This is a genomic window from Silvimonas iriomotensis, assembly GCF_014645535.1.
Taxonomy (GTDB): Bacteria; Pseudomonadota; Gammaproteobacteria; order Burkholderiales; family Chitinibacteraceae; genus Silvimonas; species Silvimonas iriomotensis.
This window is the reverse complement of sequence record NZ_BMLX01000003.1, coordinates 459,146-574,488: the sequence shown is the minus strand read 5'-3', so window position 1 is coordinate 574,488 and position 115,343 is coordinate 459,146. Positions and strand designations below refer to the sequence as shown.

Genomic DNA, 115,343 nt, shown 5'->3' with positions numbered 1-115,343 from the left:
AATCACCGGCAAGCCGGCGCCCATGGCTTCAAGCACCGCCACCGGCATGCCTTCCCAGCGTGAGGTCTGGATGTAGATATCCAGTTCAGCCATGCGGGCCAGCGCACTCTTGCGATCCACCCAGCCGGTGATCGCCACATTGGCGGCACGCAGAGCGGTTTCGCCGGATTCATCGCCGCCGCCGATCCACACAAACTCGATCTCGCCCGGCTTGCCCAGCGCAGCGGCGATCTCTGCAAACAGTTCCGGATTGCGCGCCAGCGTCACACGGCCGACCGTGCCGACGCGGACCAGCCCGTTATTGCCTTTGGCCGGCGTGATGGCCGCCAGATCAACCGCGTTATGCACTTCGCGCACATTGCCGGACAGATGCGTGCGGATTTCTTTGGCCTCGCCCGGCGAGCACGCAATGAACGTCACTGGCGAGCCGGCCAGCAGTTTTTCGATCATCAAAAAGATCGTGTTCTTCAACCGGCCTTCAGCCCGCTGCAAAAACGACAGACCATGCGGCGAGAAAAACCACTTCGGCCCGCGGTACACCCAGCTCAGAATCCGGCCCAGCGCACCGGCCTTGCTTGAATGCAGATGCACGACATCCGGCTTGAGCGACTTGAGCGTGTCATGCAGCATGCGGCCGGCCCTGAAATCGGCCAGCGGCGAAATCGCGCGGGTCATCGGCAGCTGGATCAGCTCGATGCCATCGGCAAACAGTTCGCGCCAGTTGGCCGGCGTTTCTTCACGCAGGCTGTGAATGACCGTCACCCGGTGGCGATCGGCAATCTGGCGGTTGGCCATGGCCGTCACCATCGACAAGGTGCCGGCGCCAAAAGATTCCACGACGTGGGCAATATGGCTCATGCGCCCTTCCCTCGTCTGAGTTGTGATTTGAGTTTGAATACCAGCTGATACGGCAGCGCCAGCATCAGCGCAGACCGCGCCATGCCCAGCCAGGCGGCCGCGCTGGCGTCTTTATGTTGCCATTGCAGCGCCAGCCGGCTTTTGATCTGGCGTTGGCGTTTTGATAATGAAATGCCACCCGGATCAAGCTCGTAGTGGATCAGCACGTCGGGCAGGTTGGCTACTTCAAAGTGCAGCACAAAAGACCAGAACAGGGCGTAGTCTTCCGCCGCCGGTGCATCCAGCGGGTAATGCCCGGTGCGCGCGAGCGCCGCAGAACGGAACATCACGGCCGGGTGGATAAACGCAGAATTGCGGCGCATGGCCCGGGTGATCGCAGCATGGGCCGTCGGGTGACACAGTACAAATTGTTCTGTGCCGGTCTGGTCGACCATGCTGGCAGCACCGCCCAGCAGCATGACCTTGGGATGCACATCCAGATACGCTACCTGGCGCGCAAAGCGGTCTGGCACGTTGGTGTCACCGCAATCCAGCCGCGCAATCAGCTCATAGCCGCGCGCTTCAATCCAGGACAGGCCGCTATTGAGCGCGTGCTCGATCCCGCGGTTTTGCGGCAGATGCAAAAAGCGCAACGCCCCTTGCGCCACAAACGCCTCACGGGCGGCCCGCTCGTCAACCGGCGCGCGCGTGCTGCCGTCGTCAACGACCAGCACATCCACCTGTTCATCGCGGCCGAACGAGGCCAGCGAGCGCACCAGTCCTTGCGGATTGTTGTAGTGCGGAATCAGGCAAACGACGCGGTTCTGGGTTTGATCCATCTTCAAATACAAGTCTGTTATGAGTATCCAGGCCGCCATCCGGGCCACCCGGTTTCTTTACGATTAGCGTCAAACGGTTTTGTTCATTCAACGTCCGGCTTTCACGACCAGCTTTTCACGCCCAGCCATTGCTTGACCTGGCGGGCGACGCCAAAGGGCACAACCAGCCACACCAGCGGCTTGAGCAGCATCAGCCAGGATCGTGGCGAAGCATCAACATGGCGCAGCAATACCTTGAAGCGTGACCACTGCTGGCGGCGCCGGCGGCTGAGCGAAATCCCGGCCGTGGTGTATTCAGTCCGGACAAGGACATCTGGCAGATTAGCCGTGCGATAGCGCGCGACAAATTTCCAGAAGTAGGCAAAGTCTTCCGCCGCCTTGCAATCGACCGGATAGTCGCCCAGTGCCGCAACACCTGTCATGCGGAACATGACCGCCGGATGGGTAAACGCGTTGTCGACATGCATCTGCCGCACGATTTCTTCATGCGTTTGCGGCTGGCGCAAGGTAAAGCGATCACCCGTTTCATCAAAAAACACCACCGCGCTACCCAAGAGGTAAACGTCCGGGTGAGCATCCAGATAAGCCGCCTGGCGGGTACAGCGGTCCGGCATGTTCAGATCCGCGCAATCCAGGCGGGCGACGTAATCATAGTGCCCGGCGGCCTGAATGCCGGCCAGACCGGTGTTCAGCGCGTATTCAATACCCTGGTTCTGCGGCAGATACACAAAGTGCAATTGCCCCTGGGCACGCCATGCAGCGCGGCAGGCGGCTTCATCCAGTGGCTGGCGCACGCTGCCATCATCGACGACCCAGGCATCAACCTGTTCTTGCTCCCCCACCGAGGCCAGCGATTCGCACATGCCTTGCGGGTTATTGAAGTGCGGAATCAGCAGCGCAATGCGGTTGCGCTGTGTCACATCTGCGTTCACCGGTTCTGCTCCTGCCCCAGGGTGTGCCGCGCAGGGATGGTTACCGGGCTACCGAGTAGCGCGGCCCAGCGATCGAGCAACACGTTCTTGTCATAGTCATACGCCCGCAAGCGCAGTTGCCCGGCCAGCGCGGGGTGGCGCGGCACCTGGGTCAGAATGCGGTCGGCCAGCGCGGCGCCGGTGGCAGCTTCGGCCACGTAATCGGGGGCGTATTCGCCAAACAGTTCAACCACGCCGCCAGCGGGCGTGGTCACCACCGGCAAGCCTGCTTTCATGGCTTCCAGCACCACTAGCGGACACCCTTCAAACCAGGAGGTCAGCAGCAGAAAATCGGCGCGGTGCATAAAGTCGGCCACATCGTGCCGGGTGCCCATGAATTCGATCAGGCTGGCAAGGCCGCGTTGTTCTGCCTGCGATTGCAGATGCGCGCGCAAGGGGCCGTCGCCCAGCACGGTCAGCCGGGCCAGTTGCCCGCGCGACACCAGGGCCGACAAGGTATCCAGCCACAGCGTGGGCTGTTTTTCCACGTCAATGCGGCCCACAAACAAAAGTCGCACCGGGTTTCCCGGGTAACGCGGCGGCCGTGGCTCGATGTTCTCGACAAAATTGGGAATGACTTCCCAGCCCCGTGCGATGGGTTCGCCCAGCCATTTGCTCATGGATTCACGCGCGTGCCTGGACACAAACACGGCCTCGCCAATGCGCCGGTAAATACTCTGGCAAGCCAGGCGGTGAATGGGGTTCATGTGCGCGCTGGCATCGACATCAGCCAGCGGGCCATGCACCCAGGCCAGCACGCGTTTGCGCAGGCCGCGGGTGGCGGCCCAGGTCATGTACAGCGGCATCAGGAAGGTGGCCGCAACGACGATATCCGCCTCACGCGCCAGTTGCCGGGTAGCACGCCAGCCGGCCAGCCAGGTCCACGGCTTGCGCCCGTTCCAGGTTTGCGACAGATCGACGACCTTGACGCGGCGCGTGCGTTCTTGCCACAAGTTGGTGGCATCGCCCAGGGTGACCAGGGTGACGTCAAAACCGCGCTCGGCCAGCCCTTCGCCGACCAGCGCGGCACAACGCTCCACACCGCCCAGACCTAACCCACGCAGGAAAAAAGTGATTTTCATGTTCTACCCGTCAGCCGTCGCAGCACACCCAGCAATCCGCGCCCAAGACGGTGTTTGAACCATTGTTTTCGATAAAGCGCCGCGTACCCCTCCGGCACCGGCAACACGGCCTGCAGCCGGCGGGCGACCGCCAGGGTCTGTGCCGACGCCACCGTGCGCTGCCAGCCTTCCAGCCAGGCCAGCCCCAGCACGCTGACACCCCCCGGATGCGCAGCATGAATCGCCAGCAGCATGTCGGCATACGCGGCGAACTCTGCCCCCGTCAGCGTGCGGCCAGGCTCGGCGTATTCGGCAAACAAGGCCGCCTGGCTTTGCAAGCCTGCCGGCAACAGCGATGGCGCGTAGCTGGCGCGGATGCGCTGCGCCGTCTGCCGCAGCGCATCGCGCCTGGTTTGCGTAATCTGGCCGGCGTGGCAACGGTAACGCAGCAACGGTTGCGCCACGTTGACAAAGCGCGCGCCACGCGCGGCCAGCGCACACCACAGCGCATAGTCTTCCGCATGCGTCGCGGCGGCATCGTAGGGCACTTGCCGCAACACCTCGGTACGCGCCATGACACTGGGGTGGGCGAACGCCACATTAAACAGTAATTGCAGCTTGATGGCGGCGTCGTCCAGCGGCGTTTGCCATACGCCGGACCGCTCGCCGAAAAACTGCACCCAGGTGCCGCACACGTCGGCACCCGTGGCATTCAGGGTATCAAGCTGGATTTGCAGACGTTGCGGCTCGGCCAGATCGTCTGCATCCATGCGCGCCAGCCAGGCGCCACGGGCAAGGGCAATGCCTTCATTCAGCGTGGCGATCAGGCCACGGTTTTCACGGCTGATGATGCTGAAACGCGCATCACGCGCGGCATGCGCCTGCAAGATGGCCAAGGTGTTGTCTGACGATCCGTCATCAATGGCAATGCATTCAAAGTCCGCCAGCGTTTGCGCCGACAATGAATCAAGCGTTTCCTGCAAAAACGCGGCGCTGTTGTAGCACGGCAGGACAATGCTGATCAGTGGCGCGTTCATGCGGCGGCCTCTTTGAGTACACGCCGGGCACGCCACCAGAATGCCAGCACAATCCACGTTTCAACCAGCAACACCACTTGCGCGGCACGCACGGCACCATGCCCTGGCAAGAACAACAGCAGGCCGGCGACGTTGATGATGCCGGCCACAATCAGCACGCGGCTGAAGTAGCGTTCCTGGCCAAACGGCAGCAAGGACTGCATGCCAAACACATAACTGAAGGCGCTCAACAGCACAATCGGCGCCAGCCACATCATGACCGGGCTGGCTGCAGCCAGATCATGGCCGGCCAGGAATGGCATCAGCCAGGGCGCGCCCACCAGCAAGATCAGAGTGAGGACCACACCCGCGCCGCCCTGCACCAGCATGGCCTTGCGGATCATGCGTACGGCGGCGGGTTTGTCGTTATGGGCCAGTTGGGCAATACGCGGGTAAGTGGCCTGCACCAGCAGCGAAATCAAACCCTGCACATTGACCAGCAATTTATTGGCGGCGGCAAAATAGCCCACCTGCAGCACACCGGCATACAGGCCCACCAGTGTGGTCGTGGCCGTGGTGTACAGGCTGGTTGAGAGGGCGGAGAGAAAGAACGGCCAGCTATTGACCAGCGATACGCGGATATCGGCTTTGGTCGGCTTGACCCAGGCCGGACGGGGCAAGCCCCACTGGCTGAACCACCAGAACAGGCCGGCCAGGATCATGGGCGCGCCTTGCAGCACCACGGCCAGATTCACATCCGCCGGGCTCTTGATCAGCAGCAACAAGAAACCCAGCAGCAACGCGCGGGCCAGCACGCTGATGATCGAGGCAATGCGCAACTCTTCCATGCCCTGGAAATACCAGGTCGGAAACGCCACGGAAGCGATCACATTGGTCAGGGAAAACAAGAACACCGGCGCCAGTACGCGCCAGTCCGGCACGAGGGCCGTGGCCACCACCAGCAGGCTGATGGAAATCAGCATCAGCGCGCTCTTGGCCACCATGGTGCGCCAGAAAATGGCGGCGATCTTTTTGGGGTCATCGCGTGAGACGGCGATCTCTCGCGTGGCCGACAGGTCAAACCCGAAGTCAGTGAACAGGATGCCGTACTGGATCACCGACGCGGCGTAATTCATGGCGCCAAACGCCTGCGCCTGCAACACGTGGGTCAGAAACGGAAAGGTGACAAAGGAGATCACGTACTGCAGCCCCTTCACCACATAGAGCGCCAGGATGTTGGACGCCAGCTTGCGATCCATCAGTGCTTGATCCCCACCGGTACGGGGTGTGCAAAGGCGTTGTCGCCGTAGCTGCGCATGATTTCGGCCACGATCACGTGATAGCCCTGATACCAGGTCTGATAGTTCTGCTTGGCCGTGAGGTGATCCGGGTGCTTCATCAGCCGCTGCAGCCCTTCCAGACTGTGCCAGTAATACACCACGCAGGTTTGTCCTTTGGCTGCGTTCTCCCAGGTGTCCTGGCCGGCAAAGTCCGGGTCAGAGGCAGCCGCCTGCATGATCGCCGCATCAAGGCGGTCGAACTCGGCGTCATACTGCTTTTTGGCAAAGATGAAAGTGGCTGAATACATGGTTCGCGCAGTTGTTGCAGGGCCCATAAGCAACAACCCGCGTTATCCGACGCGGGTTGTTCGTAAAACAGGCCCATTGTATTTGATAAGGGCAACCAGGGCTGTAACGGTTTTACGGTTCAGGCAAACCCGTTGGGGTTGCTGCTTTGCCAGCGCCAGGAATCCACACACATGTCTTCCAGCGACTTCTCTGCTGTCCAGCCCAGCTGGGCCTTGGCAGACGCCGGGTCAGCGTAGCAGGCGGCGATATCGCCAGGGCGGCGATCCACCAGTTGATAGGCAATGGTCTTGCCGCTGGCTTTTTCGAACGCCTTGATCATGTCGAGCACCGAATAACCGATGCCAGTGCCCAGATTCACCGTGACCGTGCCCGGGCCTTGCGCCAGTTTTTGCAGCGCTTTGACGTGGCCCACGGCCAGATCAACCACGTGGATGTAATCACGCACCCCGGTGCCATCCGGCGTGTTGTAGTCATGGCCAAACACCGAGAGCTTCTCGCGCTTGCCTACGGCCACTTGCGCCACGAACGGGATCAGGTTGTTGGGCACGCCTTGCGGGTCTTCACCAATCAGGCCGGATTCATGCGCGCCAGCCGGGTTGAAATAGCGCAGCAATGCCAGATGCCAGGACTGATCAGAACGATACAGATCACGCAGCATGTCTTCGATCATCAGCTTGGAGCGGCCATACGGATTGGTCGCAGACAGCGGGAAGTCTTCCTTGATCGGCACGGCGTGCGGATCGCCATACACGGTAGCGGAGGACGAAAACACCAGCTGCTTCACGCCAGCGGCCTTCATGGCTTCCAGCAGGCGCACCGTGCCTACAAAGTTGTTGTCGTAATACTCAATCGGCTTTTGCACCGACTCGCCGACGGCTTTGAGCCCGGCGAAATGCACCACCGCCCCGATCGGCCAGCGTGCAAAGGCTTCGTCCAGCGCCTTGCGATCACGAATATCGCCTTCCACCCAGGCCACCGGCTGGCCGGTGATGGTTTCCAGGCGCTTGATGACTTCCGGCTTGGCGTTGCAGAAGTTGTCAAAAATGACCGGCGTAAAACCAGCCGCCAGCAGTTCGATATACGTGTGCGAGCCGATATAACCGGCGCCACCAGTCAGCAGTACATGCATGCGGGTTTCCGTTATACAAAGTTGAGGTTCACTACCGCCAATGCAAAAACAGCGTGCAGGCTCGGGGACGCACGCTGCTTTACATTAACGCCGCTCTTGTCGCCACAACATGACAATCGCGATAAAGAGGAAAAACATGGTGGGAATCGACACCACCAGTGCCGGCGGCCAGCCGCGCAATTCGCCCAGGTAGACCACCACCTGGTTCAGGAAGTGGAACGCCAGCCCGACCAGAATACCGGCAAACAAACGCGCACCCACGTTGCCACTGCGGCGTTGCTGCTGCGCAAATGGCAAGGCAATGACAATCATCGACAAACAGGCCAGCGGATAGAACAGCTTGCCCCACAGGGCCAGTTCATAGCGCGAGGTTTTCTGGTTGTTGCGGCGCAAGTGATCAATGTAGCTGTAGAGCGCACGGCCCGACATCTGCGAGGGCTCGACCAGCAACACGGCCAGCATTTCCGGCGTGATGGAGGTATCCCACACGCCAGTGGCGGAGCGCTTCATGGTGACGCCGGCTTCATCGGGGGCAAATTTCGTTTCGGCGGCGCTTTCCAGTTCCCACTGGCCATGGCCTTTGTACTTGCCCTGGGTGCCATCCAGAATGCGGTTGAGCACCATCTTGTCACCGAATTCGTAAATCCGGATACCCAGAATGGTCAGGTCAGGCAGCATTTCAGAAATATTGACGATCTGGTGACCATCCTTGACCCACACGCCGGAACGGAACTCCCCGACCAGCATGGCCTTGGTCGCCGCCAGCCGGTGCTGGTTGGCCGCCTGCTTGGCGACCGGGGCGACGTATTCGCCCAGCAGCAAGGTGATCGAGCCATACAACACGCCGATGCTGAGCAGCCAGAACAACAGGCGCTTGACCGACACGCCAGCCGCCCGCATGACCGTCAGTTCCGCATTACCGGCCAGCGTAGACAATGCAAAGATGCCGCCGATCAGCACGGCAATCGGCATCAGGTTGTAAGCGTTGGATGGCGTTTGCAGGAACACGTAGATCAACGCATCGGTCAGGCTGTAGCCGCCTTTGCCCAGATCGCCCAGTTCGCCAATCAGGTCAAAAAAGTTGTACAGGCCCAACAGACCAATCAGCGTGAACAGGATAAACACCGTCAACTGCTTGAACAGGTAACGCGCCAGGATTTTCGTCATGACACGCTCCGGCTGTTGCTACGCCAGACATAAAGGCCAAACACGCAGATCGCCGCAAACACGTGCAACGGCCACATATTGATCCACATCGGCACTTTGCCGTCGGCCACCCAGGCCTGCATGATGTTGACCATGCTGTAGTACACAAAGTACAGGAACACTGCGACCACAAGGTTCAGCGCCCGGCCGCCGCGCGGATTGAAGAAGGCCAGAGGAATGGCCGCCAGCGTCAGGATCAGCGCCGACACCGGCAAAGACAGACGCCAGGCGATTTCAGCATTTTTCTCGGCGTCATCGGTGCCCAGCAAATCGAGCGTGGCCGTCGCTTGCGTACTGGGGCTGGTAGCGGGACGGTCCGACGTCTCGATGCGCAGTTGCGCGTGATCGAAAGTCACCGAATCGTATTCAATCTTGCCCGGCTCGCCCTGGTAAGAGCGGCCCTTGCCCAGCCACAGCCAGCGCTCGCCATTGGCATCCAGGAACATCCCGCCCTTCTCGGCCATGATGATCGAGATGCTCTTGTCTTTCTTCATCTGCACAAAGACGTTGTTACCGGCGTTGGTCTGATTGGTGAAGTTCTCGACAAAATACACACGGTCGGCCGAGGGAGACTCACGGAACACGCCTGGCGCCACCTGGGTGACTTCCTGGCGCGACATGGATTTCTCGCGGAATTCGTTGCCTTTTTTCAGCGCCCACGGCGAAACCACCAGCGAGAGCACGCCAATGAGGATCACCACCGGGACGGAGAACTCCAGCACCGGGGCGATGAAATTGCGGATAGAGCGGCCGCTGGCAAACCAGATCACCATCTCGTTTTCGCGCCACAGCCGCGTCATACAGGCCAGCACGGACACAAACAACATCAACGACATCAAGATGGGCAGGTAGCGCACCGCCGCAAAGCCCATCATGGCCCACACGGCGGAAGAGGCCAGCGCGCCGATGGCGGCCTGGCCCAGCAAGCGCACGACCTGGGTGGTCATGACAAGAAGCAGCAGCACGGCAAAGACTGCCATGGCTACCCACGTCATTTCCTGAATCAGGGTCTTGCGAAAGAGCATGCGTTTTTGACTTATAAGGGGGGACAGGAAATAATCACGCGAGCCTTAAGCAAACAATCCGCGCTCTGGTCATGCATTCTGCATGCAAATGCGGTTGTTCACCAACAAACTCAAGCCCCATAAGGGCTCGCACCAACAATAGATAAGTTGCACACATCAGCGCAACGGAGGCCAGCAACATGGAATATAACATTAATCTCACCCCCCCCGAAAAAGACACCGCCCAGACACTGCTTTTGCCGGTCACCGGCAAGAAGCTGGCGAACGGTCTGAACAAGCTCGACAGCGCCGCCGGCGGCGTGCTGTCGGCATTGGTTGCTGCGGGCGAGGTGGGCGAGAAACCGGGCAGTATTGCCAGCACCCACGCCACGATCGACGGCCAGTTGCGCCGCGTGATTCTGGTGCAGACCGGCGACAACCCGGATCAAGCCGCCCTGCGTACTGCCGCCAGCGCTGCCGCCAAGGCCGCAGTTGCGGGCAAGGGCGCCAGTGCCGGCAACCATTTGCTGCTGGCCGTGGGCAAAGCACTGGATATCCAGACTGCCGCAGCCGTGATCGCACAAGCGTCGGTTTTTGAAGGCTATCGTTTTGATGAGTTCAAATCCAAACCGGAACCTGTGAGCGCGCTCACCGGCATCTCCATCGCCGTCAGCAAGAAGGGCGATCTGGAAGACGCACAAGCCGGCCTGAACCAGGGTCTGGCCATTGGTCATGGCATCAACTTCACGCGTGATCTGGGCAATGCACCGGGCAACGTCTGCACCCCGACTTACCTGGCTGAACAAGCTGTCGCGCTGGGCAAGGCTGCCAGGATCAAGGTCGACGTGCTGGAAGCCGCCGACATGGAAAAGCTGGGCATGGGCTCGTTCCTGGCCGTGGCCAAGGGTTCTACCCAGCCGCCCAAGCTGATCACCCTGGAATACAAGGGTGGCAAGGGCAAGCCGGTTGTGCTGGTAGGCAAGGGCATCACCTTTGACTCCGGCGGTATCTCGCTCAAGCCGGGCGAAGGCATGGACGAAATGAAATACGACATGTGCGGTGCTGCCACCGTGCTGGGCGTATTCAAGGCCCTGACCGCGCTCAAGCTGCCGATCAATGTGGTGGGCGTGATCGCGACCTGCGAAAACATGCCGGCCGGTAACGCCTACAAGCCGGGCGACGTACTGACCACCATGTCGGGCCAGACTGTTGAAGTGCTGAACACCGATGCCGAAGGCCGTCTGATCCTGTGTGACGCCCTGACCTACGCGGCGCGTTTCGAGCCGGAAACCATCATTGATATCGCCACGCTGACCGGCGCCTGCGTGATTGCGCTGGGCCATATCGCGACCGGCCTGTACGCCAATGATGAAAAGCTGGCCGAGCAACTGCTGGGCGCCGCCGCGACGACCGGTGACAAAGCCTGGCGCATGCCGCTGTGGGATGACTACCAGGAACAGTTGAAGTCCAACTTTGCCGACATGGCCAACATTGGTGGCCGTCCGGGTGGTTCGATCACGGCTGCCGTGTTCCTGTCGCGCTTTGTGAAAGATACCAACTGGGCGCACATGGACATCGCCGGTACTGCATGGAAGTCTGGCGCGGCCAAGGGCGCGACCGGTCGTCCGGTGCCGTTGCTGGTGGAGTTCCTGAGCCAGCGCGCTGCCAAGGCCACCAAGAAGAAGTAAGCCGTAGTTGCGGTAAACTAACCGGTTGATCCAGATCCCGAAGCATTCATGGCCGAAGTCACTTTCTATTTCAATGTGAAAAACCGCGAGCAGGCGCTGGCCCAGCTCGTGGGCAAGGCCGTGGCGCAACAATGCGCTGTCTCGGTCCTCGCTGCCAGCGAGGCCGAGGTGGCGCGTCTGGATCGTTTGCTGTGGGACACCCCGCAGACCGGTTTTCTGCCGCACTGCCGCGCCAGCGATGAGATCGCGGCGCAAACGCCGGTGGTGCTCGATTGCCGCGCCCAATTGCTGTCACCCCGCCAGGTACTGTTCAACTGGACGGGTGAGGTGATCAGCGAGGTGGCCGGGCACGACCGGATTATCGAGATTGTCCCGCAGGACGAAGAACAACGACTGGCCGCCCGCGAACGCTGGCGCGGCTGGCAAGCACTGGGCATCAAGCCCGTGGCCATTGATATGCTGGAGCTGGCCCGCCAGCGCTCTGGCGGAGACACGGCGTGAGCCAGGAAGAAGAAAAAAGCCTCAGCCCGCTGTTCACCAAAATGGATGCGCTGCTGGCGCGCCATCGCGGCCCCGGCCACAAGGACAACGAAGTCCTGCCGGTGCTGACTGATATTGCCGAAGAAGAAGCCCCGATCCCGGTGTTGACCGAGATGGCCAGCACTGCGCCGGCCGGCTCGCTGATGTTCGATCCGCACGAATTCCTGGCGCCGCCCCCGCCTGCCCCGCCCTCGCCCATGCCGGTGGTAGCGGTGCGCAAGGCCGAGCCGGAATTCCTGGATTTGCCGCTGCTTGATCTGGAATCCCTGCTGCGTGAGCGCGCGCCGTTCGGGCCTTCGCACGATCTCACCATTGAGCCCGTGGCCGATGAAGCGCCTGCCCCGGCAGAAGCTGCGGCAGAAGAACACGCACCAACGCTCGTGCCCGGCATGGATAGCGAAAGCGAAGCGCTGGAACTGGCGCACGCGGCCGATGACATCCCGGAACTGCAAGCTACCGTGGCCGATACCGCTGAAGACAGCGACGACATCACCACGCTGCACTGGGAAGAAACCACCGATCCTTATGATCTGTATGTCGCCAGCGCGGCCGAGACCGGCGCAGATCAACCGCCGCCGCCGATTGAAGTAGCAGAAGTCACCGCAAGCGACGCCGGAGAAGAAGACTGGTCGCCCGTATCGCCGTGGTGGTCAGACCAGCCTGAGGCTGCGGCGGACGCCGAAACCCTGGCTGCCTCTGCCGGCGCCGGTTTTGTCGAAGCCCCCGCGCCTACCGTGGAACCTGTGCCGGAACCGGTAGCGGAACACGTCCCGGAACCTGTGTTAGAACCAGTGGCCGTGGCGCCGCAAACTCCGGCCGCCCTGCCAGAAGAAGAGCACGCCACCATCACGCTGGACTGGCATGGCACGCAAGAGCCACCACTGGAACTGAATCTGGATGAATTCCGGGAAGAAGATTCCGCCGATGAAGCGCCGACGCCTGGCCTGCATGAACATATTGGCAACTCGGTGACCGAACTTGCTCTGCCCGCCGGCCCGGCCGACAGCGTGGTGGAGCCGGATGAACCGGTCGTACACGAGCCGGTGGTGGCTGCGGTGCCCGCACCGGCCCCGCAACTGGATGAATCGGCCATTATTGAAATGACCGCCAGCGTCGCGGCGCATCTGGCTGTGGATATTTCGACTGAAGTGGAACAACTGACGCGACGTCACTTCGCGCACATGATGCAAACGTTGTATGGCGAAGCGCTGACGCAGTTGATTGATCAGGTCGGCACCGCGCTGGAAGAACTCCTGGCACCGCGCATCGACAAACTGGTGCGGGAAGAACTGCAGGCGCGGGGTTTGATCAGCCCTCGCCAGGACAGTGACCAGGGCCAGTAAGTTCGCCCGGCGCTTATGCCACGCCCATAAAAAAACCGCCTCACCGGCGGTTTTTTTATGGGCAAACAAAACACGTTAACGGTGCAGCCACTTGCGCAGCACCTTGGCAATGCGCCAGCCGGTCAGTGCCATGGGCAGCACTTTGGCAATCCAGGTCAGGCGGCCACGTGCCAGCAAGACGGTGGCAACATCGGCAAACCCGGCCGGGCCGGCAAAGGCCCGCAAGATACCGCGCGCCGCGCTACCTTTGTTGAAGGGTGAACGCAACCGCTCCCAGTCTTCGGCCAGTTGCAGCCGGAAAGCATCGGCCTGCAGCTGCAAGGTTACCTTTCTGAGTTCCCGCAATTCATGACGCGTGAGTTGGCTCATGGCAGCAACTGCTCCCGGTCTTTACGCAATTGTTCCAGCGTTGCTGAAAAAGGTCGCGGCGCGCGCAAGATGGTCCGCCAGGCGCCCCACATGCACAGTGCGCCCCCCAGCAGGTAAGCCAGCGCCACAATCAACAGCGCCATCCAGCGATAAGGCTCGCTGACCCACCAGACCACGGCCACCGACAGCACGCCCAGCCCCAGCCAGAGTACCCCGGCCCCGACCAGCGCCAGAATGACGACCGCCAGCAAACGCTCGCGTTCTTCTTCCAGCTCCAGCCCGAACAAGGACAAATGATTATGGGCCAGCCCGACGAGGTTGGATGCCAGTCGCTGGGCCAGCCCATGATGCGGAGGGCTTGCGGATTCGTGTTCTTCGCTCATGCCACTCCTGCCGGCTTAACGACGCGAAACCAGCATGCCCAGCAGGAAACCGATGCCTGCAGCCACGCCGATGGATTGCCACGGGTGATCATGCACGTATTCATCTGTTGCCTTGGCTGCCTCTTTGGCTTTGCCGGCGATCAGACGTTCAGTCTCGCCCAGCTTGGCTTTGGCTGCCTGCAGGTTTTCCAGAATACGGGTGCGCAGTTCACGCGCCTTGTCGCCGCTTTCACCCACTGCATCACGCAGCAGGCTCTCGGTATCGGTCAGCACGGTTTGCAGATCATCAATCAGTTGTTCTTCATTGGCCTTCACGGACATGGTTGTTTCTCCTGGATGCGTTGCAACAGGTTCCATTGTGGGACATTTCCTGCCAGAACCAAGCTCGAGTTTGCCGAAAACTGCGTCGGACTTCATCCGACCAGGTCAAGGTGCGGCGTCCTGGCGGGTGTAAGAGACAGGTTTGCTGCGGTAGTTCACCGGGCTTGCCTGCAGCGCCCGCATGCCGCGAATCCGGGCGCCAGCCATTTACAGCGCTTCAAGCCGTATCCCTGCCAAAACAAGTATAATTCCCGGTTTTGCATCGCAACCCTGGTTCCTTCCCCCATGAGCACTGCACTCGAACAACTGGCCAAGAGCTTTGAGCCGGCCGCCATTGAGGCCAGCTGGTACCCGCGCTGGGAATCCGCCAACTATTTTTCACCGAGCATGGACGTGAACGCGCAATCGTTCTGTATCCAGCTGCCGCCACCCAATGTGACGGGCACGCTGCATATGGGCCACGCGTTCAACCAGACCATCATGGATGGCCTGACCCGCTATCACCGCATGAAGGGTGAAAACACCCTGTGGCTGCCTGGCACCGACCACGCCGGCATCGCGACGCAGATTGTGGTGGAGCGTCAGCTCGATGCGCAAGGCATCTCGCGCCACGATATGGGCCGTCCGGCGTTTATCGAGAAAGTGTGGGAATGGAAGCAGCAATCGGGCGACACCATTACCGGCCAGATGCGCCGCATGGGCGCCTCGGTAGACTGGAGCCGCGAGTACTTCACCATGGACGACAAGATGTCCTCGGTGGTGACCGAAGTGTTCGTGCGCCTGTTTGAAGAAGGTTTGATCTACCGCGGCAAGCGCCTGGTGAACTGGGACCCGGTGCTGGGCACCGCCGTATCGAACCTGGAAGTCATCTCTGAAGAAGAAGATGGCAACCTGTGGCATATCCGCTATCCGCTGATTGAGGCCGACAGTAAAACCGGTCTGACGCATCTGTCCGTCGCCACCACCCGCCCGGAAACCATGCTGGGCGACGTGGCCGTCATGGTTCACCCGGAAGACGAGCGTTACCAGCATCTGATTGGCAAGATGGTCAAGCTGCCGCTGTGCGACCGTGAACTGCCGATCATTGCCGATGATTACGTCGACAAGGAATTCGGCACCGGCGTGGTCAAAGTGACCCCGGCGCATGACTTCAACGACTACGCCGTCGGCCAGCGCCATAACCTGCCGCAGATTTCCATCCTCACCCTGGATGCGAAAATCAACGATGCCGCACCGGCTGCCTATCAAGGCATGGAACGCTTTGCCGCCCGCAAGCAGATCGTGGCCGATCTGGATGCGCAAGGCTTCCTGGTTGAAGTGAAGAAACACAAGCTGATGGTGCCGCGCGGCGATCGTACCGGTACGGTCATCGAGCCCATGCTGACCGACCAGTGGTTTGTCGCCATGAGCAAGCCGGACGCCGGCGGCAAGAGCATCACGCAAAAGGCGCTGGATGTGGTCGACAACGGCGAAGTGCAGTTTGTGCCGGGCGACTGGGTCAACACCTATCAGGCATGGCTGAAGAACATTGAAGACTGGTGTATCAGCCGCCAGCTGTGGTGGGGCCATCAGATTCCGGCCTGGTACGATGCCGACGGCAAGGTTTACGTCGCCCGCACCGAAGCCGAAGCGCTGGCCAAATCCGGCGGCAAGCCGCTGACGCGCGACAACGACGTACTCGATACCTGGTTCAGTTCCGGCCTCGTGCCGTTCTCGTCCCTGGGCTGGCCGAACGAAACCGCCGAACTGAAGGCATTCATGCCCTCGTCCGTGCTGGTCACCGGCTACGACATCATCTTCTTCTGGGTTGCCCGGATGATCATGTTCAGCACTCACCTGACCGGCAAAGTGCCGTTCAAGCAGGTGTATGTGCATGGCCTGGTGCGCGACGGCGAAGGCAAGAAGATGTCCAAGTCCGAAGGCAACGTGCTCGATCCCGTGGACTTGATCGACGGCATTGCACTGGAACCGTTGCTGGAAAAACGCACCACCGGCCTGCGTCGTCCGGAAAAAGCCCCGCAAGTGGCAGCCAAGACCGAGAAAGAATTCCCCAACGGGATTCCGGCCTACGGTGTGGACGCGCTGCGCTTTACCTTTGCCAGCCTGGCCAGCCTGGGCCGCTCCATCAACTTTGACCAGAAGCGTTGCGAGGGTTATCGCAACTTCTGCAACAAGCTGTGGAACGCCACCCGCTTTGTGCTGATGAATGTCGAAGGCAAGGATTGCGGCCTGGAAGACAACGCCGAACTGGACTTTGGCTTTGCCGACCGCTGGATTATCAGCAAGCTGCAGGAAGCCGAGAAAAACGTCACGCTGGCCCTGGACACCCTGCGGTTTGACCTGGCCGCACAAGCGATCTACGAGTTTGTCTGGAACGAATACTGCGACTGGTACATTGAACTGGCCAAGGTATCGGTACAGCACGGCAACGAGGCCCAGCAACGCGCCACCCGCCGTACCCTGATCCGCGTGCTGGAAGTGATCCTGCGTCTGGCTCACCCGATCATGCCGTTCATTACCGAAGAACTGTGGCAAACCGTCGCCCCGCTGGCTGGCCGCAAGAGCACCGAATCGATCATGATCGCTGCCTGGCCAGTCGCTGACGAAAGCAAGATCGACGCAGCCGCGACTGCCGAAGTGGAAGAACTCAAGGCCCTGGCCTTTGCCGCGCGTAACCTGCGTGGCGAAATGGGTCTGTCTCCGGCCCAGAAAGCGCCGCTGTTCCTGGAAGGCGACGCCAGTCTGGCCAAGTTCAGCCCGTATCTGGTGCCGCTGTGCAAGCTGACCGAGGTCAACGTCGTCGCCAGCCTGCCAGAAGATGACGCACCGGTGGCCGTGGCCGGCACCACGCGCCTGATGCTCAAGGTCGAGATCGACAAGGCGGCGGAAACCGCACGCCTGCAAAAAGAGATCGCCAAAACGGCAGAAGGCGTAGAGCGCGTGAAGTCCAAGCTGGAAAAACCGGGCTATGTCGATAAGGCCCCGGCGCATCTGGTGGAGAAAGACCGCGCGCAGATCGCCGAGCTGGAAGGCAAGCTGGCGCAACTGACCGCGCAACTGGCCAAGCTGGCCTGACCGGTCACTGCAGCCATAAAAAAAGCCCGCTGGCGAAATCCAGCGGGCTTTTTTGTTTGATGCGACTCAGATCAAGTCCAGATCAAGTCCAGATCAGTTGAGCGGAATGCTGGCCGAGATATCCAGCCACGCGCCCGGCTGGGCAACCGGTACGGCCACGTTGGCCGCCACGACCGGTACACGGGCCTGATAAGCGCGGCCCTGATACCAGACCCACTGGCCCGGCTGATAAACATAGCCCGGACGCCAGTCCACAAAGTGGTGATGACGCGCTTCAGACCAGCGATCCCAGCGGGCGCGATCATGCCAGCGCGGATCATCATGGTAACGCGGCGGGGGCGGCGGGCCGCGGTGATCATCTTTGTACCATCCTTCATGGCGACCATGATCGTGATGGTCATCGTGCCAATGGTCGTCGTCGTGATCATGCGCCAGCGCGGCGCTGACGCTGCTGACCATGACAAGGGCAAGCAGGGTTTGCATCAAGGTACGTGTGCGGGGCTTCATGGTGTATCTCCTTTGTCGATCTTGTAACTGAAGCGATGCGGCCATCGTGCCCGGCTTTGCGACTGTGTTCTGTAAGCAAGTTAACAATTTGTACCGATCGTTACGAGACACGGCAGCAGTGTCACCAATAGACGAATGCAATTTCCATATAAGTCAGGGTTGAGCTAACCGGCGCGCTACCACCCACAATAAAAACGGCAGCACAAGGCTGCCGTTTGCGGATGCGGACTATGCCGCTTAACGAACCGGGAAATTAAGCGTGATATCAATCCACGCACCTGACGCCGGCGCCAGTCGTGCTTCATCCGGCGTCAATGCCCGGGCGGGCTCCCAGGCGCGGCCGTCATGCCAGACGTACTGGCCCGGCTGGTATTGATTGCCGGCGTGCCAGTCATCGACAGGACGCCCTTGCAGCTGGCTGGCGTGCGACTGCCGCCATTCATCACGCGAGGGCTGATTGTGCGCCGGTCTGGCCGGCGGCGTGGTCCGGTGGCCCTGGTCATGCCGCGGCGGCTTGCCTGATGCATCGTGGTGCTGTTGTGCTGCGGGCGCTGGTTTCTTGCCTTGGGTATGACCGGCTGGCGGCTTGCCACCCTCGTCTTGCGCACGGCTGGACGGCGGCTGGGTGGGGCGCTGCCCCTGATCATGGCCTTGCGGCGACTGACGCGTCTGATCCGGATGATGGTCCGCTTGCTGTTGCGGCGGTGGCGGCGGGGTGTTGCGGTCGTTGTCTGCCAGGGCTGCGTTGGCGGTGATGAAACCACCTGCGGCGAGCAGGCAAATGAGCAGTTGTCGGGTCATATTGTTCTCCTTGGGGTTGGACAGTGCGGTTAACACCATCGCTTTGTACCCGTCAGGACCCGACAACCGAAGTGACCGGGTGAACACATGGCCTGGTGCTTTTTACTTTGTGTCCACCCTGTATCAAAACCCGCTATCCGTGTATCAATTCAGCGGGAAACTCGCCGTGATATCCACCCACAGGCCCGGCGTCGGCGCCATGCGCACCTCGGTCTCGGTCAACGGGCGGGCCGGCTCCCAGGCGCGGCCGTTGTACCAAACGTACTGGCCTGGCTGATAACGATAGCCGGTGCGCCAGTCGTCAAAATAGCGGCCCTTGAGATGGCTGGCATGCGCACGACGCCAGTCATCACGGGACGCCCAGTGATGCGGGGGTGGGGGCGGCGGGGCGTGATGGGCATGGTCATCATGGTGACCATTGTCTTCGTGATGTTGCGGGTGGTGATCCGGCCCGCCGTGATCATGGTGGTCGTCATCGGCCATGGCAGCCGAACCCATCAGCAGGCTGGCCGCGGCCAGCAGTGGAAGCAGCACTTTACGGGACATGTTGATTCTCCTTTGTAGTTTTCGGTGCGGTGTCATGGACTCGCGCCGTCTCATTATTGCGCCTGTTTAATTACGCGAAGATATGACCGCGCCAACAGGCAAACCGGTGATATTCACGCCTTCGTGGCCACGGTTAGTTCAGCGGAATGCGCGCAGTGATATCCAGCCACAGGCCCGGTGCCTGCAAGGGTGTCAGACCGACTTCCATTGCGCTGAGCGGCCGGCGGGGCTCCCACACACGCCCCTGATACCAGACCCACTGGCCAGGCCGGTAGTAATAGCTGCGATGCCAGTCATCAAAATACCGGCCTTGCAGATGACGGCTATGCGCCCGCCGCCATTGGTCGCGGTTATGCCAGTGCGGTGGCGGACGGTGGGCCTGCGGTGGGGGATGAGCGTGCGCCGGCGGGCGGGCATGGCCCGGCGGTCTGGGCGGCGTGGGTCTGGTGCTGGCGTGAGGCGGCTTGCCTCGCGCTGGTTCGTGAGCCTGGACGGTGGCCACCAGACCACCCATCGCCAATATCAGTGCACCGTTTCTGAGTACGGACTGGAGCATGGAGGCGGGTTCCTGTTTTTATCAACGACTCCAGGATAGGTCCGACTCTTTCTCAAAAGTTCTTGTATCAATTACAAGAATGAAAAAATAACAATCCCGGCCCTGCCCTTCAGCTTCTGGACAGAGCCGGTCTGACGTTAACAGGCGCAGGCAACGTCGCTGGCTGATACGGCGGCCAGCCCTTCCGTGGCGTAACCGTCACGCTTGAACCAGTCCAGCCCGCCAATCAGTTCACGTACCTCAAAACCCAGCCTGGCCATATTGAGCGCGCCCTTAGTCGAGGCATTGCAGCCTATGCCATCACAATAGGTGACATAGAGCGCGTCCCGCGGCAGGTCAGCGGTGGCCACCTCGCTCATCAGGCGATGCGGCAAATTGATGGCGCCAGGAATGTGCTCATGCAAAAAAGCCTCTGCCGTGCGTGCATCAACCACCACCACTTTGCGACCGGTGCTGCGCAGGTGCATCAGATCGGCGGCGTCGATTTCGTACTGCAGTTTTTGGGCGTAATGCGCGATTTGCTGGTCCATGACTTCCCCTCCTCAAGAAACAATCAACAGATTGCGGTCCGGTGTATTGCTGGCCGGTTCGAACACCAGATCAGTCGCGCCAATGGCCTCAATCACCGCCAGGCCATGCGCGCGATAGCAGTCACCCGAAATCAGGATCAGGTCTTTACCCTTTGCATCCGTCAGCCACGCTTTGCCACCCGTGATGCGCACACTACGATCACGTATAGAGAGTAACTGTGCGTTATATAGCCGCAGTGGCAATCCGTTAGCTGAACTCATGACGTTGATCCTTCTTCATGTCTGGTGCAAAGCGCGTTAGCATCTCTACAGGAAGGATTTTTCCGGTTTCACTCGCCCTGAACAATCGATTGTTTTTGCGTGGATAGTTGAATTGGATTCACCATTAAAACCACCGGGCCGCTTGCCCTCACTCTCTGCCTTGCGGGCGTTTGAAGCCGCCGCCCGGCTGGGCAATCTGGCGCGCGCTGCAGACGAGTTGTTTGTGACGCATGGCGCAGTCAGTCATCAGATCAAAACGCTGGAAGCGCAACTGGGTTTCCGGCTGTTTTCCCGCAACGGGCGGGGCGTGGTGCTGACCGCGCCCGGCCAGCGACTGGCGAATATTCTCAACGGTGCGTTCAACGATATTGCCGGGGAAATCGCCGCGATCGTGCAGGAACAGCAACGCCCACGGTTGGTGATTACCTGCTTGCCCTCGTTTGCCGCCAAGTGGCTGACCCCGCGCCTGGGCGAGTTCATCAGCAAGCATCCTGATGTGGAGTTATGGATTCGTTCAACCAAAACGCCGGAAAACCTGGTGGCCGAAGAGATCGACCTGGGCATCCGCGTGGGAGAAGGCAAGTGGCCCGGCGTGCATCTGGAGCACTTGATGGATGATGAATTCGTGGTGGTCGCCAGCCCCAACCTGCCCGGCGGCCTGCCCGCCACCCCGGCCGACTTGCTCAACCGGGTGCTGCTGCGCTCGGACACCGAGCCGTGGGAACGCTGGTTTGCCGCAGCCGGCATTACCGGCGCGCCAGCGCTGGGCAGCATGGTGTTCAATGACTCTGCCCTGCTGGTGCAGGCCGCCGCACAAGGTCAGGGCGTCGGCCTGGCGCGGGCGTCGCTGATCCAGCCGGAACTGGCCGACGGCACGCTGATTCCGCTGTTTGATCTGCGTGTGCGCATGCCTGGGGCTTACTGGATTGTCACGCCGGACGCGCCGCCCTGGCGCCCGGCTGTGCATACCTTTGTCAGCTGGCTCAAGGCCAAGGTCGCTGAGGGCTAACCCGGCGACTCAGGGTTGCTGATGCTCCGCCGGCAGTTTTACTTCAGGCGAGGCATCTTCAATGGCCGCGTTGGCAGCCTGCTCCGCTGGCGGCTCCGGCGGCTGGCCGGCCGGGGCGCCGACCGCATCGGCCGCATCAAAACGCGCCCAGTTATGCAGCAAGGTATAGCTGACGGCCAGCAAGGTCGGGCCGAGGAACACGCCCATCACCCCCCAGGCCATGGCGCCGCCGACCACGCCGATCAGGATCAGCACAAAAGGCAGATTACTTTCCTTGCCGATCAAGAGTGGTTTGACCACGTTGTCGGCCATGCTGACCACGCCCACCATCCACACGGCCAGGAACACCGCCCAGCCCGTGCTGCCTTCGTGATACACCCAGAACGCCACCGGCAGACCCAGCAGGCTCGGGCCGCCCGGCATCAACGACAAAAAGCACGACACCAGACCAAACGCCGCCGCATTGGGCACGCCAGCAATCAGATAACCAAACCAGGCCAGTGCGCCCTGCACCAGCGCGGTTCCGATAAAACCGTACACCACGCCGCGGACTGTGCCGCCGGCAATCATCATCAGTTCCTGGCCGCGCTGGCCGCCAATGCGCCGCAGGATGGTCATCAGCCAGTGAATCAGGTCGTGGCCGCTGATATAAAAGAAAAACGAGAACCCAAGACTCAGGAACAGCAACAGCACGCCGCTGCCCACCGCAGCGCCCATTTTCAGCAAGAAGACGCCCAGCGGTTTGCTCCAGTCCTTGACCCGCGCCATGACCTCCGGGTCTCCGGTCGCGATGCCATGCCAGAAGGTATCGATATGCGGGCCAGCCCAGGGAATGTGGACAATCCAGTCTGGCAAGGTCGGCAAACCGGCCTGGATATGCTCATGCAGCCAGACGGAGATCTCGTCAACGTTGGCTGAGAGCTCAACCCCCGCCATCAGCATGGGCGCGACGATGACGAAGGTGAAGATCACCAGCATGACCATGGCCGGCAGCAGGCGATTGCCGCGACACAGGCGCACCATCAGCATGTAGGGCTGCCAGGTGGCGTAAACCAGAATGCCGGCCCAGATCAGCGCCGCCACAAAGGGCGCGAGGATCTGGTAGGACATCAGCATCAGGCCCACCACCGCGCAAGTGGCGACAGCAGATTCAATCCAGGTGTGACGGTTTTCTTTCTTTTGAGCCGTATCGGTCATGAGACTGGGTGCACCGCAGAAATGGATAGAAGACAAATGAAACAGGACTGGCAGGCTGCATTGTAGGCGCTGGCAGCGCCCTTGGCGCGGGAATCACCACCGCCAGCCATGGCCGGCGCGGTCAGGCACGCCATGCCACCTGGCAAACCCGGGGTTTTCATCTAGTCTGGTGACTTGAACCACACCACTGCCGCTCATCGAACCGCCAGGCGGCACTTTGGCCCATTCTGCCGGTCTTAGCCAAATACCGCTTTGCCAACAAAGAGATACCTGTAACCAGACCCGGTAATAATGGCGTGCCTGTTGTGGACGTCCTCACTATGTACATAGAGTGCGGACGGCTAGAATTCGCACACCTAAAACGAAGGCTTGAAAGCCCCAGGGACATCTCAAGGAGAAACGCAATGTCCGACCAGAAACTTCATCCAATGATCCTGGCTGCCGCAGGGGCAGTCATCCTGGCGTGCGGCGTTGCCGTCGCCCACATGGCCGGCTGGATCGGTGGCAACAAAACCGAAACCGCCGAAATTGCCGCCAGCGTGCCCGCAGTGGTCGCTATCGCGTCCGAGCCTGCATCTGTTCCGGCCCAGGTTGCCGTAGCTACGCCGGTACCGACCCCGGCCCCGACGCCGGTGGCAGAAGCCAAGCCCAAACACAGCAACAGCCAGCGCGCGACGTCCCATAACAAGGGCGAAGAATACTCATCCAACCAGCCCGCACCGCAACCGGCCAAGCAGGTTTGCGCAACATGCGGCCAGGTCACCAGCGTTCAGGCCATCAAGCATGAAGGCGAGTCCTCTGGTGGCGGCGCAGTAGCGGGCGGTGTGGTCGGCGGCCTGCTGGGTAACCAGGTGGGTAACGGCCGTGGCCGTACCCTGGCAACCGTGGTTGGCGCGGTCGGTGGTGCACTGGCCGGCAATACGGTTGAAAAACACGTCCGCAGCGAAACGGACTACGAAGTGCACGTCCAGTTTGATGACGGCAATACCCGTACCTTTACTTACAAAGCCCAACCGGCCTTCGCGGCAGGTCAGCGTGTTCGCGTCTCTGGCGATACCCTGGTGGCAGAATAAGTCTGCCTCTGGCAAGCAAGCAAAAACGGCACCTGCGGGTGCCGTTTTTGCATTTATGGCCGGCCAGTTGTCGCAGACGTGCGCGGTGAGGCGTGTCAGGTATTCATCTGGTAAACCAGCTGTTGTAAGCTCCGTTATCTAGTTTTTGACCAGAAACCGATTTATGCGGAGTACAGGATTCATGCTCAGAAGATTAAAAGCAGCGGGCTTGCATCTACTTATCAGTCTGACCGTCTTTTGCCTGATTCTCGGGCTGCTCATCCATTACTGTTACCCGTGGCCGTATTACGAGATCAACGGCCTGTTCCAGGGCCTGCGGATCACGGCTTCGGTCGATATCGTGCTCGGCCCTTTGATGACCGGTCTCGTTTACGTGCAAGGCAAGAGCAAACGCGCGCTGTACTTTGACTTTGTCGTAATTGCCATTGTCCAGATTGGCGCGCTGATCTATGGCGTGACGACGCTTTACTCCCAGCGCCCGCTCGTCAGCGCGTTTCTGGATCGCGGCTTTCAGACGCTGCGTCTCAGTGACTTGCCCAAAAGCCAGGCTGATTGGGGCAATCTGGTCCAGCTGCGGGAGCAATCGCCCATCCAGCCGCCTCTGCTGGCGGTAAGACCGGGCCAGACCAGCGAAGAAAGCGCCCATATGTTTGGGACGGAAATGGCCAGCAGCGGGTTCCCGCCAGAGTTCACCTCGCGCCTGGAACCGGTTCCGGCGCACTGGTCGCAGATTGTGTCTGCCAGCCTGGCCTTGCCAGCCAAACTGCCTGCTAAAGACCAGGCTGTGGTGGATGCTTTTATTGCGGAACACAAGATCGCGCTGAAAGACCTGGCCCTGTTCCCGCTCAAGGGCGCGTTTGATAGCTGCACCGTTGCCTTTGCCCGCAAAGACGGCCAGTTTGTGGGCTATATGAGCTTGCAACCCGACCGCTACACCGTGTCGCCCTTTGCCAGGAAGCATGGCTGAGCACGCCAGCCTGAGCCAGCAGGCCATTGTTCGCGACGATGGCCTGGTCTGGCTGCCGTACGACCTGCCCTTCCTGGCTGACGCCCCTCGCCGCTTTGCACCGCTCTCGCAGCAGCGGCTCATCCACAATGCGGCGTTGAACGCGTTCAGTCTGGATTACGCAGCATTGCGCCAGTTGCATGTCATCAACGGCGCCGGTGTTGCGCTGGGCGATGCGATTGTCGGCCTTGCGGTGCTGGCGCAGTTGCATCGCCGGTATCCCCAACTGGTCATCACGGTATACCTCTCGCCGCATACACCTGCTCATGTGCAAGAGATTTACGCCCTGGCCGCGCACGTTACGGTCAAATGGTTGCCGTTGCCCGTCGCCGCCATCCAGAACACGGCGGATGCGGTCTGGGTTGATCTGTCTGACTTCATGTTCCGGCCGGCCTTTAACCAGTTGCCCATGCACGATTTCTTCGCGCTCAGCCTGGGCATGGCAGTTGAAGAACTGGACACAGCGACACGGCAGAATGCCTGGCTGCGTGATATCCGCTTGCCGGCCCTGCCGGCGAATCTGGCCGCTGGCTATACGCTGTTATGTCATCAGGCCAGCACTCCGCTACGCAGCATGCCAGAGGCCATACGCCAGCATTGGGTGCACAACTGGCTGGCCGGGCACGCATCACCGCTGGCGGGTTTCGGACCAGACCTGGCGCCAGGCTGGCATGATCTGACGGCGTGGTCACGTACCCTGCCCCACTTCATGGCGGCCATAGCCGGTGCTGTACGCGTGGTCAGCGTGGATAGCGCGGCCGTCCATCTGGCGGCGGGCCTTGGCGTGCCGTGTGAGGCATTGTTCATGGGGATTGATCCGGCCCTGCGTGTGGCGGACTACCCGCTTTGCAGGGCGCTACAACTGGATCATGAGGGTGGGTTGCGCGGCCTGCATCACGCGCGGGACCAGCAAGATGTAGCGCAGGCACAAGCGTGCTGGCGGCGCTGGCTGGACGCCACCGTGCAACGCAATCAGTGATGTCGCGCCAGTTCGCGCGCCCGCTGGATCAGTACATCCATCAAGAGCGCAATACTCTGACGCGTTTCCAGATCATCTACCCTGGCATAGATATCATCGAGTGACTCGTGTACCTCGCAGGCCAGGTGAAACAACAGCACTTTTTCGCGTTCATTGGCGCGCAACAGATACATATTGATTTCATCAACAATGTGATCAGCCAGCTCGCCCGGGTAGATGGCGGCCGAAGTCAGAATCCGGTCGTATAGCCGAATTCCGATCAGCCCCAACGATAACAACTGGGTCGCCATACGTGCCTCCTGTGTCCCGGTTTGTATCACTTTAGACCCTGCCAGCGGCCCTATTGCACCGCCCGTCTGAATCAGAATGGGAATATTCGCGTCAGGAACAAGACAACATGTCGCGCCAGAAAATGTGCGCCAAAACCGCCGGAAAAATGAAAAAGGGCATCGTTGACCGATGCCCTTTTGACTGACTGACCCGGATGCTTACCGGGGCGCAGACACCGCGTACTGGACGCGTTCGAAGTCCACGCCACGCTCCACCACCGATTCCAGGCGGATCTTGCGGGTTGCCTGGCCATCCCACCATTCGACCAGACGGCCCGGGCGGAACCAGCCCACTGGCAACAACAGCGCCGGGTGCGCTTTCAGGCTAGGCGCGGCGGGCAGCCATAGACATTCAGTCCAGCTACGACGACCGGCATTGACCATGTCCACCGGACGCACTGCGGCGGCTTGCGGTGCGCCTGGCATCAGCCGCACCCCCACCACCACGTGTGATTCTTCTTGCTGCAACCAGCGGATGACGCCCACAAAGTAGCGGCCACCCAGATTCACGGCCAGCAATTGCTGCAGGGAAATCCGCGCACCTTCCTGCAATGGCCGCGACAACTGCATACCGTTGGCCGACTCGTTGCGCACTTGCCAGCGTTCGGTCACCACTTCTTGCTGGGCGGCAGCGCCCCCCAGGGCGGACGAGGAGCCAAACAGCTGCATGCGCACCAGATCTTGCTGATCCAGCGAGAGTTGTTCTTCCGGCAGGGTAAAGTTACCCGTGCCACCTGCGGCGTGGTGCTGCTTTTGCAGGCCGAACACCACCTCGATCTCTCGCGTGGAAGCGTGGCGCGGCAGGGAACGGTCAGAAAGTTGCTCACACCAGGTGCGATACAACTCAACCAGCAGGGTTTCAACCACGCTGCCGGCAAACTGCTCGCCCAAACCGAGTTTGTCCGGGCTCTCGCCATTGCGCAGCAGTTTGATCCGGCGGGATAGCGCCTGGGCCAGCTGATAGGTGTCGATCTCCAGCACGTTCGGGCCGTCCGAGCGTGGCTCGGTGCGGCGCGGCGGGCCGGGTTCGTCAAAGTCGATCTGCAAACTGCCGCGACCAGGCAAGGCGCGTGCTTCGCGCTCCAGCGGGGCGCGCGGCGCCAAGGCCGGCAGACGTTCGTCCAGCCATTGAATCTGGCGGGCGGTAAAGTGATACGGGCTGGCACCGGCCAGCAGCAAGGCATGAATGAACACGCTTTGCGGCGTAGCCACACCGGCGGCCTTCAGCAGGCTGTCCTTGGCCGGTTTTTCCGAAATACCGCGCGCTTCAGCCAGGCGGTAATAGGCAAAAATGGTTTTCCACAACTCGCTTGGCACCACCTGGTAGGCCAGCAGGTGCTCGCGCACCATCAGGCACTGGTAGCGCAGGCTACGTTCAGCCAGCAGCGCCAGGTGTTCCTGTACGTCAGACAGGCCTTCCAGCGCGGCGTGCCAGCAGCGGGCATAGGCTTGCGCCATATGCGACCACAGTTGCATGGCAGATTGCCATGCGGCCATTTCATCCTTGCCAAACGGCACGGCGCGGCCCAGATAGCGGTCAGCGAGGGTGTGATGCACCAGGTGCACGGCTTCGCGGAACAGTTCCAGAATCTTCAGCGACTCATACGGCGGGATATTGCTGCCGTTGAGCGCGGTGAGGGCTTCGACCAGTTCAGCTTGCGCGACGGGGGCGTTAATCAGCGGTAACAGTTGCAGCCAGGCCTTGGCCGACCGGGCATCGGTAAACGGCGGTACCGCCGTACCTTGATAAGCGGGTAGCAAATCAGTCTGGTTCATGGCGCAAGCTGTTGAAGACGTTGTTTCAGACGTTCGATCATGTCGGCAGTGACGGGCAATTGTGGGTTGTCGTTTTGCGGCGCAGACCAGATGGAGCCAGGAAAATGCCGATCGTTGCGCCAGCGCGGAATCACGTGCCAATGCACGTGCGGCACCATATTGCCAAGACTGGCAAGGTTGATCTTGTCAGGGTTGAGCGCAGTGCGGATCTCATTTTCCACTGCAAAGACCACTTCCATCAGCCAGTCTCGCTCCTGTGCGGGCAAATCGGTCATCTCTGCGACATGACGATTCAGGATCACTCGGCAAAAGCCTGGATAGTCCGGATCATCGACCCAGATCACCCGACATAACTCATCCTGCCACAGCACCTGTTGATCATGATCATTGCACAGAACACAACCGCCTTCCATCACGATTTCCTTATGTTTGCGCCGGATTATAAACAACCCCCCGCCATAAACAATCGGGGCATGAATACTGTCATGCCCCGAAAGCGATTGTAGCTGACCGGTGGTCGAAAAGGTAGCAGGAACGGCACCGCAAAACCGTCCCGCTTGTCATTTCAGACGCAATCAAAAAAAGCGGCAAACTTACAACAGAACGCGTTCAATCCCCCCGGTACGGGCTTTTTCGACGTATTCCGGCATCCAGTTTTCACCCAGGACGTACTTGGCCATTTCCACCACGATGTAATCGGCGTCCATATTGGCGTCGTCATCATAGCGATGCAGACCCTGCAGGCAGGACGGGCAAGAGGTCAGAACCTTGACCGGTGCCTCGGCGCCGGATTCGGCACGCAACCTGGCGGCGCCCTTCTCCAGCTCTTCTTGCTTGCGAAAGCGCACCTGGGTCGCGATATGAGGCAACGAGGTACCGAAGGTTCCCGACTCGCCGCAACAACGGTCGTTCAGATCAACCTTGCTGCCCATCAACTGGTTGGCCACATCGATGCCCTTGTACTGCTTCATCGGGGTGTGGCACGGCTCGTGGTACATGTAGCGGGTACCGGTGACGCCCTCCAGCTTCACGCCCTTTTCCAGCAGATATTCGTGGATATCCAGCAGGCGGCAGCCCGGGAAAATCTGCTCAAACTGATACTTGAGCAACTGATCCATACACGTGCCGCAGGACACGATCACCGTCTTGATATCCAGATAATTGAGCGTGTTGGCGACCCGATGGAACAACACGCGGTTCTCTGTGGTGATCTTGTTGCCCTTGTCCTCAAACCCGGCCGAAGTCTGCGGATAACCGCAGCACAGATAACCCGGCGGCAGCACGGTGGTGGTGCCCACGTGCCAGAGCATGGCTTGCGTGGCCAGGCCCACCTGGCTGAACAAACGCTCCGAACCACAGCCCGGGAAATAGAACACGGCTTCGCGATCTTGCTCGGCCACCTGCAATTGCGGGTTGCGGATCACCGGCACGATGTTGGCGTCTTCCACATCCAGCAACGCCCGCGCGGTTTTCTTGGGCAGATTGCCCGGCATGGGTTTGTTGATGAAGTGGATGACCTGCGCCTTGAGCGGCGGTTTGCCGCCGGTGCTGGACGGTGGCGCCTTGAGCGTGTTCTGGATCAGCCCCAGCGACTTGCCCAGCTTGTGGCCCAGACGTTGTGCCTTGCCGCCCCACTCGATGGTGGTCTTGCGCACCAGCTTGATGGTCGCCGGGTCTTTGATGGTGAGAAAACCCATCGCCAGCGAAGTCATCGGGTTGAATTTCTTCTGGCCTTCGTCACGCAGGAAATTGCGCATGGCGATCGACACATCGCCAAAGTCGATCTTCACCGGGCACGGGTTCACGCAACGGTGGCAGACCGTGCAGTGATCGGCCACGTCGCCCAGTTCTTCAAAGTGCTTGAGCGAGACACCGCGCCGCGTTTGCTCTTCGTACAAGAAAGCTTCGGTCAACAGGCCGGTGGCCAGAATCTTGTTGCGCGGGCTGTACAGCAGGTTGGCACGCGGCACGTGCGTGGAGCACACGGGCTTGCACTTGCCGCAGCGCAGGCAGTCCTTGACCATGTTGGAGATACCGCCAATGCCCGATTGCTCCAGGATCAGCGATTCCGAACCCAGCAGGCTGAACGACGGCGTGTAGGCGTTGGTCAGGTCTGCGCCGGGCAGCAGCTTGCCCTTGTTGAAATGGCCATTCGGGTCAACGCGCTGTTTGTAGGCTTCGAACGGGGCCAGTTCCTCGCGGGAGAGGAATTCATACTTGGTAATGCCGATGCCGTGCTCGCCGGAGATCACGCCGTTGAGATCACGCGCCACCTGCATGATGCGGGCGACGGCGTGATGCGCGCGTTGCAGCATCTCGTAATTGTCAGAGTTCACCGGCAGGTTGGTGTGCACGTTACCGTCGCCAGCATGCATGTGCAGCGCCACCCAGGTGCGGCCCTTGAGCACCTGACCATGCAGGGCGTTGACGGCATCCAGAATCGGCTTGTCGGTGCGGCCGCAGAACAGCGCTTCCAGCGCGGCCTGCAACTCACGCCGCCAGGAGACGCGCAGGGCGTAATCACGCATGCTGTGATACACGCTCTGCGGCGCATCGGCGGCGGTTACAGCGCGTTCCAGCGGCGCTTCCGGCCAGGCTTCAGTGTAAGACTCGAACGGCAGGTCCAGGTTGTCCAGCAGCCATTGCCAGCGCTGGCGCACGGCGGCGATCTGGCTCAGGGCCGATTCGCGGCGGTCGCCAATCAGTTCTTCGTGGCTGACCGAGGCGTCGCTGATATCCATAGGCAAACGGCCACGGGTAAAGAACACGGTCAGCGCGTCGAGCAGTTCCAGCTTGTTGTGGATGGACAATTCGATATTGATGCGCTCGATCGCGTCGGAGTACTCGCCCAGGCGCGGCAGCGGAATCACCACGTCTTCGTTGATCTTGAAGGCGTTGGTGTGTTTGGCAATGGCTGCGGTACGGGCGCGGTCCAGCCAGAATTTCTTGCGTTGCTCACCGGTGACGGCAATAAAGCCCTCGCCAGAGCGCTGGTTGGCCAGCGCCACCACGTGCGATGCCGCCTGCCCCAGCTTGTTTTCATCATCCGACACAATATCGGCGATCAGCACCATCTTCGGGCGACCACGGCTCTTGGCCTTGGTGGCGTAGCCGACGGCACGCACATAGCGCCAGTCCAGATGCTCCAGACCGGCCAGTTGCACGCCATCCAGACCGTCGATGTAATCCTTGATTTCAACAATGGCCGGCACAGCGCGGCTGACTTCGCCAAAGAACTCCAGACAGACCGTGCGGGTGTGTGCCGGCAGACGATGCAGCAAGAAACGCGCGGAGGTAATGATGCCGTCCGTGCCTTCTTTCTGGATGCCAGGCAAACCTGCGAGGAATTTGTCGGTTACGTCCTTGCCCAGACCGACCTTGCGGAAATCCTTGCCGGCAATGGTCAGGACTTCTTCGCGGATCAGCGTCTTGCCATCGGGCTTGTAGCGCGAGACCTTGAAGCTGGCCGACGGCGCGTCGTGAATCTTGGACAGATTGTGGTCAAGGCGCTCGACGAACATCCAGTTGCCATCCGGATCAACCATCTTCCAGCTGACGAGGTTGTCCAGCGCGGTGCCCCACAGCACGGCTTTCTTGCCGCCGGCGTTCATGGCCACGTTGCCGCCGATACAGGAGGCGTCGGCCGAGGTCGGGTCCACCGCGAACACGAGGCCCTTTTCTTCGGCCGCTTCCATCACGCGGCGGGTGACCACCCCGGCGCCACACTGGATGGTGGCCACTTCATGATCCACGCCGGGAATGCGGCGCACTTCCACACCGTTGTGGCGATCGAGCTTTTCGGTATTGATGACGGCCGACATCGGCGTCAGCGGCACGGCGCCACCGGTATAGCCGGTACCGCCGCCACGCGGAATGATGGTCAGTTTGAGTTCGATACAGGCCGCGACCAGCGGGGCCATTTCTTCTTCGGTATCGGGGTTCAGCACCACAAACGGGTATTCGACGCGCCAGTCAGTGGCGTCGGTCACGTGCGAGACGCGGGCCAGGCCATCAAAACAGATGTTGTCGCGGCGGGTAATACCGGCCATGCGCTTCATCACCTGCTTGCGCAGCGCGGCGGTGTCGCGGAAACCGTTGGCGAATGCATCGACCGCCTGACGGGCGCGGGCGACCAGGATGCCGACCTTGTCGTTGCCATCGCGACGCTTTTCGATCTCGGACAGACGATGCTTCATAGCGTCGACCAGCATGGCCAGACGTTTGGGGTTGTCCAGCAGGTCGTCTTCCAGATACGGATTGCGTTTGACCGCCCAGATATCGCCCAGCACCTCAAACAACATGCGGGCAGATCGGCCGGTCACGCGCTCGCGGCGCAACTCTTCCAGCGTGAGCCAACCGTCTTCGCCCAACAGGCGGATCACGATCTCACGGTCAGAAAAAGACGTGTAGTTGTAGGGGATCTCTCGCAGGCGGTCGTGCTGTTGAGGGAGGTTAGCGGCGGTCAAATCGGCCATGGATGGGGGCGCTCGCGGGTTCTAATCAACGTTTGAGGGTTGATTTTATCGAAAAAACGCGCGGCTAAAGTCCCATTTTTGCTAGGGTTTTTCTAAACCGCCCCAAAACATGACGGTTTGATGTGCACATGCAACAAATCTGGTGCATGACAAGGGTGTTACGAGGGCTCCGGCGTAAGCCGCAATTCCATGGTGGCCAGCCGGGGCGAACGCGCATGTTCCAGCAGTTGCTGGCGCAGATCGCGGTAGTGTTTTTCGTGCTCCAGCGCGGCATCGGCCTCGCCGTGGCAACGGCACAACTCGGCCAGCGCGTAGTGGGTATTGGCCATCAGATGCTGCGATCCCATGCTTTGCGCCAGCACCAGCGCCCTGGAAAGTTCATCAGCGGCCGAATCCAGCGCGCCTTCAGCCAGGCTGCACTGACCCAGCCACAACATATTGGAGGCCTCGCCCCAGGTGTTGATATGCAGCCGGTTGATCTTGAGCGAGACCATCAAACTCATGCGCGCGCGCTCCATATCGCCCCGCGCCATGTCGATCTGGCCCAGCACGCTGTAGATTTCGGCCTCGTACTCATAGTTCTTGTCGGCGCGCACCAAGGGCAGCGCCTGCTTGAGGGTGGCGACGGACTCGCTCTGCAGCCCCAGCCGCATCAGATCCACCGCGATATTGATCAGGCAGCAACTGGTCAGCTGGGCGTCGTCCCGCTCTTCGGCCAGCACGGCGGCGCGGCGATGATGGGCCAGCGCAGAATCAAATTGCTCATGGGCAAACAGCAACTGCCCCAGACCGATATGCGCACGGATGCGGACTTCGGGGGCGATGTCGTCATCGGGCAATTCAACGCAAGCACACCAGCAATCACTGGCGCGCTCATATTCGCCACGGGTGTAGTACAGACGCGCCAGCATCTGCAAAGCCTCGCCACGTTCTTGCCCCATACCGAAACGCTCGCCGCGCTCCATGGCGGTCAGCAGGGCATCGTGGGCTTCGTTGTGGCGGCCAAACATGTGCAAGGCATTGGCTTCAACCACCAGTGCGGCAATTTCGCCGCGGTGGTAGTCCGCGCTTTTGGCCAGCTCGCGCGCGCGGCCAGCCAGCGAAAGTGATTCGGCACTTTGCGAGGAAACGAGTTTCCTGGCCCGCTCGATCAGCGAGTCGACTTCTTGTTCCACCATGGTGTTTTCCATCCCGTGGGCTCGTCTGCGGAGCATCATCTCCGCTGGTCTCATTGCCAGCTATGCAGCGACATTAGCACGTCAGCATGACAACACTAGGTGCACCGCAGCATGAAAATGCCCCGCTGCCGCCCGTGTGCACGTGTAAAGGTTTAACCTGATGCGGCGACGATGGCAGCGCAATCTGCCGGAGTAAGGCGTCCGTGCTCACCCAAAGCGGTACGACCATGCCGGATGAGTTGCTCCTCGACCTTCTTTGCCGCTTCCTGCGGATTGATGCCGTGGGCTGACAAACGGACGGGCACGCCCATGCGTTCAAAGAATGCGGCTGTCGCTTCAATGGCAGCCAGCGCCAGCTCACGCCCCTCGCCAGAAAGCCCCCAGACGCGGCGCGCGTATTGCACCAGCTTGGCTTCCTTTTCATCAACGCAATGGCGCAGCAGCGCGGGCAGTGTCACCGCCAGCGTCTGCGCGTGATCCAGCCCGTAAAGCGCGGTCAGTTCATGGCCGATGGCATGGGTGGCCCAGTCTTGCGGCTGCCCCACGCCCACCAGCCCGAACAAGGCCTGGTTGGCGCCCCACATGACGTTGGCGCGGGCTTCTTCATGCACGCCGTCCAGCAACTCCGGCCCCAGTTCGGCCAGGGTGGCCAGAATGCCTTCGGCCAGCCGGTCCTGAATGCGGGCGTGGGCCGGATAGGTGAGGTATTGCTCCGTGGTGTGCACAAACGCATCGACCACGCCGTTGCCCAGTTGCCGTGGCGGCAGGCTGGCCATCACCGTCGGGTCCAGCACGGCAAAGCGGGGGAACACCAGCGGGTTCTTGAACGAGAGTTTGTCTTGCGTGGCAGAACGCGTGACCACCGAGGCCAGATTGCTTTCAGAGCCCGTGGCCGGCAGCGTCAGCACCACGCCCAGCGGCACGGCTTTTTCCAGCTTGATGCGGTTGCCCACAATCAACCAGGGATCAATGGCCGGATCAAGCTCAATCGCCGCGGCGATGAACTTGGCGCCATCGGACACCGAGCCGCCACCGGCCGCAATGATCCAGTCGGGCTGGATTTCCCGGCCGATCTCCACCGCTTTCATCAAGGTGTCGAACTCGGGATTGGGTTCAATGCCAGAGAACTCGGTGATGTCGGCGTAAGCCAGCGCAGTGCGGATCTGGTCGTACACGCCGTTTTTCTTGATACTGCCGCCGCCGTACACCAGCAGCACACGGCTACCGGCCGGGATTTCATCGGCAAGACGGGCAATCTGGCCAGCGCCAAAATGCAGCCGCGTGGGGTTATGAAATGTGAAAGGGGTCATGAGCGAGGCTCCGCAATGGCACATGGCATGCCGCCGTAGGGCGCATGCCAGGAAAGAGTCAGTGCGTTACAGATGGGCGCAAGGGGTGCGCACATCAAGCCCTGCGGCATCAATCAGATGTCGCCGATCCGCGTTTCAAGCTGCTGCAGGCGGCTATAGGTGCCCGGACGCACGATGCGGTTGAAGATTTCCAGGTAGCGCTTGTGATGATGTTCGGCTTCGGCCACGCGCCCCTGATGGGTATAGGTTTGCGCCAGCAGGTGGTGCGCCTGATAGGCCTTGTGCGAGATCCCCATCTCGCCGGCCAGATCCAGCGCTTTGTGCAGCACTTTGTGTGCAGCTTCAAACTCGCCGTTGATCACATGCAGCCGCCCGCGCGCCAACAGGCGCAGGTTCTGGCCCCACAGGCACACGTGTTCGATGGATTCAGCGCGCGTCAGCCACTGCCCTGCCGTGGCAAGATCACCACGGTCCATCGCCACCGTGGCGCTATAGACACAGATTTCTTCCTGATACTCTTTTTGCCCGGCCGATTGCGCCAGCGTCAGACCTTCGGTCAGCGCTTCTTCAGCGTCATCCAGTTTTTCCAGGCGCAGGCAATCGGTAGCGACATTGATCAGCACCCGGCAACGCAGCACTTCCGGCAGCGTGGTGCCTGCCATGCGCTGGGCGCGCCGGTGGTGAGACAGCGCCATCTCATAGTTCTCGTGGGCAAAGTAGATTTGCCCCAGTCCAATATGGGAATGAACGCGTGTTTCGGTGGTGAATTCGGTATTGGCCGGATCAAGACAGTCCGACCAGTAATCGATGGCGTCGTCGTACTCGCCAATGGTGTAGTAGACGGCGGCCATGTCTTGCATGATCTCGCCGCGAATGGCGTCAAAATCCTCTTTTTCGGCAATCGTCAGTGCCTTGAGCAACGACGCCTGGCCTTCATGCATCTGTCCGAAAATCAGCTGCATGGTCGCGCACCGTTGCAGTGCGCGTACCGCCAGCAAGGCATCCGTGCCGGGCACAATCTGGCGCACGGCTTCCTGGGCAAGGCGCAGCGACTCATCCGCATCCGCATAAGTCAGCCTCTCGCTCTCACCGATCAGTGCCGCTATATCGGCGAGCTTGCTCGATTGCATTTGCGGTAAACCAGTCAAAAGAGTTAAACACGGCAGAGCCTATTCCGAATCCTGCCGCCGTACAAGAATTACATGACTGGAGGCTGACAACCGCCGACTGACTTGTCCGGGCGAGGCGTTTTTGTTATGGCCGTTTGCCGCTCACGTTTTAGCAGCAGCAAGGCTTGTCACCGCAAACGGCCCGCCCTTGTCGAGTGCACGCTGGTAAGCCGGGCGGGCATGGATGGCCTCAAGGAAGTGCTGGATATGCGGCCTGGCTTGCGTCGCGCCACGGGCCGCAGCGGCCTCCAGCACAAAGCTCATCTGGATATCGGCCGCGCTGAATTCATCGCCGGCAAACCAGCCGGTTGCCGCCAGTTGCGACTCGACAAAATCCATATGCGTTTTCAGTTGGGGCGCAAGGAACACCCGCCGCACCTTGTCGGCAATACCGCGCACAATGGGCCGGATGAAAAACGGCATGGGTTGCTCCGGCATTTTGCCGAACACAAGACTCATCAACAGCAAAGGCATGGCCGAGCCTTCAGCGTAATGCAGCCAGTAGGTGAACTGCCGGCGTGCCGCAGTGCCCGGCGCCGGTCGCAGATAGCCCTCGCCGTACTGGTCCAGCAGGTATTCAACAATGGCGCCAGACTCTGCCACAGTGACGTCGTTATCGGTGATCACCGGCGACTTGCCCAGCGGGTGGATGGCCCGCAACTCAGGCGGCGCCAGCAAGGTGGCCGGGTCGCGCCGGTAAAACCTGATCTGGTACTCGATGCCCAGTTCTTCCAGCAGCCACAATACCCGTTGCGAGCGCGAATTATTCAGGTGATGCACCGTGATCATGCGTAAGCCCTTGTGGATGTTTATGCTTCTGGCAATGTAGCCGAAAGGCCGCCATCGTGTACGGGCATAGCGTGTCCAGGTGGCATACCTTATGGCACCTCAAACCGGTTTGAAAATATGCTTTTTCAAACTCTGACCTCTTTCAATCAACCCAGGATCACCCATGACCTCCTCCCGTTCCTTGCTCAGCGTGGCCGGTCTGACCGCCTTGTTGCTGGGGCAGTCCCTGCCTGCGGCCGAGCCCCCGGCCGGTGCTGATATCAGCCCGGTCAAGCCGCAAATTCATGACAGCGGCCTGGCGGATCACTGGGCACAACAAGGTGTGTTCATGGAAATCCTGGTGCGCGCCTACCAGGACAGCAACGGCGATGGCATTGGTGATCTCAACGGCCTGACGCAGCGGCTGGACTATCTCAAATCCCTGGGTATTACCGGCATCTGGCTGTTGCCCATTTACCGCAGCGCCGATCACGATCACGGCTATGCAGTGGCCGATTACCGCGATATCGAGCCCGACTACGGCACGCTGGCCGATTTTGACCGGCTGATTGCCGAAGCGCACAAACGCGGTATTGGCGTGATTCTGGATTACGTCATCAACCACAGCGCCGACACGCACCCGCTGTTTATGGCAGCCAATCAGGATGCTGCGTCGCCGTGGCGTAACTGGTATGTCTGGAAAAACAGCAAACCCACGGGCTGGCAAACCTATGGTGGCGATCCGTGGTACGCCGGCAAGGCGGGCGGTTATTACTACGGCGCGTTTGCGCCATCCATGCCGGACTTCAACTTCCGCAATCCGGATGTGCTGGCGTTTCATCTGGACAACCTGCGCTTCTGGCTGAACCGCGGCGTAGACGGGTTCCGCTTTGATGCGGTTGGCGCGCTGGTCGAGAACGGCCCCAATGCCTGGGAAGGCCAGCCGGAAAACCACAACATCATGCGCCAGGTGCATGACCTGCTGAACCGGTACGGCAAGCGTTACATGGTGGCCGAGGCCCCGGCTTATCCGGCCGAGTTTTCCGGCAGCGATTCCGCCGGCAGTGCGTTTGCCTTCGGCCTGCAAAACGCCATTCTCAAGAGCGTGCAGATGGGGCGCGTCATGGACACGCTGCCCGCGTACCTGAAGCAAAAGCCCGTCGCCAGCATGGGCACGTTCCTCTCTAACCACGACAGCTTTGCCGGGCCCCGGGTGGCCCAGCAACTGGGCGAAGACCTGCCCTCACAACAACTGGCCGCCGCCACGCTGCTCACCTTGCCGGGCATTCCGTTCCTGTATTACGGCGAGGAAATCGGCCAGACCTTCAGCGAACCGGTGAAGTGGGATGACCAGCGCCTGCGCGGCCCGATGAGCTGGGATGACAGCGCCAACGCTGGTTTCAGTACGGCAAAACCATTCCGCACCCTGGCGCAAAACCATGCCACCGCCAATGTCGCCGCCGAAAACGGCAAGCCTGGCTCTTTGCTGGAAACCTACCGCGCGCTGATTGCGCTCAGAAAAGCCCAGCCCGCGCTGCAAACCGGCGCGCTGCGGATACTGTCGGATGACGATGATCCGGTCTTTGTGTTTGTGCGCGAGCAAGGCAAAACGCAGATTCTGGTCGCCCTCAATTACAGCCGCCGCGCCGCCGACGCAGCGTTGCCCGCGGCCTGGCAAGGCCAGTGGCAGCTTCTTTACACCAACGCCAAGCCAGGAAACGTTCAGCTTAAATCTGACAAGATCAATCTGGCTGCCCAACAAGCGGCCATCTTCATCAAAACCGCCCCCTGAACCGGCCGGCGCTTGCTCACCCGCAATAAGCGGCCGCCTGAATACCCGGCCATTATTGAAATAAATTCATACCGCAACGCAGCAACAACCCCCTGCCCCACAACCCGCGCCAGTGCTGGCGCGGGGGTTTCTCCCCACCGCACAGCCCGATTCATACACAGAAAAAACTGGCGCCAAGCGTAAGTTAAACACAATATTAGTGCAGACGACTTACTACAAATGAGACGCCGTGCTGCGCATCATCATTTTGCTGATCGGGGCCGATCCATTCCGTCGCGAATGGCACAAGCTGCCTGTGATCGGTACCGTTTTGATCCTGATCGGGATTGCCAGCGTGCTGGGCCTGGCCTGGTGGCTGCTGATCGTCGTCAGCACCCTCTTTGGCCTGATCTGCGTCATTGAAGGCCTCGTCAGCCTGGCCGATCTGAGCGTGGTCAGGCGCAAGCACCGGCTGGTGTTGTTGCTCAGTGCCGGCGCGCTGATCGCCCTGGGTGGTCTGGCCATGCGCGCCCCGGTCGATAACAGCTGGGCCAGCACCGTGTTCTTTGGCATCGGCTTTCTGATCGACGGCATGCTGCGCACGGCCTCGGCGCATGTGATCCGGTTCAATGGCTTCAAGCGCAGCATGTTGATCGGCGTGGGCGAAATTCTGGTGTCGATCCAGGTGTTTACCGGCTGGCCGATCGAGCACCTGCATGTCTTCCCCGTCTGTTTTGGCATTCTGCTGATCGCATACGGCATCATGATGTGCCGGCTGGGGCTGGAATTTCGCGAGCTACCGGAAGGCGTATCGGTGTTGTCGATGCCGTATTTCCGCCGCCACAACTGGTACTGGTACGAAAAACTGCCCATCCACGCCGCACCCGCCAAGCGCCCGTTCTACCCGCTGATGGTGCATGTATGGACACCCGTGGGCTCCACCCCCAACCCGCAACGCCGCGCCATTGTTGACCGCTACATCGCCGCCGTGGATCGCAGCGGCAAGGTGTCTACCGGGCACTCGTCACTGGAACTGCCGCCGGACCTCTATATCAGCCTCTACCCTGGCGTGGAGAGTTTCTCTGAACAGCAATTCAAGGGCATGTTGCTGGCACACAAAGAAAACGACATCCCCGGGCGTTTTCTGGAGTCTTATGAAGCCGAAGTAGCCGACTGGTGCGAACCCAACCGGCAAATCTGGTTTCGCAACTACAACGAAGAAGCGCTGCGCACCTTCTGGGACATCTACCGCCGCGACGTCGTCTACAACCTCTCCAGCCGCAACTGCTCCACCACCGTCGCGCTGGCCCTGGACGTCGCGCTGGAAGGCATCGTCGGCCGCACCCGCCCCTGGTACCGCTTTTTCATCCTCGCCACCGACCCCAACGTCTGGCTGTTGTCCTTGCTGCGCACCCGCGGCAACACCATGACCTGGACCCCCGGCCTGATCCTCGACTACGCCCGCGTCCTGCGCCGCGTCAGCGAATTCCAGCGCGAACGCTGGCTGGTACGAATGCTGCACCGGGTATTTGGCTGATCCAGCCCCGCCACCGAGGCTGGGGTTGCTGTTGCTGTTGCTGTTGCTGTTGGTTTGGGTTTTGCCGTTGCTGTTGCTTTTGACCTTCCCCCCCATTAAAGCCAAGCGCCGAAGGAGTGGAGGGAGACCCAGGCTCCCGACCGACTGAGGGCAGCCCGGAGGGCCGCAGGGCTGGGGTCGCCTTTCTTTGGTTACTTTCTTTGGCGAAGCAAAGAAAGTAACGTACTCCGGCCACCGCCGGTATCAAAAACAACGCGCCGAAGGGCGCTACACACCCAGTTCAGCAGGATCACCGCCACATTCAGGAATCCCCCCAACACTCCGCGCAGGATGTTTGGTAGATACAACGCCACCTTCTGCCCGCACTCACCCCGTAGTACGCTACCCCATCTCCCCCACCCTCCCCCCACAATGACCACCGGCCCTTTCGCCCACCCCACCGCCCCGATCGACCTGACCACCCTGCTGGCCGATTACGATGCCGTGCGCCAGTGGGCCATCCAGAGCATGTTCGACACCATGGAAGACTTCTGCGAAGGCACCGTGATTGTCGATCACGAAGCCCGCATTGTCTGGATCAACGCCCGTTATGCTGCGCGCTTTGGCTTTGCCGAACCCGCTGGCGCGATTGGCCGGCCGGTGGAAGAAGTGATCGCCCACAGCCAGATGCGCGACGTGGTCAGGACGGGCAAACCGCAGTTGCTGGATATCATGCCCGCCGCCGGGCATGAGTCACTGGTGGTCACGCGCTTGCCGCTCAAGGACAAAAGCGGCCAGGTAGTCGGCGCCATCGGCTTTGCCCTGTTTGACCAGTTGCAGTCGCTCTCGCCCATTGTGGCCAAGTTCAGCCAGCTGAAAAAAGAACTCGCCAGCGCACAAGAGTCTTTGGCGCAGGCGCGCAAACCCAAGTACTCGTTTGACAGTTTCATTGGCACGGGCGAGGCCGCCACCGAGGTCAAACGCCGCGCCCGGCGCGCCGCGCAGATGGATTCCCCGGTGCTGTTGCTGGGTGAAACCGGCACCGGCAAAGAAGTGCTGGCGCATGCCATTCACGCCGCATCGGCCCGCGCCGGCAAACCGCTGGTCAGCCTCAATATGGCGGCGATTCCGGAAACCCTGCTGGAGGCCGAACTCTTTGGCGCGGCGCCCGGGGCTTATTCCGGGCTGGATCGCAAAGGGCGGATCGGCAAATTTGAACTGGCCGATGGCGGCACGCTGTTTCTGGATGAAATGGGCGAGCTGCCCCTGGCGCTGCAAAGCAAGCTGTTACGCGTGTTGCAGGACAAAGAGTTTGAGCCGCTGGGCGCCAACAAAGTGATCCGTGCCGATGTGCGCATCATCGCCGCGACCTCCGCCCCCTTGTTGCAACGGGTGGAATCCGGGGCGTTCCGTGCCGACCTGTTTTACCGGCTCAATGTGCTGACCATTGGCACCCCGCCACTGCGCGATCGGGCTGAAGACTTGCCGGCGCTCTGCCAGGCGGTGCTCGATGAGCTGGCCCTGACCTGCGGCGTGCGGCATATCTCGGCCGCGGCGGTGGAATACCTGCGCCACTATCACTGGCCGGGCAATGTGCGGGAACTCAGAAACGTGCTGGAGCGCGCCATCATGCTGTCTGACCGGGCCGAACTGCAGGTGGATGACCTGGCCGCGCTGATCGACGTCGGCCACGGGCGCGCCGCGCTGGGCGAGCCGGATCAGGACTACCAGAGCGCCATGCTCGCCTTTGAAAAACGGTTGCTGGAAGAAGCCCTGCAAGCGGCTGGCGGCCGTGCGGCACTGGCCGCGCAACGGCTTGGCATCGGCCGGGCCACCTTGTACAAGAAGATGACGGCGCTGGGCATCAAGCCGGCGCGTTGAGCCTGGCCCAGCGTCAAACGGCCGCCGCCGGCAAGCGTAATGCGTCCAGATCCAGCCGGGTCAAGCCGTCCAGTTGCGCCAGAAAGTCTTCATCGTGCGAGATCAGCACCATGGCGCCAGGGTAGTCGCGCAGGATGTCGATCACATGCTGGCGCACGGTCAGGTCCAGGTTGTTGGTGACTTCATCCAGAATCAGCAATTGCGGCGGCCGGGCCGCAATCAGTGCCAGAGCCAGCCGCGCGCGCTCCCCGCCAGACAACGCCGCAGCCGGCGTCGATACCGCCACCGTATCAAAAAACAGAAAGTCGGCCAGATGCTGGCGGCGCTGGGCCTCGGTCCACCCCGGCACCAGGGCACGCAGGGCGTCCTGGGCCGACAGGGCCGGCGCCAGCGTGGCGTAGTGTTGATCCAGATAGCCCACCTGCTCCGGCGCGGGCAACAACCAGTCGCCCTGACGGCTGATGGCGGCATCGCCCAGCATGGCGCGTGCCAGCGTGGATTTACCACTGCCGTTGCGCCCCACCAGCGCCAGCCGGTCGCCCTGATTGAGTTGCAGGTGCACGTCGCCCAGCAGCGGCACGCCGTAACCAACACGACCATGGCTGATCTGCACCACGCCATCACGCCCACGCGCAGCGGGTAGATGAAAATGCGGCACGATGGTGGCCGCCTGGCGCACTTGCTCCAGTTGCTCGGCGATGTCTTCCCGCTGCGTACGCAGGTCTGCCTGTTTACGGCCTGCGGTGGTGTTGCTGCGACCAAGCTTGGTCAGCGATTTGACGGTAGCCCACTTGCCGTTCTCGATGCTTCTGGCGCCGTGCTGACGGGCGTGCGCGGCACGTTCCTGTTCTTTCATCAGCGCTTCATGGGCCGACTTTGCCGCACGCCGGTTCTGCGCAAATTGTCCGGCCAGGCTGGCCCGTTGCCGGGCGCGTTCGGCCATGTAATCCCGATAGCGCCCGGCAAACACCGTGATCCGGCCTTGTTCCAGATGCCAGAGCGTGTCGCAGGCTTCATCCAGCAGCGCAACATCATGCGTTACCAGTACCACCGCGCCGCCGAAATGCCGCAGCATGCGGTACAGCGCCCGCCGGTTGGGGCCATCAAGGTGATTGGTCGGTTCATCCAGCAACAAGATATCCGGCTGCTGCGCCAGCGCGGCCCCGATGGCGCGGCTGACGCGTTCACCACCGCTGAAGGTGGCTTCATCTTGCTGGATTTGCACAACGTGGCCATAGCGCAGGCCGGCCACTGAACGGACCGCGCCTTCGCTCGGCATGGCAAGGCCCGCCAGCACATTGAGCAACGATGATTTACCGCTGCCGTTATCGCCCAGAATGGCAATACGCTGGCCCCGTTCAATGGCGCTGGAGAACCCGGAAAAACAGACTTTGCGGCCGTGGGAGACACCCAGGCCTTCGATTTGAAGCATTGACATGAACACACACTCGCGTTGGTGGGCAGAGAAAACGTTTGCCCGTACAGGGCGCTCAGGCGTGTGTGTTCATTTGGGAATCCCCCGGAAAAGAGCGGTTATTTTGCCGCAGCCCCACGGCAAGGAACAGGCAAAAAAACACGTGACCGACAAACGGGCCGCCACCTTTGACAGGGCGGGCGGTCAGACCATTGTGCTTGCCCGCTGGCCAAGGCCTTCTAGAATGAAATCCTGATAGTTCACCACCGCACGAGGACCCGCATGGATAGCAAACTGGTTCGGCTGGCCGAATCTGCTTCTTCTGCCCGCAGTCTGGAAGAACTTGCGCAACCGTTGCTGGAGCTGCTGCAGAACCTCACGGAATTCGAGTCCACCTATATCACCCGCATTGATAGCGGCATGACCACGCAGTTGATCGAGTTCGCCCGCAATGTGGGCAAGCTGGAGATCCCCGAGCAACTGGCCGTGCCCTGGTCGGACACGCTGTGCAAACGCTCCATGGAATCGGGCTGCACCTACACGGACGATGTGCCGGGCCGCTGGCCGGATTCAGACGCCGCCCGGGCACTGGGCATCCAGAGCTACATCAGCGCGCCCATCCGTACGCATTCGGGCTCGCTGATTGGCACTTTGTGCGCGGCCAGTACCAAGCAAATGGCCTTGCCGGAACGCGCGCGTACCTCGCTGCATCTGTTCTCACGCCTGATTGCCCAGCATATCGAACGCGAAAAACTGCTGGATCAGCTGCAGGAAACCAATAACCGGCTGACCCGCGCAGCGCTGACCGACCCGCTGACCGCCCTGCCCAACCGCCGCGCCATTCTGGAAGAACTGGCGCGCCTGCTGGCACTGGCACGCCGGGAAGACAGCACCGTGCTGGTCGGCCTGGTTGATCTGGACCACTTCCGGGAAGTGAACGAAACCCAGGGCCATGTGCGGGGCGATCACCTGTTAAGCGATCTGGCCACGCACCTGAACCGCGTCGCGCGCGATTACGACGTGGTCGGCCGCTTTGACGGCGATGAATTCGCCATCATCGGCCCCGGCCCGGCCAGCAAGGAAGAAGCCGAACGCGTAGCAGCAGAAGTCACACGCTTGTATGCCGATGCCGCCGCCAGCATCCAGAGCGCCAGCGTGGCCTTTGTGGTGGCAGACGGGGCAATGAGCGCAGACGAAGCCATCCGCTATGCGGACAAAGAAATGTCCAGTGTCAAACGCGCCAAGACGCAAGTGTCAGCGAAGTGATGCATGCGGAAGGGACTGGCTTTGGCATGTCTGCTAAAGCCAGTCTCCCGTTATTGCCATCCCGCCAATAACATATGCGTAAATCATGCATGCAAGATTCGGTATCTGTAAGACGTGCAGCCAGCCAGGCCCACGAAACCGGCCCCAAGCGTACATCACCGAGCTGACTGGCAGCAGTTGCAGCAGAAGCCAGGGCCATCCCATCCAGCCATGAAAGTGGTGCCACGTATTCCACACGACCATCGCCATGAGATACAAGAACGCTGCGGCAGCGCCGTGCATGGCACACCAGAACCGCGCGGTTTTATCCTCGTTTTTGTCTAGCGTCCAATAAACGAGACTAACAAGGACCATACACAAGGGTGCCACAAATTCATGCTGATAAAGCCAGTTGGGCACAGGCGACCTCCTGACCTCAACGTAACTGACCAAGCAGCGCCGGCCAGTCCGCCAGCACGCTGTCCCGCGTGCGGATGCCCGGGCTGACTGGGTTCTCGGCATCGTCCCGGGTCAGGCGGGCAAATACCAGGGTGCGGCCGTCCTGCGTGGCCCAGCCGACAAACCAGCCCCAGCCGTGGGCGTAGTCAAAGTCGGTTTTGCTGAGGCGCGGGTAGGCAGCGCCGGTTTTGCCGTGCATGTCCCAGCCGGCCGGGCTTTGCTCAAGGCGGGTGATATTGCGGGTCATTGCCAGCGCGTGGGCAGAGACCGGCAACTGGCCGTTGACCAGCCGGGTCAGGAACTTCACTTGTTCTTGCGGCGATATCTTCAGCGATGAGGCAATCCACGCCCGGTAGAGCCCGTTGTTCTGGCCCGGATCGCCCGACATATCCGCGTTGCCAAAGCCGAAGTCCCGCGCGTACCGGGTGACCTTTTCGGCCCCCAGATGATGGGTGACGCGTTGCGAGTACCACACCACGGAGTATTTGATCCACGCGGCCGGGTCGGTCGGTTTGAGCCAGTTGGCACCGCCCCAGTCGACATCCCCTTTGTGATAGTCCAGCACCGGCGCGTGTTCGTCCTGCAAGAAACCGCTGTCAAAGCCCATGAGGCTCATGGCGATCTTGTAGGTGGAGGCCGGGGTGACGCGCTCGGCGCAGTCCTCACCTTGTTGCAGCAGCACCTTGCCGGTGGCGGCGTCCGCAATCAGGGTACACAAGAGATGGGCTTGCGCCTGCGGGGCGATCAGGGCCAGGGCGGCCCCGATCAAGGTGGCGTTCAATGCGGCGGCAAGACGCATCAAAGTTTCGCGTCGCGGGCAGTTTCAAAGAAGAACAACTGGGCCAGGCGCCCGTCTTGCATGGTGCTGCCAAACACGCTGGAAAGCCCGTGATAGAAGTTGCCGCGATAAATCACGATGCGGTTGCTGCGCATGGGGATTTCAGCCTGCACTTGCCAGATATCACGCTCGTGCGCCAGGTCGTCAAAATCGCGTTTGCCATCGGCACTGGCCACGCTCCAGCTATCCTGGAAGGCGGCAAAATCCTTGAAACCAGCGGCGCGGACCACGTCTTCCGGCGGGCGACGATCCCAGCCGGTGGCGCGGTGCTGCCAGAACGTGGTGCCGCCCTGGCATTGCTCCGGCGGGTTCAGATAGAGCACGGCGGCGTATGTGGTGGCCTGGCCCTGATCTTCGTTATCAATGTGGATATCCGTGCGTGCCTTGGCATTGGCCACGCTGACGCGGAAAGCGCCGTTATCGGGGGACGACCATTTGACCGGGCAACCCAGCGCGGTCGCAATGCGATCCATGATCTCCTGCACCGGCTGGCCATCCGTCTGCACGCCAGGGAAATTCTGGCCCTCATACAGATTGGCGTGAAATGCCTGTTGCAGCGCGTGTTCGCGGTAGGCGACGGGGTCTGCCATGAACTGGTCGATCACGTGCAGATCGCGCTCGGCAATGAAGTGTTCCAGTTCAGCGCCGGTCAGGGCGCACTGGCCCCACTGCTCGGCGCTCATGACGGTTTCAGATTCGGTCACGTTCTGGCGGGGCAAGGCATAGCCAATGCGAAAACGCGCCTCAAACTGCGGATGCTGGCGGGCCACGTCGGCGGCGGTGGCGCGCGCCAGTTCCAGATGTTCCAGCTGCCAGGCCAGATCGACAATCCGTTCGCCCAGCGCCCCGCTTTCCGGGTGATGCGGCCGCACGGCCACCAGCGCATTCAGCGCGTCTTCGCGCCGGCCCAGCGCCACCAGGGCCTGGGCGTAATCCAGGGTGTACTGCAAATCAGCCGGTTGCAGCGCCACGGCGCGTTGCAGGTGCGCAAAGGCAGTGGCCGGATCATGCCGGCGCAGGTGCTGGCTCAGGTTGAAATGGAAACTGGCATTGTCTGGCTCCAGCGACAGCGAGCGTTGCAGCAATGTCATCCCCACCGCGCCCTGGCCGATACCGATCAGCGCCAGGCCCTGATAGTGCAGCGCATCGGCTTGCTGCGGGTTGCGTTCCAGCGCGCGCTGATAAGCCGCCAGCGCTTCGGGCAGGCGGCCTTCATGATGCAGGCGCTTGCCGGTTTCAACCCACTGGCTCGCGTCGTTTGCTGCTGGCCGTGCTTCAGCGACTGCGGCACCGCCGGCCGCCAGTCTGCGTTTTTTCTCACCCATGCGCCTGTTCCTGACCCTTGTAACAATTGCGCCCGCAATGACGGGCAGCGCACATCATAGCCCTGATCATGGCGCGCTCCGGTCAGGTATTCCCCCGATGCAAACACCCTGATCCGGTTGAATAAAAAAAGCACCCGAAGGTGCTTTTTTTTAGTTGGCCAATCAAGCCTTGGCCAGTTCAGCGGCAATGGCGCTGCTCAGGCGCGGATCATCGGCCGTGACATCGGGCGAGAAACGTCCGACCACTTCGCCCTTGCGGTTCACCAGGAATTTTTCGAAGTTCCACAGCACATTGGGTTGCGGTGCGATCTCGATCCCCTTGCTGGACAAACGCTCGCGGAACGGGCCTTCGCCCGTGGCATCCGGCTGGGCGTGGGTCAGTGCGTTGTACAGCGGGTGCTGATCGGCGCCCACGACAGAAATCTTGGAGAACAGCGGAAAAGTGACGTCATAGGTGGTGGCGCAAAAGCTCTGGATTTCTTCATCCGTGCCCGGTTCCTGGCCCTTGAAGTTGTTAGCCGGGAAACCCAGCACTTCCAGACCCTGGCCGTGTTGTTCGCGGTAGAGTTTTTCCAGCGCTTCATATTGCGGGGTCAGGCCGCACTTGGACGCGACGTTGACCACCAGCAGGACCTTGCCGGCGTAGTCGCCCAGCGTGGCCGGGGAGCCGTCGATTTTGTGCAGCGGGATATCCTTGATCGCTTGTGTCATGTTGAATCCTGTGGGCGTCGTGTGAGTGGAAAACCTGGCGACCGCCTGGTCGCGTCAGGCGTCATTTCACCGTATCTGCCGACGCCGCGCCAGTCATTTGTCATCAAGCCGGCATCACCTGCCACGATGCGAACGGGTCGGCCAGCGCTTGCGGATTGCGCCGCAAGGCCACCAGTTCGGCATCCGTCGCCAGGCAATGATCCAGCATCCGGGTCAGGCGGGGTTGATCCATGGCCATGCCGATCAGCACCAGTTCCTGGGTGCGATCACCATAAACCGGGTGCCAGCTTTCCATGATCTGCGCCAGTTCATGCGTCTCTTTGGGCCATTGTTTGCGCGGCACAGCGGCATACCACAGGCCGGCCGCACCATGGCGCGAGGCCCCGCCCGCCTGCGACCAGCTGCCGACAAAATCCGGGCGCGTGGCCAGCCAGAACCAGCCTTTGGAGCGGATGACGCCTGGCCATTCGCTATGAATGCATTGCCAGAAACGCTGCGGGTGAAACGGGCGCGGGTTGCGGTACACAAAGCTGCTGATGCCGTACTGGTCGGTCTCTGGCGTGTGTTCGCCGCGCAGTTCCTGCAGCCAGCCCGGCGCATTGGCGGCGGCTTCAAAATCAAACAAACCGGTGTTGAGGATGGCGGTCAGCGGCACGCGCCCCATCTGGCTTTCCAGCACCCGTGCGCGCGGGTTCAGCGCCAGCAGCATGCGGCGTAGCTGCGCCAGTGCGGCGGGCGTGACAAGGTCGGTCTTGTTGAGCACCAGCACATCGCAAAACTCAATCTGCTCAATCAAGAGATCGACCACGGCGCGGTCATCTGCGTCGCCCAGGGTTTCGCCGCGCGCGGCCAGCAGGTCTTCCGAGGCGTAATCGGCCAGAAAATTGAACGCATCCACCACCGTGACCATGGTGTCGAGCCGCGCAATGTCCTGCAGGCTCTGGCCAAGTTCATCCCGGAAAGTAAACGTTTCGGCCACCGGCAAGGGCTCGGCAATGCCGGTTGATTCGATCAGCAGATAGTCAAAGCGCCCTTCCTGCGCCAGCCGGTTGATCTCGACCAGCAAGTCTTCACGCAAGGTGCAGCAAATGCAGCCGTTGCTCATCTCTACCAGTTTTTCTTCCTGGCGCGACAGGGCTGCGCCGCCATCGCGCACGAGGCGAGCGTCGATATTGACCTCCGACATATCGTTGACGATCACCGCCACGCGCAGACCGTCCCGGTTATGCAGTACGTGGTTCAGCAAGGTGGTCTTGCCCGCGCCCAGGAAGCCGGACAGGACAGTCACGGGCAGGCGCGTATCGGTTGAACAGGAAAGGTGGGCTGACATGGTCTGATCCGGTTACAAAAAGTGATTTGCAACAATGTTGCATTTCGGCATATGCTGCCATCCACTTTTGCAATTTGCAACATTGTTGCATTTATCGATCACACCACAACATTCCGGGACTTCATTCATGCGTTCATTTCTGCCGCTGACCGCCGTTGCCATGGCACTGCTCGCCCCGCCCGTGTGGGCCAGAGAGATCCGGGCGGTCGCCAGCTTTACCGTGCTGGCCGATATCGTGCGCAATGTGGGCGGTGCGCATGTCGCCGTCACCAGCCTTGTCGGGCCCAATGGCGATCCGCACGTGTATGAGCCCACGCCGCAAGACGCCAAAGCGCTCAAGCAGGCTGACGTGGTGTTGATCAGCGGGCTGGGGCTGGAGGGCTGGATGACGCGCCTGATCAAGACATCCGGCTATAGCGGCAAGGTCACCGTTGCCAGCAATGGCATCCACACCCGCACGATGACGGACGATGGCAAGGTGGTTACTGATCCGCATGCCTGGAACGACATGGCCAATGGCGTGATCTATACCCGCAACGTGATCGCCGCGCTCAGCGCTGCTGACCCGGCAGATGCGGCGGATTTCCGGCGCAATGGCGAGGTATACATCAGCAAATTGCAGGCGCTGGATGCCTACGCCAAAGCCAGGTTTGCCACCTTGCCCAAAACGCAACGCAAAGTGCTGACCAGCCACGATGCCTTTGGCTATTTTGGCGCGGCCTACGGCGTGACGTTTCTCTCGCCGGTGGGGATTTCAACCGAGGCAGAACCGGCCGCGGCCGATGTGGCGCGGTTGATCAGGCAGATCAGACAGGAACACGTGACCGCGTATTTCTTTGAGAACTCGAACGATCCGCGCATGGTGAAACAGATTGCCGATGCCACGGGCGCGGCACCGGGCGGCGAGTTGTACGTTGAAGCGCTGTCACAGCAAGACGGCCCGGCCGCCAGCTACGAGGCCATGTTCCGCTACAACGTCGATACGCTGTATGGCGGCATGACGCGCACACCGCATTAACCCGGTTGGCAGGACTTAGTGCAGCACGGGCGCCGGCTGCGGTGCGGGGCCCGGCACCACTTGCGGCTGAGCGGGCGGCAGGTCTGCATCGACACGGATCACCTGGCCGTTGTCGGCATGCCAGACCACAAGGCGCTTGGCCTTGTGCCACTGTTCCACGTCCGGCTGCGCCACGTTGTAGAACTGCGCCAGATCGTGATCAGTCACGGTCGGGCGCGGTTTGCGGCGGTCATAGCCCCTGAAACGCAGATAGTTGTACATGGCCCAGCCGACAAAGATGCCGCCCAGCACGGTGAGCGTGCCGACGTAAGATGCGGCCAGGTGTTCGAAGGCAATGAACCCCTTGAGCTGAATCATGTGATGCCAGGCAAAAAAGCCCTCGCCAACCCAGCCGACGGCCGTCAGCAATGGCAACCACAGATAGCCCCAGAACGCCCAGAACAGCGCAGAGAAAGAACCATAGGTCAGGCGCTGGCGGCGCGTCTGCCAGTCAGGGCGCTCAATGATCAGGTGCGAGGCGGATGCGGGGGGCAAATCCATCATGATTTGGTGCTCACATAATGTTCATGCGCAGCCGGGGTGGGGGTCTGCACAGTTTGCTGGATGCCCCGGTCAGGGCTGACCCATACCGCCCGCGAGTTACGCTTGCGCATGAGTGTTTTGGGCACGGCCCAGATGGTGGTCAGCATGTTGAGCAGCCAGTAGGCCAGCGGATACCAGACCATCCAGTAGTACGACTTGCCCATGCCTTCGTCGTATTGCGAATCCAGTCGCAGCGCGACGCCAATCTGCAGCAAGCAGGTCACGCCGATCACCACACCATTCCAGCCCGGCAGGATGGTCTGGATATACAAGGGTTGCGGCAGCGGCATGAACAGGCCAAGGAACCACAGCAGCGTGACACCACCCATGATGTAGGCCCAGGCCACGCTCAGCAGGAACTCGGCGTAGATGGCCCACATGCGGCGCTTGCGCCAGAACAAGAGCGAAGGCAGATATTTGATCAGCACCTGCACGCCGCCCATGGCCCAGCGCAGCCGCTGCTTCCACAGGCCCTTGAGGGTTTCCGGCATCAGAATCCAGCAGCAGGCTTTGGGCTCGTAGCGGATATCCCAGTGCGCAATCTGCAGTTTCCAGCTGATGTCGATATCCTCGGTCAGCATCTCCGGGCTCCAGTAGCCCACGTCATGCAGCGCCGCGCGGCGGAACGCGCCAACCACGCCAGAGATCGTAAAGATGCGGCCATAGGTGCGCTGGGCGCGTTTGATCATGCCGATGATCGAAGAGAACTCGCCCACCTGCAGTTTGCCCAGCAGAGTCGACCGGTTGCGGATGCGCGGGTTGCCGGTGATCGCGCCCAGGCGCGGGCCGTGGACAAAGTGCTGCATGAACCAGGCGGCGGCGTATTCATCCAGCAGCGCATCGCCATCAATGCAGATCAGGAATTCGTATTTGGCCATCAGGGCGGCGGTATTCAGGCCCATGGCCTTGCCCTGGTTGGTGGCCAGGTGAATCACCCGCAGGCGCGGATACTGTTCTGACAGTTCGTCCAGAATGGCGCCGGTATCGTCCTTGCTGCCATCATTGACGGCAATCACTTCAAACGTCGGGTAGCGCTGGCACATCAACTGGGCAATGGTCTCGCGCGCGTTTTCGCCTTCGTTGTGCATGGGCACAATCAGCGAGACGCCCGGGTAATGATCCAGGATCGGCGGAATCTGCACGCCAGCCAGGCGTTTTTCAAAGCGCCAGTAGTAATGCACAGCGCCAATCATCCACATCCATGCCATGGTCAGCGGATAGAAAAACGCAAACTGCAGCAGCAAAGTGGAGAGTGCGGACAAGGTATTCACTTGCCGCTCCGGTACGGAAAACTGCGCAGCGAGAAGCGCTCAACCAGTTCGTCGAGCTTGGGCTGATCGCGCACAAAGTCATCGGGGTAATAACCGTAGTTGCGCGCGCCGGCGTCGATCAGCACATCCATCTGCGTGGCCAGTTCGTGCCCGGTGATCGGCGTGCTGGTTTTCCAGTCGGTGGCTTGCAGTTCAAACACGCTTTTATCCAGCGCGCCTGGGATCTGGCCCACGGTTTGCGCCAGGTTTTTCAGCCACGGCAACGGTTCTTTGGCGCCTTCCATATACGGCATCGCCATGATGGCGGTGTAATCGTAATGGTTCAGGAAATCCGGCAACGACTGGGCAAACCAGGCCTGGGATTCCGGCTGCAACACCACGCGGGCGTAAATGTTGCGTGCCGTTTTCAGATTGGGTTGCCAGGCGCGCACGCGGTCGGCCAGTTGCATGGAGAAATCGGTCAGGTACGCGGTCTTGAGCGTGCTCCAGCGGTTCATCAGCGCCGGGTCTTTGCGGATGTCAGCCACCGCTGCCGGCAGCCCCCAGCTTTGATACACGGTACGGGCAGCCGCGCTGTCGTCTTCAAAGTCGGTCAGCGTGGCGTCGTCATGGAACAGCACGCCCTGGAAGATGGCGTGGGTGGCCAGATCGTCGTAAATGTCGGCGATCAGCGCCCGCACGGCCGGATCAAACGGGCTGAGGCGGTGATAGGCATGCGCGCCCTTCGGATCGCTGGCGGTGACAAGATGGCTGGCCAGCGGGTCGGTCTCTGGCAGCACGTAGGCCATCAGCGGCATCCAGGCATACACCTTCACGCCAGCGCGGGTTTCCAGTTGCCAGGCGGCGCGGCTGAACAAATCGGCGCGCATGGGCAGATGACGGTTGGGGAAATACAGCGCCGTGGCGGCACCGGCCCCGCTCGGGTCGGCATAGGCCTGCAGGAACACGGTGGTGGCGCCGCTGGCCTTGACGCGGTCCAGCAATTTGCCCAGGTTGATTTCCTGTTGCTTGGGGTCCGGGTCGTAGACGTAATCCAGATCCACATGCATGACGCGCAACGGCCGGGCGGACGAGGCACGCATGGCCGCATCCAGCGCCTTGGTGCTTTCGCCGTCGTTATGGGTAATCAGGACACGGCGCAGGCGATCCAGACCGACATCCGGGCTGTTGGTGCCGTCGTCCAGCGTCAGCGTGATCGGCATGCCGACGGCCTTGGCCGCATCGATGGTGGCCTGGTTGTAACGACCATAGGGCCACACCATCACCCGTGGTGCCTTGCCAATGTGTTTTGCGATCAGGTCAGAATTCTGCTGCAGATCATTGCGGATACGCGCGGTGTACTGGGCGTCGGTCTCGTAGGCGTTGGCGACCGGGTCGTACACATGGGTAATCAGTGCCGGCAACTGGTTGCCTTGCGGATTGGCCTGGCTGCCGTGGTGCTCGTTAAAGCTGTGCGAGGCAATCTCGACCAGACCCGAGTCAGACAGCTCCTTGATCTGCGCCCAGGTCATGATGTCGTCGCGGCTGTAATTGCGCGATTCAGCGGTGATCTCGGCACCTTCGGTGGCGTCAATCCAGTGCCCGACAACGCCTTGCACGGCGTGATAGCCAAAGGCTTTGAGCAGCGGGAATACATTGGTGTAAAAGCTGCGATAGCCGTCATCAAAGCTCAGCAAGATGGCTTTGGGCGGCAGCGGCTTTTTGCCGGCGCGGGCGTCCAGAATGTCATCCACGCTGATCACGTGGTAACCGTTTTCACGCAGCCACTCAAAATGCTGGGCCAGGCGCCGGGTGCTGATGGCATACGGGTCTGGCAGCACCCACACGTCATCGCGCACTTCGTGGTAACACAGGACTTCAAAGCTGTCGGCCGGCCAGGTGGCGGTGTCGGCGCGGGCCGGCAAGGCCAGCACCAGGGCCATCAGGGCCAGCGCGGCAAATTGGCGAAGAAAGGCGTTCACATTGGGCATGTTCAGAATTTCCAGTCCAGTGTGGTGTGCACGGCGTAATCCGTTTCCGGGTTGCCGTCATACACGGCGCGGCCCACGCTGGCGCCAATGCGCCAGTCGTGCAGTGCATCGATCTGGTAATCAAGTTCGTAATCGGCGGCGGCAATCACGGCGCTGCCGTAGCTTTGCTGCCAGTTGTCGCCCACGCTGAGCGTGAGGGTGTGGCTGACCTGGCGCTCGTAACGGCGCCATTCAACCCAGCGATTGATCATGGAGGCCGAAGCGGCCACCTGGCTGGACGGGTTGAAATAGCTGGCGTTGTCGGCCGACAGCGTGTTGTGCATGCCGCCCACGTCAATGCGCCCATCCATCTGGTAATACGGCTGGCTGATGAGGCGGCGCTGGCCGAACACGCCCCAGCTCACGCGGTTGTTGTCGTCGCTAAAGCGCCCGTTGGTGGCCGAGACACCGGCTTCGGCCGATTCACTCCAGCGATAGCGGAAAGCGGCGCTGTAAAAGTCGGTGTGCACGCCATCGTTGAAGGCGCGCAGCGGGGTGTCGTCGCTGTTGTGGGCATAGCCCAGATCAACGTTCCAGAAATCGGTGGGGTGATAGCTGACCAGCACATGACCGCCGGCGGCGCCGGACGAGCCATTGGAACCATCAATCTGTGCCTCGCCCGACCACACTGGCGCGCGGTATTCCAGGCCGGCACCGGCTTCACGGCGCAGCAGGTTTTCCACGTCGTCGCGGCTTTGTTGCCAGCCAGCGTGGGCGTAGGCGCGCCAGTTCCAGTCAATCGGCTGGCTGTAAAAACGGGTATCGAACGTGATGTCGGTGACGTCGCTATTGCCGCTGCCGTTATTGGACAAGCCTTCCTTGCCACCACCACTGCGGCCCACGGTCAGGGTCGAGACGCTCTCCTCCCGCATGTGGTCGGCCCAGCTGCGGGCCATGCGGCGGGTGGCATCGTCATCAGGCATTTGCTGGCGGGCGCGCGCCAGATCCGCGGCGGCGGCGGCGTAATCCTGCGCATCCATATGCGCATCAAACAGCGGCGGCAGGGCCCAGATGTAATCGGGCGAGGCCGTTTGCAGACGCGTCAGCAAGGTAATGGCCCGGCGCGGCCAGCCACGCAGGCGGTCTACCTCGGCCTGGGCGGCGCTGATATCTTCATTGCCCGGCGCGCGATGATGCAGGTCATCAACCCGACGTTGCGCTTCGGCCAGTTGTTCGGTCCAGGCACGCACTTGCGCGGCCAGCAACTGGGCGGCGGGGTAATCCTGGTTTTCCACGCGCAAGGCCGGATAAGCGTTATTGCGCCATTCCGGCGTATCGGCCACCAGTTGATCTGCAGCGGCGATGGCTTCCCTGGGGCGCTCTGCCTCCAGCAGCGCATAGACATACGTCACGTGCGCGTCGAAATCCCCCACCTTGGCGGCAAAAGCCTGTTCCAGCAGGGTGATGGCCATTTCGGGCTGGCGCACCGCCAGCCAGGCCGAGGCCGCCGGCACCTTCACCCACGGCGGGATCGGGGCGTTCTGTTTTTGCAGGCTCTGGTAAAGATTGACCGCATCTTGCATGCGGCGCCGGTTTACCAGCGCTTCAACCAGATCATATTGCTGGGCAAAGATCGCATCCTGGCCGGCGGCTTCCGGCCCGCGCAAGGCTTCGACATGCGCCTCGCCATGGGCGATGGCTTTGTCGGTCAGGTTCCAGCGGGTGGGCGAATCGGCGCGGCTGTTGTCAGACTCGGTCTTGCCCCAGCGGATTTCCCGCTGCACCGCGGCTGTTTTTGCGGCGGCCAGATCAGCCGGCTTGAGCGTCAGCGTGGTCGACAAGGCCAGATGCGGCGCGCTCATGCGCAAGGTGGCGACAAAACGCGATTCCGCCGCCGTGCGGTTGCCCGGATCAAGCGCCTGCAAGTGATCGCACCAGTACAACACCTGGGCGTAATTGGCCATCACGTTGTAAACGTGGATGAACATCTCAGACAGGGCAATCTTGTCTTTGGGCGCCAGGATGTCTTCATCCACGGCCTTCAGGCGGGTCAGCGCTTTTTCCGGCTGGTTGGCCTGCAGTTCAAGCTGGGTCAGCGAAATCTGCACATCAAAGCGCGCCGGATCACGCCGGCCCAGCACTTCATACAGTTTGCGGGCGGCATCGGTGTGTTGCAGGTGCTTTTCGGCATCGGCCCAGGCGGCCAGCACATAAACCGGCGCGGTGTCCGGGTCCAGCCCTTGCGCAGCAGCCACCGCTTGCGCGTCATCGCCGGCCCAGGCAGACACCGCCACCAGGTCGTTACGGAATCGGGGATCGTTGGGGTAGGCCGCGTGCAGGCCTTGCAAGCTGGTTACCGCATCAGCCAGGTGATTGTTGCGGGCATCTTCAATGGCGGCTTTATAGCGCGCTTCATCATCTGCCGACACCGCAGCGTGCGCACCAGTTGAGAGCGTCAGCAAAGCCAGAGACAGCTCTACGACAGAGCGTCGTGCAGTACGCAAGCTTGTGCCTGGCAAGTGAAGTACAGCAGCCCTGACGCCCATGGGTTTGCCCCAATTCCTTTCAAAATTTGTTAGAAATATGGATACGTAATCGACAAGTTCTCACAAATCGAGACCGGATATTAATGAAAAAATCCAATACCATCAACAGATTGAGCTACGTTTATCGGAAACATCGCTATTTCTGTGCACGCGTTCATTTTGTAAGACAACTTCTTTAATGTTGCATACAAAAATGCGTTTTTCATGTTTTATGACAACAAAAAGCCGACGGGCGACAAGCGGTCAGAAAAAAATGATTTAAGGGTATGTAAGAGAGTTGAGCACGGGCAGAGGAAACGGCCCTGAAATGAAGCAGGAATGTTCAGACAAAGCGCTGACAGGGCCGTCGCAGGAAAGCAGAAGAAAAAGCAGACACCCGCTCAGTTGCGGGCGCGGACCACCTGATCACGGCCATTGCGTTTGGCAATGTAGAGCGCTTCATCGGCGCGGCCGTAGGCGTTTTCGAAGGGGGTGCCGACGTCGTTCCAGCTGACGCCGAAACTGGCGGTGATGTTGCGCTCGATCGGTGCGGGGAAGACATGGGCGGCCACGGCGGCGCGCATGCGTTCGGCAATGGCCAGCGCGTCGTCCAGCGTCGTGCGGGGCAGCATGACGGTGAATTCTTCGCCGCCTACGCGGCCGATCTCGCCGGTTTGCGGCACCACCGACTGCAAGTGCCCCACGACGGTCTGCAGCACCATGTCACCTGCGGGGTGGCCGTAGGTGTCGTTGATGCGCTTGAAGTGATCCAGATCCAGCACGATCAGCGCCATGTCGCTGCCCGCCAGCATCTCGCCAGAGAGTTCAATCACCGCGCCCCGGTTGAGCACGCCGGTCAGGGTATCGTGGCGGGCGCGGTATTCCAGGCTGCGGGCCAGCGCCTGCAGACGCTGGTTGAGCACGGTCATCTCGCGCTCCTGGCGATCACTGCGGCGGATCAGGCGATCAGTCTCCCGCAGCAGCCGTTCGTAATGCCCGATCAGTTCACCCAGAGCCAGCCGGTAAATGCCAGCGGGCGCATGCGCGTCTTCGAAGACCAGGGTGGCTTCGGCCAGTGCGGCGTGCTCCAGGTCAAACAGATCGGGATCAGTCACGGTATTCAAGTTCAGGCGCCAGAAAGTGCGTGGTCGTGGAAGTCCAGGGCGCCGAAGTCGTCGTGCAGTTCCTGGCCGAATTCCAGAATGGTGTCGTCTTCTTCGTCGTGGAACCAGTTCAGCGTCACGTGGTTGCCCATCATGGCGGCCTGGTTAAAGGCGTCAAACAGGTTGAACAGCACTTTGGTGCTGGAGCTGTTGAAGTACGCCAGCGCCACATTCACCACGATGTGCTGCCCCTGGCAGGCGGCCAGCCAGCTGCGCACCTGGTTAATCACGTCGCTGTAAAAGGCTGCGGCGTTTTCCGGATAAGACTCGCCTTTCAGGCTCAGCACATTCTGGCTGAAACGGAAGTCGACCTCTGGCGAGGTCGGCGTGGCGGCAATGTAGAGATCATCCATAGTTGTAATCCTGTAGTGCTGTTGACCGGGGTTTTCCGTCTGTGCGGTTGCGGTCAGATAATGGCCTTGATGTAGAACATGCTGCGGTCTTCACCCGCCATGGGTACAAATTCGAATTCCAGCGGTTCGCTGGCGTCGCGCGCCATGGTCAGAAAGCCCACGCCAGCGCCCTTGCTGTCGACGGGCGATTCAGAGCGCAGCGCTTCTTTGTAGGCTTGCTTGATTTCTTCCAGCGTCATGGTGCGCAGCGGCTCGACAGTCTGGCGCAGGCTGGTTTCCAGCTCGCGCTTGATCGGGTTGGCGCACAGCAGATAGTAGTGATCGTTCTCGATACCGATACATACCGAGCCGTGGCGTACTTCGTGGTTATCCAGATCCGGCGGGGTCAGCGCGTCATCCGAGTAATGGATGATGTTCTGGGCCATTTCCACAAACGACGAAAACAGCTTGCGGCGGGTCGGGCCTGCCAGGCCAGAGACTTCCAGGCGCAGCTTGAGCGCGTCGGCCATGGCGCCGACGATGTGCTGCGAGAAATACCCCACGTAGTAAAAGATCACGTGGCGTTGCCGCGCTGCTTCGCAGAAGTCGCGGTATTGCTGGTAAATCATGGTGTGCTCCGACAACGGGGCCAGCTCGGGCTGGTTCATGGTTTGGTGCCCTTCATGCGGACACAAAGGCAGGTCAGGTCATCCCGGCGGGTTTCCGCGGCTTGCCAGTTGGCAAACTCGGCAAGGATGGCATCGGTAATGTAGCTGGCGGGCTCGTTCCGGTGCGCCAGCAACAGTTCACGCACGCGGCGTTTGCCAAAGGCAATGCGCTTTTTGCCGCCAATCTGGTCAATCAGCCCGTCAGTGGTGACAAACATCAGCGTACCGGCCGGCATCTGCAGGCTGCGGTTGTGCCAGGTGTAGTCTTCGGCGCTATCCACATAACCCACGCCGACGCGATCGCCCTCGATCATCTCGATCTGCGGGGCATCCGGGTACAGCAGATAAAGCGCGGTGCGTGCGCCGGCAAAGGTCAGCGTCTGCGTGGCGTTGTCGAACCACATGAACGCGGCATCCATGCCGTCGTTCGAGTCCGTCTGCGCTGCGCGCTCGGCGGTCTGGCCCAGCATCTGTTTGATACCGCGGCTGACTTCGGCCAGTACGCTGGCCGGGTCACGCGGGTTGTTGCGCTCGATCGCTTGCGAGAGCATCGAGGTGGAAATCAGCGTCATGAACGCGCCGGGCACGCCGTGACCGGTGCAATCGGCCACGCCGGCAAACCAGCCGTCGGCAAAGCGGGCAAAGTGATAGAAGTCGCCGCCCACCACATCACGCGGTTCCCAGATCAGGCTGGCGTCGCTCAGCGTATCGGTCAGCATGGCGCGGGACACTTGCAGCGTGGCGCGCTGGATCACGCTGGCGTAATCAATACTGTGCATGATCTGGCGGTTGCGCTCGGCCTGCATGTCGGCCACCACGCGCATCAACTGCAAGCCATGGCCCACGCCGGCAAACTGGCCGTCACGGGTCAGGATGAAGCCGTCGGCCAGGGATTTTTCGCCATACTCCACCGCGCGGAACGTCAGGCTTTCAATGCCCAGCGAGTCTTCAACAATCAACGGTTCCTTGTCCATGAAGGCAATACAGCTTTTTTTGCCGTAAAGCTCACGGTGGAACGGTTTGGACATCTGCGACATGAAGATATTGCGGTTGATCAGGCCAATGGGGCGACCGTTTTCCAGTACCGGCAAGCTGATCAGTTCACGCTCGGCGTTGAACACATCCAGCACGGACTGGTTGGTATCTTCCGAGCTGATGGCGGTCATGCTGGCGCACAGATCCGCAGCCGACGGCTGGCGGAAATGTGGCAAAGAACCACGCGAAGCATTGAATTGTGCTTGCATCAGGTAACCCCTGGCGGGACGGGAATCACCCATTTTTATCAGGAGATTATTAAATACTGATTACGATATGGTTTCTGTAACCGGTTTCCTTACAAATACAACACTGCACTGCAACAAGGAAAAGCACTGACTGCAAACGCAACTTTCGCCGCACACCGGTCGTTTGGCCCCGTCAGCATCCTGCAATTATTTGACGGTTATGTTGCGCAATCAGAAAGCTCAGCCTTGCAGCAGCGCGGCTTGCCATTGCGCCACGGTGTGCGCCAGCCAGTGCGGGTCATCCAGCGGCAGATCATGTCCGGCATGGCCGTTGATCTGCAGCGGCCAGCCGGCCGCCCGGGCCAGTTGCGCCGAACAGAACGGGTCTACCAGCTGATCCTGGGCGCTGGTGACCACCAGCGTGGGGCAGCCGGGCCACAGGGCTGGCGGCTGAAACCGGGCAGCGGCCAGCAATTGCCGCAACAGGTTGGTGGCCGACACCGGCGCATCGCGCTGCCAGGCCAGCCAGTGCGGCAAGGCCGTTGCCCGGCGCTCCGGCAGGTTGCTGGTCAGCGCCAGAATGCCTTGTTCACGCCGCACCAGCGAGGGCCATAACAGCCGCAACAGTGCGGGGTAACGCTGCCAGCGCAAGCGGCGCCAGAACGGGGCAATACCGGCCAGGCTGGTATTGACCAGCACCAGCCGTTCTATTTCATCCGGCTGATGGCTGGCCCAGTCCAGCGCCACCATCCCCCCCAGCGACAAGGCGAGGACGTTGACCGGCCCTTGTTCGAGCAGCGCGGCCAGTTGCGCCCGCACATGTTCACGCTGCGCCTTGATCGATACGCCGCTGCGCTCTTGCCACCAGCGCCCGTTACCGGGCAGATCAGGCGTGTGCACGGGTACGCCGCCCAGCGCACTGGCCAGTTCCCACGGGAAATCCCCCCAGTGGCGGGCCTCCCGCCCCAGGCCGCGCAACAACACCCAGGGGCCGGCGCCCGGTGTGTCATCGGGTGCCATCGCGGTACCACAGGTTCATGGCGTCGCGCCGGTGCTTCAGATCCCGTTGATCACCGGCCAGCCAGCGATCGCCACTACAGGCCACCCGGGTCAGGAATTCCATAAAGGCCAAATGGGTGCGCATGACGCGCTGCTGGCGGTGCGGCGCCAGCGGGTTGAACGCCCCCAGGCGCGAGAGCAACTGGCGCGGGTTCTTGCGCACCCATGTCCAGGAGCCCATTTCCAGCGTCAGCGGCAAAAACAGTTGATCCGGTTGCACCTTGCGCGCGCGCAGATACAGGTGATCCCACAGATCACCGTGGGTGAGGTACTGATGGCTTTGCGGCTCGAACACATAACGGTGATGCGGGTAGGCCTGATCGAACAACATCTTGAGCGTGTAGATTTCTCCTACGCTATCTATCGGCACCCGACTACCCGCCAGCGGAAACCAAATGCGGTCGCGCATGCCAAACCCTGAGTGGCAATCGAGCATGATCGCTTGCTGCCGTCCGGCGATCTCCTCTTCTACCACATGGCATAGCGCCTCGGCCTCAAGCTGCATGGCGTGACCGGCCTCGCCGCGATACCACGGCAACCAGTTGCCAATACGATGCCCGCCCAGGAGAAAGGGCACGTCTTCCACGGCATCCAGCGGGGCGTTACGCATCAGGTCGATACCGGCCGGATTGGCGCGGCGCCGTTGCAACATGCCGCCAGGATTGACCAGCGGCATGAACACCAGCCGGACATGTTGCAGCTGTTGTTCCAGCATGTGGTCCCAGCGCAGGCGATTGAGGATGTTGTGCAGGAAAGTCAGCACCACCTGCGTGCCCACGCGCTCCAGCCCATGCACGCCACCAAAAAAGCCTACCAGCGGTGCTTCGGGGTCGGCAGAGCCCAGCCCCAGCACCAGAAGTGGCAGGCAGTACGGTGCCACGTGGACTTGCGCCACGGTGCGTACATCCAGCCGGCCCTGACCCGCCTTGATCAGGCGTTCCAGCTGGGCCAGCTCTGGCAGGAGGTCGTAGAGTTTGTTCACGGCAGCATGAGAAGGACTGGGCACAGCATAGTTCGCCACCCGGGCAGAAGCCATGACGGTTTTATGACAAACCGGTGAAGCGATCATCCCGCCCGGCCCGCCACACCCTTTCCATATCTTTTACAGAGAGAGGAAAACCCCATGGTTACCGCCATTACGCCCGTCACCACCACCTTGCCGGCCGCGACTGTCGCCACCGTCAGCACGGTCAATGAAGCCTCTACGGTTGGCCTGCAAGCACAGCTGGCCGCGCTGGAACAACAACTGGCCACCGCGCAGGAAAACGCCGATACCCTGGCTGGCGCGCAACAAGTACAACTGCTTGAGGCGCAGATTGCCACTGTCCAGGCGCAGATCAACACGGTTCAGGCCAACAATGCCGCCGCGCTGGCCGCCCAGGAAGCGCAAGCGGCCGAGGCCAACCAGGCCAACACGGCCGCCAATCCGGCCACGGCCAATGCCGCCAATACCAACGCCGCCACCGCAGCCAATGAAACCGTCACGCAGACCACGACCAACACCGTCGCCACGCAACAGGCCGGCGTGACCCAGGCCACCACGCAAACAACCCAGACCACCACCAACGCGCCGGCCAGCAACACCAATCCGGTAGAACTGCCCCTGGCGCAGACCGGCGCCTTGGGCACTGAAGTCAACACGGTGATCTGACCGGGCTCGTGCCGGTAAAGCCATCAAAACACGCTGCCAAGGCCTTGTTTTGTATCGCAATGCCTCAGACAGGCAGATTTTTGTATCTGACGTGTATCTCTTGCAGACAAGCACGATCAGCCGCGCCAGGCTAACGGAAGAAAGTACCGGCCAGGGCTTGATGCCTGGCCACAGGCCGTTTTGATCAACCCGCCTTCGAGAGGGACTGAACATGGTGACAGCAGTCAGCGCCGTATCGAGCACCTTGCCGTACAGCAGCATCAGCAGTACCACCGCCACCAGTAACACGTCGGCCAGCGCTTTGCAGGCTGAACTGGCGTCGCTGGAGCAACAACTGGCGAGTGCGCAGCAAAGTGGCAACACCGCGCAAAGCGCACAACAGGTGCAAACCCTGGAGCAGGAAATCCAGGCGGTTCAGCAAGAGATTGATTCGCTGAACCAGAACCAGACCTCATCCACCAGCCAGACGGCGACCAGCGCCGCCAGCACCACGGGCAGCCTGCCCCTGGCCACCAGCGGCAACGTGGGCACCCAGGTCAACGCCCTGATTTGATGGCCGCACGCTTGCTGCAATCAGCTTGATGCTTTGCCCGGCTTGCCAACACGGCGGGCCGGGCGCTCTGCCCTGCCAGCGGTCAATGGCGCGGCGGGGTGATTTGTCTATACTGCTCTCGCCCGTTCTGGGCGCGCTGCCCTTGTGCGGCGATCCCCATGTGCGACGATCACTTTGCCCCCGGATTTGACTTCACCTGGCTCACGCCTGGTACTTTCTTGCGGAATATCCCATGCCTTTGACCTCCGGCCTGTCCCGTCGCCAGTTACTGACCGGCGCCGCGGCCCTGTTTGCTTTTGCCCGCCTGCCCGCCCTGGCTGCCGGCCAGCCCGCCAGCACGGATGAATTTGCCCCGCGCTTTGCCGCTATCGAAAACCGCCTGGGTGGCCGCCTTGGCGTTTTTGCCCTGGATACCGGCAACGGCAAAAGCATTGCCCATCGCGTGGATGAACGCTTTCCGCTGTGCAGCACCTTCAAACTGCTGCTGGCCGCCTGCGTGCTCAGCCGGGTGGATGCCGGGGCAGAGACACTGAACCGCCCGGTTCGTTATTCGCAGGCCGATTTGCTGAGCTACGCGCCCATCACCAAAGCCCATGTCAGCGCCGGCCAGATGACCGTGGCCGAGTTGTGCGCTGCCGCCTTGCAATACAGCGACAACACCGCTGCCAACCTGTTGCTGGCCGATATCGGCGGCCCGGCCAGACTGACCGCGTGGCTGCGAGCCCAGGGCGACACCGTTACCCGACTGGATCGCAACGAGCCCACACTCAATACCGCCCTGCCCGGCGACGAGCGCGACACCACCACGCCGCGCGCCATGGTGCAAACCATGCAGCGCATCTTGCTGGAAGACCACATCCTGCGCGCGCCCAGCCGCACGCAACTGGACACCTGGCTGGCCGGCAACACCACCGGCAACGCCAAACTGCACGCCGGTTTGCCGGCAGACTGGCAAGTGGGCGACAAGACGGGTTCCGGCGACAACGGCGCATCCAACGATGTCGCCATCATCCGCCCGCCGCAGCGCGCGCCGATCCTGGTGGCTTGCTACTACGTCGGCTCAACCGCACCTGCCGATGCCATCAATGGCGCGCATGCAGACGTGGGCCGGATCGTGAAAACGGCTTTTTCTTCCTGAAAATCAGATATTTGGATTCACCCCGGCGCGCTCGTATCTGGAAGAAACCGGCGCAATGCCGTATCATGCGCGCTGAACCAACACGGTCCGGTCTGTCCGGGCCGTGCTTTTTTGTGTGGCCGGTTAGTCAACCTGCCGTACTGACCGACAGCAGGAACCACCATGCCCATCAATCACTTCGACCTGCAGCGTCTGGCTGCGGTCCGCATCAAAGAAAACATCAAAAAGAAGGGTTCGCCCGATCGTTTTGGCAAGGATTCGTCCGGCCAGAAAGACAAAGATGCCCGGCCTTCCTTGCTTAACGGCCTGCTGAAAAAGCACGCCGACGAGCAAAAATAAGCAGCACCCTCTCAAGCGGCCGTTCAGGCCGCTTTGTTTATGGCGGCGCCAATCAAGGTTCGCGCCACTTGCGGCAACACCGGCAGCAACGGGTTGCCCGGCGCGTAGGTCTGGCTGCCGGCGTACGTGCCCTCAATCAGCAGCGCCAGCGCCGCGCCCAGTGCCACCGGATCTTGCGCACCGGCATCGGCCGATAATTGCGTCAGCCGCGCCAGCAAGCCCGCTTTGTTCTGTGCCACCATTTCCCGCGCAAAATGCGAGCGCTCCGGGTATTCCACGGCGATATTCACAAACGGACAACCCCGGTAACCCTCTACCTGCGTGCGGCGCGACAGATCATCAAACAGCTGCTCCAGCTGCCGGCGCGGCTGGCCCGGGTGCTGGTCCAGGCTGCCGTTGATGTAGCGCCAGAACGTCTCGTCCCGTCTGTCCAGATACTGCCGCAGCAAGTCATCTTTGGATTCAAACTGCCGGTACAGGCTCATCTTGTTGACGCCCGCTTTCTTGACGATGGCATCGACGCCGCTGGTGCGCGATCCCTCGAAATAAAACAGTTCTTCTGCCGCATCCAGAATCTGGTTACGTGCGGCAACGCCGTCAGTGATTTTGCGGGCAGTGGTCATGATCCTGTTTCCGGTGTTCCGATATTTGCTGTTGACAATGTTACCGCTCGGTAACTAATATCACAACCAACATGTTACCGATCGGTAACAAACAACAAGATACACCTGGATCAACGCCGGAGATACCCATGCAAACCCTGTTGGCCGCCTGGTCAAAAAGCCGTTTCCACTACGGCTGGATTACCCTGGCCGTGGTTTTCCTGATCATGCTGATCACCGCCGGCACCCGCGCCACGCCCAGCGTGATGATGGTGCCGCTGGAACATGACTTTGGCTGGAGCCGCGCCACGGTCTCGGCCGCGCTCTCTATCAACCTGGCGCTGTTTGGCCTGATGGGGCCGTTTGCTGCGGCAGCCATGCAGCGCTTTGGCGTGCGCCGCACCGTAATGAGCGCGCTGACGATCCTGGCCATCGGCGTGGGTTTGTCCAGCTTGATGAGCCAGACCTGGCACATGCTGCTGATCTGGGGTTTGCTGGTTGGCGCGGCCACTGGTGCGACCTCGATGACGCTGGGCGCAACGGTGGTGAACCGCTGGTTCAAGGAACGCCGCGGTTTTGCCATGGGCGTGCTGACCGCCAGTTCTGCCACCGGCCAGTTGCTGTTTCTGCCGCTGATGGCCGCCATTGTCGAGCGCTACGGCTGGCGTCCGATTGTGCTGCTGGTGGCCGGGGCGGCAGCCATCGCCATTCCGCTGGTGGCCTTCTTGCTGCCGGAGCGCCCTGCCACCGTGGGCCTGCGGCCGTTTGGCGAATCCCCGGATGTCCCGCTGGATCACAGCGTATCGAGTGCCAACCCGATCACCATTGCCTTTGCCGCACTCAAAAAAGCCAGTGGCTCGCGCGATTTCTGGCTGCTGTTCATGAGTTTTTTCATCTGCGGCGCCAGCACCAATGGCTATATCGGCACGCACTTTATTGCCATGTGCGGCGACTACGGTTTGTCCGAAGTAAAAGGCGCCAGCATCCTGGCCAGCATGGGCGTGCTCGATCTGATCGGCACCACGTTCTCTGGCTGGTTGTCAGACCGCTTCAACAACCGCGTACTGCTGTTCTGGTATTACGGCCTGCGTGGTCTGGCGCTGATCTTTTTGCCGTGGGCATTTGGCATCCAGTACTTCGGTCTGCCGATCTTCGCCTTCTTCTACGGGCTGGACTGGGTGGCCACCGTACCACCCACCGTGCGCCTGACAACGGATGTGTTCGGCAGCAAGGATGCGCCGGTGGTGTTCGGCTGGATTGTCGCCGGCCACCAGTTGGGCGCGGCGTTTGCCGCCCTGGGCGCCGGCTTGCTGCGCAACAGCCTGGGCAGTTACACCGTGGCGACCATGATCTCTGGCGGCCTGTGCGTGGCCGGGGCGATCCTCGTACTGCGGATCAACCGCCGCGCGCAAATGCAGCCGGCCATGGCCTGAGGCATTCTCCGGTCCACAAAAAAGCCCGCGTCATGCGGGCTTTTTTGTGGGCGGTTGAAAGCGCCACGCGCTGGGGGAATTACGCGGCCATCCATCCTTGCACCGGTGGATTGTCGCTTCGCGCCGAATCCACTCTACGGCGATCGATCCGGGCCGCTTAGTCCTTCACCAGACCGCCATCGACCACCAGGTTCTGGCCCGTTACCGCGCGGGACCATGGCGAGAGGAAGAACAGCACGGCATCGGCAAACTCGTCCGGGGTGGTGACAGAGCGCAGCGGCGTCAGGCCGGCGATGATGTCGAACACGGCTTCCGGCGTGGCGGCGCTGGCGTCGGTGGTGCGCAGCAAACCGCCAGAGAGCATGTTCACGGTAATGCCATCCGGGCCCAGATCATTGGCGGCGGTGCGGGTCAGCGACAGCAGCGCGGCCTTGGCGGCGGTGTAGTCGTGATACGGCACTACAGGGTTCTGGAACAGGTTGGTGCCCACGTTCACCACGCGGCCAAAATGCGCTTCACGCATGCCGGGCAATGCGGCCTGGATGGTATTGAGCGCGCCCTTGATGGCGCCTTGCAGTTGCTGGTCAAAGCGTGCCCAGGAAATCTCGCCAATCTTGGGACGGGCATCGCCATCAAACTTGAAATCCACCAGGGCGTTATTGACCACGCCGGTGATCGGCTTGCCGGTCTTTGCCTGCGCGGTCTTGAACAGTTGCGCCACCTGGTCTGCATCGGTGATATCGGCCTGGATGGCGATCACGCGCTCGCCCAGTTCCGCCGCAAGGGCATGGGCCGCATCGGCGCTCTGGTAATAGTTGATGACCACGCCCGCGCCTTCACGCGCCAGCGCGCGGGTGATCGACGCGCCCAGACCGCGCGCACCGCCGGTCACCAGTACCCATTGTTCAGACAGTTTCATGGCACATCCTTGTGTTGTTTGGCCTCTACTTTACGGCAGATAAGCCCATTGGTGGCGGGTCAAACGTATTGTCCGGCCGGTTTGAAGGCAAACCGGCCGCGTGGCACAGTGCTGGTTTGCCTTTTGCACCGGTCCCGTCATGACAAGTTCGCCCGCTTCTGCGCTTGATCCATCCCGCTGCCCGGCCTGTGGCGCGCCCAATTCATGCGCAGCCACCCGCGGTGAAGACCCGGCCACCTGCTGGTGCATGGTGGTCATGCCGGATGCCGCCGCGCCGGTCAAACCCGCCGGTGCGGACAACCAGGCCTGTTTGTGCCCGCGCTGCCTGACCGGGGCCGCCGACTAGCGCTCAGAGCATGGCGGCAGCCAGCCGGCCCAGCGTGGCAATGGCGTTGTCGATGTCCGGCTGGAACCGGTTGCCGGCGTTCAAACGCAGGCAGTTGCTGAAACTGTTTTCCACGCTGAAAAACCGGCCGGCAGCAAAGCGTACGCCTTCAGCCAGCGCGCAGCGTTGCAGTTGCGCCGAATCAAAACCACGCGGCATTTCCAGCCACAGAAAAATGCCGCCAGGCGCGCAGGCCATACGCGTTTGCGCCGGGAAATGCCGCTCTACTGCGTCGCGGTGCGCTGCCACGTTGTCGGTAATGCCACGACGCAAGCGGCGCAGTTGCGGCTCGAACTGGCCGCTGTCCATCAAGCTGGCCAGCGCGCGCTGGAACAACAACGGCGCAAAGGTGCCCTGCGCGGCCATATGGTATTCAAACGCCGGTTGCAGGCGGCCGGTCACGGCAAAACCCAGACCGATTCCCGGCCCGATCACCGCCGACAGATCGGCGCAATAAAAGACGTTGCCGGTTTCATCAAATGCCTTGAACGGCAAAGGGCGCTGCTGGCCAAAATAGAACTCGCCAGAGGTGTCATCCTCGATCAGCGCAATGCCGTACTCGGCCAGAAGTTGCACGCAGCGCTGCTTGTCCCGGTCAGACAACAGGCTGCCGGTGGGATTGGGGTAGTTGGCGCTGAAAATGCACGCCGTGACTTTCTCGCGCTTCAGCGCAAACGCCAGGGCGTCCACCGACAGCCCGTCACAGGGGTGCGCCGGGATTTCCAGCACCTGTAACTGGAACGTATCAAGCAGGTTAAGCAAGGCCGGATTGCAGGGCGACTGGATCGCCACCACGTCGCCCGGTTTGGTCAGCAAGCGCAAAAAACAGCCCACGGCTTCGGTTTCGTCGTGGGTGATAAAGATTTCGTCCGCCCGCCAGTCGCAGCCCAGCAATTGCGAGCGCCGCGCCAGCTGTTCACGCAGCGCACTGGCACCACCACAGCGCCCGGGCCGCGCCAGCAAGCCAGGATCACGCCGCGCGTGGTTGGTCATCAGGCGCTGGAACGCCACGGAGGGAAACAGTTCGGGGTCGATATGGGCGCGGGCCAGCCAGTCGTGACGGCTGCTGCGTTCAAACTCGCGGATCAGCGCGCGGTGCTCAGACAGTTCCACGACTTGGGGGCGCGGCTCCAGGTCTGCGCATTGTTGCGGGGCCTTGAGGTGACCTTGCCGGCGGCGCACATAAAAACCGGAGCGCGGCCGGGCCTCGATCAGCCCTTTGTCTTCCAGCAGGTGCAATGCATGCGTCACGGTGGCCGGGCTGGCCTGATGTGCCGCACACAGTTCGCGCACGGAGGGCATTCTGTCGCCCGGTTTCAACTGGCCGCTATTGATGCGTTCGCACAGCAAGCGCGCCAGCTCGCCATAGCGGGTATCGGCCAGGTCTTCGGGCAACAAAACTGTTTCTGTCATTGGCCAGGCACAGATGCAAAGTTGAGACCCACTGATACTATCCAGATTCGTCTGGCTGCGTCTATTTGGCGACCGGGCCCTTTTGCACAATGGCTACATCACCACCAACGGCCGCACCGGCCCGGGAGTAGACCATGACTTGCTGCAACTGCCACGCCAACCCGCGCCAGCGCTGGGCCCGTCTGTTGTCTCTGGCCAGCCTGGGTTTCATGCCCGACGAACCCGATGCCATCACCCCGCCCGAGGCCGACACACAACCCGAGCCTGATCTGGCCTACTGGCGCGCCGAACAAGAAGCGCAAGAGCGGCTTGATGCCCTGCGCGACCTGATCCGCCATCGCCCCATCATGTAACGTTACGGCGCCAGGTGCTCTGCCAGCCACGCCAGCCCGGCGTCATCCGGGTGGTGATGGCGGTAGCGGCCAAACTGGGCGGCCGCGATCAGCAAGCGATCCATGAAGGTCGGCATGGCGGTCGGGTTCAGCCAGGGCTCGCTGAAGGGGGCGATATCGGCGCGCTGGAACTCGGCACCAATGGAAATACGCGGCGGCACATCACGCGGGGCGCTGTGCGAGCCCCAGTGCAGCACGGCCTGGTTCCAGCCCAGCATGCTGCCGGCGGGCGCGGGCAAGGCGCGGATGTCATGCAACTGATACTGCATGCTCATCTCATCGGGCGTGTTGTAGGTCGGGTCCCGGTCTGCCGGCACCAGATACATGCAGCCGTTGAGCGGCGTGGCGTCCGACAACGGCAGCCAGATATTCAGAATGCGCGGGCGGCCGTCTTCAAAGATCGAAATGCGGCCGCGATCACGGTGGGGTTTCCAGCCGTGTTCGTTCTGCGCCGGGTCGATATGCCAAGCCCACATATTGGGCAGCGTGACATAGTCATCGCCCAGAATCCGCGCCAGCAAGGCGCCCATCTTCACGTAGACCAGCCAGAACTCGTCATAGACAAAAGCCAGCACCGGCGGAATCTGCATTTGCCGCAGCGTGTGGATTACTGTCGCCATATCGACAATGGGCAATTGCCAGTCCACCGGGTCAGCCTGGAAATAACCTTCGCGGATGGTGCGTTCAGCCAGGGTGGCGATCAGTTCTTCACTCAGCGCCAGCGGGGGTTGTGCGTCCCAGAAGGTTTGATCTGCCACGTGCAGGGTGGGCGCCAGTTGTTGCCAGAAAGCCGGATCACGCAGGCGTTCGACGGCAAAGCCGCCGTAAAAGGAGGATGAATTCATCTTGCGGGTCTCACTGCCGATACTGCGGGGCGTTCAGGGCTGGCGCACCGCCACCACTACCCAACCGGGCAGCGGGCGGCCGAACTCCTGACGCACCACCTGTTGTTTGATCTGTTTGAGCACAAAGCCGCTTTGCGCCAGTACGTCGGCCAGATACTGATGGCCGTGACCGTAGCGGCCGCTGGGCAAAAGCTGGAATTCATGTTCCAGCATGGGGCCGTCCGTGTTTTCGGCCGAGAACACCAGCAGCCCGCCCGGTGCCATGCAACCGTGCGTGGCGGTCAGCAAGGGCAGCAGATCACCGAAATAGATCATCAGGTCTGCCGCGCACACCAGATCAAACCGGTCTGGCGTCTGCCGCAACCAGCCGGTCAGTTCAGCCTGTACCAGCCGGTCATACAGATTGCGGTTCTGCGCTTGCGCCAGCATCTTGCCGGACAGATCCACGCCGGTCAGGGTCTGGGCATAACCGCGCAGGAACGTGCCGCACCAACCGGTGCCACAGCCGGCATCCAGCACTTGCCATTGCCGTTGCGCAACAGCCAGTTGCGCCAGCGTGTCGTCCAGCGCCTGCGGAATGGCGTACCCCAGTTGCTGCAAGCGGGCATCGAACGTGGCGGCGTAGTCATCAAAGGTGGTGACGACGTAATCATCGGCACAGCGGCTGGGAACGTTCTCGCCAGAACAGGCCGCCAGCAAGTGCGCCGCCGTCGGGTTGCCCGGCTCTTGCGCCAGCCACTGGCGATACACCCCGGCCGCGTCAGCGATCCGGCCCAGCCGGTAAAACGCAATGCCGCGCATGGCCGGCGGCTGGCCGGCAGCGGGCTTGAGCACATAAGCGCGGCAAACATACCCCGCGCCTTCCTGTTCACGGCCATGGCGCATCAGCCAGTTGCCATAGTTGTCCAGCGCGTCGATCTGCTCTGGCGCCAGGGCCACCGCGCGCTCAAACGCCGGGCCGGCATCGTTGTCGCGGCCAATCAGCTGCAACATGGCGCCGTAGTTGTTCCAGTAGGTCGGGTTATTGCCGTCGCGTTCGATCGCCGCCAGAAACTGGCCTGCGGCCTCGACTTGCGCCCCCTGCCCCGCCAGCACATTGCCCAGATCATTGCGCCAGGCCGCGTTCTCCGGCACCTGGGTACAGGCATCGATCAGATAGCGCAGCGCTTCTTCGGCGTTGCCTTGCTGGTGCCGCAAAATACCCATGCCATGCAGGGCCAGCGCGTTGGCACCCTCGGCCAGCACCGCCTGATACTGCGCCTCGGCCTCGGTCAGCCGGCCTTGCACATGCAGCGTGATCGCCTGCTGCACCTGTTGTGTCTGACTGGCAATGCCGGCATCGCTCTCGTTCATGGCCCCTGCCTTGAAAACTTTGAAACACCCGCCAGGCTTCGATACACGCAGCCCTGGGTGATGGCGTTATCTTCCCATCAAATATGCCGTTTGCGTGTATCTGCCATGTAACAGGCATAAAAAAGGCCGCCCGGAGGCGACCTTTTTTCAAAGCGATGCGCTTAATCCCAGGCCGGCGCCAGGCCATCCGGGCTGACCAGCCGCTCATTGCGGTCCAGCCCCGCAATGCGGGCCATGTCATCCAGGCTCAGCTTGAGGCTGGCTGCCTTGAGGTTGCTGGCCAGATTCTCGCGCCTGGTCGACGACGGAATCACCGAATAACCCAGACGCATCGCCCAGGCCAGCGCTACTTGTGCCGGCGTGGCGTTATGGCTGGCCGCAATCTCCAGGATCACCGGGTCTTTGAGCACCGCACCGTAGGCCAGCGTCATGTACGAGGTGATATGAATCCCCTGGCTTTGGGCAAATTCCACCACCTTGCCGTTTTGCAGCCACGGGCTCAGTTCGATCTGGTTGGTGGCAATATTATCCGCACCCACGGCTGCAATGGCTTGTTGCATCAGCGCGATATTAAAGTTGGACACCCCGATCTGCCGTGCCAACCCCTGCGCCCGGGCCTCTGCCAGCGCATCCATGAACTCCGCCACCGACACCGCATCACCCGGCGACGGCCAGTGAATCAGCACCAGATCAACGCGATCAGTCCGCAGCTTTTTCAGACTGTCCTGCAAGCTGGGAATCAGCTTCTGGCGCGAAAGATTGTCGGTCCAGATCTTGGTGGTAATGAACAACTCATCACGCGGAACACCGCTCTGCGCAATCGCCTCGCCAACCTCGGCCTCATTGCCATAAATCTGCGCGGTATCAATCGCGCGGTAACCCACATCCAGGGCATTGCGGACAGAATCAATCACCACCTGATCTTTCAGGCGGAACGTACCCAGACCCAGTGCTGGCATGCTCATGGTGTTTCTCCAGTGTTTTGTTGATGCTTGATCAGACACGCCTGACGACGTGCAGTTGCTGCGCAGTATGGAGAAACGCCTTTGTTGCATAAATGGGGTTTGAGTTGAATGACTGTTGAGTTTTGGTCAAATGGCTGGCGGTAACAAAGGCCAAAGGTTTTGCGGCGGTGTCCTGATCAGCAGCGCACCTGGATTCCCGCCAAGAGGCAGCCGAGGCTGGCGACCCAAAAGAAAGCGTCTTGCTGTCGGGCTCCCCTCGACATGTAAAACACCGCGCTGCCAGGCACTAACGTAAGGTCCAGGGTTCAGCAGCCCTGGCAATCATTGCAGCTGGATTCCGGCTCAAGGCCGGAATGACGATGAGGAGGGGCGAACCAATCAAGCTTGCGAACTGCGTTTAAGTGGTTGCCGGTGCCGTCGCCGTTGATTTTCGGGGTTGCGGTTGCGGTTGCGGTTGCGGTTGCGGTTGCCGTTGCCGTTGCCGTTGCCGTTGCCGTTGCCGTTGCCGTTGCCGTTGCCGTTGCCGTTGCCGTTGCCGTTGCTTTTGACGTTGGGCCCCTTTGACTGCGCCGAGCATCGCAGCGAAGTCCGGGGTTTCGGCGGAGGGGTGTTTGAGCGAAGCGAATTCCCGTAGCCAGCCGGACTTCGCGAGAAGCACAGGGAACCCGAAGGGCGCAGTCGCAGGGGTCGCCTTTTCTTTGGGCACTTTCTTTTGGCGACCCAAAAGAAAGTGCCTTGCCGTCGGGCAACCCCCGACATGTAAAACACCGCGCCGTCAGGCGCTAACACAAGGTCCAGGGTTCAGCAGCCCAAGCCACCATTGCAGCTGGATTCCGGCTCGAGGGGGCCGCCGAGGACCGGAATGACGAGTCAGTGGCGCAACGCTGACACCGCTGTTCCAGCCAACAACAAACACAGCCCCCAGGCAACAAAAAAACCTCAAACCCTGAACTGCCCCACCGAATCCTTCAGCCCCCGCATGATCTGATCCAGCCGCTGGCTGGCATCCGCCACCCGCCGCGCATTGCTGCTGTTCTGCTCCGCCATGTTGGCAATATCCTCAACATGGCTGGCAATGGCATGACTGGCCGAACTTTGCTCACGCAGGGCTTCGGAAATCTGGTTGGCAGACGTCACCACGCGGCCAGCGTCGTCGCGAATGCTGGCGATGGCCGTGCTGGCCTCGCCGGCCATTTGCACCCCGTTGGCGACCTCGGTCACCACCGAGCCCATGCGCACCGTGGCATCTTGCGAGGCCCCGCGAATGGCGTCGATCTTGCCGCTGATTTCCGCCGTGGCGCTGCTGGTGCGCTCGGCCAGTTTGCGTACTTCGTCGGCCACCACGGCAAAGCCACGGCCGGCCTCACCGGCACGGGCGGCTTCGATGGCGGCATTGAGCGCCAGCAAGTTGGTCTGGTCGGCCACTTCCCGGATCATCTGCATGATGCTGGCGATGCTGTCGGTTTGTTCGCCCAGCGCGCCAATGCTGGCGGCAGAGTCCGCCACAATGCCGGAGATATGGTTGATCTTGTTGCTGGTGCCTTCAATGATGCGGCTGCCCTGGCGCGCTTGCTCGCCCGCCTCGCCAGACAACCGGCTGGCCTCGCCCGCGCTGTCGGCCACGACCGAGATACTGGTCGTCATTTCTTCAATGGCCGCCGCCATGGAACGGGTCGCATCAGACTGGCTGTCAGAGCCGCTGGCCACCTTGTTGGCCGCATTGGCCACTTCTTGCGTCAGTTGCCCGGCTTCACCGGCATTGTCATGAATCTGCCGGATCAGGTCGCGCAGCGAGCCGGCCATGCGCTGGATGCCGGCCAGCAAACTGCCTTCATCGTGTGAGGCCGTTTGCACCGCCACAGAAAGATCACCCGCCGCAATGCGCCGCACCACCTCGCTGGCGTAGGCCGGCTCGCCGCCCAGTTGCTTGAGCACAGAGCGCACCAGCACGCTGGCTACAACGCCCAGGATTACCAGCACAATGACGATGTAGACCAGTTGCTTGAGGGTTTCTTCCCAGAACGCGGTGGTGATGTCGTCGATATAAACCCCGGTGCCGACCACCAGTTGCCAGTCATCAAAGGCCTGGGCGTAGCTGATCTTGGGCTTCGGTTGGTCACTACCCGGGCGCGGGAAGGAATAGCTGACAAAGCCACCGCCAGCGCGCGCGGCCTTGACCATTTCGGGCACAAACAACACGCCGTTGGCATCGGCCACGTTGCTCATGTCTTTGTTCAGCAGCTTGGGGTTAGAGATAAACCGTTCGACGTTGTTGTAATCAAAGACGAAGAAATAGTCTTTGCCATCGTTGTAGGTGGCCGACTGGATCGCCATGCCCGCCGCATGAATGGCCTGCTCCCGCGTCAGTTTTCCGGCGGTTTCCTGATCGTGGTAGTACTTCATGATGCTGATGGCCGACTGCACCATGTGCTGCACCTGACTTTGCCGGGCGCTCACCAGGCTTGACCGCAGCGACAGCAGCCCCAGCCCCGAGATCAGCACCAGACCAATCAGCATGCACCCCAGCAACACCCGCATGCGCGCGCGTATACCCATGTTGTTGAACATGGTTTGTCCCCCCAGCTTTTTGTGGTTGAAACCGGCGTACGTTATTGCTGCAACGCACAATCCGATCTATCGATAGCGCCACTCGATATATCGGCATTATGACGTTGTTATTTGAGGCCGCCTGGATCAATCCGGCAAACGGAGCAAAAAGGTGTTGCGCGGGTTGTCAGCCTGCCGGGGGCGTGTTGCAAGACGCGTTGTTCAGGGGGTTTTGGCGGCCGTGGCCGGGGCAGACGCGGCCTCTGTTGCCAGCCAGGACAAGGCCGATTGCAGCGTCGGATCAGCGCCTTGTTCCAGCGCCGTGCGGGTCACGGTGATCGAGACATCCGGCACCACGCCGCGCCCTTCAATCCGCTCGCCATTGGGCAGGCGGATATCGACCTCGCTGAACGCCAGCGCGCCGCCGCCGGGCAGCGGATCGTAATCAAAAAAGCCCAGCAGGCAACCGCAGGTGGTCTCGCCAAACACTTTGGCCCGGCCCAGTGATTGCGCCGCGCCAGCGACCAGTTCCGCCGCGCTGGCAGAGTGGCGGTCAACCAGTATGGCCAGTGGTGCCGTCAGCGGGTGGGCATCGCCCTGCAGCACCGGGTTGGTATCCAGCAAAGAGAACCCGAACAGCCGCACTGGTTTGTGATCCCGCGTGATCACCTGCGCGCCCTTGATCTCGCCCTTCACAAAACGGGACAGCAAATCCATGGCCATCAGCCCATCGCCGCCGCCATTGCCGCGCAGGTCTATCACAATCCCGCTGGACCTGGCCGCTTGATCCAGCAGCTTCATCAACTCCGGTTTGATCTGCCGGTCAAAACCGGAAAACCGGATATACGTCAGGTTGCCATTGAGCGTGTGCGCGTAAATCCAGGGCGGTGATGCAGCTTCTTCGTTGGTCAGTTCGACACTCAAATGCGTGCCATCCGGACGGGTCAGCGCCAGCGTGCGGACCTTGCCGGCAGGCAGGTTGTTGAGCGCGCGCAAGACATACGCATCACGCGACCAGGCCGTAGAACCGCCGCGCACCTGCGCGCGTTGCTGTTGCCACCAGGCCAGCGCGTCCTGCCCATCCACCCCGGTCAGCTCCTGCCCGCTGCGCACGCCCAGCAGGGCCGCCTGGGACATGCCGCTGATGCCATGCATGATCAGCCGGCCGTCGATCTCATCCACCCCCAGCCCCAGGCTGGCCGATTTGTCATGCTTGATCTGCGCGTAACGCGCCGGGTTTTCCACGCGGGTATGCGCATCGTTCAGTTCGCCCGTCATGTGATCAAGCTCGGCCCAGAAACTGGCGTCATCCGGCGCATTGAGAACCAGCGGACGATAGCGCTGCCCCACCGCGGCCCAATCCACGCCGTTGAAACCGGGGTCTACATAGCTGTCGTTGATGGTATGCCAGACCTGGTCAAACGCCGCCTCGCGGTTGTGTTCATCCAGCGTGCTGCTGACCGTCAGCCGGTCAATCTGGCGGGCAAGAATGCGGTGCGGGTCCACCACCGCGCAACCACTCATCACAACGGGAACCAGCAACACCAGCATAAGGCGGGACAACGACACGGATGCGGCTTCCTCTGTACAAAACCGGCCCATATTAGGGGGCATTGCCGGCCCTGCCCAGCGCGACGTTGTAAACGCAGCCGCCTGGCAGCCGTTTGTATCTACAGTGCCGGGCTGCGTATCATGCGCGGCGTTGGCCGTTTTTTTGTCGCATTACTGCAAGATCATGTTCAAGCACGGATTTTTTAAACTACGCCCCGTTCTGCTGACCACCCTGCTGGCCACCCTCACCGCCTGCGCCAGTGCCCCTGCTCCGGTCACCCCCGCCATGGCGGCACGCCTGCAACAGCAAGCCCCGATCCGGTTTTTGCTGACGTTTGACGACGGCCCGGCGCGCGGCAGCAACAATAATTCGTCGCTGGAGATTCTGCACACGCTGGATCAGAACCCGGTGCAGCCCGGCATCAAGGCCGTCTTCTTCGCACAGACCCGCTCCTGGCATGCCGGCGAAACCGAAGCAGGCCGCGCCATCTTGCGCCAGGAAGTGGCAGACGGGCAGGTGCTGGGGTTTCACACCGCAACGCCGTTCCATGCCAATCACGCCATGATGAAACCGGCTGACCTGGAGACCTCGCTCAACAACGGCGTGGCCGATCTGACCAGCCTGCGCGGCACGCCCCCCACCCTGGTCCGCCCACCGTTCTGGGCCTACAACGCCAGCACCTTCAACGCCTACCAGCAGCACGGCATGGCCATGCTGCTGACAGACCTGTCTGCCAACGACGGCAAGATCTACGGCTACCACATCAGCCTGCGCCGCCGCGCCAACATGCTGAACATGCTGGCGCACGTGCGTGACGAGATCATCGCCGGCAAACTGCCCACCGTGGACGGCGCGATTCCGGTTGTGGTCACCTTCCACGACATCAACGGCTACACCGCCGACCACATGGCCGAATACCTGCAGATACTGGTCGACTGCGCCCGCGAATTGCAGATGCCGACCACCGCCAGACCGTTTTATGACGACACCGCCACCACAGAACGCGCCGCCCACGCCCGCGCCGTGAAAGACGGCGCCGCCCCCAAAGAACTGCCCGGCGTCTGGCAATGGATCTGGGGCGAATGAGGTTTGGGACAGGGCGAAGGGGTGTAGCTTAAATCCACCGCAAGTAGCCCCCTGGGCTGCGGACTGGATTCCGGCCAAAAGGGCCGCCGAGGTCCGGCATGACGAAGTGGTTGGATTAGCCAGCCATTCTTGCAAGTCAAAGGCGTAGGGTGGATTTGCGGCGCAATCCACCTTTGCGGCGGTGGATTGTCGCTACGCTCCGAATCCACCCTACGCACCTCGCCTCCAGACAACCTGGCCGTTGCCGTTGCCGTTGCCGTTGCCGTTGCCGTTGCCGTTGCCGTTGCCGTTGCCGTTGATTTTCGGGGTTGCTGTTGCCTTTGACGTACCTCCCCTTGACTGCGCCGAGCATCGCAGCGAAGTCCGGGGTTGCGGCGGAGGGGTGTTTGAGCGAAGCGAGTTCCCGCAGCCAGCCGGACTTCGCGAGGAGCGCAGGAAACCCGAAGGGCGCCGTCGCAGGGGTCGCCTTTTCTTTGGTGCCTTTCTTTTGGCGATCCAAAAGAAAGGCACTTGCTGTCGGGCAACCCCCGACACCCAAAACACCCGCGCCGCCAGGCGCTAACAAAGATTCAAGCATTGCGGCGCTGGCAAACATCGCAGCTGGATTCCGGCCTGCGCCGGAATGACGAGGCAGTGGAGAAGCCTTTGGCCACCGCCGGTATCAAAACACCCGCGCCGCCAGGCGCTAACAACAAGCATTGCGGCACCGGCAAACATCGCAGCTGGATTCCGGCCAAGGGGGCCGCCGAGGTCCGGAATGACGAGACAGTGCAGAAGTCTTTGGCCACCGCCGGTATCAAAACACCCGCACCGCCAGGCGCTAACAAGGGGTTAAGCTTCCACAGCCAGCCAAGGTGGATTATCCCCACCACCACCCCAAATCCCCCTCCCCCTTACCCCTCCCGCGCCGTCTGCGCCTCCACCTGCCAGCGCTTTCTCGACCGCAACATCCGCCTCACCGCAATGCGTGCCATCTTGAACCAGCCAAACGGCCGTGGATCAACCAGCATGCTCAGCGCGCGGGCGTAGTCCAGCGTCAGGCCGGGCGTCCAGGCCATGGTTCTGGCGCGTTTGCGGATCTGCGCGGCCACCCACAATTCCGGCGTCACCAGCAAGCGCACAAACACCCGCCAGCCGCGATCCACGCCTCGGAAGTGGCCAACAGAGCCTTCCACCGCCGCTTCCAGCGCTTTGGCTACACTGCTGGAGCAGTTGCGGCTGGTCAGGTTGTACGTGGTGTCCTGGCGGTACTCGTGCCAGAACCGCGCCAGCCGTGCCGGGCTGTAATTGCGGATCCGCACGCGCACGGTAGAGGGGCACCAGGCTTTGGATTCGGTGGCGTAATCGGGCTGGAACAGGCCGGGGACATCGTTCTCACGCGTGGCGCGCAGGATGCGGCCAAAGTCCTCGGGCGAGCGGTCTATCTCTACGCCGGGATACAGGCTGATATAGATGCCCTCCGGCGACTCCAGCGCGGCGTGGCCGGTGGAGATCACGCCATTGGCATCGACCGCGGCAATGTAGCGATCAATCAGCAGACGGCGCTGCGCCTGGGTGCGGGCAGAGCCGACCGGCGTCCACACATGCACGGTCAGCGCGCGTTCTGAATCAGCAGGCGGGCCGTCCCACACCAGCGGCGCGTCGGCCGGGATATCCGGGTTGTAGTCTTGCCAGCGGCGAATGGCGGGTTGGTCCAGCACGGCGCGCATGAAGGCGTTGTCCGGCATCCGGCGCACGCGGTAAGACAGCAGCAACAAGCCCCAGCCACTGAAAAACAGACCAAGGCCAATGCAGTACGGCACGGTACCGACGTAATGCGTGGGGTACGGCTGATAGAAAAACACGGCCAGGCCGATTTCAATCACACCGGCGGTGAGTGCGGCTTTCCAGCGCGGGTAACGCACCACCCAGGCCGACATGGATTGCAACAAGCCGTCGGCCAGGAACAGCGTGCCGAAAATCATGGAGAGTATGAAATTGCCATGATGATGGCCTGCCAGAATCAGCGCGGCGGCACCGATAAAAGCCACGGCTTTCACGTAGCGCAGCGCCTTTTGCCCACCCATGCCGGTCCAGGCCACCGCCATGGTGCCCAGGCCATCAAGCAGCAACAGCCCGGCAAAAAAGGTGATCGGAAAATACACGGCGTTATCAAGCGCATCGATAAAAATCACGATGCCCGCCAGCAGCCAGAGCCACCCCACCAGCCGCAATGCGCGCCAGCGTTTGCGCAGATATTCCACACCCAGCAACAGCAACATCAGTCTGACCATGTGCCACCCGTCGTGATTGATTGGGCCGGTTCGATTCGTGTGTTCATCATCATGAGGGATAAGGCCCCGGCCCGGCGCGGGACGCCCGGATCAGCCCGGAAAAGTCTTCGTTGATCGGCAAGCCCGCCGCCCGTTCGATCCGCGCGGCCTGTTTGAGCGCAGCAAACGGCTGCTGCTGATCCATCAGCCCAAGCTCCCACGTATACACATCGGCGTAGCCACTGCACAGGATTTTCCAGCTGTATCTGAAATGCGGCGCCTGTTCCCGCGCGTGCCGCAGAATGTTGGTGGTGCAATTGTTGAACAGCGTGTTGTAGAACTCCGGCTGGCGATTGAGATCATCAACGCGCTTGAGATACTGCACGAACACCTGGCGGGCAATCTGCGGCGTCACGTTCAGCGGGTACAGGTACACCCGTTCGCGGCGGATGTCGGTGCGTACGCCGATCAGGTCGCGCTCATCGGCCACCACGTAAATCAGCGCGTAGGTGCGCAAAAAGCCGCGCCAGGTCGAGTACCGCTGGCCTTGCTGGCGCCGGGTTTCGATAGAGATCGCCAGATGCCGGCCATCGCTGAAACCAAAGCTGATAAACACGTGGGCAATGGCCTCGCCCGCCCAGTGCGATACCACCATGTCCACCGACTGCACGCCCGCCAGATCATAGGTGGCGTCGTACCACGCCGGGATCGGATCGCTGGGTGTGCGATAGCGGAAGTTGCGCACATTGCGCACGGTCACCTGATCGCCCTGCCATTCAATGCTGGCAGCGCGCGTGTATTCCGTCAGCCACGGGGCATCGTGCGGCGCGGTGCGGGCGGGGAACGGGAACACAAGCCTCCTGGCGACGCGGGGTCGGGTTTTCTGTTCACTATGGCCAGCCGGCCGGATGCGCGCAACTGGCGTGCTTGACGTTGTGGCACGCACGCGGCAACGTGCTGCGTCTTGCCCGGTTTTTTGCCATGACCCAACTGATCAATCCGCACTACCTTGCCTGGATCATTGCCGCGCTGAGCATTGCCGGCATCATCGCCCGCCCCCTGCACTGGCCCGAGGCCGTCTGGGCGTGCCTTGGGGCCGCGCTGGCCGTGGCGCTGGGCCTGTTGCCGCTGACCGCTGCGTGGGCGGCCATCAGCACGGGGCTGGATGTGTATCTGTTTCTGGGCGGCATGATGTTGTTGTCAGAAGTAGCCCGCCGTGAGGGCTTGTTTGACTGGCTGGCGGCGCTGGCCGTCAATCATGCGCGCGGCTCGCCCGCCCGGCTGTTTGCGCTGGTGTATCTGGTCGGGATCGGCGTGACGGTACTGTTATCCAACGACGCCACGGCCGTGGTGCTAACGCCGGCCGTGTTTGCCGTGGCCCGCCGCGCCGAGGCGCCAGCGCTGCCCTTGCTGCTGATCTGTGCATTGATCGCCAATGCCGCGAGTTTTGTCTTGCCGGTGTCCAACCCGGCCAATCTGGTGGTGTTTGGCAAACACATGCCGGCACTGGCAGACTGGGCAGCCCGCTTCTGGCTGCCTTCGTTGGCGTCGATCACCGTCACCTGGCTGATGCTGCGCTTTACCCAGCGCAAGGCGCTGGCCGGCCGTTGTGCCGTATCTGTGCCAGTCGCGCCATTAAGCGGTCACGGCAAAGTGGCGCTGGCCGGTATCGTGATCACGGCAGCGGCCTTGCTGACGGTGTCGGCGCTGGGCTGGCAACTGGGCTTGCCGACGGCCATCCTCGGCTTGCTGACCGCCGCCATTGTCACGCTGGCCCAGCGGGCGTCGCCCTGGCCCTTGCTGCGTGATATTGCCTGGAGTGTGCTGCCGCTGGTGGCCGGTTTGTTTGTGCTGGTGCAGATGCTGGCGCAGGCAGGCTTGATCGAGGCCGTACGCCACTGGCTGCTGAGCCTGTTGCAGTCCAGCGAGGCCATCGCCGCGGCCACGGCCGGCATTGCCATTGCGCTGCTGAGCAACGTCATCAACAACTTGCCGGCGGGCTTGATCGGGGCGTCGGTTGTCGCTGCCCATCATTTGCCGGAACGCATCACCGACAGCCTGCTGATTGGCGTTGATCTGGGCCCCAATTTGTCTGTGACCGGCTCGCTGGCCACCATTCTGTGGCTGGGCGTATTGCGCCGCGAAGGGCTGCATGTGGATTTCCGGACCTTCCTCAAAACCGGTGCGGTGGTCATGCCGCCCGCCTTGCTGGCCGCGCTGGGCACGCGCTTGCTGATGGGCTGAGCGGTACTTACAGATTCTGGATCTTGCCCCACAAGTGCAGCCATTCATGCCGGTTGCGCACCCAGTCATGGATTTTGTCCGGCGGCATGGGGCGGGCCACAAAGAAACCCTGCACCAGTTCCACGCCCAGTTCCTGCACCAGTTTCCAGTCTTCGGCGTCTTCCACGCCTTCGGCCACCACGGTGAGTTTTAGCCGGTGCGCCATATCGACCGTGCTTTCCAGCAAGGTCCGCAACTGCGGGCGGCGAGAGGCGCCGTTCACAAAGGCGCGGTCGATCTTCAGTTCTGAACACGGTGTGCGCATCAGTTGCTGCAGCGTGGCGTTGCCGGTGCCGTAATCGTCAATCGAGATCCCGACGCCGGCCATTCTGAGCCGCGCCAGCGCGCCCAGAGAGCGGGCCAGGTCTGCCATCACGCCAGACTCGGTGATCTCCAGCGTCATTTGCGTGGGCGGGAAAGACTCTTGCGCCAGCAGGTTCTTGATACGCTCGGCAAACCCCGGTTCTGGCAGGTTTTCTGCCGAGATATTCACCGCCAGCCCAAAACGCAGGCCACGCGCATACAACTGTTTGGTCTCACGGATGGCGGTGGCCATGATCTGGTCGGTCATGCGGCCAATCAGCCCGGCGCGCTCCAGCAGGCCAATGAAATACACCGGCGCGATCATGCCAAGGTCAGGATGCTGCCAGCGCGCCAGCACTTCGGCAGACTGGAACAGCCCGCTGCGCGTAGTGACTTTGGGTTGAAACCAGGGGACGAACTCGCCGTTTTGCAGCGCCCGGCGCAGGTCGGTTTCGTCAATGGCCGGCGGCGGCGCCATTTGCGGTTTGTTCAGAATGTGGAACCGCTCCAGCGCGTGGCCCAGCCCTTCCAGTTTCATGGGCTTTTGCAAGGTGCCCAGCACTGGAAAACCATATGCCGCGGCGGCCGCTTCGACCGCGTGCAGCACTTGTTCATCCGTGCTGCTCATGAACACGATGGGCATGAACTGGTTGCTCTCGGCCATATGGCGCAGCAACTCCACGCCATCCATGCCGGGCATTTCCAGATCGGTCAGCAAGATATCCGGTTTTTCCGGCAGACTTTGCAACAGCGCCAGCACTTCTTCGCCATTCATGGCTTGCCAGATCACCTGGCAACCACATTGCACGCACAACTCGACCGCATGATTGAGCTGCAAAGAGCTATCGTCGGCAATCAGCATGGATGGCGCGGTCTGGGTCATCCTACTTGCCTACCCGCTGGATCAATCCGGCAATGCGGTCCAGCCCGATCACTTCATCCACGCCGCCCAGTTCAATGGCCTCTTTGGGCATGCCGAACACCACGCAACTGGCTTCGTCCTGGGCGTAGGTGGTGGCGCCGGTGTCGTGCATTTCTTTCAGGCCCTGCGCGCCATCGTCGCCCATGCCGGTCATGATGAAACCCACGGCGTTGCGCCCGGCCGCCTTGGCCACAGAACGGAACAACACATCCACGCTGGGGCGGTGGCGGCTGACCAGCGGGCCGTCCACCACATCGACGTGATACTGCGCGCCGCTGCGCTTGACCACCATATGCTTGCCACCCGGCGCAATCAGCACGCGGCCCGGGACAATCCGGTCGTTGTGGCTGGCTTCCATCACATCGACCTCACACATGTTGTTGAGGCGATCGGCAAAACTTTTGGTGAATTTCTCTGGCATGTGCTGCACCACCACCACGCCCGGAATCGTGCGCGGCAGCGCGGTCAGGATGACTTCCAGCGCCTGGGTGCCGCCGGTGGAGGTGCCCAGCGCGACGATTTTCTCGGTCGTGGGCAGAAACGCGTTGCCGGTCGGCGCGTTCAGGATCACGTCGGCCGACTGTTTGCCGCCTTCCATGCGTTCACGCACGCTGGCGGCGGTAGAGCCTCCGCTACTTCCGGCATAAGAAGACGCCCCACCCGATGAAGGCGTGACCGGCCGCGAGGTCAGCGTGCGCAGGTTGGACACGCGCGCCCGGGCGGCAGCGCGGATGGCGCTCACCAGATCATTGGAGCTGTCTTGCAGAAAGTCGCGCAGGCCCAGCGTGGGTTTGGTGATGACACTGACCGCGCCGGCGGCCAGCGCTTCCATGGTGATATCCGCGCCTTTTTGCGTGAGCGTAGAACAGATCACCACCGGCGTCGGGTGCTCGGCCATGATCTGTTTGAGGAAGGTGATGCCATCCATGCGCGGCATTTCGATATCCAGCAACAACACATCCGGCCACTTGAGCTTCATGCGCGTCATGGCAAACAAAGGATCTGGCGCAGCGCCAATCACTTCGATATCCGGATGTTTGGACAAGACCTCCTGCACCACCTGGCGCATGATGGATGAGTCGTCCACAATCATCACCTTGATCGTCATCTCACAGGCCTCCTGCGGGTTTGACCGGTTCGCGCTTTTTGGGTGTGGCCGTGGCCGGCAAGCCGCGACCACGACGAACCCAGACATCTCCCGTTGTCAGATCAAAACGCAGATAACGGTAGCCCTCGCCCGCCACGTCCTGGCCGGCCACGGGTAATTCGATCTCATGCAGTGCAGACAAGGCAAAGCGCACATTGGATTCGCCGATCGTCGTACCGGAACGCTCATTGGCAAAAATCCGCCCGCCGCCAAAGACCTTGACCTGATAGTCCTGCAGCCGCGTGCGCCGTGCGGCCACTTCTTCAATCATGTATTGCAGCGCTTCATCGCCATAGCGGCCATCGCCCGTGTACACCGGCACCTTGCCGTGCACGCGGTTGGGCAGCAGAAAATGACACATGCCGCCCACGTGCCGCGCCGGGTGCCAGAAGGTAATGGCCACACACGAGCCCAGCAGGGTTTCGATGCGCTCGTTCCCCTGACCGAAGTAGATTTCTCCCGGATTCACAAATACGCGTTCTGACAACTTAGCCAACCTTGCGATAAACAGAGGGCGAGATCATCTGCAAAGGCAGCTGGATGCCGTGCAAAGACTCGGAGTGCCCGACCAGCAAATACCCGCCCGGTTTCACAAAATGCGTCACGTTGGCCAGCACTTTGGCCTTGGTGGGCGCATCGAAATAAATGATCACATTGCGCAGGAACACCACATCAAACGGCTTGAGCCGCGCCGGCAAGGCGGTGAGGTTCATCTGCGTGAATTCCACCCGCTCCCGCAGGTGTTTGCCCACCAGGAACTGGCCTTCGTACTCGCCCGTTCCGCGCAGGCAATGCTTTTTCAGGTCGGCCGGAGAAATATTCTCGCCACGCACCATGGGGTACATGCCGCGCCGGGCCGACTCCAGCACCCGCTGGCTGATGTCCGAGCCGACAATCTCCCACGGCGCATCCGGCCGCTCGTTATCCAGCAGCATGGCAATGGAATACGCTTCTTCGCCGGTCGAACTGGCCGCACTCCAGATGCGCAAGGTCTCGGACCGGTTAAACAGCGGCAGCACCTTCTGGCTCAGAAACGCAAAGTGGCCGATCTCGCGAAAAAAGAACGTCTCGTTGGTCGTGATCAGGTCGATGGCACGCTGGCGTTCATCACGCGCGCTGGGTGAGGCGATCAGATCATGGTAGGCCCGGAAATTGGGCAAACCCAACGCCACCAGCCGCCGTGACAGACGGCTGGACAGGAGCGCGCGCTTGGATTCAGGCAGATGCATGCCGATCTGCTGGTAAAACAGGCGCTGAAACAGCCGCATTTCTTCGTTGCTGACAGGGGGCGGCGCGGTGGTGCGGGTTCCAGCCATGATGGTTATCCGGTCTGCCGCTCAAAAGCCCTGGTCGGTGACAGCCAGCACGGCGGCGTCTTCGGGCGACAGCGCTTCGCTTGCTGCCAGTTGGGTCATTTCATCCACCGACAGTACTTGCTGGATATCCAGCGCGATCACAAAGCGCTCGGACAACCGCAACATGCCCAGGATGAATTCGGCCCGCAGGCGGGCGCCAAATTCCGGCGTGGGTTCAATCTGGTCGGCCTCCACCGTGATGACTTCGTTCACGGCATCCACCAGCACCCCCAACGGCAATACGTGTCCGTCTTGTTCCACTTCCAGAATCACCACGCAGGTCCGGCGGCCCACCACCGTGGCAGCGCGGCCAAAGCGTGCGGCCAGATCAATCACCGGCACCACGGCGCCACGCAAATTGATGACGCCGCGCAGGAACACCGGCATCAGGGGGATTTCTGTCAGGCCGCCAAATTCGATGATTTCGCGGATATGGTCGATAGGAATGGCAAACAACTCGCTGGCCAGCGAAAAGGTCAGAAACTGCTGGCTCAGGGCCGGGCCCGCACCCTGCATGGCGGGCGCAATGCTGCTGGTCATGACGACCTCCTGGTGTGCTTCGCACAAGCGAAGTCACGCATGATTATCGGGCGCTCAGGCCGCATGTTCTTCCAGGGCCAGACCAATCAGGCCGGCCATTTCTTCTACCGAGAGCACTTGCTGGATATCCAGCACGATCACAAAACGCTCGCCCTGGCTGAACATGCCGCAAATGAAATCGGCTCTCAGGCGCGCGCCAAACGGCGGGCGGGGCTCGATCTGGCTGCGATCGGTAGACAGCACTTCGTTGACGGTATCGACCAGCACGCCCACCGGCAGCGTGCGTGAGGCCGCTTCGACTTCCAGAATCACAATGCAGGTGCGTTTGCCTATGGTCGTCCCGCTGCGGCCGAAGCGCGCAGCCAGGTCGACCACCGGTACGACGGCGCCACGCAGATTGATCACACCGCGCAAAAACGTCGGGGTCAGCGGCACGGCGGTCAGCCCGCCGAACTCGATGATTTCGCGGATATGCTCAATCGGCACCGCAAACAGTTCGCCGTCCAGAGAAAACGTCAGGTACTGCACGGCGTCTGCTGCAGCCGCTGCCGTGCCGGTGCGGGTCACCGGGGCGGGGCTGGTCATGCGCGTACTCCATCAAAACCGGGTAAAGGCGGATTCATCCACCGCTTCGCCACCACGGGCCGCACTGCGCGCACCAGCGCCGGCACGTCGCGCGGCCGGGCGTGAACCGCCTTCATCCACCCTGAAAAAGCGGATCAGTTCTTGCAGCTGGATGGCCTGGGCACTCATTTCTTCAGAGGTAGACGACAACTGTTCCGAGGCCGAGGCATTCATCTGCGTGGTCTGCGCCAGTTGCGATACCGCGGTGTTGATCTGGTCCAGCCCGCTGGCCTGCTCGCGGGAGGCAGCAGAGATCTCTTGCACCAGATCCGCGGTTTTGCGGATGGCCGGCACCATCTGGTCAAGCAAACTGCCGGCGCGTTCGGCCATCATCACGCTGTTGGCGGCCACCGAGCTGATCTCTTGCGCGGCCACTTGCGAGCGTTCGGCCAGCTTGCGCACTTCGGCCGCCACCACCGCAAAGCCCTTGCCATGCTCACCGGCGCGGGCCGCTTCAATGGCTGCGTTCAGTGCCAGCAGGTTGGTCTGGTAGGCAATGTCGTCGATGATGCCGATCTTGCCGGCAATCTGTTGCATGGCCTGCACGGTCTGCTTCACGGCGTCGCCGCCTTCGCCGGCATCAGAGGCAGATTTGGTTGCCATGCCATCGGTCACGCGGGCGTTTTCCGAGTTCTGCGATACGGTCGAGGTGATTTCTTCCACCGCGGCGCTGGTTTCTTCGACATTGGCGGCTTGTTCAGATGCGTTCTGGCTCAAGGCCTGGGCCGAGGCCGAGATTTCTTCCGAGGCCGACGCCAGCGCGCTGGCCGAACTGGAGACATCCGTCATCACGCCGGTAAGTTTTTGCACCATCTGGTCAATGCTGTAGAGCATGGAAGTGCGATCGCCGGGGCGCACGTTGATGCGCACGGTCAGGTCACCATCGGCCACGCGCTGCAGGATATCGACCGCTTCCGCCGGCTCGCCACCCACCTGCTTCGTGACCATGCGGGCCAGCAAGATCCCCATGACAATCGACAGCAAGAACGCGACGATCACGATGACGATGGTGACATTGCGCACATTGGCCACCATGGCCTCGTTGGAGGCGTTGGCCTGATCGGCCTGCTTGATGTTGTCCTCGGCAATGTCGGACATCAGGCTGTCGATCTTGTTGTATTGCGTGCGCAGATCATTGTTGATGAGCGGGCGGGCGTCATCGACATGCCCGTCAGAGAGCAGGTGCAACGCTTTGTCCGAGTTGACCAGAAAATCGGCAATCAGCGGTTTGATCTGTTCTCTGAGGCGCGATTCGTTTTCGCTGGGCGCGGTCTGGATGTAAAGCGGCCAGTACTTGTTGTACATGTCCACATAACCTTGCAGACGGCTGAGCGTGCCGCGCATGTCATCGGGCTTTTCGGTCTGCGTCATGGCGCGCACCAGCGTGCGCGAAACCGCCCCCAGCGCGATCGACGCCCGCGCCTGATTGGCAATCGCCAGCAGGTTTTCGGTGTAGATCGCCGTTCCGGCCGCGCCCACACGGCTGATATTGATCAGCGCAAACACGCCGATCAGCAAAGTGAACATGGCCACGACAATAAATCCGGCCAGGAGCTTGGTGCCCAGCCGCATCTGATTAAACGCGTTCATTGGTTTGCTCCTGCATCATCCATTGCTTTTTTGTGGTGAAACAAGACCGGTGCCGGCCTTGCTGTTTTGCGGTGCGGCCTGTTGCTGCACGGCCTGATGCACCAGATTGGCGACATCCAGAATCAGCGCCACCCTGCCGTCGCCCAGAATGGTGGAGCCACTGATACTTTTGATACGGGAAAACAGTTCGCCCAGCGGTTTGATCACGGCCTGGAACTCGCCCAGCAACCGGTCAACCACCAGGCCGGCGCGTTGCTGGCCAAACTGCACCACCACCAGACTTTCGCGCCCGTGTTCCAGCGCCGGCAGTTCAAACAACTCGCGCAGGCGGATAAAGGGCAGCGGCTCGCCGCGCAGTTTCACAATGTCGTGATGGCCATCGAGGCCGGCCAGATCAATACACTCGATCACCAGATCAAGCGGGATCACGAACACCGACTCGTTCACCATGACCTGGAAGCCGTCGATAATCGCCAGCGTCAGCGGCAAGCGGATGCGCACGGTGGTGCCGGCCCCCTCGGTGCTGACGATCTCGACCTCGCCGCGCAAAGACTCGATATTCTTTTTGACCACGTCCATGCCCACGCCGCGGCCGGACAGGTTGGTGATCTGCTCGGCCGTGGAAAACCCCGGCTCGAAAATCAGCCGGAAGACTTCGCGCTCGGTCAGGGGCTGGTCGGCGGTGACCAGACCCCGTTCAACGGCCTTGGCCAGAATACGGGTCTTGTTCAGGCCGCGGCCGTCGTCAGAGACCTCAATCACGATGCTGCCCGATTCGTGATAGGCATTAAGCCGCAGCGTCCCGGCCACGGGCTTGCCTGCGGCCAGGCGCGCATCGGTCGCCTCAATGCCGTGGTCCATGGCATTGCGCACAATGTGCATCAGCGGATCAGACAAACGCTCGACCATGCTTTTGTCGAGTTCGGTATCGGCCCCCGTCACCACCAGATCAATCTCTTTGCCCAGTTCGTGGCTGATGTCGCGCACCACGCGCGGAAAGCGCTGGAACACTTCACCGATCGGCACCATGCGCAGGTTCAGCGCAGCATCGCGGATGTGTTCGACCAGTTCGGCAATCGACTGCACGGCTTCTTCAAACTGCGAATCCTTGCGGCGGTTGGCGATCAGGCTGGCGCCCGCGCCGGCAATCACCAGTTCGCCCACCAGATCAATCAGCTGATCCAGTTTGGAGACCTCGATCTTGATGAATTTCTGCTCGTAGCCGCCTTTCTTTTCATCACCACCGCGGGCCGTATTGGCCGGTGCCTTGATGGCGGGTTCAACCGCGGCTGCCGGCGTGATGACGGGCACGGATTCCACCGTGGCTTGTTCTGGCAGCAAGGCGCGCGCGGCTTCATCGGCGGTCAGCGTGCCCTGTGCCAGTAGCGCGGCCAGCATTGGCGGGTCATTGCGCGCCGCCAGCAAGGCGCGGTATTCGGCCATGGCGGCGTGCGGCGGCAGGACCAGAATGCTGGCGTCATCGCGGATGAAATCGAACACGCCATCAATCGCGGCGCGGTCTTCTTCAGATTGCAGATCCAGTTCAAAGCCGATCCAGGCTTGCTCCGGGTCCAGTTGTGCCAAGGGTGGCAGCCCTTCCGGCAAGGTCTGCAGGTTGAGCAAGGTGCCGACATTGCCCAGGTATTGCAGAAACGAAAGCGGATCAAGCCCCATACGCAGAACGTCGGGCGAAAACCGCAGCGACAAATGCCAGTACGGGCTGGCCACCGGGTCTGCGCTGGCGACAGGTTCGGCACTGACTGGCGCTGCGGGTGCCGGCGCCGGTGCACTGGGGTGGGCGGGCGCGCGGTCGTGTTCATCCAGCAGCAGGTTTAGCTGCGCTTCCAGTTCGGCGCGCCGGGCCGGATCAGGCTCGACTTCTTCCAGCCGCGCGGCAATGGCATCCACCAGTTGCGCAATGTAGTCGCCACAGTTCAGCAGCAAGGACAGCATGGCATCGTCAATCGGCAGCACGCCGTTGCGCACGCGGTCCAGCACGCTTTCCACAATGTGCGTGAAGCTGACGATGCGGTTGAAGGCAAACAGCCCGGCCGATCCCTTGATGGTATGGGCCGCGCGGAAAATGGCGTTGATCGCCTCGCTATCCACGCCGGAAGACTCGATCTGCAGCAGCGCCGCTTCCATGGCGCTTAACAGCTCACGCGCTTCTTGCACCAGCGCGTCACGGGCCATGTCCATATCCATGTCAGCCTCCGGCTTCGCTGGTGGCAGGCGCGTCCAGCAAGCGCCCGGTGAGGTTGAGCAGCGCCAGCACGGCCACCAGTTGCGGGCTGGGGTGATGGCAGCGCAGCGGCTTGTTCTGCGCCGCGGCTTCTTGCTGGGCAGAAAGCAGCAACTGCACGCCGGCGGTGTCGATCTCCTGCACGTCAGACAGGTCCAGATCCAGGTGCTGATCAGCCACGGCCAGCGCCTGCATCAGGTCGTCTTTCAGTTCATTGGCCCGGAAAATGGTGATATCGCCGCCCAGCTTGTGCAGGGCGGGCGGCGGGGCCGCCGGGAGGTCGTCATCGGGCTCGCTCATGCTGGCGTTCCTCTCAGGCCATGATCAGTTTGGCGACGGCATCAAGCAGCACCGGCGGCTGGAACGGTTTGATCACCCAGGCCCGTACGCCGGCGGCGCGTCCTTCGGCCTTCTTGGCTTCGTCGCCTTCGGTGGTCAGCATGATGATGGGGGTGAACTTGTAGGCGGGCAGCAGCTTGGCTGCCTTGACAAAGCTGATGCCGTCCATGTTCGGCATGTTCACATCAGAGATGATCAGGTTGAACTTGCGGCCATCCAGTTTGGCCAGCGCATCCTTGCCATCCACGGCTTCGACCACATCGTAACCGGCGCCTTTGAGCGCAATGCCCAGGGTCTGGCGCAGGCTGAACGAGTCGTCAACAATCAGGATGGTCTTTGCCATGTAGCACTCCTTGTCGGGCCATACGCCCGCAAACGCTCAGAACGGATTTCAGAAGAACTCGATGCCGCCGGAGGGCGCCGCTGCGGGCGTCGCGCTCTCGCCGTGGTGGGCGTAGCGCTGTTCCAGCGTGGTGTAGCTGCGCTCCAGTTCACTCATCCAGGTGTGTTCATCCGGCAAGGGCTGCCGCGATTCCAGCAAGCCCGCCAGCTTTTCCATATCCAGCTTCACGTGTTCCAGAATCTGGCTGATGCGATCCTGGAATTGCAGGTTGACCAGCACCTGCTGCACCTCGTGCTCGACCGAGCGGCTTTCCTGTTCCAGTTGGCCCACAGTGTCAGAGAGCTGGCTGGCCGCCTGCTGGAAGTTCTCGACCACGCCGCTGATCACGCCCTGGCTGTGCTCGATCATGCGGGCTTCTTCTTTGGAGATATCGCTCGCGGCGTGCAGTGCAGATTCAATGGTGTGGTTGATCGATTCGATCTTGGTGGCAATGCGCTTGCCGGTTTCGCCCGACATGTTGGAGAGCTTGCGTACTTCGTCGGCCACCACGGCAAAGCCGCGCCCGGCTTCACCGGCGCGGGCCGCTTCAATGGCGGCATTGAGCGCCAGCAGATTGGTTTGCCCGGCAATGTGGGCGACATCGGCGGCCATGCGTTGCAGTTCGGCATTGAACTGCCCCAGACCTTCGATTTCCTTGAGGAGGGTTTCGCGGGCGCTGAGCACGTCCTGGAGCGAGGCGATAATGCCGTCCAGTTGCGTGCGGGAGTCATCAATCATGTGCAGCATGTTGCTGCCGGAGCCCGACGCCGCCAGACCCACGGCCTGGCCCAGTTGCTGGTTGATGCCGCCAAAGCGCACCACCAGGTTATCGACCGCTTCACGGGTTTGCGTGCGCGCCAGCTCGATATTGCGGCCCCACAAAGGCACCACCCCGGTGACCAGTTCCGGCAGGCGGACGTATTTGCTGGCGGTGGATTCAACAAAGGCGGGCGTGTCCTGAACGCGGACAGTTTCGGAGACCGTGGCCGGGCCAGGCTGCCGTAGCAACCACGCGCCCACTGCGGCCACCACCAGCCCCAGGATCAGGCCGTACCACCAGGTGCCCGCCAGCACGCTGGCCAGCAGCAAATTGAAAAACCCCAGTACCGCCCAGGCGATGTGCTGTTGTTTCACTGCGCTCCCCTTTACCGGCAAGACCGGGCGCCAACTGCAATATGCGCCCCGCGGTGCAATGCAAATGATGTACTGCGCTTCAAGCGCCCCTTGCCAAATCCATTTTTATTTCAGAATCAGTAAGAAAACGGGCGATTGATGATCAGCGCATCATGGTTTTTTAATTTTGTCCGGCACTTAGTTATGAGAGTAAACAGGCAAGTCGATAAAGCAAGGCACAGGCGCATTTTTTAATGCCAGGCGCGTAATTCGTTCACCAAGTGTCTGAAAGAAACCAGAAAAACCATCATCAAGAACAGACCCTGGCGCGCGCTTTTTCAATCGCCATCCGACAGCCGTAAGCTTTCAGCCCGGTTTTTCTGGCCGCAGTTTGTCAGCCGTAACTGACATAACCAACCAGCAAGGCCGATTTGCCAAGGCACGGCGGGTCAGCCGCCTCACGGCCCCATGCACGCCACGCTGACACGGCACGCACCGGCAATCGCCCCAAACTGCTAGCGCGCGGCGCGCCTCTACCATGACAACATGACAAGAAGATGATGGAGGCACCCTTGAATCTGCCTTCTATGCGTACAGGTTGTCGCCTGCCTGCCCTCGTGGGGCTGTGTGGCCTGCTGGTGGCCTGCGGCGGGGGTGACGGCAGCGGCGATCCGGCCAGCAACGCCAACACGGCCGCACCGACCAGCACCGTGGCCAGCGGCACCGCGTTTGCGCCGATCGACACCAGCAACCGCGCCGAAGTCATGACGCATTACAACAACGATTTTCTGTCCCTGCAGGCCACGCCGTTTTCCTGGACCGGCAATGTGAGCCAGTGCAATGCCGGTGATACCCCGCTGGCCTACAAGAACGCCGTGGTGCGCCTCGTGAACTACTACCGGGCCATGGCCGGGCTGCCGGGGAATGTCACGCTGTCGCTGGATCTCTCGGCGCAAGCCCAGCAGGCCGCGCTGATGATGGATGCCAACAACACGCTGGATCACAACCCGCCAGCATCGTGGGCCTGTTACACCACCGCGGGCGCCACTGCGGCGGGCAGTTCGGACCTCTCGCTGGGGACGCCCTGGCTCAATCAGGGCATTGGCGGTATCCGCCTGTATGTAACAGATGTGGGCATTACCACGCTGGGGCACCGGCGCTGGGTGCTGTATTCGCGCCTGGCCGTCGTGGGCAGCGGCGATACCCCGCGCGCCGACGCGCTGTGGGTGGTCGGCAATGATGGCCCGGCGTACACCCCGGCCAACGGCATTGCCTGGCCGCCACCGGGTTATGTCCCGCGTGACGAGCATATTTTTGAACCTGCCAGCATGCAGTGGTCGTTCTCGTATCCGGATGCGGATTTTTCAGCGGCCACCGTCAGCATGACGGACGACGCCGGCAACGCCGTGGCCGTGTCTGGCGTGGGCGAACTGGATCGGGGCTACGCCGATGACACCCTCGGCTGGACCATCAACGGCAGCAGCTGGGATCGCAACCCGAACGACACCCGGCTCAACGTCACCATCAATCACGTGATGATCGGCGGGGTGGACCGGTCATTCAGTTATACGGTGACCTTCGTATCACCGTGATGCGGGAGGCGGGGCGCAAGGGGAGGAGGAAGACAGCCGCGACGGCCAGACCCCATGCTGGTTGTCGCGGTTTGACCTCCGCGCAGGGGCAACACCTGGCCCTCTGCCAGACACAAGATCATTGCCATCAAGCCCGCCCTGGCCGGCGCCAGCGCGGGCTTTGGGTTGCGCCATCAGGCGTTCGGTTTTTTCCCCACGGCAAACAGCAGGTTGCGGTACAGCAGCAACGATCCGTCCGCTTGCCGGTATTGCGCCAGGGCGTGGTGGATATCGGCCAGCAAGCTGCTGCGCACGTCCGGCAGGAACTCGTTCAGGAAGTTGCCGAACGAACTGGCGGCCGAGAAATCCAGCGCGGCCTGGGTGTTGGGAAAGCGGTCGGCAAAGCGCCGGATACGGATTTCGTCGACCAGAAACCCGGCGTGCTCCAGTTGCTTTGCCAGTTCTGCAAAGCTGACTTTGTAAGGCGTGCTGCCAATGGCATGACCGCGGCCAAGGCCGTTCTGGCCCAGTGCGCGGCTGATGATCTGCTGGATGTCGTGCGGGCGTTCACGCGCGGCGGAGCTAATGCCAATACGGCCGCCGGGCTTGAGCACACGGAATGCCTCGGCCAGCACGCGGGCTTTGTCGGGCAGCCAGTGATAGACACTGTTGAGGATCACCGCGTCAAACTGGCCATCGGCATAGCGGCTCAGGTCTTCGCCCTGGCCGACTTCCGCCGTGTGATTGGCCGAGGCGCGCTTGCGGGCGATCTCGACACGTAGCGGAAGTGGCTCCAGCGCGGTGACCTGGCCGTGCGGGCCGACATGATGGCGCGCGGCCAGTTCGCTCAGGCGGCCGGTGCCGGCGCCAATATCCAGCAGCTGGTCACCCGCCTTGAGCGAGAGCGCCTGCAGCAAAAACTGGCCGTGCTCGTATTGCGGATCGCTGATTTCATCGTATTGCTGCGCCAGTGCCGGCGTATCCAGGGTCAGGCTGGTCATGTGGTTTCCCTCCTCAAACCAGGCCAAAGCCCAGTGTTCTGGCCGCTTGCGCCAGTCGATCACGCCCATTGAGCGCGGCAGCGTCTTTCACCCGGCCCAGCACATGCTGCGACCACGGTACCGGCGGCAGCCCCTGGCTGGCGTAAAAGGCTTTGAGGATTTCATCGTAACCGGCGATGGCCGCGGCTTCCGGTGCGCTTTCGTATTGCTCGTGATGCAGCACCACGCTTTGCGGCAGGCGGGGTTTGACTGACGCCGGCCGGGCGGGATCGGGCGTTCCTACCACCAGCCCGAACACCGGAAACACCTGGCCGGGCAAATTGAGCTCTGCGGCAACCGCTTCAGGCTGATTGCGGATCGCGCCGATATACACGGTGCCCAGCCCCAGAGACTCGGCCGCCGAGACCACGTTCTGCGCGGCCAAGGCAGCGTCAATGGCGGCCAACACAAAGGACTCCAGATACTGCAAGCCATCCACGCTGTGTTGCTGCCGGCCTGCCGTGCGTTCAAGCCGGGACAGATCAGCCAGAAACACCAGCAACAGCGGCGCTTCCTTGATATGTGCCTGGTTGGCGGCCAGCGCCGCCAGCCGCGCTTTGCGTTCCGGGTTTTGCACCGCCACCACGCTCCAGGCCTGCAGGTTGGATGAAGTCGCGGCCGATTGCGCGGCGGCAATCAACACGCTCAGCGTTTCCGCGCTGACCGGGTCAGGCAAAAACGCGCGCACTGAACGATGGGCCAGCAAGGTGTGCAGCGTGGCATTCAGCGGTGCTGCTGCGATCGGGGTTTGGGCGCTGCCATAACGCGCCTGCAACAAGGTATGGCTCATGTGAACTCCAGCGGGGGAATAGTCCGTCGTTACAGAGCAATGACCATTCCAGGCCGCCAGGCCGCATCTGGCGTGCTTCTCCACCCGGTTTTGCGTGTGGGCTGTGAAGAACCCTGCAGCCTTCGCCACAAACTGTTTGATTTGCCACAGCGCATTTCGCGCTATCCCGCGCCCTGTCTGTTTTATTCCATATATTTCTAAAAAACATCGTCTGGCACGAGTTCTGCTTATAAGGACTCCACCCGCCCCTGCGGTGCACCTCCGGAGATCGCCATGCCGTTATGGACCACCCCGACTCACTGTAGTCCAGCAAGGCTTTTTGCCTCATGTCACCGCAAGACAGGCAAACCAGACACAACACCAACATTACGCGGCCAGCACCGCCGCACTGACTTGATCAAGGGATACGCTGAGCATGCAATTATCAAAAAAACACCGGAAAAAACTGGTGGTCGGCGCCAGCTTGCTGGCCCTGGCCGGCACCAGCCACGCCGCCGCACCCAGCACTGAAGAGCTGGAAAAAAAGATTGAAGCGCTGCAAGCGGCGGTAGACAGCCTCAAGCAGCAACTGCAGGCACAGAAAACCGCCACCACCACACCAACACCTGCTCCCGCCGCTGTCGCCGCCACGGATGGTGTACCGGCCGCCAGCGCCGAGGCCGATCCGGCCAGCCAGGTGGCCACCCGCCAGGATATCGACGGCCTGCGCGCGGACCTGGAAAACTACAAGTACCAACAGCAGCACGATCACGACACCGGCCAGGCGCTGACGCTGCGCAATACCAATATCAACGGCACGATCCAGGCCCGTTACGCCGCTGAAACGCCATCGGTGAGCGGTGGCGCGGCGTCGCCCTCCAGCCCGCGCAATTCCGGCTTCAGCATCCCGCTGGCTTTGGTGTCGTTCTCGGGCAGTCTGTACAAGGATTACAAGGAAGGCCGCAACCTGGATTACCGCCTGCAGCTGGGCTACGCGCAAAGCTCGCCCCCGTCGGCCAACAACTATTTCAACGTGCAGGATGCCTATCTGCGCTATAGCCCCGTCCCCAGCGGCGGCGATCTGGAAAACCCGATCTTCAACCTGACCCTGGGTCAGCAACTGATGCCGTTCGGTCTGGAAATCCAGACAGATGAATCGCTGCGTCCGGTCATCAACAACGCGCAGTTCCTCAATGGCACGGGCCTTGGGTTCCGCCAGATCGGCCTGATCGCGCGGGGCGATTACTCGCCCAATGTGGATTATTCCTCCAACTACCGCGCGCCCTTGTTTGAGTACGCCATCGGCGTGGTGAACGGCAGCGGCCCCAACGTGCAGGACAACAATAACAACAAGGGCTTTGTGGCCCGCGCCACCTATACGCTGCCGGTGGATTACACCAGCTGGCTGCGCGAGCTGAAGATTGGCGCCTCGTACTACCAGGGCGGGCTGAGCCTGGTGAATGGTTCGACCACCGTGAACCCGCTGGGATACGACCACTTCTACGGCGTGGATGTGTACTACAACCACTTCCCGTTTGGCGCGACCTATGAATACGTGCAGGCCCGCAACAAAGACGCCATCAGCGGCGTCGGCACACCGGGCGTGAAGGGCACCAGCAATACCTTCACCGCGTTCTATACGTGGGGCGAACAGTTCCTCAACAGCTCCAAGAGCCAGGCCAAGTACGACGATTACTGGCCCAAGTCCTACCAGGCATTTGCCCGCTGGGACCAATGGAACCCCAACACGTCGTTGTCAGAGGCCAAGAGCGCCAAGTCGACCATCGCCACGCTGGGCCTGAATGTGTTCTTCGCCCAGACCACCAAGTTCCAGCTCAACTTCAACCGCTATCTGTACGAGAACGCGGCCGTCGCCAACCCGGCCACCAAGTCAGACATCTCTGAATTGCTGGCGCAGTTCCAGTTCGGCTTCTGATCGAGCGCATAACAAAAACCGCAAACCACAGGACACATCATGAAACAGCACTTTTTGCGCACCCTGGCCGCCCTGGCGCTGGCCACATTGACCCTGACCACACCGGCCCATGCCGAAGACAAACCGACCGTGATCCGCATTGCCTACCCGGGTGCGGGAACCGGTGGCCGGCCGCTGGGCGATACCAACTTCATTGCGTCGGCCAATTACCTCTCGGCGCTGGAAAAAGAATTCAAGGCGGACGGCATCAAGGTGCAATGGACGTTCTTCCCCGGCGCCGGCCCGGCCGTGAATGAACAAGCCGCCAACGGCCTGGTGGATTTTGCCTACCACGGCGACTTGCCGCTGATCGTGGGCCGCTCTACCGGTATCTCTCACCACATCATTCTGGGCGTGGCGCGCTTTGGCCCGACCTACGTGGTCACGCCGGTAGATAGCCAGGCCAAAACCCTGCAAGACCTCAAAGGCAAGACGCTGTCGACCTTCAAGGGCACAGCCAACCAGCTGGTGCTGGACCGCGTGCTGGAAGCCAACGGCCTGACCGAGAAAGACTTCACCATCCTCACCCAGAACGCCGACAACCAGAAGGCCTCGCTGGCGACCAAGACTATCGACGGCACCATCATTTCGCCGTGGGATCTGGAAGCACGCGGTATCGCCAAACGGTTGGTCACCATCCAGCGCGATCCCAAAATCACCTCGGTCGGGACGTTCTGGGTCACCACGGATTTTGAAAAGAAGTACCCGCAGATCGTGCAGCGCGTGGTGAACGTGCTGGTGAAAACCGCGCAGTGGACAGCCGATGAAGCCAACCGCGACAAGCTGTTTCACCAGTGGGCGCAGTCGGGTAACACCGGTTATGGCGACTACCTGAAGAACTATCAGGGGTATCAGCTCAAGGAAGTCAACAACCCGCTGCTGGACGATTACTACCGCGCCACGCTGCAAAAATCGGTGAACGAAGCCAAACGCTACAAGCTGATCCGCCACGACGTCAGCCTGGATGGCTGGATTGAACCCAAGTACCTGCAAACGGCGCTCAAAGAGCAGCATCTTGAGCACTTCTGGGACGAATACGACGCCAACGGCAATATCAAGAAGTAACCATAGCCAGCCCGCCATCACGGTCTGGTGGCGGGCACTGACCGGAGTTGCGTTCATGTCTGCAGACAGTTCTACCGCCGTCATCCTGGCGGCCCCTGCCCGCCCCGCCCCGGGTGCCTCCCGGCTGGCGGGCGTGCTGGTCAAAGCCAGTCATGTGCTGGCAGGCGCGATTGTGCCCTTGCTGCTGCTGGCCCTGTGGCAACACGCCGCCAGCGCGCACTGGCTGCCGGTGCAATTGCTGCCCTCGCCGGCGCTGGTTTACGCCTCGTTCATCGATCTGTGGCAAAGCGGCGACCTGACCAGCAACCTTGTGATCAGCCTCAAACGTGTGGGCTGGAGCTTGCTGCTGGGCGGCGGCGCGGGCCTGGTGCTGGGCGTGCTGTTCGGGTTCTCCCGCCGCGCCCGTGCGTATCTGTACCCGACATTTGAAGTGGTGGCGCAGTTTCCGGTGATTGGCTGGATTCCGCTGCTGATCATCTTCGTCGGCATTGGCGAGCCGCTGAAAGTGCTGGCGATTTCGCTGGCCGTGATCGTGCCCGTCACCGTGCAGACCACCAAAGGGATCGCCCAGGTACCACGCCCTTTGCTGGATGTCGCGCGGGTTTACCGCTTCAGCCTGCCCCAGGTGATCACGCGTGTGGTGCTGCCCAGCGCATTGCCCACGCTGTTTAACGGCCTGCGCCAGGCCGTGATGCAGGCATGGCTGGCCCTGGTGTTTGTCGAGTTGCTGGCGGCGGGCGAAGGCGTGGGATACCTGATGGTGTGGGGCCGCCAGTTGCTGCAACTGGATCTCGTCGTCGTCGCCATGATCCTGATCGGCATCGTCGGCGTGGTGCTGGATCGCTTGCTGGCGTTGATCGAACAGCGCCTGCAACGCTGGCGTCGTAACGCGTTTTAAGGAGAAAACCATGTCCACTTCTTCTCATCGCCCTGCGCTCTGGCAACGCGACTGGCGCGGCCTGGTTTTCCCGCTGCTGTTTGTGGCGCTGTGGCAAGTGGCCGCCAGCGTCGGCTGGGTGAACACGCGGTTGATCGTCAGCCCGTGGGCCGTGCTGCAAGCCGGCTGGCAAGAGATCACCGCCAACGGTTTTGCGCATGCGCTGGCCGCCAGCCTGGCGCGGGATCTGTCCGGCTTTGTGCTGGGCAGCCTGGCGGGCATCGCCTTTGGCACCTTGCTGGGTTTATCCCGCTGGGCCGATCGCTTGCTGGGCCCGACCTTTCACACGCTGCGGCAGATCAGCCTGTTTGCGTGGATTCCGTTGATCTCGATCTGGCTGGGTTACACCGATCAGGCGCGCGTGTTGTTCATTGCGGTGGCGGCGTTTTACCCGGTGGTGCTGTCCACGCATGAAGGGATTCGCAGCGTGAGCCAAGCGCAGTTTGAAGTCGCCCGCGTGTATGGCTTCAGCCGCTGGCAGCGCCTTGTGCGTCTGGTGTTGCCGGCCGCGTCACCGCAGATACTGACCGGGCTGAACCTGGCGCTGATCTATGCCTGGCTGGCCACCATCGGCGCCGAGTTCTTGCTGCCCAGTTTTGATGCCACCGGTGTCGGCGCGACGGTGATCCGCGGCCGGGCGGCGTTCCGGGTCGACGTGATCATCGTCGGCATGCTGGTGATCGGCCTGACCGGTTACGCGCTGAACCGCCTGGCGCAAGGGCTGGAAGCGCGCTTGCTGGTCTGGCGCGGCCCGACGCACTGATCCAGCCAGAAACAAACCGCAAAACAAACCCAAAACAACATCCACAACCACATCCACTTGAACCACTGAGGACCTGCCCATGTTCAGCCTTTTATCTTTGCGTGGCCCGCTGGCACGCCTCACCCTGGCGGTGGCGGCATTTGGCCTGGCCACCGGCGCATCGGCCGAAACCCCGCCCACTGTCATTCACATTGGCGTGGCGACACCCAAAACCGGCAACCCGCCGGCCTTCACCGTCGGCCCGATCGGCGTGGCGTATACGCGCGGCCTGATCGAAGAAGAGTTCAAGAAAGACAACGTAAAGATCGACTGGGTGTTTTTCCGCGGTGCCGGCCCGGCCGTAAATGAAGCACTCACCAACAAGCAGCTGGATTTTGCATTCCAGGGCGATCTGCCCTCGCTGGTCGGCAAGGCCGGTGGCCTTAATACCCGGCTGATTGCGCTCTCTGGCACCCGTCAGCACGTTTACCTGGCCGTGCCGCCAGATTCGCCCATCAAGAGTGTGAAAGACCTCAAGGGCAAGCGCGTCGGGTTCTCCATCGGCACCAATATCCAGACGCCCATCAACCGCATCCTGGCCGCCAATGGCCTGACCGAGCGGGATATCCGCGTGGTGAATTTGTCAGTAGAAGGCATTGCGCCGGCGCTGACCAGCCGCTCGATTGATGCGGTGTTCTCGTGGGTGCAGATTCTGCCGCTCAAGGATAAAGGCCTGGCGCGCATTGTGTTCAGCGATCACGACAATGCGGCTTTTGCATGCAATTCCGGCGTGCTGGTGACGGATGACTTTGCCCGCAAATATCCGCAAACCACCACGCGCCTGTTGAAGGCCATCTTGCCGGCCAACCGCTGGCTGGCTGATCCGGCCAATACCAACGCCGCCATCAGCCTTGCCGCCAGAATGGGCTTCCCGGAAAAAACCCTGCATGAAGATCAGGACGGCGAGGATGTCTTGCTGCAATCCAGCCCGCTGCTGACCGATTACGCGCTGTCGTTGTATCAGGGCGTGGCCGATGACGCGTACCGCCTGAAACTGGCGCGCGCACGTGTCGACGTCAAACAGTGGGCCGATAGCTCGTTCCTGGCCGCCGCGCTGCAACAGTCCCAGCTCACCGGGTTCTGGCCGGCGCTGGACAACAGCGGCCGCAAACTGGCCGCCAAATGAGACTGCAGGGAGAGCCCATGCTGACCCAACAACCTTTGCTGCCGCTGCCGACCGCGCCAGAACCGGCAATCGTCCGCGCGCCGCGGCACTGGCACCTGCCGCGCCATGCCGCCCGCGTGCTGATTGCGCTGTTGTTCCCGCTGGCCTTGCTGGCCGCGTGGGCACTGGCCGCGCATTACCAGTGGATAGCCGCGCAAATCCTGCCCGGCCCCGCCACGGTGCTGACCGCGCTGGCTGATCTGGCCCAAAACGGCGATCTGACGCGCAACGCGCTGGTCAGCTTCTGGCGCGTGGTGTGGGGCTTCGGGCTGGGCGCGGCGCTGGGTTTGCTGCTGGGCATCGGCTTTGGGCTTTCCAGCCTGTTCCGCGACTACGTCTACCCGCTGTTTCGCGCCGTGGCCCAGGTGCCGGTGCTGGGCTGGCTGCCGTTCCTGATCTTGCTGCTGGGCATGGAAGAGGCGCTGAAAGTGGTGCTGGTCGCCAAGGCGGTGCTGGTGCCGGTGGCGATCAACACCGATCAGGGCATCCGCAGCGTGCCGCCGCAATACCTTGAGGTGGCGCGTATTTACGGCTTTGGCCGCTGGCAGCAACTCACCCGGGTGATCCTGCCCGCTGCTTTGCCCGGCATCTGGAATGGCATCCGTTACGGTCTGACCAACGCCTGGCTGGCCCTTGTAGCCGTAGAACTACTGGCCTCCAGTGAGGGGCTGGGCTTTCTGATTGTCTATGGCCGCCAGTTGTTCCAGCTGGATGTCGTGCTGGCCGCCGTGGTGATTATCGGCGGGGTCGGCTTTGTGCTGGACAAGCTCTTGTCCGTCATCGAAAAACGCCTGCTGCGCTGGCGCCGTGAAGCGTTCTGAGGGGAAATCATGACCACACCAACCCGCACATCCTGGTGGCGTTATCTGCACCCCGCCGCCGTCCCGCCCGCCTTGCGCGGCTGGGTACTGCCGGCGCTGATCCTGTTCTTGTGGTGGGCCGGCTACGCCAGCGGCCGTGTCGCCAGCCCGCTGTTTGTCTCGCCCGGCAAGGTACTGGAATCGGCCATTGAACTGATCCGCACCGGCACGCTGTGGCAAGCCCTCAGCGCCAGCCTGGCGCGAGACCTGGCCGGCTTTGCCGTAGGGACGCTCGCCGGTCTGGCGTTAGGGGTAGTGCTGGGTTTGTTCCGGCTGGCAGAGAACGTCTTTAACCCGACGCTCAATGCCTTCAAACAAGTCTCGATCTTTGCCTGGGTGCCGCTGATCTCTTTGTGGTTTGGCCTGGGAGATCTGGCCAAGATCGCCTTCATTGCGCTGGCCGCGTTCTGGCCCGCGTTTATCAACACCCTCGTCGCCGTGCGCGGCGTGCCCAAAGAGCTGGTGGAAGTCGCCCGCGTGCTGGGCTGGCACCGTCTGCAACTGGTGCGCCGCGTCGTCCTGCCCGCCGCCCTGCCCGGCATTTTCAGCGGCGTGTACCTGGCGCTGATCTACGCCTGGCTGGCGACCCTGGGCTCTGAATACCTGCTGACCGCCGGCACCGGCATCGGCAACTTGCTGACCGATGGCCAGGAACAGTTCCGCATGGATTACGTGCTGCTGGGCGTGATTCTGGTCGGCCTGATCGGCTACGGCTTTACCGCGCTGGCGGACGGCGTGGAGCGCTATCTCACCCGCTGGCAACGCCGCTGAACCGCACATACCCACACTGAACAAGGAAACCACCATGGCACATGCAGCCACGCTCGACATCCGCAATCTGGGCAAGCACTACCCGGTTGCCGGCGAACCCAAGCCGGTGCTGGAAAACATCTCGCTCTCCATCAAGCCGGGCGAGTTCGTCAGCATCGTCGGCGCCAGCGGTTGCGGCAAATCCACCCTGTTGCGCCTGATCATTGGCCTGGAGCAAGACTACCAGGGCGAGATCGCACTGGATGGCCAGCGCATCACCGGCACCAGCCTGAACCGCGGCATCGTCTTCCAGGAGCACCGCCTGTTCCCGTGGCTGACGGTAGAGCAAAACGTCGGCCTGGGTTTGCTCAACAGCGAACAAACCCCGGCCCAGCGCCAGAAAGCCATCCAGGAGCATATTGATCTGGTTGGTCTGAAAGGGTTTGAAGGCGCCTACCCGTATCAGTTGTCCGGCGGCATGAGCCAGCGCGTCGCCATCGCCCGCGCGCTGGTGAACCGCCCGGAAGTGCTGCTGCTGGACGAACCCTTCGGCGCCCTGGACGCGCTGACCCGCAACTATCTGCAGCAAGAACTGCAGCGCATCTGGGAACAGGAAGGCATCACCATGATTCTGGTGACGCATGATGTGGAAGAAGCCGTGTATCTGGGCGACCGCATCGTAGTCATGCAACCGCGCCCGGGGCGGATCAAGCGGATTGTCGATGTACCGCTGGCCCGGCCGCGTGATCGGGGGAGTTATGATTTTGCGGCGATCAAGGAGGATGTGTTGCAGGAGTTTGGTGATGGGAAGTTGGTGGCGGATCTGGCGTTGAGGCGGCCTGATCCGCTGACGGCGGGGGAGTGGCAGTTTGCCTGGTAGGTTGGTTTTTTGGGGGTGGGTTGTGGTGGTGGCTGGCGGAGGTGGTTTGCCTGGGGTTGCTGTCTGAGTGTTAGCGCCTGACGGCGCGGGTTTAAAGGCGTTTTGATACCGGCGGTGGCCGGAGCACCCTACTTTCTTTGCTTCGCCAAAGAAAGTAGGCAAAGAAAGGCGACCCCAGCCTGGCGGCCCTCCGGGCTGCCCTCAGTCGGTCGGGAGCCTAAGGTCTCCCTCCGCTCCTTCGGCGCTTGGCTTTAATGGGGGAGGAAGGTCAAAAGCAACTACAACGGCAACGGCAACAACAGCAACAGCAACAGCAACAGCAACGACAAAGGCAAAACCCAAACCACAGCAATACCCGTGGCAACAACAGTGGCAGTGGCAAATCCAACACGCACCCCACTGCCTCGTCATTCCGGACCTCGGCGGCCCCCCCTTGGCGAATCCAGCTGCAATGCATGCAAGCGCCACGGAATCAGCACAAGGCGGCGGCGATAGGCCAGCGAAAGCAGCCCGTTGGGCTGCGGACTGGATTCTGGCCAAAGGGGCCGCCGAGGTCCGGAATGACGAGGTGGAGGGGATCGTCAATCATTCTTGCAAACAGTGGCGTAGGGTGGATTCGCGAAGCAATCCGCCGTTGCAATGGTGGATTGTCGCTCCGCTCCGAATCCACCCTACGTCTGGCCTTCAAATCCTTGCCCGCAAAGGGGCCTTTCCGGCCCCGTACTGGATTCCGGCCAAAGGGGCCGCCGAGGTCCGGAATGACGAAGTGGCGGGACGCGCGCGGTGTTGATTGGCCATTGCCGCAGGGTTTTGCCTTTGCCTTTGCCTTTGCCTTTGCGGTTGATTTTCGGGGTTGCCGTTGCTTTTGACGTACCTCCCCTTGACTGCGCCGAGCATCGCAGTGAAGTCCGGGGTTTCGGCGGAGGGGGGTTTGAGCGAAGCGAGTTCCCGCAGCCAGCCGGACTTCGCGAGAAGCGCAGGGAACCCGAAGGGCGCTGTCGCAGGGGTCGCCTTTTCTTTGGTGCCTTTCTTTTGGCGACCCAAAAGAAAGGCACTTGCTGTCGGGCAACCCCCGACATGTAAACCACCGCGCCGCCAGGCGCTAACATCAATTCAAAGTTGCAAACCACCACAACGGCAGAGTGTCGCCACCACCCCCTCCTCCCCGCCAACAGCACCCCAACTCACACAAAATAGAATAACAACAAATCCACAAATTATTTTTAGTTATTAAAAATCCCCTATAAAGTCAATCCAGTTCCATGCCCCCACCTGGAAAAAACCCACCCCAGGAGCTGCCATGCTGTCGAATACCCCCATCTACACCCTCCCCGCCGACCCCGCCAAAACCGAGCGGGCCAAGGCGGTGGTGTTCTCTGACCCCGCCAGCCGCGCGCTCTTTACCCGGCTGGAAAAAGTCGCCCCCAGCGAGGCCGCCATCCTGATCATGGGCGAGACCGGCACCGGCAAGGAAATCCTCGCCCGCAAGCTGCATGAAGCCAGCAAGCGCAGCGGGCCGTTTGTGGCGGTCAATTGCGGGGCGATCAACGAAACGCTGGCGGAAAGTGAATTCTTCGGCCACGAGGCCGGGGCGTTTACCGGAGCGTTGCGCCAGCGCGAGGGTTACTTTGAAGCGGCGCGCGGGGGCACGCTGTTTCTGGATGAGATCGGTGAACTGCCCCTGATCTTGCAAACTCGCCTGCTGCGCGTGCTGCAGGAAAAAGAAGTCGTCCGCGTCGGCGCCCGCAAACCGGTGCCGATTGATGTGCGCGTGGTGGCGGCCACCAATGTGGATTTGCAGGCGGCGGTGCAGGACGGGCGCTTTCGGCGCGATCTGTATTACCGCATCAATCTGATCACCCTGCCCGTCGCGCCGCTGCGGGAACGCACGGGCGATATCTTGCCGCTGGCAGAGCATTTCCTGGCGCGCTATGCCCAGCGCCAGGGGCAAGCCACGCCGGAACTGGGCGCGGATATTCGCCAGGCGCTGTTGCGCCACAGCTGGCCGGGCAATATCCGGGAACTGGAAAACGTCATGCACGCCGCGCTATTGCTGGCGCATGAGGGCGATATCCGGCCGGAACACCTGTTGCTGGATCCGGACCTGAACCCGCCCGCGCCCAATGTGCCAACGCCGGCGGTTGAGGCGGGCATGATCGAGCCTAATGATCTGATTGACCACGCGCTCACCCGCTTGCTGTCTGAAGCCACGCCGGATCTGTTTGCGCGGCTGGAGCGGCAGATTGTGCAGACGGCGCTGACCCAGCACCGGTTCAATCAGGTTCGCACCGCGCAAGCGCTGGGGATTTCGCGCCATGCCTTGCGCACGCTGATGAAGCGGCACGGCTGGCTGGATGGCGTACAGAACGCGCCATCCGGGTTAACGCTGGCGCATCTGGCCCGCGCGGTGTGAGGCGATTTGAGGTTTGCGCTTTGAAAAAAGGCGCTGATCCGTGCTGGATCAGCGCCTTTTTGCTTAGGCCACCACCTTGTGCGTATAGCGGTTGGCCGGCCGCGCCAGCCCCAGGCTCTCGCGCAGGGTGTTGCCTTCATACTCGGTACGGAACAGCCCACGCTCACGCAGGATCGGCAGCACCAGTTCGATAAAATCATCCAGCCCGCCTGGCAGCGTCGGCGGCATCACATTAAAGCCATCGGCGGCGTCGTTCTCGAACCATGCCTGCAACTGGTCAGCGACTTCCACGGCCGAGCCCACCAGCGTCAGATGCCCGCGTGCGCCGGCAATGCGCAGATAGAGTTCGCGGATGGTCAGCTTGTCGCGCCGCGCCAGTTCCACCAGCAAATGCTGACGACTCTTGCCGCCGTTGCTTTCCGGCAGGTCTGGCAGCGGGCCATCCAGCGGGTAGCCCGACAAATCGGCCCCGCCCAGCATGCCCGACAGCAGCGCCAGCCCCACGGCCGGGTGGATCAGGTCTTGCAGCGCCTGGTATTTCTCTTGTGCTTCTTCACGCGTGCGGCCCACCACCGGGAACACGCCTGGCAGGATTTTCAGTTGATCGGGCGTGCGGCCATAGCGCGCCAGCCGGCCTTTCACGTCGCGGTAAAAGGCTTGCGCATCGGCCAGCGTTTGCTGCGCGGTGAAGATGACTTCCGCCGTGCGCGCGGCCAGCTCCTTGCCCGGCTCGGACGACCCCGCCTGCACGATCACCGGGTAACCCTGCACCGGCCGCGCCACATTCAACGGCCCGCGCACGCTGAAATGCTTGCCCTGGTGATCCAGCCGGTGCACCGCGTCCGGCTTGAAGAAACGGCCGGATTGTTTGTCCCGCACAAAGGCGTCGTCATCCCAGCTATCCCACAGGCCGATTACCACATCGATGAATTCTTCGGCCCGATTGTAGCGGTCGGCGTGCGCCAGATGCGCCTCGCGGCTGAAGTTGAACGCCTCGGCCGCGTTGGCCGACGTCACCAGATTCCACCCGGCCCGCCCGCCAGACAGATGATCGAGCGAGGCAAACTTGCGCGCCAGGTGATACGGCTCGTTGTAAGTGGTGGTCACGGTGGCGATCAGGCCAATGTGATCGGTCACCGCAGACAGCGCCGAGAGCAGCGTGATCGGCTCGAAATGATCAGCCTGCGCGCTGCGGCTTTGCGCTTCTTGCTCTGCGCCGGCACCCCACACTGCGGCGCTGTCGGCAAAGAACACCGCATCAAATTTCGCGCGCTCGGCGGTCTGCGCAATCTGTTTGAAGTGCGCAAACTGGATGCCGCCATCGGCACGGGCCTGCGGGTGGCGCCACGCCGCCACGTGGTGGCCGGCGGTCATCAGGAATGCATTGAGTTTCAGTTGGCGTTGACTCATGGGGTTCTCCTTGATCGCTTAGAAGGGGCGGCTGCCAGCCAGGCTCACGCGCTTGAGCACACGGCGCTCTTCAGCCGGAAACGCCGTGCGCGAATGCAACGTGGCCTGGTTGTCCCAGTACACAATGTCGCCCACCTGCCAGTCATGCTCGTAGCGGTAGTCCGGGTTTTGCAGGTGATCGCGCAGGCGGGCAATCAAGGCCTGGGCGTGTTCCGGGTCCACACCTGGCACTTCAACCTCGGTATGGGTGGACAAGAACAACACCTTCTTGCCGCTGGAAGGATGCGTGCGCACCAGCGGATGCGGGAACGCCGCGCTGGTCGGGGTTTGATGCGGCTCGCGATACAAACGGCGCGGCAAACCGTGCGGATGGGTGAACGGGTTGTAGGTGATCAGCTGCAACTGATCGATCTCGGCGCGGGTTTCGTCATCCAGGTCTTCGTACGCCTGGGCGATGTTGTACCAGCTGGTCAACCCGCCCGACGCCGGCACTTCCAGCGCATACAGCAAAGACCCGGCGGACGGCAGCGGCGTCCACTGGTGATCGATATGCGGGGTCAGCTCGCCGTGACCGGTGTAACCGCCCGCCTGATTGGAAACCGGCACCACATCCGGCGGCGTGCCGGCCGCTTCCGAGGCCAGCACCGGCACGTCTTCCGGCGGACGGAAGACCGAACCGAAGTAAGTGGTAAACGCCAGGAAGCGGTCATCGCTCAGTTGCTGCTTGCGGAAGATGAGAATGTGATGGTCATCCAGCGCTTTTTTCAGGCGCAGCACCAGGTCTGACGACAGCGGGCGGTTGGCCTCCAGCCCGTGCACAACGGCCCCCAACGCGCCGCCCGTAGGGGTGATGGTGACATCGGCCGGCGTCTGGATGGCCGGACGCTCCAGCGCCAGCGCATTGAGCGCGCGGGAAACCGGGGTGGTGAGGGTAAAGGTGGCGGTCATGGCAAATCCTTGTGGTTTCTGGTTTTTGTCGAGCATCGAGGGATGGTCTGGGGGAGGTATTTGCAGGAAGCGTGCCAGGCGGGGGGGTGCGGTTTGTGGTGTGAAAACCGGTGGTGGATGTGGGGGGGTGTGCTGCTGGCGGCAGGGGATGCGACAAAGTGTGGGGTTTGGGACAGCGAGGGGGTGTGCTTGGGTGCTGTTACAAAACCTTTAACCGCTGTTAGCGCGTGCGGTGCCGGGAGCGGCCCTTTGATGTGTTAATCCGGGCCTCGGCGGGCCTGTTGCGCCGTAGTCCGGGTTGGGCGCGTGCCAAGGCATTGTTGCAAAACCCTTAACCGCTGTTAGCGCCTGCGGCGCGGGTTTTAAGGCGTTTTGATACCCGGGGTGCCGGGCCCACCCTACTTTCTTTGCTTCGCCAAAGAAAGTAGGCAAAGAAAGGCGACCCCTGCCTGCGGCCCTCCGGGCTTCCCTCAGTCGGTCGGGAGCCTTAGGTCTCCCTCCGCTCCATCGGCGCTTGGCTTTAATGGGGGAGGAAAGTCAAAAGCAACTACAACGACAACAGCAACAACAACGGCAACAACAACGGCAAAACCCAAACCACAGCAATATCTGCCCATGGCAGTGGCAGTGGCAGTGGCAGTGGCAGTGGCAGCGGCAGCGGCAGCGGCAGCGGCAAATCCAACCCGCACCCCAATGACTCGTCATTCCGGCGAAGGCCGGAATCCAGCTGCAATGCATGCAAGCACCACGGGATCAGCACAAGGCGGCAATGGTAGGCCACCGAAAGCAGCCCGTTGGGCTGCGGACTGGACTCTGGCCAAGGGGGCCGCCGAGGTCCGGAATGACGAAGTGGTGGGGCGCGCCAGTCAGTCTTGCAAACAGTAGTACGGGGCGGATTTGCGAAGTGGCGTAGGGTGGATTCGCGAAGCAATCCACCGTTGCGATGGTGGATTGTCGCTCCGCTCCGAATCAACCCTACAAAACCTGCACCCAGATAACCCGGTTTGGGTTTGGGTTTGGGTTTGGGTTTGGGTTTGGGTTTGGGTTTGGGTTTGGATTTGGTTCCAGTTCCAGTTGCAGTTGCAGTTGCAGTTGCAGTTGCAGTTGATTTTCGGGGTTGCCGTTGCCTTTGACGTTGGGNGATTTTCGGGGTTGCCGTTGCCTTTGACGTTGGGCCCCTTGACTGCGCCGAGCATCGCAGCGAAGTCCGGGGTTTCGGCGGAGGGGTGTTTGAGCGAAGCGAGTTCCCGTAGCCAGCCGGACTTCGCGAGAAGCACAGGGAACCCGAAGGGCGCAGTCGCAGGGGTCGCCTTTCTTTTGGGTACTTTTCTTTGGCGATCCAAAGAAAAGTACCGTGCTCCGGGCACCCCCGGTATCAAAACACCGTGCCGTCAGGCACTAACAAAGCTTTGCCTTTGCCTTCGCTTTTGCTTTTTTGCCCGCGCCAACCACTCCCCCCACCTCCCCCCAAAAAAACAAAAACGGTCATCACCAGCCCCGCCAGCAACGACCGCCTCCCCCACACCAGCCCCTCACCCCCGGCCAGGTTGGGCCAAACCAGAACCCTTACTTAGCCAGCTTCGCAGCAAACTCCGCCACCCGCTTGCCCAGCAACCGGGCCGTTTCCAGATCACCACTACGCGGTGCCTCATCCGGCGAGGCATCCGACGGCGAGATCGCCAGCGCGCCGGCAAAACCGGCCGTCCAGTTCACATCGCTCGGGCCATGCGCCTTGGTATTGGCCGGCATCAACCCTGTACCCACCCACACCTGGGCGTGCTGTTGCGACAGCGTCCACAGATACTGGATGGTCGAGAACTTGTCGCCATTGACCGAGGCCGAATTGGTAAAGCCGGCGGCCAGTTTGTTTTTCCAGGCCTGCACAAACCAGGGCTTGGACGAGGCATCGGCAAACTTCTTGAACTGCCATGCCGGGCCGCCCATGTAGGTGGGGCTGCCGTAGATGATGGCGTCGGCGGCACCAATGGCGTCGAACGCGCCGTCCGGCAGGTTGCCTTCTGCGTCAATGCGATACATGGTCACTTCAGCGCCGGCGGCGGCCGCGCCTTCGTGCACGGCTTCGGCCTGTTTGGCGGTGTGGCCGTAGCCGCTGAAATAGACGATTGCGATTTTGCTCATGACTGACAATCCTTCTGGTTCTGGTCAGGGTTGAATGACAAACATCGGCAAGGAAAAACGGCCCGCAACGGGGGGTCCGGCAGGAACTATAGTCTGTCGCCAGCGCAAGTTGAAGGCGCCGATTGGCGCACGGCAAGCGCACGATCAGATGGCCGCTCTATGATGCGGTCATCCCCCTGGAGCAGGAGCTTGATCATGCCGCTGGTTCGTATCGATATCCGCAAACACAAAGATCCCACTTTCGCCAAGCGCGTGGGTCAACACGTCTTTGCCGCACTGCAAAGCGCCATGAACGTGCCGGATCACGATCTTTTTCAGGTGCTGGCCGAACACGATGCAGAGCACATGATCTATGACCCGCAGTACCTTGGCATCCATCGTACGGACGGGATCATCTTCGTTCAGATTACCTTGAGCGAGGGCCGCACCGTAGAGCAGAAAAAGTCGCTTTATCAGACCCTGGCCAAAAGCCTGGAGCACGATCTGCATGTGCGTCAGGAGGATGTGTTCATCAACCTTGTGGAAGTGAAAAAGGAAAACTGGTCGTTCGGCAACGGCATTGCCCAGTACGCCACGTCATAGTCCGGCAAGTGGCAATTCACTGGTCCGGATCAGCTCGATCAGCGCGCGCAAGCCGGCCGAGAGGTGCTTGCGGCTGGGGTAGTACAGGCACAGGCCAGGAAAAGCCGGTGTCCAGTCTTGCAGCACCCGGATCAGCGTGCCCTCGGCCAGATCCTGGGCAACCGAGCCATCGCTCAGATAAGTCAGCCCTCTACCGGCACGGGCGGCGGCCAGCATCAGCGATGATTCATCCAGCGTGATCTGGCCCTGTACGTCCACCACTATCGCTTCACCGTGGCGAAAAAACTCCCAGCGATAGATGCCGCCGCTGGGCAAGCGGCTGCGTATGCACTCGTGGTGCAGCAAGTCGCCCGGCGTTTGCGGCGGCGGGTTGCGGGCAAAGTAGTCCGGGCTGCCGACCACGGCAAAAGACAGCGGCCCGCCCATCGGCACGGCAATCATGTCTTGCGGCACGGTTTCGGCCAGCCGGATGCCGGCATCAAAGCCCGCCACCACAATGTCGATCAGCTTGCCTTCGGTGACGATATCAAGCCGCATGTCCGGATAGCGGCGCAAAAACTCAAGAAACAACGGCATGGCGCCGCGCGCCGCGCCGGTAGAGGTATTGATCCGTAATGTGCCAGAGGGCGTATCGCGGTAATTGCCCGCAGTATCAATGGCGTTGCGGATCAAGGAGAGCGCAGGGGCGATCTGGTCAGCGAACTGGCTACCGGCCTCGGTCAGCGCCACGCTGCGCGTGGTCCGGTTAAACAGGCGCACCCCCAGACGCGCTTCCAGCGCGGCAATGGTATGGCTCAGCGCAGAGGTCGACACCCCCAGTTCTGTGGCTGCCGCGCGAAAACTGCGCAGGCGCGCCACGGCAAGGACGGCTTCCAGTTCATTCAGGCCGGAGGTTTGCATTGTCCTGATTTTCTCAACAAGTCATCAATGATTGTACGGCTAGTTTATGCAATCCGCTGGGCTTATCTTCCTTGCATGGCTGCATCAACAGCGCATCACTCAGGAGAAACAACATGCAACGCATCAACCAGCTGTTCATCGACGGCGCCCTCGTCACCCCGCACGGCACCGAGCTGTTTGACCTTTACAACCCCGCCCGCGCCGAGGTGATTGGCCAGGTACAACTGGCCGACGCCACCGATGCCGAACGCGCCATTGCCGCCGCCAAACGCGCCTTTCCCGCCTTCAGCCGCAGCAGCAAGGAAAGCCGGATTGCCCTGCTGCGCCGCATGGCCGCCCAGGTGCGCGCACGGGTCGATGACCTGACCGAAGCACTGGTCACCGAATACGGCGCACCGGTATCGCGCGCGGGCTGGATGGCCCATCATGCCGTCAACGTACTGGAAGACGCTGCCAACGTACTGGAAAACTACAACTTCACCTACCGCGCCGGCACTGCGGAGGTAACCATGACACCGCTGGGCGTCGCCGGCCTGATCACCCCCTGGAACAGCAACGCCGGCTTCATCTGCGGCAAACTCGCCGCCGCACTCGCCGCCGGTTGCACCGCCGTGGTCAAACCCAGCGAGATGAGCGCCATCCAGACCCGCATCGTGATGGAAGCCCTGAATGCGGCGGATATCCCGCAAGGCGTGGTGAATATCGTCACTGGCCGCGGCGATGTCGTGGGCGCCGTACTGACCAGCCACCCGGACATCGCCAAGGTCTCTTTCACCGGCTCCAGCGCCGTCGGCAAAGGCATCCTCAAGGCCGGCGCGGAAACGTTCAAGCGCATCACGCTGGAACTGGGCGGCAAATCGCCCGTGGTGGTGCTGGACGACGCCGACCTGAACGTCGCCGTAGACCAGGCCCTGCAGGCCGGCTTCACCAACAGCGGCCAGGCCTGCATCGCCGGTACGCGCATTCTGGTGCCGGAACACATGGCCGAAGACTTTGCCGCCCGCGTCAAAACCGCCGTGGCCCGGATCCAGTCTGGCGACCCGCATGATCCGCAAACACAGATCGGCCCGATGGTGAGCCAGAAACAATGGGAGCGCGTGCAGCGGTATATCCGCATCGGCCAGGAAGAAGGTGCCACGCTGCTGACCGGTGGCGAAGGTCGCCCGGAAGGCACCGGCAACGGCTGGTTTGTCCGCCCGACCGTCTTTGCCAATGTGAACAACGACATGACCATTGCCCGCGAAGAAATCTTCGGGCCGGTGCTGTCCATCATCACCTACCGCACTGAGGAAGAGGCCATCCGCATTGCCAATGACACCTTGTATGGCTTGCAGGCGTACGTACTTTCAACCGATACCGCACGCGCACAACGCGTGGCCAGCCAGCTGGAAGCCGGCCGCGTCGCCATCAACGGCGCCCCGCATGAACCTGCCGCACCCTTTGGCGGGTTCAAACAATCCGGCATCGGCCGCGAATACGGCAAGAACGGCGTGGAAGCGTTTCTGGAACCGAAAGCCGTGCTGATGCCGCGCTGAGGGAGCGGGATTCACTTTGCCTGTGCCAATTTGCGCTGCTATTGCCCGCGTATGTGAGGTGGTAGCGGCGCAGCTGGATTCCGGCCAAGGGGGCCGCCGAGGTCCGGAATGACGAAGTGGTAGGCAAGGTACACCCCATCTTGCAAACAGACGGTTTGCGGGGGTGGGGTTGCCGTTGATTTTCGGGGTTGCCGTTGCCGTTGATTTTCGGGGTTG

The 115,343-nt window shown here is 61.6% G+C and carries 104 protein-coding genes (1 of these 104 cut by a window edge); 34 read left to right on the top strand and 70 right to left on the bottom strand.

The features are described 5' to 3' along the window. The 10 genes from IEX57_RS14085 to lptF form a co-directional block, all read right to left on the bottom strand. Positions 1-858, bottom strand: partial view of a glycosyltransferase gene (locus IEX57_RS14085; RefSeq protein WP_188704980.1) — the 5' portion only. Its footprint begins 255 nt before the window's first position; 858 of the gene's 1,113 nt are visible here — the first part of the coding sequence; the start codon lies at positions 856-858; the stop codon falls past the left edge of the window. Next, positions 855-1,676 (bottom strand): glycosyltransferase, encoded by an 822-nt coding sequence (locus IEX57_RS14080; RefSeq protein WP_188704979.1) that lies wholly within the window; start codon positions 1,674-1,676, stop codon positions 855-857. The genes IEX57_RS14085 and IEX57_RS14080 overlap by 4 nt, the downstream gene beginning before the upstream one ends. Before the next feature lie 101 nt (positions 1,677-1,777). Then, positions 1,778-2,608 carry a glycosyltransferase gene (locus IEX57_RS14075; protein ID WP_188704978.1) on the bottom strand — a complete coding sequence of 277 codons (831 nt, stop codon included), beginning with the start codon at positions 2,606-2,608 and terminating at the stop codon, positions 1,778-1,780. Next, positions 2,605-3,729 (bottom strand): glycosyltransferase, encoded by a 1,125-nt coding sequence (locus IEX57_RS14070; RefSeq protein ID WP_188704977.1) that lies wholly within the window; start codon positions 3,727-3,729, stop codon positions 2,605-2,607. The genes IEX57_RS14075 and IEX57_RS14070 overlap by 4 nt, the downstream gene beginning before the upstream one ends. Next, positions 3,726-4,745, bottom strand: a complete 1,020-nt coding sequence (locus IEX57_RS14065; protein ID WP_188704976.1) for a glycosyltransferase family 2 protein — start codon at positions 4,743-4,745, stop codon at positions 3,726-3,728. Before IEX57_RS14065 ends, IEX57_RS14070 begins: the two co-directional genes overlap by 4 nt. After that, positions 4,742-5,983 (bottom strand): oligosaccharide flippase family protein, encoded by a 1,242-nt coding sequence (locus IEX57_RS14060; RefSeq protein ID WP_188704975.1) that lies wholly within the window; start codon positions 5,981-5,983, stop codon positions 4,742-4,744. The genes IEX57_RS14065 and IEX57_RS14060 overlap by 4 nt, the downstream gene beginning before the upstream one ends. Then, on the bottom strand, positions 5,983-6,312 hold the full coding sequence (locus IEX57_RS14055; RefSeq protein WP_188704974.1) for an antibiotic biosynthesis monooxygenase: 330 nt from the start codon (positions 6,310-6,312) through the stop codon (positions 5,983-5,985). The genes IEX57_RS14060 and IEX57_RS14055 overlap by 1 nt, the downstream gene beginning before the upstream one ends. Positions 6,313-6,431: 119 nt before the next feature. Next, the gene (galE, locus tag IEX57_RS14050; protein WP_188704973.1) at positions 6,432-7,442 is read right to left on the bottom strand and encodes a UDP-glucose 4-epimerase GalE; all 1,011 of its coding nucleotides are present in this window, start codon (positions 7,440-7,442) and stop codon (positions 6,432-6,434) included. Between the two features lie 84 nt (positions 7,443-7,526). Continuing rightward, entirely contained in the window at positions 7,527-8,609 is a 1,083-nt protein-coding gene (gene lptG, locus IEX57_RS14045) for an LPS export ABC transporter permease LptG (protein ID WP_188704972.1), read from the bottom strand. After that, a complete protein-coding gene (lptF, locus tag IEX57_RS14040; RefSeq protein WP_188704971.1) occupies positions 8,606-9,673 on the bottom strand; it encodes an LPS export ABC transporter permease LptF in 1,068 nt (355 codons plus the stop codon). The genes lptG and lptF overlap by 4 nt, the downstream gene beginning before the upstream one ends. A 179-nt stretch (positions 9,674-9,852) precedes the next feature. Between lptF and IEX57_RS14035 the strand changes: the two genes are divergently transcribed. Genes IEX57_RS14035 through IEX57_RS14025 form a run of 3 tightly spaced genes read left to right on the top strand, consistent with a single transcriptional unit; the run spans position 9,853 to position 13,223 of the window. Further along, on the top strand, positions 9,853-11,340 hold the full coding sequence (locus IEX57_RS14035; protein WP_188704970.1) for a leucyl aminopeptidase: 1,488 nt from the start codon (positions 9,853-9,855) through the stop codon (positions 11,338-11,340). A 48-nt stretch (positions 11,341-11,388) separates the two neighbouring features. Continuing rightward, a complete protein-coding gene (locus IEX57_RS14030; protein WP_188704969.1) occupies positions 11,389-11,841 on the top strand; it encodes a DNA polymerase III subunit chi in 453 nt (150 codons plus the stop codon). Further along, complete coding sequence (locus IEX57_RS14025) at positions 11,838-13,223, top strand: hypothetical protein (protein ID WP_188704968.1); 1,386 nt, start codon at positions 11,838-11,840, stop codon at positions 13,221-13,223. The genes IEX57_RS14030 and IEX57_RS14025 overlap by 4 nt, the downstream gene beginning before the upstream one ends. Positions 13,224-13,298: 75 nt before the next feature. Here the strand turns inward: IEX57_RS14025 and IEX57_RS14020 are convergent, their stop codons facing one another. The 3 genes from IEX57_RS14020 to IEX57_RS14010 are packed head-to-tail and all read right to left on the bottom strand — an operon-like array spanning position 13,299 to position 14,296. Continuing rightward, positions 13,299-13,592: a hypothetical protein gene (locus IEX57_RS14020; protein WP_188704967.1), complete on the bottom strand. Its 294-nt coding sequence runs from the start codon at positions 13,590-13,592 to the stop codon at positions 13,299-13,301. Beyond that, positions 13,589-13,975, bottom strand: coding sequence for a phage holin family protein (locus tag IEX57_RS14015; RefSeq protein WP_188704966.1), 387 nt, complete (start codon positions 13,973-13,975; stop codon positions 13,589-13,591). Before IEX57_RS14015 ends, IEX57_RS14020 begins: the two co-directional genes overlap by 4 nt. A gap of 15 nt (positions 13,976-13,990) precedes the next feature. Continuing rightward, positions 13,991-14,296, bottom strand: a complete 306-nt coding sequence (locus IEX57_RS14010; protein WP_188695724.1) for an ElaB/YgaM/YqjD family protein — start codon at positions 14,294-14,296, stop codon at positions 13,991-13,993. Between the two features lie 285 nt (positions 14,297-14,581). Between IEX57_RS14010 and IEX57_RS14005 the strand changes: the two genes are divergently transcribed. Next, a complete protein-coding gene (locus IEX57_RS14005; protein WP_188704965.1) occupies positions 14,582-17,371 on the top strand; it encodes a valine--tRNA ligase in 2,790 nt (929 codons plus the stop codon). 93 nt (positions 17,372-17,464) lie between these two features. Here the strand turns inward: IEX57_RS14005 and IEX57_RS14000 are convergent, their stop codons facing one another. From IEX57_RS14000 to IEX57_RS13975, 6 genes are all read right to left on the bottom strand, one after another. Beyond that, positions 17,465-17,878: a hypothetical protein gene (locus IEX57_RS14000; RefSeq protein ID WP_188704964.1), complete on the bottom strand. Its 414-nt coding sequence runs from the start codon at positions 17,876-17,878 to the stop codon at positions 17,465-17,467. Between the two features lie 237 nt (positions 17,879-18,115). Beyond that, positions 18,116-18,679 carry a hypothetical protein gene (locus IEX57_RS13995; protein ID WP_188704963.1) on the bottom strand — a complete coding sequence of 188 codons (564 nt, stop codon included), beginning with the start codon at positions 18,677-18,679 and terminating at the stop codon, positions 18,116-18,118. A gap of 144 nt (positions 18,680-18,823) precedes the next feature. Then, positions 18,824-19,225, bottom strand: a complete 402-nt coding sequence (locus IEX57_RS13990; protein WP_188704962.1) for a hypothetical protein — start codon at positions 19,223-19,225, stop codon at positions 18,824-18,826. A gap of 133 nt (positions 19,226-19,358) precedes the next feature. Next, complete coding sequence (locus tag IEX57_RS13985) at positions 19,359-19,781, bottom strand: hypothetical protein (RefSeq protein ID WP_188704961.1); 423 nt, start codon at positions 19,779-19,781, stop codon at positions 19,359-19,361. 137 nt (positions 19,782-19,918) lie between these two features. After that, positions 19,919-20,311 carry a rhodanese-like domain-containing protein gene (locus tag IEX57_RS13980; RefSeq protein WP_188704960.1) on the bottom strand — a complete coding sequence of 131 codons (393 nt, stop codon included), beginning with the start codon at positions 20,309-20,311 and terminating at the stop codon, positions 19,919-19,921. 12 nt (positions 20,312-20,323) lie between these two features. Continuing rightward, positions 20,324-20,572, bottom strand: a complete 249-nt coding sequence (locus IEX57_RS13975) for a hypothetical protein (protein WP_188704959.1) — start codon at positions 20,570-20,572, stop codon at positions 20,324-20,326. Positions 20,573-20,684: 112 nt separating this feature from the next. Here IEX57_RS13975 and gcvA point away from each other — a divergent pair, with 112 nt between their 5' ends. After that, complete coding sequence (gene gcvA / locus IEX57_RS13970; RefSeq protein ID WP_188704958.1) at positions 20,685-21,581, top strand: transcriptional regulator GcvA; 897 nt, start codon at positions 20,685-20,687, stop codon at positions 21,579-21,581. Between the two features lie 9 nt (positions 21,582-21,590). Here gcvA and IEX57_RS13965 read toward each other — a convergent pair whose 3' ends face one another. After that, on the bottom strand, positions 21,591-22,778 hold the full coding sequence (locus IEX57_RS13965; RefSeq protein ID WP_188704957.1) for an AI-2E family transporter: 1,188 nt from the start codon (positions 22,776-22,778) through the stop codon (positions 21,591-21,593). Between the two features lie 404 nt (positions 22,779-23,182). Between IEX57_RS13965 and IEX57_RS13960 the strand changes: the two genes are divergently transcribed. From IEX57_RS13960 to IEX57_RS13950, 3 genes are all read left to right on the top strand, one after another. Continuing rightward, complete coding sequence (locus IEX57_RS13960) at positions 23,183-23,851, top strand: outer membrane lipoprotein (RefSeq protein ID WP_188704956.1); 669 nt, start codon at positions 23,183-23,185, stop codon at positions 23,849-23,851. A 163-nt stretch (positions 23,852-24,014) separates the two neighbouring features. Then, the gene (locus IEX57_RS13955; protein WP_505965935.1) at positions 24,015-24,818 is read left to right on the top strand and encodes a hypothetical protein; all 804 of its coding nucleotides are present in this window, start codon (positions 24,015-24,017) and stop codon (positions 24,816-24,818) included. Further along, positions 24,811-25,836: a glycosyltransferase family protein gene (locus IEX57_RS13950; protein WP_188704954.1), complete on the top strand. Its 1,026-nt coding sequence runs from the start codon at positions 24,811-24,813 to the stop codon at positions 25,834-25,836. The genes IEX57_RS13955 and IEX57_RS13950 overlap by 8 nt, the downstream gene beginning before the upstream one ends. Here the strand turns inward: IEX57_RS13950 and IEX57_RS13945 are convergent. From IEX57_RS13945 to IEX57_RS13910, 8 genes are all read right to left on the bottom strand, one after another. Continuing rightward, a complete protein-coding gene (locus tag IEX57_RS13945; RefSeq protein WP_184100710.1) occupies positions 25,830-26,126 on the bottom strand; it encodes a hypothetical protein in 297 nt (98 codons plus the stop codon). The genes IEX57_RS13950 and IEX57_RS13945 overlap by 7 nt on opposite strands. 198 nt (positions 26,127-26,324) lie before the next feature. Then, complete coding sequence (locus tag IEX57_RS13940; RefSeq protein ID WP_188704953.1) at positions 26,325-27,941, bottom strand: cyclic-di-GMP receptor FimW-related protein; 1,617 nt, start codon at positions 27,939-27,941, stop codon at positions 26,325-26,327. Further along, on the bottom strand, positions 27,938-28,354 hold the full coding sequence (locus IEX57_RS13935) for an HIT family protein (protein WP_188704952.1): 417 nt from the start codon (positions 28,352-28,354) through the stop codon (positions 27,938-27,940). Before IEX57_RS13935 ends, IEX57_RS13940 begins: the two co-directional genes overlap by 4 nt. Positions 28,355-28,534: 180 nt before the next feature. Beyond that, entirely contained in the window at positions 28,535-32,416 is a 3,882-nt protein-coding gene (locus tag IEX57_RS13930; RefSeq protein ID WP_188704951.1) for a DUF3683 domain-containing protein, read from the bottom strand. A 158-nt stretch (positions 32,417-32,574) separates the two neighbouring features. Continuing rightward, positions 32,575-33,594 (bottom strand): tetratricopeptide repeat protein, encoded by a 1,020-nt coding sequence (locus IEX57_RS13925; protein ID WP_188704950.1) that lies wholly within the window; start codon positions 33,592-33,594, stop codon positions 32,575-32,577. A 152-nt stretch (positions 33,595-33,746) separates the two neighbouring features. Further along, a complete protein-coding gene (locus tag IEX57_RS13920; protein WP_188704949.1) occupies positions 33,747-34,904 on the bottom strand; it encodes an iron-containing alcohol dehydrogenase in 1,158 nt (385 codons plus the stop codon). 113 nt (positions 34,905-35,017) lie between these two features. Beyond that, positions 35,018-36,034: a tetratricopeptide repeat protein gene (locus IEX57_RS13915; protein ID WP_188704948.1), complete on the bottom strand. Its 1,017-nt coding sequence runs from the start codon at positions 36,032-36,034 to the stop codon at positions 35,018-35,020. 141 nt (positions 36,035-36,175) lie between these two features. Next, a complete protein-coding gene (locus IEX57_RS13910; protein ID WP_188704947.1) occupies positions 36,176-36,862 on the bottom strand; it encodes a glutathione S-transferase family protein in 687 nt (228 codons plus the stop codon). A 163-nt stretch (positions 36,863-37,025) separates the two neighbouring features. Between IEX57_RS13910 and IEX57_RS13905 the strand changes: the two genes are divergently transcribed. The 3 genes from IEX57_RS13905 to IEX57_RS13895 all read left to right on the top strand — a co-directional run bounded on the left by IEX57_RS13905 (position 37,026) and on the right by IEX57_RS13895 (position 42,009). Continuing rightward, complete coding sequence (locus IEX57_RS13905) at positions 37,026-38,633, top strand: alpha-amylase family glycosyl hydrolase (RefSeq protein WP_188704946.1); 1,608 nt, start codon at positions 37,026-37,028, stop codon at positions 38,631-38,633. Between the two features lie 229 nt (positions 38,634-38,862). Then, positions 38,863-40,149 carry an HdeD family acid-resistance protein gene (locus tag IEX57_RS13900; protein WP_188704945.1) on the top strand — a complete coding sequence of 429 codons (1,287 nt, stop codon included), beginning with the start codon at positions 38,863-38,865 and terminating at the stop codon, positions 40,147-40,149. Between the two features lie 411 nt (positions 40,150-40,560). Then, entirely contained in the window at positions 40,561-42,009 is a 1,449-nt protein-coding gene (locus tag IEX57_RS13895) for a sigma-54 interaction domain-containing protein (RefSeq protein ID WP_188704944.1), read from the top strand. Between the two features lie 13 nt (positions 42,010-42,022). On the opposite strand, the gene IEX57_RS13890 is transcribed toward IEX57_RS13895, so the two are convergent. Further along, on the bottom strand, positions 42,023-43,447 hold the full coding sequence (locus IEX57_RS13890) for an ATP-binding cassette domain-containing protein (RefSeq protein ID WP_188704943.1): 1,425 nt from the start codon (positions 43,445-43,447) through the stop codon (positions 42,023-42,025). Between the two features lie 258 nt (positions 43,448-43,705). Here IEX57_RS13890 and IEX57_RS13885 point away from each other — a divergent pair, with 258 nt between their 5' ends. Further along, positions 43,706-44,689 (top strand): sensor domain-containing diguanylate cyclase, encoded by a 984-nt coding sequence (locus tag IEX57_RS13885; protein ID WP_188704942.1) that lies wholly within the window; start codon positions 43,706-43,708, stop codon positions 44,687-44,689. 415 nt (positions 44,690-45,104) lie between these two features. Here IEX57_RS13885 and blaOXA read toward each other — a convergent pair whose 3' ends face one another. The 4 genes from blaOXA to zigA all read right to left on the bottom strand — a co-directional run bounded on the left by blaOXA (position 45,105) and on the right by zigA (position 49,331). Further along, complete coding sequence (blaOXA, locus tag IEX57_RS13880; RefSeq protein ID WP_188704941.1) at positions 45,105-45,926, bottom strand: class D beta-lactamase; 822 nt, start codon at positions 45,924-45,926, stop codon at positions 45,105-45,107. Then, positions 45,926-47,290 carry a DUF6445 family protein gene (locus tag IEX57_RS13875; protein ID WP_188704940.1) on the bottom strand — a complete coding sequence of 455 codons (1,365 nt, stop codon included), beginning with the start codon at positions 47,288-47,290 and terminating at the stop codon, positions 45,926-45,928. The genes blaOXA and IEX57_RS13875 overlap by 1 nt, the downstream gene beginning before the upstream one ends. A 162-nt stretch (positions 47,291-47,452) precedes the next feature. Next, positions 47,453-48,001: a glutathione peroxidase gene (locus IEX57_RS13870; protein ID WP_188704939.1), complete on the bottom strand. Its 549-nt coding sequence runs from the start codon at positions 47,999-48,001 to the stop codon at positions 47,453-47,455. A 103-nt stretch (positions 48,002-48,104) separates the two neighbouring features. Next, entirely contained in the window at positions 48,105-49,331 is a 1,227-nt protein-coding gene (gene zigA, locus IEX57_RS13865; RefSeq protein WP_188704938.1) for a zinc metallochaperone GTPase ZigA, read from the bottom strand. Between the two features lie 127 nt (positions 49,332-49,458). Between zigA and IEX57_RS13860 the strand changes: the two genes are divergently transcribed. Then, positions 49,459-50,349: a metal ABC transporter solute-binding protein, Zn/Mn family gene (locus IEX57_RS13860; protein WP_188704937.1), complete on the top strand. Its 891-nt coding sequence runs from the start codon at positions 49,459-49,461 to the stop codon at positions 50,347-50,349. Between the two features lie 15 nt (positions 50,350-50,364). Here IEX57_RS13860 and pgaD read toward each other — a convergent pair whose 3' ends face one another. The 10 genes from pgaD to IEX57_RS13810 form a co-directional block, all read right to left on the bottom strand. Beyond that, on the bottom strand, positions 50,365-50,892 hold the full coding sequence (gene pgaD / locus IEX57_RS13855) for a poly-beta-1,6-N-acetyl-D-glucosamine biosynthesis protein PgaD (protein ID WP_188704936.1): 528 nt from the start codon (positions 50,890-50,892) through the stop codon (positions 50,365-50,367). Further along, positions 50,889-52,202, bottom strand: a complete 1,314-nt coding sequence (gene pgaC, locus IEX57_RS13850) for a poly-beta-1,6-N-acetyl-D-glucosamine synthase (RefSeq protein WP_229709024.1) — start codon at positions 52,200-52,202, stop codon at positions 50,889-50,891. The genes pgaD and pgaC overlap by 4 nt, the downstream gene beginning before the upstream one ends. After that, a complete protein-coding gene (gene pgaB, locus IEX57_RS13845; protein ID WP_188704935.1) occupies positions 52,199-54,172 on the bottom strand; it encodes a poly-beta-1,6-N-acetyl-D-glucosamine N-deacetylase PgaB in 1,974 nt (657 codons plus the stop codon). The genes pgaC and pgaB overlap by 4 nt, the downstream gene beginning before the upstream one ends. 2 nt (positions 54,173-54,174) lie before the next feature. Then, positions 54,175-56,655 (bottom strand): poly-beta-1,6 N-acetyl-D-glucosamine export porin PgaA, encoded by a 2,481-nt coding sequence (gene pgaA, locus IEX57_RS13840; protein ID WP_188704934.1) that lies wholly within the window; start codon positions 56,653-56,655, stop codon positions 54,175-54,177. A gap of 422 nt (positions 56,656-57,077) precedes the next feature. Then, positions 57,078-57,791, bottom strand: coding sequence for a GGDEF domain-containing protein (locus tag IEX57_RS13835; protein WP_188704933.1), 714 nt, complete (start codon positions 57,789-57,791; stop codon positions 57,078-57,080). Positions 57,792-57,802: 11 nt separating this feature from the next. Beyond that, positions 57,803-58,192 (bottom strand): DUF1987 domain-containing protein, encoded by a 390-nt coding sequence (locus IEX57_RS13830; RefSeq protein WP_188704932.1) that lies wholly within the window; start codon positions 58,190-58,192, stop codon positions 57,803-57,805. Positions 58,193-58,245: 53 nt separating this feature from the next. Next, positions 58,246-58,839, bottom strand: coding sequence for a SiaB family protein kinase (locus tag IEX57_RS13825; RefSeq protein WP_229709023.1), 594 nt, complete (start codon positions 58,837-58,839; stop codon positions 58,246-58,248). After that, positions 58,836-60,083 carry a SpoIIE family protein phosphatase gene (locus tag IEX57_RS13820; protein ID WP_188704931.1) on the bottom strand — a complete coding sequence of 416 codons (1,248 nt, stop codon included), beginning with the start codon at positions 60,081-60,083 and terminating at the stop codon, positions 58,836-58,838. Before IEX57_RS13820 ends, IEX57_RS13825 begins: the two co-directional genes overlap by 4 nt. Before the next feature lie 219 nt (positions 60,084-60,302). Beyond that, on the bottom strand, positions 60,303-61,082 hold the full coding sequence (locus IEX57_RS13815) for an alpha/beta fold hydrolase (protein WP_188704930.1): 780 nt from the start codon (positions 61,080-61,082) through the stop codon (positions 60,303-60,305). Next, on the bottom strand, positions 61,069-62,103 hold the full coding sequence (locus tag IEX57_RS13810) for a M14 family zinc carboxypeptidase (RefSeq protein ID WP_229709022.1): 1,035 nt from the start codon (positions 62,101-62,103) through the stop codon (positions 61,069-61,071). The genes IEX57_RS13815 and IEX57_RS13810 overlap by 14 nt, the downstream gene beginning before the upstream one ends. Positions 62,104-62,244: 141 nt before the next feature. Between IEX57_RS13810 and IEX57_RS13805 the strand changes: the two genes are divergently transcribed. The 4 genes from IEX57_RS13805 to IEX57_RS13790 all read left to right on the top strand — a co-directional run bounded on the left by IEX57_RS13805 (position 62,245) and on the right by IEX57_RS13790 (position 64,802). Beyond that, entirely contained in the window at positions 62,245-62,772 is a 528-nt protein-coding gene (locus IEX57_RS13805; RefSeq protein ID WP_188704928.1) for a hypothetical protein, read from the top strand. Positions 62,773-62,983: 211 nt separating this feature from the next. Beyond that, a complete protein-coding gene (locus IEX57_RS13800; protein ID WP_188704927.1) occupies positions 62,984-63,325 on the top strand; it encodes a FlxA-like family protein in 342 nt (113 codons plus the stop codon). Positions 63,326-63,557: 232 nt separating this feature from the next. Then, positions 63,558-64,463 carry a class A beta-lactamase gene (gene bla, locus IEX57_RS13795; protein WP_188704926.1) on the top strand — a complete coding sequence of 302 codons (906 nt, stop codon included), beginning with the start codon at positions 63,558-63,560 and terminating at the stop codon, positions 64,461-64,463. 162 nt (positions 64,464-64,625) lie between these two features. Further along, positions 64,626-64,802: a hypothetical protein gene (locus IEX57_RS13790; RefSeq protein WP_188704925.1), complete on the top strand. Its 177-nt coding sequence runs from the start codon at positions 64,626-64,628 to the stop codon at positions 64,800-64,802. 23 nt (positions 64,803-64,825) lie between these two features. On the opposite strand, the gene IEX57_RS13785 is transcribed toward IEX57_RS13790, so the two are convergent. Continuing rightward, a complete protein-coding gene (locus IEX57_RS13785; protein ID WP_188704924.1) occupies positions 64,826-65,425 on the bottom strand; it encodes a TetR/AcrR family transcriptional regulator in 600 nt (199 codons plus the stop codon). A gap of 128 nt (positions 65,426-65,553) precedes the next feature. Here IEX57_RS13785 and IEX57_RS13780 point away from each other — a divergent pair, with 128 nt between their 5' ends. After that, complete coding sequence (locus tag IEX57_RS13780) at positions 65,554-66,837, top strand: MFS transporter (RefSeq protein ID WP_188704923.1); 1,284 nt, start codon at positions 65,554-65,556, stop codon at positions 66,835-66,837. A gap of 157 nt (positions 66,838-66,994) precedes the next feature. Here IEX57_RS13780 and IEX57_RS13775 read toward each other — a convergent pair whose 3' ends face one another. Beyond that, positions 66,995-67,756 carry a 3-oxoacyl-ACP reductase gene (locus tag IEX57_RS13775; RefSeq protein ID WP_188704922.1) on the bottom strand — a complete coding sequence of 254 codons (762 nt, stop codon included), beginning with the start codon at positions 67,754-67,756 and terminating at the stop codon, positions 66,995-66,997. A gap of 139 nt (positions 67,757-67,895) precedes the next feature. Here IEX57_RS13775 and IEX57_RS13770 point away from each other — a divergent pair, with 139 nt between their 5' ends. Continuing rightward, a complete protein-coding gene (locus tag IEX57_RS13770) occupies positions 67,896-68,102 on the top strand; it encodes a cysteine-rich CWC family protein (protein ID WP_188704921.1) in 207 nt (68 codons plus the stop codon). Positions 68,103-68,105: 3 nt separating this feature from the next. Here the strand turns inward: IEX57_RS13770 and IEX57_RS13765 are convergent, their stop codons facing one another. Beyond that, positions 68,106-69,554, bottom strand: a complete 1,449-nt coding sequence (locus IEX57_RS13765; RefSeq protein WP_188704920.1) for an aminotransferase-like domain-containing protein — start codon at positions 69,552-69,554, stop codon at positions 68,106-68,108. Positions 69,555-69,688: 134 nt separating this feature from the next. On the opposite strand from IEX57_RS13765, the gene IEX57_RS13760 reads away from it, so the two are divergent. Further along, on the top strand, positions 69,689-69,907 hold the full coding sequence (locus IEX57_RS13760; RefSeq protein WP_188704919.1) for a hypothetical protein: 219 nt from the start codon (positions 69,689-69,691) through the stop codon (positions 69,905-69,907). Positions 69,908-69,909: 2 nt separating this feature from the next. On the opposite strand, the gene IEX57_RS13755 is transcribed toward IEX57_RS13760, so the two are convergent. The 5 genes from IEX57_RS13755 to IEX57_RS13735 form a co-directional block, all read right to left on the bottom strand. Further along, entirely contained in the window at positions 69,910-70,791 is an 882-nt protein-coding gene (locus tag IEX57_RS13755) for a phytanoyl-CoA dioxygenase family protein (protein ID WP_188704918.1), read from the bottom strand. A gap of 33 nt (positions 70,792-70,824) precedes the next feature. Then, positions 70,825-72,144 (bottom strand): tetratricopeptide repeat protein, encoded by a 1,320-nt coding sequence (locus IEX57_RS13750; RefSeq protein WP_188704917.1) that lies wholly within the window; start codon positions 72,142-72,144, stop codon positions 70,825-70,827. A gap of 161 nt (positions 72,145-72,305) precedes the next feature. After that, entirely contained in the window at positions 72,306-73,109 is an 804-nt protein-coding gene (gene dkgB / locus IEX57_RS13745; RefSeq protein WP_188704916.1) for a 2,5-didehydrogluconate reductase DkgB, read from the bottom strand. Between the two features lie 939 nt (positions 73,110-74,048). Further along, on the bottom strand, positions 74,049-75,677 hold the full coding sequence (locus tag IEX57_RS13740) for a methyl-accepting chemotaxis protein (RefSeq protein WP_188704915.1): 1,629 nt from the start codon (positions 75,675-75,677) through the stop codon (positions 74,049-74,051). Between the two features lie 201 nt (positions 75,678-75,878). After that, positions 75,879-77,225, bottom strand: a complete 1,347-nt coding sequence (locus tag IEX57_RS13735; protein ID WP_188704914.1) for a S41 family peptidase — start codon at positions 77,223-77,225, stop codon at positions 75,879-75,881. A 166-nt stretch (positions 77,226-77,391) separates the two neighbouring features. Here IEX57_RS13735 and IEX57_RS13730 point away from each other — a divergent pair, with 166 nt between their 5' ends. Beyond that, positions 77,392-78,294, top strand: coding sequence for a polysaccharide deacetylase family protein (locus IEX57_RS13730; RefSeq protein ID WP_188704913.1), 903 nt, complete (start codon positions 77,392-77,394; stop codon positions 78,292-78,294). Between the two features lie 893 nt (positions 78,295-79,187). Here the strand turns inward: IEX57_RS13730 and IEX57_RS13725 are convergent. After that, positions 79,188-80,567: an HdeD family acid-resistance protein gene (locus IEX57_RS13725; RefSeq protein ID WP_188704912.1), complete on the bottom strand. Its 1,380-nt coding sequence runs from the start codon at positions 80,565-80,567 to the stop codon at positions 79,188-79,190. 49 nt (positions 80,568-80,616) lie between these two features. Next, positions 80,617-81,399 carry an Lnb N-terminal periplasmic domain-containing protein gene (locus tag IEX57_RS13720; RefSeq protein ID WP_188704911.1) on the bottom strand — a complete coding sequence of 261 codons (783 nt, stop codon included), beginning with the start codon at positions 81,397-81,399 and terminating at the stop codon, positions 80,617-80,619. 128 nt (positions 81,400-81,527) lie between these two features. On the opposite strand from IEX57_RS13720, the gene IEX57_RS13715 reads away from it, so the two are divergent. Then, positions 81,528-82,790, top strand: a complete 1,263-nt coding sequence (locus IEX57_RS13715; protein WP_229709021.1) for an arsenic transporter — start codon at positions 81,528-81,530, stop codon at positions 82,788-82,790. A 7-nt stretch (positions 82,791-82,797) separates the two neighbouring features. On the opposite strand, the gene IEX57_RS13710 is transcribed toward IEX57_RS13715, so the two are convergent. From IEX57_RS13710 to IEX57_RS21465, 11 genes are read right to left on the bottom strand one after another with little or no spacing between them, the layout of a single operon-like run. Then, positions 82,798-84,015: an EAL domain-containing response regulator gene (locus tag IEX57_RS13710; protein ID WP_188704910.1), complete on the bottom strand. Its 1,218-nt coding sequence runs from the start codon at positions 84,013-84,015 to the stop codon at positions 82,798-82,800. 1 nt (position 84,016) lies between these two features. Then, positions 84,017-85,162: a protein-glutamate methylesterase/protein-glutamine glutaminase gene (locus tag IEX57_RS13705; protein ID WP_188704909.1), complete on the bottom strand. Its 1,146-nt coding sequence runs from the start codon at positions 85,160-85,162 to the stop codon at positions 84,017-84,019. A 1-nt stretch (position 85,163) separates the two neighbouring features. Continuing rightward, positions 85,164-85,688: a chemotaxis protein CheD gene (locus IEX57_RS13700; protein ID WP_188704908.1), complete on the bottom strand. Its 525-nt coding sequence runs from the start codon at positions 85,686-85,688 to the stop codon at positions 85,164-85,166. A gap of 1 nt (position 85,689) precedes the next feature. Further along, positions 85,690-86,517: a CheR family methyltransferase gene (locus IEX57_RS13695; RefSeq protein WP_188704907.1), complete on the bottom strand. Its 828-nt coding sequence runs from the start codon at positions 86,515-86,517 to the stop codon at positions 85,690-85,692. A gap of 21 nt (positions 86,518-86,538) precedes the next feature. After that, the gene (locus IEX57_RS13690) at positions 86,539-87,096 is read right to left on the bottom strand and encodes a chemotaxis protein CheW (protein ID WP_188704906.1); all 558 of its coding nucleotides are present in this window, start codon (positions 87,094-87,096) and stop codon (positions 86,539-86,541) included. 54 nt (positions 87,097-87,150) lie between these two features. Continuing rightward, the gene (locus tag IEX57_RS13685; RefSeq protein ID WP_188704905.1) at positions 87,151-87,681 is read right to left on the bottom strand and encodes a chemotaxis protein CheW; all 531 of its coding nucleotides are present in this window, start codon (positions 87,679-87,681) and stop codon (positions 87,151-87,153) included. A 12-nt stretch (positions 87,682-87,693) separates the two neighbouring features. Then, positions 87,694-89,310, bottom strand: a complete 1,617-nt coding sequence (locus IEX57_RS13680; protein ID WP_188704904.1) for a methyl-accepting chemotaxis protein — start codon at positions 89,308-89,310, stop codon at positions 87,694-87,696. Positions 89,311-89,325: 15 nt separating this feature from the next. After that, positions 89,326-91,515 (bottom strand): chemotaxis protein CheA, encoded by a 2,190-nt coding sequence (locus IEX57_RS13675; RefSeq protein WP_188704903.1) that lies wholly within the window; start codon positions 91,513-91,515, stop codon positions 89,326-89,328. A 1-nt stretch (position 91,516) separates the two neighbouring features. Then, on the bottom strand, positions 91,517-91,852 hold the full coding sequence (locus tag IEX57_RS13670) for an STAS domain-containing protein (RefSeq protein WP_188704902.1): 336 nt from the start codon (positions 91,850-91,852) through the stop codon (positions 91,517-91,519). Positions 91,853-91,865: 13 nt separating this feature from the next. After that, complete coding sequence (locus IEX57_RS13665) at positions 91,866-92,234, bottom strand: response regulator (protein ID WP_188704901.1); 369 nt, start codon at positions 92,232-92,234, stop codon at positions 91,866-91,868. Between the two features lie 48 nt (positions 92,235-92,282). Then, positions 92,283-93,011 carry a methyl-accepting chemotaxis protein gene (locus IEX57_RS21465; RefSeq protein WP_444544642.1) on the bottom strand — a complete coding sequence of 243 codons (729 nt, stop codon included), beginning with the start codon at positions 93,009-93,011 and terminating at the stop codon, positions 92,283-92,285. A 947-nt stretch (positions 93,012-93,958) separates the two neighbouring features. Here IEX57_RS21465 and IEX57_RS13655 point away from each other — a divergent pair. Further along, positions 93,959-94,978, top strand: a complete 1,020-nt coding sequence (locus tag IEX57_RS13655) for a CAP domain-containing protein (RefSeq protein ID WP_188704900.1) — start codon at positions 93,959-93,961, stop codon at positions 94,976-94,978. Between the two features lie 173 nt (positions 94,979-95,151). Here the strand turns inward: IEX57_RS13655 and IEX57_RS13650 are convergent, their stop codons facing one another. Continuing rightward, the gene (locus IEX57_RS13650) at positions 95,152-95,958 is read right to left on the bottom strand and encodes a class I SAM-dependent methyltransferase (RefSeq protein WP_188704899.1); all 807 of its coding nucleotides are present in this window, start codon (positions 95,956-95,958) and stop codon (positions 95,152-95,154) included. 13 nt (positions 95,959-95,971) lie between these two features. Beyond that, positions 95,972-96,787, bottom strand: coding sequence for a nitroreductase family protein (locus IEX57_RS13645; RefSeq protein ID WP_188704898.1), 816 nt, complete (start codon positions 96,785-96,787; stop codon positions 95,972-95,974). A gap of 415 nt (positions 96,788-97,202) precedes the next feature. Between IEX57_RS13645 and IEX57_RS13640 the strand changes: the two genes are divergently transcribed. The 9 genes from IEX57_RS13640 (at position 97,203) to IEX57_RS13600 (ending at position 107,613) form a co-directional block, all read left to right on the top strand. Further along, positions 97,203-98,702 (top strand): putative porin, encoded by a 1,500-nt coding sequence (locus tag IEX57_RS13640; RefSeq protein ID WP_188704897.1) that lies wholly within the window; start codon positions 97,203-97,205, stop codon positions 98,700-98,702. A gap of 39 nt (positions 98,703-98,741) precedes the next feature. Further along, positions 98,742-99,806, top strand: coding sequence for an ABC transporter substrate-binding protein (locus tag IEX57_RS13635; protein WP_188704896.1), 1,065 nt, complete (start codon positions 98,742-98,744; stop codon positions 99,804-99,806). Positions 99,807-99,861: 55 nt separating this feature from the next. After that, entirely contained in the window at positions 99,862-100,704 is an 843-nt protein-coding gene (locus IEX57_RS13630; RefSeq protein WP_188704895.1) for an ABC transporter permease, read from the top strand. A gap of 10 nt (positions 100,705-100,714) precedes the next feature. Continuing rightward, complete coding sequence (locus IEX57_RS13625) at positions 100,715-101,506, top strand: ABC transporter permease (protein WP_188704894.1); 792 nt, start codon at positions 100,715-100,717, stop codon at positions 101,504-101,506. Between the two features lie 79 nt (positions 101,507-101,585). Beyond that, positions 101,586-102,671, top strand: a complete 1,086-nt coding sequence (locus IEX57_RS13620; protein ID WP_188704893.1) for an ABC transporter substrate-binding protein — start codon at positions 101,586-101,588, stop codon at positions 102,669-102,671. A gap of 17 nt (positions 102,672-102,688) precedes the next feature. After that, entirely contained in the window at positions 102,689-103,531 is an 843-nt protein-coding gene (locus IEX57_RS13615) for an ABC transporter permease (protein ID WP_188704892.1), read from the top strand. 9 nt (positions 103,532-103,540) lie between these two features. After that, a complete protein-coding gene (locus IEX57_RS13610; RefSeq protein ID WP_188704891.1) occupies positions 103,541-104,341 on the top strand; it encodes an ABC transporter permease in 801 nt (266 codons plus the stop codon). Positions 104,342-104,375: 34 nt separating this feature from the next. Then, a complete protein-coding gene (locus IEX57_RS13605; RefSeq protein ID WP_188704890.1) occupies positions 104,376-105,200 on the top strand; it encodes an ABC transporter ATP-binding protein in 825 nt (274 codons plus the stop codon). 1,300 nt (positions 105,201-106,500) lie between these two features. Continuing rightward, complete coding sequence (locus IEX57_RS13600; RefSeq protein WP_188704889.1) at positions 106,501-107,613, top strand: sigma-54 interaction domain-containing protein; 1,113 nt, start codon at positions 106,501-106,503, stop codon at positions 107,611-107,613. Between the two features lie 63 nt (positions 107,614-107,676). On the opposite strand, the gene IEX57_RS13595 is transcribed toward IEX57_RS13600, so the two are convergent. From IEX57_RS13595 to IEX57_RS13585, 3 genes are all read right to left on the bottom strand, one after another. Further along, a complete protein-coding gene (locus IEX57_RS13595; protein WP_188704888.1) occupies positions 107,677-109,023 on the bottom strand; it encodes an LLM class flavin-dependent oxidoreductase in 1,347 nt (448 codons plus the stop codon). An 18-nt stretch (positions 109,024-109,041) separates the two neighbouring features. Further along, positions 109,042-109,971: a TauD/TfdA dioxygenase family protein gene (locus tag IEX57_RS13590; RefSeq protein ID WP_188704887.1), complete on the bottom strand. Its 930-nt coding sequence runs from the start codon at positions 109,969-109,971 to the stop codon at positions 109,042-109,044. A gap of 1,566 nt (positions 109,972-111,537) precedes the next feature. Next, positions 111,538-112,110 (bottom strand): flavodoxin family protein, encoded by a 573-nt coding sequence (locus IEX57_RS13585; protein ID WP_188704886.1) that lies wholly within the window; start codon positions 112,108-112,110, stop codon positions 111,538-111,540. A 195-nt stretch (positions 112,111-112,305) separates the two neighbouring features. Between IEX57_RS13585 and IEX57_RS13580 the strand changes: the two genes are divergently transcribed. After that, positions 112,306-112,692, top strand: coding sequence for a tautomerase family protein (locus IEX57_RS13580; protein ID WP_188704885.1), 387 nt, complete (start codon positions 112,306-112,308; stop codon positions 112,690-112,692). Here the strand turns inward: IEX57_RS13580 and IEX57_RS13575 are convergent. Further along, positions 112,687-113,592 carry a LysR family transcriptional regulator gene (locus IEX57_RS13575; protein WP_188704884.1) on the bottom strand — a complete coding sequence of 302 codons (906 nt, stop codon included), beginning with the start codon at positions 113,590-113,592 and terminating at the stop codon, positions 112,687-112,689. The two genes, IEX57_RS13580 and IEX57_RS13575, sit on opposite strands and share 6 nt — an antisense overlap. A 113-nt stretch (positions 113,593-113,705) precedes the next feature. Between IEX57_RS13575 and IEX57_RS13570 the strand changes: the two genes are divergently transcribed. Continuing rightward, positions 113,706-115,127, top strand: coding sequence for an aldehyde dehydrogenase family protein (locus IEX57_RS13570; RefSeq protein WP_188704883.1), 1,422 nt, complete (start codon positions 113,706-113,708; stop codon positions 115,125-115,127). The last annotated feature ends 216 nt before the right edge of the window (positions 115,128-115,343 follow it).

Coding starts and splice junctions, on each gene's coding strand:
- IEX57_RS13610 (WP_188704891.1), top strand. CDS start 103,541: ATGACCACACCAACCCGCACATCCTGGTGGCGTTATCTGCACCCCGCC.
- IEX57_RS13590 (WP_188704887.1), bottom strand. CDS start 109,971: ATGACCGCCACCTTTACCCTCACCACCCCGGTTTCCCGCGCGCTCAAT.
- zigA (WP_188704938.1), bottom strand. CDS start 49,331: ATGTCAGCCCACCTTTCCTGTTCAACCGATACGCGCCTGCCCGTGACT.
- IEX57_RS13580 (WP_188704885.1), top strand. CDS start 112,306: ATGCCGCTGGTTCGTATCGATATCCGCAAACACAAAGATCCCACTTTC.
- IEX57_RS13755 (WP_188704918.1), bottom strand. CDS start 70,791: ATGAATTCATCCTCCTTTTACGGCGGCTTTGCCGTCGAACGCCTGCGT.
- IEX57_RS14010 (WP_188695724.1), bottom strand. CDS start 14,296: ATGTCCGTGAAGGCCAATGAAGAACAACTGATTGATGATCTGCAAACC.
- IEX57_RS13985 (WP_188704961.1), bottom strand. CDS start 19,781: ATGCTCCAGTCCGTACTCAGAAACGGTGCACTGATATTGGCGATGGGT.
- IEX57_RS13965 (WP_188704957.1), bottom strand. CDS start 22,778: ATGACCGATACGGCTCAAAAGAAAGAAAACCGTCACACCTGGATTGAA.
- IEX57_RS13935 (WP_188704952.1), bottom strand. CDS start 28,354: ATGGAAGGCGGTTGTGTTCTGTGCAATGATCATGATCAACAGGTGCTG.
- IEX57_RS13685 (WP_188704905.1), bottom strand. CDS start 87,681: ATGACCAGCCCCGCCCCGGTGACCCGCACCGGCACGGCAGCGGCTGCA.
- IEX57_RS13955 (WP_505965935.1), top strand. CDS start 24,015: ATGCGGAGTACAGGATTCATGCTCAGAAGATTAAAAGCAGCGGGCTTG.
- IEX57_RS13875 (WP_188704940.1), bottom strand. CDS start 47,290: ATGGGTGAGAAAAAACGCAGACTGGCGGCCGGCGGTGCCGCAGTCGCT.
- IEX57_RS13785 (WP_188704924.1), bottom strand. CDS start 65,425: ATGACCACTGCCCGCAAAATCACTGACGGCGTTGCCGCACGTAACCAG.
- IEX57_RS13625 (WP_188704894.1), top strand. CDS start 100,715: ATGTCCACTTCTTCTCATCGCCCTGCGCTCTGGCAACGCGACTGGCGC.
- IEX57_RS14055 (WP_188704974.1), bottom strand. CDS start 6,312: ATGTATTCAGCCACTTTCATCTTTGCCAAAAAGCAGTATGACGCCGAG.
- dkgB (WP_188704916.1), bottom strand. CDS start 73,109: ATGAGCATGCCAGCACTGGGTCTGGGTACGTTCCGCCTGAAAGATCAG.
- IEX57_RS13800 (WP_188704927.1), top strand. CDS start 62,984: ATGGTGACAGCAGTCAGCGCCGTATCGAGCACCTTGCCGTACAGCAGC.
- IEX57_RS14020 (WP_188704967.1), bottom strand. CDS start 13,592: ATGAGCCAACTCACGCGTCATGAATTGCGGGAACTCAGAAAGGTAACC.
- IEX57_RS21465 (WP_444544642.1), bottom strand. CDS start 93,011: ATGATTGATGACTCCCGCACGCAACTGGACGGCATTATCGCCTCGCTC.
- IEX57_RS13665 (WP_188704901.1), bottom strand. CDS start 92,234: ATGGCAAAGACCATCCTGATTGTTGACGACTCGTTCAGCCTGCGCCAG.
- IEX57_RS13910 (WP_188704947.1), bottom strand. CDS start 36,862: ATGATCACGGTGCATCACCTGAATAATTCGCGCTCGCAACGGGTATTG.
- IEX57_RS13630 (WP_188704895.1), top strand. CDS start 99,862: ATGTCTGCAGACAGTTCTACCGCCGTCATCCTGGCGGCCCCTGCCCGC.
- IEX57_RS14035 (WP_188704970.1), top strand. CDS start 9,853: ATGGAATATAACATTAATCTCACCCCCCCCGAAAAAGACACCGCCCAG.
- IEX57_RS13885 (WP_188704942.1), top strand. CDS start 43,706: ATGGATAGCAAACTGGTTCGGCTGGCCGAATCTGCTTCTTCTGCCCGC.
- IEX57_RS13775 (WP_188704922.1), bottom strand. CDS start 67,756: ATGAAACTGTCTGAACAATGGGTACTGGTGACCGGCGGTGCGCGCGGT.
- IEX57_RS13830 (WP_188704932.1), bottom strand. CDS start 58,192: ATGGATGATCTCTACATTGCCGCCACGCCGACCTCGCCAGAGGTCGAC.
- IEX57_RS13620 (WP_188704893.1), top strand. CDS start 101,586: ATGTTCAGCCTTTTATCTTTGCGTGGCCCGCTGGCACGCCTCACCCTG.
- IEX57_RS13640 (WP_188704897.1), top strand. CDS start 97,203: ATGCAATTATCAAAAAAACACCGGAAAAAACTGGTGGTCGGCGCCAGC.
- IEX57_RS13960 (WP_188704956.1), top strand. CDS start 23,183: ATGTCCGACCAGAAACTTCATCCAATGATCCTGGCTGCCGCAGGGGCA.
- IEX57_RS13895 (WP_188704944.1), top strand. CDS start 40,561: ATGACCACCGGCCCTTTCGCCCACCCCACCGCCCCGATCGACCTGACC.
- IEX57_RS14060 (WP_188704975.1), bottom strand. CDS start 5,983: ATGGATCGCAAGCTGGCGTCCAACATCCTGGCGCTCTATGTGGTGAAG.
- IEX57_RS13645 (WP_188704898.1), bottom strand. CDS start 96,787: ATGAGCCATACCTTGTTGCAGGCGCGTTATGGCAGCGCCCAAACCCCG.
- bla (WP_188704926.1), top strand. CDS start 63,558: ATGCCTTTGACCTCCGGCCTGTCCCGTCGCCAGTTACTGACCGGCGCC.
- IEX57_RS13790 (WP_188704925.1), top strand. CDS start 64,626: ATGCCCATCAATCACTTCGACCTGCAGCGTCTGGCTGCGGTCCGCATC.
- IEX57_RS13990 (WP_188704962.1), bottom strand. CDS start 19,225: ATGTCCCGTAAAGTGCTGCTTCCACTGCTGGCCGCGGCCAGCCTGCTG.
- IEX57_RS13690 (WP_188704906.1), bottom strand. CDS start 87,096: ATGACCAGCAGCATTGCGCCCGCCATGCAGGGTGCGGGCCCGGCCCTG.
- IEX57_RS13725 (WP_188704912.1), bottom strand. CDS start 80,567: ATGGTCAGACTGATGTTGCTGTTGCTGGGTGTGGAATATCTGCGCAAA.
- IEX57_RS13740 (WP_188704915.1), bottom strand. CDS start 75,677: ATGTTCAACAACATGGGTATACGCGCGCGCATGCGGGTGTTGCTGGGG.
- IEX57_RS14030 (WP_188704969.1), top strand. CDS start 11,389: ATGGCCGAAGTCACTTTCTATTTCAATGTGAAAAACCGCGAGCAGGCG.
- IEX57_RS13815 (WP_188704930.1), bottom strand. CDS start 61,082: ATGGCACCCGATGACACACCGGGCGCCGGCCCCTGGGTGTTGTTGCGC.
- IEX57_RS13635 (WP_188704896.1), top strand. CDS start 98,742: ATGAAACAGCACTTTTTGCGCACCCTGGCCGCCCTGGCGCTGGCCACA.
- IEX57_RS13890 (WP_188704943.1), bottom strand. CDS start 43,447: ATGTCAATGCTTCAAATCGAAGGCCTGGGTGTCTCCCACGGCCGCAAA.
- IEX57_RS13825 (WP_229709023.1), bottom strand. CDS start 58,839: ATGAACCAGCCCGAGCTGGCCCCGTTGTCGGAGCACACCATGATTTAC.
- pgaB (WP_188704935.1), bottom strand. CDS start 54,172: ATGCCCAATGTGAACGCCTTTCTTCGCCAATTTGCCGCGCTGGCCCTG.
- IEX57_RS13680 (WP_188704904.1), bottom strand. CDS start 89,310: ATGAACGCGTTTAATCAGATGCGGCTGGGCACCAAGCTCCTGGCCGGA.
- IEX57_RS13995 (WP_188704963.1), bottom strand. CDS start 18,679: ATGACCCGACAACTGCTCATTTGCCTGCTCGCCGCAGGTGGTTTCATC.
- IEX57_RS13805 (WP_188704928.1), top strand. CDS start 62,245: ATGGTTACCGCCATTACGCCCGTCACCACCACCTTGCCGGCCGCGACT.
- IEX57_RS13945 (WP_184100710.1), bottom strand. CDS start 26,126: ATGGCGACCCAGTTGTTATCGTTGGGGCTGATCGGAATTCGGCTATAC.
- IEX57_RS13615 (WP_188704892.1), top strand. CDS start 102,689: ATGCTGACCCAACAACCTTTGCTGCCGCTGCCGACCGCGCCAGAACCG.
- IEX57_RS13905 (WP_188704946.1), top strand. CDS start 37,026: ATGACCTCCTCCCGTTCCTTGCTCAGCGTGGCCGGTCTGACCGCCTTG.
- IEX57_RS13575 (WP_188704884.1), bottom strand. CDS start 113,592: ATGCAAACCTCCGGCCTGAATGAACTGGAAGCCGTCCTTGCCGTGGCG.
- IEX57_RS13820 (WP_188704931.1), bottom strand. CDS start 60,083: ATGCAAGCACAATTCAATGCTTCGCGTGGTTCTTTGCCACATTTCCGC.
- IEX57_RS14000 (WP_188704964.1), bottom strand. CDS start 17,878: ATGAAGCCCCGCACACGTACCTTGATGCAAACCCTGCTTGCCCTTGTC.
- IEX57_RS13715 (WP_229709021.1), top strand. CDS start 81,528: ATGACCCAACTGATCAATCCGCACTACCTTGCCTGGATCATTGCCGCG.
- IEX57_RS13920 (WP_188704949.1), bottom strand. CDS start 34,904: ATGACCCCTTTCACATTTCATAACCCCACGCGGCTGCATTTTGGCGCT.
- IEX57_RS13675 (WP_188704903.1), bottom strand. CDS start 91,515: ATGGATATGGACATGGCCCGTGACGCGCTGGTGCAAGAAGCGCGTGAG.
- IEX57_RS13860 (WP_188704937.1), top strand. CDS start 49,459: ATGCGTTCATTTCTGCCGCTGACCGCCGTTGCCATGGCACTGCTCGCC.
- galE (WP_188704973.1), bottom strand. CDS start 7,442: ATGCATGTACTGCTGACTGGTGGCGCCGGTTATATCGGCTCGCACACG.
- IEX57_RS13760 (WP_188704919.1), top strand. CDS start 69,689: ATGACTTGCTGCAACTGCCACGCCAACCCGCGCCAGCGCTGGGCCCGT.
- IEX57_RS13870 (WP_188704939.1), bottom strand. CDS start 48,001: ATGACACAAGCGATCAAGGATATCCCGCTGCACAAAATCGACGGCTCC.
- IEX57_RS14015 (WP_188704966.1), bottom strand. CDS start 13,975: ATGAGCGAAGAACACGAATCCGCAAGCCCTCCGCATCATGGGCTGGCC.
- IEX57_RS13695 (WP_188704907.1), bottom strand. CDS start 86,517: ATGGCTGGAACCCGCACCACCGCGCCGCCCCCTGTCAGCAACGAAGAA.
- IEX57_RS13765 (WP_188704920.1), bottom strand. CDS start 69,554: ATGACAGAAACAGTTTTGTTGCCCGAAGACCTGGCCGATACCCGCTAT.
- IEX57_RS13780 (WP_188704923.1), top strand. CDS start 65,554: ATGCAAACCCTGTTGGCCGCCTGGTCAAAAAGCCGTTTCCACTACGGC.
- IEX57_RS13585 (WP_188704886.1), bottom strand. CDS start 112,110: ATGAGCAAAATCGCAATCGTCTATTTCAGCGGCTACGGCCACACCGCC.
- IEX57_RS13950 (WP_188704954.1), top strand. CDS start 24,811: ATGGCTGAGCACGCCAGCCTGAGCCAGCAGGCCATTGTTCGCGACGAT.
- IEX57_RS13930 (WP_188704951.1), bottom strand. CDS start 32,416: ATGGCCGATTTGACCGCCGCTAACCTCCCTCAACAGCACGACCGCCTG.
- lptF (WP_188704971.1), bottom strand. CDS start 9,673: ATGCTCTTTCGCAAGACCCTGATTCAGGAAATGACGTGGGTAGCCATG.
- IEX57_RS13925 (WP_188704950.1), bottom strand. CDS start 33,594: ATGGTGGAACAAGAAGTCGACTCGCTGATCGAGCGGGCCAGGAAACTC.
- IEX57_RS13570 (WP_188704883.1), top strand. CDS start 113,706: ATGCAACGCATCAACCAGCTGTTCATCGACGGCGCCCTCGTCACCCCG.
- IEX57_RS13600 (WP_188704889.1), top strand. CDS start 106,501: ATGCTGTCGAATACCCCCATCTACACCCTCCCCGCCGACCCCGCCAAA.
- IEX57_RS13730 (WP_188704913.1), top strand. CDS start 77,392: ATGTTCAAGCACGGATTTTTTAAACTACGCCCCGTTCTGCTGACCACC.
- IEX57_RS14070 (WP_188704977.1), bottom strand. CDS start 3,729: ATGAAAATCACTTTTTTCCTGCGTGGGTTAGGTCTGGGCGGTGTGGAG.
- IEX57_RS14005 (WP_188704965.1), top strand. CDS start 14,582: ATGAGCACTGCACTCGAACAACTGGCCAAGAGCTTTGAGCCGGCCGCC.
- pgaD (WP_188704936.1), bottom strand. CDS start 50,892: ATGATGGATTTGCCCCCCGCATCCGCCTCGCACCTGATCATTGAGCGC.
- IEX57_RS14065 (WP_188704976.1), bottom strand. CDS start 4,745: ATGAACGCGCCACTGATCAGCATTGTCCTGCCGTGCTACAACAGCGCC.
- IEX57_RS13750 (WP_188704917.1), bottom strand. CDS start 72,144: ATGAACGAGAGCGATGCCGGCATTGCCAGTCAGACACAACAGGTGCAG.
- blaOXA (WP_188704941.1), bottom strand. CDS start 45,926: ATGCGTCTTGCCGCCGCATTGAACGCCACCTTGATCGGGGCCGCCCTG.
- IEX57_RS13605 (WP_188704890.1), top strand. CDS start 104,376: ATGGCACATGCAGCCACGCTCGACATCCGCAATCTGGGCAAGCACTAC.
- IEX57_RS13650 (WP_188704899.1), bottom strand. CDS start 95,958: ATGACCAGCCTGACCCTGGATACGCCGGCACTGGCGCAGCAATACGAT.
- IEX57_RS13975 (WP_188704959.1), bottom strand. CDS start 20,572: ATGAGTTCAGCTAACGGATTGCCACTGCGGCTATATAACGCACAGTTA.
- IEX57_RS13705 (WP_188704909.1), bottom strand. CDS start 85,162: ATGACGATCAAGGTGATGATTGTGGACGACTCATCCATCATGCGCCAG.
- IEX57_RS13770 (WP_188704921.1), top strand. CDS start 67,896: ATGACAAGTTCGCCCGCTTCTGCGCTTGATCCATCCCGCTGCCCGGCC.
- IEX57_RS13595 (WP_188704888.1), bottom strand. CDS start 109,023: ATGAGTCAACGCCAACTGAAACTCAATGCATTCCTGATGACCGCCGGC.
- IEX57_RS13940 (WP_188704953.1), bottom strand. CDS start 27,941: ATGAACCAGACTGATTTGCTACCCGCTTATCAAGGTACGGCGGTACCG.
- IEX57_RS13670 (WP_188704902.1), bottom strand. CDS start 91,852: ATGAGCGAGCCCGATGACGACCTCCCGGCGGCCCCGCCGCCCGCCCTG.
- IEX57_RS13915 (WP_188704948.1), bottom strand. CDS start 36,034: ATGCAATCGAGCAAGCTCGCCGATATAGCGGCACTGATCGGTGAGAGC.
- IEX57_RS14080 (WP_188704979.1), bottom strand. CDS start 1,676: ATGGATCAAACCCAGAACCGCGTCGTTTGCCTGATTCCGCACTACAAC.
- IEX57_RS13710 (WP_188704910.1), bottom strand. CDS start 84,015: ATGACCCAGACCGCGCCATCCATGCTGATTGCCGACGATAGCTCTTTG.
- IEX57_RS13980 (WP_188704960.1), bottom strand. CDS start 20,311: ATGGACCAGCAAATCGCGCATTACGCCCAAAAACTGCAGTACGAAATC.
- lptG (WP_188704972.1), bottom strand. CDS start 8,609: ATGACGAAAATCCTGGCGCGTTACCTGTTCAAGCAGTTGACGGTGTTT.